This window comes from Undibacterium sp. RuRC25W, assembly GCF_049339825.1.
Taxonomy (GTDB): Bacteria; Pseudomonadota; Gammaproteobacteria; order Burkholderiales; family Burkholderiaceae_D; genus Undibacterium.
The window spans coordinates 57672-173014 of sequence record NZ_JBMPPD010000001.1 but is presented as its reverse complement, the minus strand read 5'-3'; the positions used below and the strand labels follow the sequence as shown (position 1 = coordinate 173014).

The 115343-nt window shown below is 46.7% G+C and carries 98 protein-coding genes and 1 tRNA gene (2 of these 99 cut by a window edge); 76 read left to right on the top strand and 23 right to left on the bottom strand.

What is annotated here, in order from left to right; genetic code table 11:
• A protein-coding gene (locus ACO0KV_RS00765) for an ABC transporter substrate-binding protein (RefSeq protein WP_423038917.1) crosses the window boundary here: on the top strand, positions 1-542 show its final stretch. 595 nt of this gene lie to the left of the window's left edge; the window shows 542 of its 1137 coding nt (coding positions 596-1137); its start codon lies off the left edge, out of view; the stop codon is at positions 540-542.
• An 87-nt stretch (positions 543-629) separates the two neighbouring features.
• Here ACO0KV_RS00765 and ACO0KV_RS00760 read toward each other — a convergent pair whose 3' ends face one another.
• Together ACO0KV_RS00760 and trxB are read right to left on the bottom strand one after the other, a co-directional pair.
• Complete coding sequence (locus ACO0KV_RS00760) at positions 630-1268, bottom strand: Smr/MutS family protein (protein ID WP_423038915.1); 639 nt, start codon at positions 1266-1268, stop codon at positions 630-632.
• A 14-nt stretch (positions 1269-1282) separates the two neighbouring features.
• Positions 1283-2227, bottom strand: a complete 945-nt coding sequence (trxB, locus tag ACO0KV_RS00755) for a thioredoxin-disulfide reductase (protein WP_423038913.1) — start codon at positions 2225-2227, stop codon at positions 1283-1285.
• Between the two features lie 325 nt (positions 2228-2552).
• Here trxB and ACO0KV_RS00750 point away from each other — a divergent pair, with 325 nt between their 5' ends.
• From ACO0KV_RS00750 to serS, 4 genes are all read left to right on the top strand, one after another.
• Positions 2553-4886, top strand: a complete 2334-nt coding sequence (locus ACO0KV_RS00750; protein WP_423038911.1) for a DNA translocase FtsK — start codon at positions 2553-2555, stop codon at positions 4884-4886.
• Between the two features lie 56 nt (positions 4887-4942).
• Entirely contained in the window at positions 4943-5605 is a 663-nt protein-coding gene (lolA, locus tag ACO0KV_RS00745) for an outer membrane lipoprotein chaperone LolA (protein ID WP_423038909.1), read from the top strand.
• Positions 5606-6925 (top strand): replication-associated recombination protein A, encoded by a 1320-nt coding sequence (locus ACO0KV_RS00740; protein ID WP_423038907.1) that lies wholly within the window; start codon positions 5606-5608, stop codon positions 6923-6925.
• Positions 6926-7078: 153 nt separating this feature from the next.
• Positions 7079-8374, top strand: coding sequence for a serine--tRNA ligase (gene serS / locus ACO0KV_RS00735; RefSeq protein WP_423038905.1), 1296 nt, complete (start codon positions 7079-7081; stop codon positions 8372-8374).
• Positions 8375-8463: 89 nt separating this feature from the next.
• Here the strand turns inward: serS and ACO0KV_RS00730 are convergent, their stop codons facing one another.
• Entirely contained in the window at positions 8464-10314 is a 1851-nt protein-coding gene (locus ACO0KV_RS00730) for a GGDEF domain-containing protein (RefSeq protein ID WP_423038903.1), read from the bottom strand.
• A 300-nt stretch (positions 10315-10614) separates the two neighbouring features.
• On the opposite strand from ACO0KV_RS00730, the gene ACO0KV_RS00725 reads away from it, so the two are divergent.
• The 5 genes from ACO0KV_RS00725 to ACO0KV_RS00705 all read left to right on the top strand — a co-directional run bounded on the left by ACO0KV_RS00725 (position 10615) and on the right by ACO0KV_RS00705 (position 16135).
• Positions 10615-10704, top strand: a tRNA-Ser gene (locus tag ACO0KV_RS00725).
• Between the two features lie 361 nt (positions 10705-11065).
• Positions 11066-12004: a GGDEF domain-containing response regulator gene (locus ACO0KV_RS00720; RefSeq protein ID WP_423038901.1), complete on the top strand. Its 939-nt coding sequence runs from the start codon at positions 11066-11068 to the stop codon at positions 12002-12004.
• A 40-nt stretch (positions 12005-12044) separates the two neighbouring features.
• Positions 12045-12254: a hypothetical protein gene (locus tag ACO0KV_RS00715; protein WP_423038899.1), complete on the top strand. Its 210-nt coding sequence runs from the start codon at positions 12045-12047 to the stop codon at positions 12252-12254.
• 356 nt (positions 12255-12610) lie between these two features.
• The gene (locus tag ACO0KV_RS00710; RefSeq protein WP_423038897.1) at positions 12611-13816 is read left to right on the top strand and encodes a hypothetical protein; all 1206 of its coding nucleotides are present in this window, start codon (positions 12611-12613) and stop codon (positions 13814-13816) included.
• A 120-nt stretch (positions 13817-13936) separates the two neighbouring features.
• Positions 13937-16135, top strand: a complete 2199-nt coding sequence (locus ACO0KV_RS00705; protein WP_423038895.1) for a tetratricopeptide repeat protein — start codon at positions 13937-13939, stop codon at positions 16133-16135.
• Positions 16136-16291: 156 nt separating this feature from the next.
• Here the strand turns inward: ACO0KV_RS00705 and ACO0KV_RS00700 are convergent, their stop codons facing one another.
• Positions 16292-18313 carry an ATP-binding protein gene (locus ACO0KV_RS00700; RefSeq protein ID WP_423038893.1) on the bottom strand — a complete coding sequence of 674 codons (2022 nt, stop codon included), beginning with the start codon at positions 18311-18313 and terminating at the stop codon, positions 16292-16294.
• 24 nt (positions 18314-18337) lie between these two features.
• A complete protein-coding gene (locus ACO0KV_RS00695) occupies positions 18338-19213 on the bottom strand; it encodes a phosphate/phosphite/phosphonate ABC transporter substrate-binding protein (RefSeq protein WP_423038891.1) in 876 nt (291 codons plus the stop codon).
• Positions 19214-19523: 310 nt separating this feature from the next.
• On the opposite strand from ACO0KV_RS00695, the gene glp (ACO0KV_RS00690) reads away from it, so the two are divergent.
• From glp (ACO0KV_RS00690) to clpB, 8 genes are all read left to right on the top strand, one after another.
• A complete protein-coding gene (glp, locus tag ACO0KV_RS00690) occupies positions 19524-20729 on the top strand; it encodes a gephyrin-like molybdotransferase Glp (RefSeq protein ID WP_423038889.1) in 1206 nt (401 codons plus the stop codon).
• Between the two features lie 58 nt (positions 20730-20787).
• The gene (gene moaD / locus ACO0KV_RS00685) at positions 20788-21045 is read left to right on the top strand and encodes a molybdopterin converting factor subunit 1 (RefSeq protein WP_423038887.1); all 258 of its coding nucleotides are present in this window, start codon (positions 20788-20790) and stop codon (positions 21043-21045) included.
• A 3-nt stretch (positions 21046-21048) separates the two neighbouring features.
• Positions 21049-21510 carry a molybdenum cofactor biosynthesis protein MoaE gene (locus tag ACO0KV_RS00680; protein ID WP_423038885.1) on the top strand — a complete coding sequence of 154 codons (462 nt, stop codon included), beginning with the start codon at positions 21049-21051 and terminating at the stop codon, positions 21508-21510.
• A 163-nt stretch (positions 21511-21673) separates the two neighbouring features.
• Positions 21674-22075: a BlaI/MecI/CopY family transcriptional regulator gene (locus ACO0KV_RS00675; RefSeq protein ID WP_423038883.1), complete on the top strand. Its 402-nt coding sequence runs from the start codon at positions 21674-21676 to the stop codon at positions 22073-22075.
• Positions 22072-23910 carry a M56 family metallopeptidase gene (locus ACO0KV_RS00670; protein ID WP_423038881.1) on the top strand — a complete coding sequence of 613 codons (1839 nt, stop codon included), beginning with the start codon at positions 22072-22074 and terminating at the stop codon, positions 23908-23910. Before ACO0KV_RS00675 ends, ACO0KV_RS00670 begins: the two co-directional genes overlap by 4 nt.
• 134 nt (positions 23911-24044) lie before the next feature.
• Positions 24045-26228, top strand: coding sequence for a TonB-dependent receptor plug domain-containing protein (locus ACO0KV_RS00665; RefSeq protein ID WP_423038879.1), 2184 nt, complete (start codon positions 24045-24047; stop codon positions 26226-26228).
• Between the two features lie 108 nt (positions 26229-26336).
• A complete protein-coding gene (pip, locus tag ACO0KV_RS00660) occupies positions 26337-27314 on the top strand; it encodes a prolyl aminopeptidase (protein WP_423038877.1) in 978 nt (325 codons plus the stop codon).
• Positions 27315-27468: 154 nt separating this feature from the next.
• Positions 27469-30060 carry an ATP-dependent chaperone ClpB gene (clpB, locus tag ACO0KV_RS00655; RefSeq protein WP_423038875.1) on the top strand — a complete coding sequence of 864 codons (2592 nt, stop codon included), beginning with the start codon at positions 27469-27471 and terminating at the stop codon, positions 30058-30060.
• Positions 30061-30097: 37 nt separating this feature from the next.
• Here clpB and ACO0KV_RS00650 read toward each other — a convergent pair whose 3' ends face one another.
• Positions 30098-30886, bottom strand: coding sequence for an AraC family transcriptional regulator (locus tag ACO0KV_RS00650; RefSeq protein WP_423038873.1), 789 nt, complete (start codon positions 30884-30886; stop codon positions 30098-30100).
• Positions 30887-31060: 174 nt separating this feature from the next.
• On the opposite strand from ACO0KV_RS00650, the gene rraA reads away from it, so the two are divergent.
• From rraA to ACO0KV_RS00550, 20 genes are all read left to right on the top strand, one after another.
• Positions 31061-31555 carry a ribonuclease E activity regulator RraA gene (gene rraA / locus ACO0KV_RS00645; RefSeq protein ID WP_423038871.1) on the top strand — a complete coding sequence of 165 codons (495 nt, stop codon included), beginning with the start codon at positions 31061-31063 and terminating at the stop codon, positions 31553-31555.
• A 202-nt stretch (positions 31556-31757) separates the two neighbouring features.
• Positions 31758-32561, top strand: a complete 804-nt coding sequence (locus ACO0KV_RS00640; protein ID WP_423038869.1) for a TatD family hydrolase — start codon at positions 31758-31760, stop codon at positions 32559-32561.
• Between the two features lie 6 nt (positions 32562-32567).
• A complete protein-coding gene (locus ACO0KV_RS00635; RefSeq protein ID WP_423038867.1) occupies positions 32568-34463 on the top strand; it encodes a DNA internalization-related competence protein ComEC/Rec2 in 1896 nt (631 codons plus the stop codon).
• Positions 34460-35032: a ComEC/Rec2 family competence protein gene (locus tag ACO0KV_RS00630; RefSeq protein ID WP_423038865.1), complete on the top strand. Its 573-nt coding sequence runs from the start codon at positions 34460-34462 to the stop codon at positions 35030-35032. Before ACO0KV_RS00635 ends, ACO0KV_RS00630 begins: the two co-directional genes overlap by 4 nt.
• Before the next feature lie 14 nt (positions 35033-35046).
• Positions 35047-35856 carry an alpha/beta fold hydrolase gene (locus tag ACO0KV_RS00625; RefSeq protein WP_423038863.1) on the top strand — a complete coding sequence of 270 codons (810 nt, stop codon included), beginning with the start codon at positions 35047-35049 and terminating at the stop codon, positions 35854-35856.
• A 44-nt stretch (positions 35857-35900) separates the two neighbouring features.
• Positions 35901-36845 carry a lipid A-modifier LpxR family protein gene (locus ACO0KV_RS00620; protein ID WP_423038861.1) on the top strand — a complete coding sequence of 315 codons (945 nt, stop codon included), beginning with the start codon at positions 35901-35903 and terminating at the stop codon, positions 36843-36845.
• A 99-nt stretch (positions 36846-36944) separates the two neighbouring features.
• Positions 36945-38579 (top strand): CTP synthase, encoded by a 1635-nt coding sequence (locus tag ACO0KV_RS00615; protein WP_423038859.1) that lies wholly within the window; start codon positions 36945-36947, stop codon positions 38577-38579.
• Between the two features lie 5 nt (positions 38580-38584).
• Positions 38585-39439, top strand: a complete 855-nt coding sequence (gene kdsA, locus ACO0KV_RS00610; protein WP_423038857.1) for a 3-deoxy-8-phosphooctulonate synthase — start codon at positions 38585-38587, stop codon at positions 39437-39439.
• A gap of 188 nt (positions 39440-39627) precedes the next feature.
• Positions 39628-40911 carry a phosphopyruvate hydratase gene (gene eno, locus ACO0KV_RS00605; RefSeq protein WP_423028565.1) on the top strand — a complete coding sequence of 428 codons (1284 nt, stop codon included), beginning with the start codon at positions 39628-39630 and terminating at the stop codon, positions 40909-40911.
• A 75-nt stretch (positions 40912-40986) separates the two neighbouring features.
• The gene (ftsB, locus tag ACO0KV_RS00600; protein ID WP_423038855.1) at positions 40987-41346 is read left to right on the top strand and encodes a cell division protein FtsB; all 360 of its coding nucleotides are present in this window, start codon (positions 40987-40989) and stop codon (positions 41344-41346) included.
• A 476-nt stretch (positions 41347-41822) separates the two neighbouring features.
• On the top strand, positions 41823-43886 hold the full coding sequence (locus tag ACO0KV_RS00595; RefSeq protein WP_423038853.1) for a tetratricopeptide repeat-containing diguanylate cyclase: 2064 nt from the start codon (positions 41823-41825) through the stop codon (positions 43884-43886).
• 288 nt (positions 43887-44174) lie between these two features.
• A complete protein-coding gene (locus ACO0KV_RS00590) occupies positions 44175-45797 on the top strand; it encodes an AMP-binding protein (RefSeq protein ID WP_423038851.1) in 1623 nt (540 codons plus the stop codon).
• Between the two features lie 71 nt (positions 45798-45868).
• Positions 45869-48262 (top strand): bifunctional salicylyl-CoA 5-hydroxylase/oxidoreductase, encoded by a 2394-nt coding sequence (locus ACO0KV_RS00585; protein WP_423038849.1) that lies wholly within the window; start codon positions 45869-45871, stop codon positions 48260-48262.
• 8 nt (positions 48263-48270) lie between these two features.
• Positions 48271-49074, top strand: a complete 804-nt coding sequence (locus ACO0KV_RS00580; RefSeq protein ID WP_423038847.1) for an SDR family NAD(P)-dependent oxidoreductase — start codon at positions 48271-48273, stop codon at positions 49072-49074.
• Positions 49071-49577: a MarR family winged helix-turn-helix transcriptional regulator gene (locus ACO0KV_RS00575; protein WP_423038845.1), complete on the top strand. Its 507-nt coding sequence runs from the start codon at positions 49071-49073 to the stop codon at positions 49575-49577. Before ACO0KV_RS00580 ends, ACO0KV_RS00575 begins: the two co-directional genes overlap by 4 nt.
• A gap of 19 nt (positions 49578-49596) precedes the next feature.
• Positions 49597-50451: an enoyl-CoA hydratase family protein gene (locus tag ACO0KV_RS00570; RefSeq protein ID WP_423038843.1), complete on the top strand. Its 855-nt coding sequence runs from the start codon at positions 49597-49599 to the stop codon at positions 50449-50451.
• Between the two features lie 2 nt (positions 50452-50453).
• Complete coding sequence (locus ACO0KV_RS00565; RefSeq protein WP_423038839.1) at positions 50454-51647, top strand: acyl-CoA dehydrogenase family protein; 1194 nt, start codon at positions 50454-50456, stop codon at positions 51645-51647.
• 5 nt (positions 51648-51652) lie between these two features.
• The gene (locus ACO0KV_RS00560) at positions 51653-52045 is read left to right on the top strand and encodes a RidA family protein (protein ID WP_423039065.1); all 393 of its coding nucleotides are present in this window, start codon (positions 51653-51655) and stop codon (positions 52043-52045) included.
• Positions 52046-52330: 285 nt separating this feature from the next.
• Positions 52331-53506 carry an acyl-CoA dehydrogenase gene (locus ACO0KV_RS00555; RefSeq protein WP_423038837.1) on the top strand — a complete coding sequence of 392 codons (1176 nt, stop codon included), beginning with the start codon at positions 52331-52333 and terminating at the stop codon, positions 53504-53506.
• Positions 53507-53560: 54 nt separating this feature from the next.
• Entirely contained in the window at positions 53561-53890 is a 330-nt protein-coding gene (locus ACO0KV_RS00550) for a helix-hairpin-helix domain-containing protein (RefSeq protein ID WP_423038835.1), read from the top strand.
• A 50-nt stretch (positions 53891-53940) separates the two neighbouring features.
• Here ACO0KV_RS00550 and hslO read toward each other — a convergent pair whose 3' ends face one another.
• Complete coding sequence (gene hslO, locus ACO0KV_RS00545; protein ID WP_423038833.1) at positions 53941-54867, bottom strand: Hsp33 family molecular chaperone HslO; 927 nt, start codon at positions 54865-54867, stop codon at positions 53941-53943.
• A gap of 68 nt (positions 54868-54935) precedes the next feature.
• The gene (locus ACO0KV_RS00540) at positions 54936-55460 is read right to left on the bottom strand and encodes a gamma carbonic anhydrase family protein (protein WP_423038831.1); all 525 of its coding nucleotides are present in this window, start codon (positions 55458-55460) and stop codon (positions 54936-54938) included.
• A 186-nt stretch (positions 55461-55646) separates the two neighbouring features.
• On the opposite strand from ACO0KV_RS00540, the gene ACO0KV_RS00535 reads away from it, so the two are divergent.
• Positions 55647-56450, top strand: a complete 804-nt coding sequence (locus ACO0KV_RS00535; protein WP_423038829.1) for a ferritin-like domain-containing protein — start codon at positions 55647-55649, stop codon at positions 56448-56450.
• Between the two features lie 170 nt (positions 56451-56620).
• On the opposite strand, the gene ACO0KV_RS00530 is transcribed toward ACO0KV_RS00535, so the two are convergent.
• Positions 56621-57256 carry a GIN domain-containing protein gene (locus tag ACO0KV_RS00530; RefSeq protein ID WP_423038827.1) on the bottom strand — a complete coding sequence of 212 codons (636 nt, stop codon included), beginning with the start codon at positions 57254-57256 and terminating at the stop codon, positions 56621-56623.
• Positions 57257-57424: 168 nt separating this feature from the next.
• Positions 57425-57979, bottom strand: coding sequence for a GNAT family N-acetyltransferase (locus tag ACO0KV_RS00525; RefSeq protein ID WP_423038825.1), 555 nt, complete (start codon positions 57977-57979; stop codon positions 57425-57427).
• Between the two features lie 261 nt (positions 57980-58240).
• Here ACO0KV_RS00525 and ACO0KV_RS00520 point away from each other — a divergent pair, with 261 nt between their 5' ends.
• The gene (locus ACO0KV_RS00520; RefSeq protein ID WP_423038823.1) at positions 58241-58864 is read left to right on the top strand and encodes a flagella assembly protein FlgT middle domain-containing protein; all 624 of its coding nucleotides are present in this window, start codon (positions 58241-58243) and stop codon (positions 58862-58864) included.
• 18 nt (positions 58865-58882) lie between these two features.
• Here ACO0KV_RS00520 and ACO0KV_RS00515 read toward each other — a convergent pair whose 3' ends face one another.
• The gene (locus tag ACO0KV_RS00515; protein WP_423038821.1) at positions 58883-60604 is read right to left on the bottom strand and encodes an acyl-CoA synthetase; all 1722 of its coding nucleotides are present in this window, start codon (positions 60602-60604) and stop codon (positions 58883-58885) included.
• A gap of 184 nt (positions 60605-60788) precedes the next feature.
• On the opposite strand from ACO0KV_RS00515, the gene ACO0KV_RS00510 reads away from it, so the two are divergent.
• The 7 genes from ACO0KV_RS00510 to rmuC all read left to right on the top strand — a co-directional run bounded on the left by ACO0KV_RS00510 (position 60789) and on the right by rmuC (position 69652).
• Positions 60789-61691 (top strand): alpha/beta fold hydrolase, encoded by a 903-nt coding sequence (locus ACO0KV_RS00510; RefSeq protein WP_423038819.1) that lies wholly within the window; start codon positions 60789-60791, stop codon positions 61689-61691.
• A gap of 132 nt (positions 61692-61823) precedes the next feature.
• On the top strand, positions 61824-62924 hold the full coding sequence (locus tag ACO0KV_RS00505) for a patatin-like phospholipase family protein (RefSeq protein ID WP_423038817.1): 1101 nt from the start codon (positions 61824-61826) through the stop codon (positions 62922-62924).
• A gap of 122 nt (positions 62925-63046) precedes the next feature.
• Positions 63047-64288 (top strand): cystathionine gamma-synthase family protein, encoded by a 1242-nt coding sequence (locus ACO0KV_RS00500; RefSeq protein ID WP_423038815.1) that lies wholly within the window; start codon positions 63047-63049, stop codon positions 64286-64288.
• A gap of 88 nt (positions 64289-64376) precedes the next feature.
• Positions 64377-66899, top strand: a complete 2523-nt coding sequence (locus ACO0KV_RS00495; protein ID WP_423038813.1) for an ABC transporter permease — start codon at positions 64377-64379, stop codon at positions 66897-66899.
• Positions 66900-66965: 66 nt separating this feature from the next.
• Positions 66966-67613, top strand: coding sequence for a glutathione transferase (gene yfcF / locus ACO0KV_RS00490; RefSeq protein ID WP_423038811.1), 648 nt, complete (start codon positions 66966-66968; stop codon positions 67611-67613).
• Positions 67614-67683: 70 nt separating this feature from the next.
• Positions 67684-68118, top strand: coding sequence for a group II truncated hemoglobin (locus ACO0KV_RS00485; RefSeq protein WP_423038809.1), 435 nt, complete (start codon positions 67684-67686; stop codon positions 68116-68118).
• 52 nt (positions 68119-68170) lie between these two features.
• The gene (gene rmuC, locus ACO0KV_RS00480; RefSeq protein ID WP_423038807.1) at positions 68171-69652 is read left to right on the top strand and encodes a DNA recombination protein RmuC; all 1482 of its coding nucleotides are present in this window, start codon (positions 68171-68173) and stop codon (positions 69650-69652) included.
• A 111-nt stretch (positions 69653-69763) separates the two neighbouring features.
• Here rmuC and ACO0KV_RS00475 read toward each other — a convergent pair whose 3' ends face one another.
• The 5 genes from ACO0KV_RS00475 to ACO0KV_RS00455 form a co-directional block, all read right to left on the bottom strand.
• The gene (locus ACO0KV_RS00475) at positions 69764-70642 is read right to left on the bottom strand and encodes a peptidylprolyl isomerase (protein ID WP_423038805.1); all 879 of its coding nucleotides are present in this window, start codon (positions 70640-70642) and stop codon (positions 69764-69766) included.
• Positions 70643-70812: 170 nt separating this feature from the next.
• Positions 70813-72117 (bottom strand): gephyrin-like molybdotransferase Glp, encoded by a 1305-nt coding sequence (glp, locus tag ACO0KV_RS00470; protein WP_423038803.1) that lies wholly within the window; start codon positions 72115-72117, stop codon positions 70813-70815.
• A gap of 1 nt (position 72118) precedes the next feature.
• Entirely contained in the window at positions 72119-72724 is a 606-nt protein-coding gene (gene mobA / locus ACO0KV_RS00465) for a molybdenum cofactor guanylyltransferase MobA (protein WP_423038801.1), read from the bottom strand.
• Positions 72725-72767: 43 nt separating this feature from the next.
• Positions 72768-73892 (bottom strand): GTP 3',8-cyclase MoaA, encoded by a 1125-nt coding sequence (gene moaA / locus ACO0KV_RS00460; protein WP_423038799.1) that lies wholly within the window; start codon positions 73890-73892, stop codon positions 72768-72770.
• Positions 73893-74246: 354 nt separating this feature from the next.
• Positions 74247-77207, bottom strand: coding sequence for an Rne/Rng family ribonuclease (locus ACO0KV_RS00455; RefSeq protein WP_423038797.1), 2961 nt, complete (start codon positions 77205-77207; stop codon positions 74247-74249).
• Between the two features lie 646 nt (positions 77208-77853).
• Here ACO0KV_RS00455 and ACO0KV_RS00450 point away from each other — a divergent pair.
• The 7 genes from ACO0KV_RS00450 to ccoS all read left to right on the top strand — a co-directional run bounded on the left by ACO0KV_RS00450 (position 77854) and on the right by ccoS (position 84233).
• Positions 77854-78867 (top strand): RluA family pseudouridine synthase, encoded by a 1014-nt coding sequence (locus tag ACO0KV_RS00450; RefSeq protein ID WP_423038795.1) that lies wholly within the window; start codon positions 77854-77856, stop codon positions 78865-78867.
• Between the two features lie 207 nt (positions 78868-79074).
• Positions 79075-79734, top strand: a complete 660-nt coding sequence (locus tag ACO0KV_RS00445) for an HAD-IA family hydrolase (RefSeq protein ID WP_423038793.1) — start codon at positions 79075-79077, stop codon at positions 79732-79734.
• Positions 79735-79746: 12 nt separating this feature from the next.
• The gene (locus tag ACO0KV_RS00440; protein WP_423038791.1) at positions 79747-80112 is read left to right on the top strand and encodes a Rieske (2Fe-2S) protein; all 366 of its coding nucleotides are present in this window, start codon (positions 79747-79749) and stop codon (positions 80110-80112) included.
• A 15-nt stretch (positions 80113-80127) separates the two neighbouring features.
• Positions 80128-81108 (top strand): S49 family peptidase, encoded by a 981-nt coding sequence (locus tag ACO0KV_RS00435; RefSeq protein ID WP_423038789.1) that lies wholly within the window; start codon positions 80128-80130, stop codon positions 81106-81108.
• Between the two features lie 455 nt (positions 81109-81563).
• Entirely contained in the window at positions 81564-81806 is a 243-nt protein-coding gene (locus tag ACO0KV_RS00430; protein ID WP_423038787.1) for a heavy metal translocating P-type ATPase metal-binding domain-containing protein, read from the top strand.
• 38 nt (positions 81807-81844) lie between these two features.
• A complete protein-coding gene (locus ACO0KV_RS00425) occupies positions 81845-84076 on the top strand; it encodes a heavy metal translocating P-type ATPase (RefSeq protein WP_423038786.1) in 2232 nt (743 codons plus the stop codon).
• A 13-nt stretch (positions 84077-84089) separates the two neighbouring features.
• The gene (ccoS, locus tag ACO0KV_RS00420) at positions 84090-84233 is read left to right on the top strand and encodes a cbb3-type cytochrome oxidase assembly protein CcoS (RefSeq protein ID WP_423038784.1); all 144 of its coding nucleotides are present in this window, start codon (positions 84090-84092) and stop codon (positions 84231-84233) included.
• A 5-nt stretch (positions 84234-84238) separates the two neighbouring features.
• Here the strand turns inward: ccoS and mnmH are convergent, their stop codons facing one another.
• On the bottom strand, positions 84239-85303 hold the full coding sequence (gene mnmH / locus ACO0KV_RS00415; RefSeq protein WP_423038782.1) for a tRNA 2-selenouridine(34) synthase MnmH: 1065 nt from the start codon (positions 85301-85303) through the stop codon (positions 84239-84241).
• A gap of 1 nt (position 85304) precedes the next feature.
• Positions 85305-85955 carry an arylesterase gene (locus tag ACO0KV_RS00410; protein WP_423038780.1) on the bottom strand — a complete coding sequence of 217 codons (651 nt, stop codon included), beginning with the start codon at positions 85953-85955 and terminating at the stop codon, positions 85305-85307.
• Between ACO0KV_RS00410 and ACO0KV_RS00405 the strand changes: the two genes are divergently transcribed.
• On the top strand, positions 85954-86667 hold the full coding sequence (locus ACO0KV_RS00405) for an ABC transporter ATP-binding protein (protein WP_423038778.1): 714 nt from the start codon (positions 85954-85956) through the stop codon (positions 86665-86667). The genes ACO0KV_RS00410 and ACO0KV_RS00405 overlap by 2 nt on opposite strands.
• On the opposite strand, the gene ACO0KV_RS00400 is transcribed toward ACO0KV_RS00405, so the two are convergent.
• The 5 genes from ACO0KV_RS00400 to ACO0KV_RS00380 are packed head-to-tail and all read right to left on the bottom strand — an operon-like array spanning position 86664 to position 91006.
• On the bottom strand, positions 86664-87449 hold the full coding sequence (locus ACO0KV_RS00400; RefSeq protein WP_423038776.1) for a UDP-2,3-diacylglucosamine diphosphatase: 786 nt from the start codon (positions 87447-87449) through the stop codon (positions 86664-86666). The two genes, ACO0KV_RS00405 and ACO0KV_RS00400, sit on opposite strands and share 4 nt — an antisense overlap.
• Before the next feature lie 38 nt (positions 87450-87487).
• Complete coding sequence (locus ACO0KV_RS00395; RefSeq protein WP_423038774.1) at positions 87488-87976, bottom strand: peptidylprolyl isomerase; 489 nt, start codon at positions 87974-87976, stop codon at positions 87488-87490.
• A 44-nt stretch (positions 87977-88020) separates the two neighbouring features.
• On the bottom strand, positions 88021-88683 hold the full coding sequence (locus ACO0KV_RS00390; RefSeq protein WP_423038772.1) for a peptidylprolyl isomerase: 663 nt from the start codon (positions 88681-88683) through the stop codon (positions 88021-88023).
• 14 nt (positions 88684-88697) lie between these two features.
• Positions 88698-89966, bottom strand: a complete 1269-nt coding sequence (locus ACO0KV_RS00385) for a L,D-transpeptidase family protein (protein WP_423038770.1) — start codon at positions 89964-89966, stop codon at positions 88698-88700.
• On the bottom strand, positions 89966-91006 hold the full coding sequence (locus tag ACO0KV_RS00380; protein ID WP_423038768.1) for a L,D-transpeptidase Cds6 family protein: 1041 nt from the start codon (positions 91004-91006) through the stop codon (positions 89966-89968). The genes ACO0KV_RS00385 and ACO0KV_RS00380 overlap by 1 nt, the downstream gene beginning before the upstream one ends.
• A 574-nt stretch (positions 91007-91580) precedes the next feature.
• Here ACO0KV_RS00380 and ACO0KV_RS00375 point away from each other — a divergent pair.
• From ACO0KV_RS00375 to purL, 21 genes are all read left to right on the top strand, one after another.
• Positions 91581-92555, top strand: a complete 975-nt coding sequence (locus ACO0KV_RS00375; protein WP_423038766.1) for an acetyl-CoA carboxylase carboxyltransferase subunit alpha — start codon at positions 91581-91583, stop codon at positions 92553-92555.
• Positions 92552-93949 carry a tRNA lysidine(34) synthetase TilS gene (tilS, locus tag ACO0KV_RS00370; RefSeq protein ID WP_423038764.1) on the top strand — a complete coding sequence of 466 codons (1398 nt, stop codon included), beginning with the start codon at positions 92552-92554 and terminating at the stop codon, positions 93947-93949. Before ACO0KV_RS00375 ends, tilS begins: the two co-directional genes overlap by 4 nt.
• Positions 93950-94007: 58 nt before the next feature.
• The gene (gene dnaQ, locus ACO0KV_RS00365) at positions 94008-94712 is read left to right on the top strand and encodes a DNA polymerase III subunit epsilon (RefSeq protein ID WP_423039063.1); all 705 of its coding nucleotides are present in this window, start codon (positions 94008-94010) and stop codon (positions 94710-94712) included.
• A 525-nt stretch (positions 94713-95237) separates the two neighbouring features.
• The gene (gene flhD / locus ACO0KV_RS00360) at positions 95238-95555 is read left to right on the top strand and encodes a flagellar transcriptional regulator FlhD (RefSeq protein WP_176801927.1); all 318 of its coding nucleotides are present in this window, start codon (positions 95238-95240) and stop codon (positions 95553-95555) included.
• 33 nt (positions 95556-95588) lie between these two features.
• Positions 95589-96143 carry a flagellar transcriptional regulator FlhC gene (flhC, locus tag ACO0KV_RS00355; RefSeq protein WP_423018785.1) on the top strand — a complete coding sequence of 185 codons (555 nt, stop codon included), beginning with the start codon at positions 95589-95591 and terminating at the stop codon, positions 96141-96143.
• Between the two features lie 18 nt (positions 96144-96161).
• A complete protein-coding gene (locus ACO0KV_RS00350; protein WP_423038762.1) occupies positions 96162-96971 on the top strand; it encodes a class I SAM-dependent methyltransferase in 810 nt (269 codons plus the stop codon).
• A gap of 139 nt (positions 96972-97110) precedes the next feature.
• Positions 97111-97971, top strand: a complete 861-nt coding sequence (motA, locus tag ACO0KV_RS00345) for a flagellar motor stator protein MotA (protein WP_423038760.1) — start codon at positions 97111-97113, stop codon at positions 97969-97971.
• 21 nt (positions 97972-97992) lie between these two features.
• Positions 97993-98922 (top strand): flagellar motor protein MotB, encoded by a 930-nt coding sequence (motB, locus tag ACO0KV_RS00340; RefSeq protein ID WP_423038758.1) that lies wholly within the window; start codon positions 97993-97995, stop codon positions 98920-98922.
• A 49-nt stretch (positions 98923-98971) separates the two neighbouring features.
• Complete coding sequence (locus ACO0KV_RS00335; RefSeq protein WP_423038756.1) at positions 98972-99520, top strand: chemotaxis protein; 549 nt, start codon at positions 98972-98974, stop codon at positions 99518-99520.
• Between the two features lie 52 nt (positions 99521-99572).
• Positions 99573-99938 carry a response regulator gene (locus ACO0KV_RS00330; protein ID WP_423018775.1) on the top strand — a complete coding sequence of 122 codons (366 nt, stop codon included), beginning with the start codon at positions 99573-99575 and terminating at the stop codon, positions 99936-99938.
• Positions 99939-99989: 51 nt separating this feature from the next.
• Positions 99990-102038 carry a chemotaxis protein CheA gene (gene cheA, locus ACO0KV_RS00325; RefSeq protein ID WP_423038754.1) on the top strand — a complete coding sequence of 683 codons (2049 nt, stop codon included), beginning with the start codon at positions 99990-99992 and terminating at the stop codon, positions 102036-102038.
• Between the two features lie 38 nt (positions 102039-102076).
• Entirely contained in the window at positions 102077-102595 is a 519-nt protein-coding gene (locus ACO0KV_RS00320) for a chemotaxis protein CheW (RefSeq protein ID WP_423038752.1), read from the top strand.
• 73 nt (positions 102596-102668) lie between these two features.
• A complete protein-coding gene (locus ACO0KV_RS00315) occupies positions 102669-104390 on the top strand; it encodes a methyl-accepting chemotaxis protein (RefSeq protein ID WP_423038750.1) in 1722 nt (573 codons plus the stop codon).
• Positions 104391-104469: 79 nt separating this feature from the next.
• Positions 104470-105348: a CheR family methyltransferase gene (locus tag ACO0KV_RS00310; RefSeq protein WP_423038748.1), complete on the top strand. Its 879-nt coding sequence runs from the start codon at positions 104470-104472 to the stop codon at positions 105346-105348.
• On the top strand, positions 105345-105953 hold the full coding sequence (cheD, locus tag ACO0KV_RS00305) for a chemoreceptor glutamine deamidase CheD (protein ID WP_423038746.1): 609 nt from the start codon (positions 105345-105347) through the stop codon (positions 105951-105953). The genes ACO0KV_RS00310 and cheD overlap by 4 nt, the downstream gene beginning before the upstream one ends.
• A gap of 54 nt (positions 105954-106007) precedes the next feature.
• A complete protein-coding gene (locus ACO0KV_RS00300; protein WP_423038744.1) occupies positions 106008-107084 on the top strand; it encodes a protein-glutamate methylesterase/protein-glutamine glutaminase in 1077 nt (358 codons plus the stop codon).
• A 99-nt stretch (positions 107085-107183) separates the two neighbouring features.
• Positions 107184-107579 carry a chemotaxis response regulator CheY gene (gene cheY / locus ACO0KV_RS00295; RefSeq protein WP_423038742.1) on the top strand — a complete coding sequence of 132 codons (396 nt, stop codon included), beginning with the start codon at positions 107184-107186 and terminating at the stop codon, positions 107577-107579.
• 27 nt (positions 107580-107606) lie between these two features.
• Complete coding sequence (cheZ, locus tag ACO0KV_RS00290; RefSeq protein ID WP_423038740.1) at positions 107607-108239, top strand: protein phosphatase CheZ; 633 nt, start codon at positions 107607-107609, stop codon at positions 108237-108239.
• 41 nt (positions 108240-108280) lie between these two features.
• Entirely contained in the window at positions 108281-109495 is a 1215-nt protein-coding gene (locus ACO0KV_RS00285) for an EAL and HDOD domain-containing protein (protein WP_423038738.1), read from the top strand.
• Positions 109496-109666: 171 nt separating this feature from the next.
• Positions 109667-111343 carry a glycosyltransferase family 39 protein gene (locus ACO0KV_RS00280; RefSeq protein ID WP_423038736.1) on the top strand — a complete coding sequence of 559 codons (1677 nt, stop codon included), beginning with the start codon at positions 109667-109669 and terminating at the stop codon, positions 111341-111343.
• A 137-nt stretch (positions 111344-111480) separates the two neighbouring features.
• Positions 111481-115343: the 5' portion of a phosphoribosylformylglycinamidine synthase gene (purL, locus tag ACO0KV_RS00275; RefSeq protein WP_423039061.1), read on the top strand. The gene runs 139 nt beyond the window's last position; only the first 3863 of its 4002 coding nucleotides appear in the window; the start codon lies at positions 111481-111483; its stop codon lies off the right edge, out of view.

Below are 115343 nucleotides of genomic sequence, written 5' to 3'. Positions count from 1 at the left end.
CGGCGACAGTCGAGCGTAATAGTGTTGATGTCGCCAAAGCGGTGGATAGAATGATAGCAAAGAAACCGGATGTCATTATTCAGGTCAGTGCTTATGCTTCTTCTGCCGCTTTTATCAAAGAAATGCATAAACGAAGCTATAGTGGTCAATTCTACAATCTGTCCTTCGTTGGCAGTCAGGCATTGTCTGACGTGCTGGGTAATCAGGGGCCAGGTGTTGTGATTTCACAGGTTGTTCCATTTCCATGGTCGAACTCTAACGCTGTTGTTGCAGAATATGCAAAAGTCATGAACAAAGCAGGTGTCAAAGATTTGAACTTCTCTAGTTTGGAGGGGTTTATTGATGCCAAAATTTTCGTGGAAGGTTTGCGTCGGGCGGGGCAGAATTTGACCAGAGAGAAATTTATTGCGGCGCTAGAAACAATGAATACGAAGAATTATGACGGTGGTGGGTTTGATGTTAACTTTTCACCGACGAATCATAATGCTTCAAAATTTGTTGATATGACCGTTATCAGTAAAGATGGTAAATTTAAAGACTGATAACGTTATTTAAGATCCACAAAATAAAAAAACGAGAAGAATTCATATTCTTCTCGTTTTTTTATAGGATGTTGATGATAATGCCGTTCAAGATGCTTTGAGAAGCACAAGCAGAGCACCCGAGCCGCCATCAGCAGCAGTTGCCTGACTAAATGCAAGTACGTCGTCTTTCTGAATAAGCCAGTTTCTGACTTTATGTTTTAGAACGGGTTCTTTGTTGACTGAACCCAGTCCTTTGCCATGAATGATGCGTACGCAACGCAGACCATTCCTGTCACATTTTCTGAGAAATTCACCGAGACTATCCCGCGCCTGATCCCGTCGCATGCCGTGTAAATCAAGCTGCGCCTGAATGACCCAGTGACCTTTTCGGAGCTTACGCACGACATCGGCGCCTACACCCGCGCGGGTGTAGCTCAGATCGCCGTCTGTTTCCAGCAAAGAATCCGCATCAAATTCGTCAGACAGTGACTCTTGTAATGCCGACTGCTCGTCAGCAAGATGCTGAAACGGTATGGGTTGTGGGCGCTCGGGGATCGCCAGATGCTTTTCCGCGGTTTTAAGTCGTGCTATTTCACCAACGCTGGAGCGAAAAATATTGGCTTCAGCCGCCGCTTTTTTCTCTCGCTCCAAGCGCTCAGCTTCCAAGCGCTGGTTCTGCTCTTGTTGTTGCTTTAATTGCTGCCCCAGTGACTTGAGGTCAGCAAAGTTTTTCAGAGAAGACATTGCCTGAGTCCGTATTACTCTTCGAGGTAACGTTGCGCATCCAGTGCAGCCATGCAACCTGTACCTGCACTCGTGATTGCTTGACGATAGACATGATCCTGCACGTCGCCTGCCGCGAATACGCCAGGGATATTAGTTGCAGTCGACATACCTTCGGTGCCAGTGCGGGTTTTAATATAACCATTTTGCATTGTTAACTGGCCTTCAAATATGCTGGTGTTTGGTTTGTGGCCAATCGCAATAAATACACCGTGCAGAGGAATCGCACTGACTACGCCGTCCGCGGACTTGATATTGATACCAGTTACACCGGAGTCATCCCCAGTTACTTCATCGAGCGTGTGATTCCATTTGATTTCAACTTTACCTTCAGCTGCTTTGGCCATCAGGCGGTCGATCAGAATCGCTTCAGCGCGGAACTTGTCGCGACGATGGATCACTGTTACTTTGCTAGCGATATTGGACAAGTAGAGTGCTTCTTCTACAGCGGTGTTGCCACCCCCAACAACGGCGACTTCTTTTCCGCGATAGAAAAAGCCATCGCAGGTCGCGCAAGCGGAAACGCCTTTACCCATAAACGCTTCTTCAGTGGGAAGTCCAAGATATTGTGCAGAAGCGCCAGTGGCGATAATCAGCGAATCGCAGGTATATTCACCCTGATCACCGATCAGGCGAATAGGTTTTTCTGTGAGTTTGGTTGTGTGAATATAATCGAAGATGATTTCAGTATTAAAACGTTCTGCGTGTTGCAGGAAACGTTGCATCAACTCCGGACCCTGAACACCCAATGGGTCTGCTGGCCAGTTTTCTACATCCGTGGTGGTCATTAACTGACCGCCTTGTTCTACGCCAGTAATCAGGACCGGATTAAGATTGGCGCGTGCGGAGTAAATGGCAGCAGAGTAGCCCGCTGGACCAGAACCAAGGATGAGTACGCGAGCATGTTTTGGTGTAGACATAAGGTCACCTGCATAAAAAGTTAAACGGTAGGCTGATTAACATGCTAAATATTAATCAACACATAGTCATTGCCAATAAATGGAGTTGCAGAAAAGAAAAACAAGCATCATTTAGAGATATTAAGCGGCACTATTGAGTGATAATAATGGGCATTAATTCTTGTTTTTTACTTATCTTTTGGTCGCAAACGCTCTCAAAAGCAAATATAAGCATAAATTATAGTCTATCCCTATGAGCTTAGCTGGACGTATCACGTTTGGCGAGTCACAGCTATCATGCTATCTTGTCAGACTTTGGTTGTCTGGATGAACATTTTCCTGATTTATGACTACAAGTAACGAAGCCTATACCCGCAGTAACAAAGCGCCGCCACCGCCATTGCCAAATAAAATGGTCGTGTTGTTGATGGAGGCACGTTGGATCCTGTTTGCGGCATTAAGTATTTGTCTGATACTGGTCCTGATTTCTTACTCGAAAGCTGATCCGGGTTGGTCGCAATCAAGCGTCGTACCCAAAATTCATAATGTTGGCGGTAAATTTGGTGCTTGGTTGGCTGATGTATTGCTTTATGTGTTTGGCTTTTCAACATGGTGGTGGTGTATTGCTGGCCTAAGACAGGTCTGGCAGGCTTATCGAAAACTGGCAAGCCGGTTTTTAGTAGCAACAGAACCAGAGCACGAGGTGACGCAGACTGAGATTCTGATTCAGAAGTTTGGGTTTGCAATGCTTTTATCCGGCAGCATGGGTATTGAGTACCTGCGGATGTATTCCCTGCGCATACCCTTGCCATTGGCACCAGGCGGTGTTTTGGGAGAACTGATTGGTCGCGCATCGTTTAACGCGTTAGGGTTTACGGGGGCAACGCTGGCGTTACTGCTGGTGATGGCTCTGGGGATTAGTTTATATTTTCAGGTCTCGTGGCTGACAATTGCTGAAAAAATCGGCGCTGTTATTGAAGGTGTGTTTGTTTTTGCGAATAATAAATATGCCGATGCAGAAGACCGCCGCTTAGGACAGACCGCCGCCGTCAAGCGCGAAGAGGTTGTTGTGCAGGAACGCGCGAAAATTGTCGAGGCGCCGCCAATTCGTATCGAGCCACAAGTTGTTGCAGTGCAACGCTCCGAGAGAGTGGAAAAAGAGAAGCAGGTTTCTCTATTCAATGAACTGCCAGATACGAACCTACCGCCGCTGAATTTGTTAGATGAGGCGCCGCCAGTCCAAGAAACTGTCAGCGTACAAACGCTGGAATTTACCAGTCGTTTGATTGAGAAAAAATTATCTGATTTTGGTGTGGATGCCAAGGTCGTGGCGGCTTATCCGGGGCCAGTGGTTACCCGCTATGAAATTGAGCCAGCAACTGGAGTCAAGGGAAGTCAGATCGTCAATCTTGCTCGGGACTTGGCGCGCTCGTTGTCACTGACATCGATCCGCGTAGTAGAGACGATTCCAGGTAAAAATTACATGGGTTTGGAATTGCCGAATCCCAAACGTCAGATTGTCCGATTAACAGAAATTCTTGGTTCTAAACTATACAACGATAGTGTTTCGAGCCTGACGATTGCACTTGGTAAGGATATTGCCGGCAATCCTGTTACCGCCGATCTCGCCAAAATGCCCCACTTATTGGTGGCCGGTACGACAGGTTCAGGTAAGTCTGTTGGTATCAATGCGACGATCTTATCCTTGCTCTATAAATCAGATCCGAATGACGTACGGATGATTCTGATTGATCCGAAGATGCTAGAGATGTCGGTCTATGAAGGGATCCCTCATTTGTTAGCGCCTGTTGTAACCGATATGCGTCAAGCTGGTCACGCTCTGAACTGGGCAGTCTCCGAAATGGAGCGGCGTTACAAATTGATGTCAAAGCTTGGGGTGCGCAACTTGGCAGGTTATAACGTCAAAATCGCTGAAGCCGTTAAAAAAGAACAATTAATTCCTAATCCGTTCAGTTTGACTCCAGATGCGCCGGAACCATTAGACAAGCTGCCAACGATTGTGATTATCATTGATGAGTTGGCTGACTTGATGATGGTCGTAGGTAAGAAGGTGGAAGAATTAATCGCACGTATTGCGCAAAAAGCGCGTGCAGCGGGTATTCATTTGATTCTTGCCACACAACGTCCTTCCGTTGATGTTATTACTGGCTTGATTAAAGCAAATATTCCTACCCGTATTGCCTTTCAGGTCAGTAGTAAGATTGATTCTCGAACCATTCTTGATCAGATGGGGGCTGAGGCACTGTTGGGTATGGGTGACATGTTGTATATGCCACCGGGTACAGGTCTGCCTGTCCGTGTGCATGGTGCTTTTGTGTCCGACGAAGAAGTGCACCGTGTCGTCGAGTATTTAAAAGCGCAAGGCGAACCGAATTACATCGAAGGCATTCTTGAAGGTGGAACCCTGGAAGAGGGAGGGGAGGCGGGTGGTGCCACCGAGGGTGTTGGCGGTGGTGAAGCAGATGCGCTGTACGATCAGGCTGTTGCCATTGTATTAAAAAATCGTCGTGCCTCGATCTCCTTGGTACAGCGTCATTTACGCATAGGCTACAACCGCGCTGCACGCTTATTGGAACAAATGGAGCAAAGTGGGGTCGTATCTACCATGCAGTCCAACGGTAACCGTGAAATTTTGGTGCCAGTGGGTAACGCCGAATAATTATCGTAATGCCTCCTCGATTTCAGGGGGGGTATTGGAAGCAGATAGGAAATAGTGTGAAGAAGAAAAGCAATATTTTGCGTCAATTTGTAACCACAGTCTTCGCTGCCAGTGCCATGCTGGTCGGCTCTACTTGCGCTTATGCCTCGGCTGTTGAGCAATTTAAAGCCTTTGTTAATAGCTCAAAGACCGCTAAAGGCGATTTTGTGCAGCAACAAGTCAAGGTAGTGGATGGCACACCTAAGATTACTAAATCCTCCAGCGGCATATTTTTATTTGCGCGTCCTGGAAAATTTATCTGGACTTATCAAAAACCTTACGAGCAGCTTCTTCAGGCAGATGGCGATAAACTCTATATTTACGATAAAGACTTAAATCAGGTCACCGTCAAAGAGATCGGCAATACACTTGGTTCCAGTCCAGCAGCCATTTTGTTTGCTGGTTCCGGTACAGCAGATCTGGAAAAAAACTTTACCCTCAAAGACATAGCAGACAAGCAAGGGATGGAATGGCTGGAGGCGACTGCTAAAGCGAAAGACAGTCAATTTGAGCATATTGGTATCGGCATGAAAGACGGCGTGCCGTATGCGTTGGAATTGCGTGATAGCTTTGGTCAAGCGTCATTAATTACACTCAAAAATGTCCAAAAAAATCCTGCGTTCAAAGCAGATCAGTTTAAATTTGTCGTTCCTGCTGGTGCGGATGTGTTCCGCCAATAAATGAATACCACGAGTAATAAAAACGCTTATAAGCAGTCACCTCTGGCAGAACGCATGCGTCCGTCAACGTTGCAAGATGTCATTGGTCAGCAGCATTTGCTCGGGGAGGGTAAGCCATTACGCCTTGCTTTTGCTTCGGGTGAGCCACATTCTATGATTTTGTGGGGACCGCCAGGTGTCGGTAAGACGACGCTGGCACGATTGATGGCTGATGCCTTTCATTGTGAATTTATCGCCTTGTCCGCCGTGCTGTCGGGGATTAAAGATATCCGCGAAGCTGTGGAGCGTGCGCAAATTCTGCAGGCAAATTCTAGTCGTCGAACGATTTTGTTTGTCGATGAAGTACATCGTTTCAACAAAAGTCAGCAAGATGCATTTTTGCCGCATGTCGAGAGCGGCTTGTTCACTTTTATTGGTGCCACGACGGAAAATCCATCCTTTGAGGTCAATAGTGCGCTGTTGTCGCGTGCTTCTGTCTATGTTTTAAAATCACTGACGGATGACGACCTTGCTGAGATGGTTGATCGCGCGTGCGAGCGTGAGTTAGGTGGCCTGCAAATCACACCAGAAGCCAGATCCAGTCTGGTTGCCAGTGCCGACGGCGATGGTCGTAAATTGCTCAATAATCTCGATATCGTCGCCCATGCGGCGGCCGCGAAGCACGTCCGTATCATCGATCCAGTTTTGCTGAGCGAATGTCTGGGCGACGCACTACGCCGGTTTGATAAAGGCGGTGATGCCTTTTACGACCAAATTTCTGCGCTGCATAAATCGGTACGTGGTTCCAGTCCAGATGGTGCGTTGTACTGGCTGGTGCGGATGCTCGACGGCGGTGCGGATCCGCGCTATCTGGCGCGGCGTATCATTCGTATGGCGGCAGAAGATATCGGTTTGGCTGATCCACGCGCATTACGAATCACCCTCGATGCCGCCGAAACCTACGAGCGTCTCGGCTCGCCTGAGGGAGAACTAGCGCTGGCAGAAGCGGTGGTCTACCTTGCCTGTGCCGCGAAGTCGAACGCCGTCTACAAGGCCTACAATGAAGTCCGAGCGCTGGTGGCCAAGGACAAATCACGCGTCGTGCCTGAGCATTTACGGAATGCGCCAACCAAACTCATGAAAGAACTGGGATACGGCAAGTTATACCGCTACGCGCACGATGAGCCCGATGCCTACGCCGCTGGTGAGACCTATCTCCCTGAAGGATTACACAATCACTCTTGGTACCGTCCTGTTCCTCGGGGTATGGAAATCAAAATCGGTGAAAAATTGGCGTATTTGCGACGTCTGGATGAGGATGCGTCAAAGTCATCATTGTGAATGAGTTGCTAAAAGATCCTCTGTCACGGAAAACACTCCGCTCGCGTCGTTGTCGTGATTTTCCGTTTCCTCTACTATAAATTTGGGCGAAATACCCTGAGCTTGTTACAATAGCTAATTCGCTCCATTTCAAATACTTGGCATTAAATTACTATGATAGACATTCAACTCCTGCGCAAAGACATTGATAGTGTTGCTGCACGCCTGGCAACCCGCAAATTTCAGTTAGATGTGACAACTTTTAATACCCTCGAAGCTGAGCGTAAGCAAATCCAGTCCCGCACCGAAGAGTTACAAGGCAAACGTAATACTTTGTCTAAGCAAATTGGTATGCTCAAAGGTAAAGGCGAAGATGCTTCTGCGGTGATGGCCGAAGTGGGCGGCATTGGTGACGAACTCAAAGCGTCTGAAGTGCGTCTGGCTGAAGTGCAGCAAAGTATGACTGCGTTTTTGCAGGCCATTCCTAACCTGCCGCATGAATCGGTGGTTGTCGGTAAAGATGAATCTGCCAACGTCGAAGTACGTAAAGTGGGAACGCCACGCAGCTTTGATTTTGAAGTCAAAGATCACGTTGATATTGGCGCTGCGTTGGGTCTCGATTTCGACACAGCAGTCAAACTGACTGGCTCCCGTTTCTCGGTCATGAAGGGCGGTATGGCACGTCTGCACCGTGCATTGGCGCAATTCATGCTCGACATACAGACCACCGAAAACGGCTACACCGAAGTCTACACCCCCTATATGGTCAATGCTGATTCTATGCGCGGTACAGGTCAGTTGCCGAAGTTTGAAGAAGACTTGTTTGCAGTAAAAAAAGGTGGTCAAGAAGGTGAGGGCGAAACCCTGTACCTGATCCCAACTTCAGAAGTCACATTGACTAACACCGTTCGTGATGAAATCGTTGCAGCAGATGCGTTGCCAATCAAGTTAACGGCGCACACCCCATGTTTCCGATCAGAAGCCGGTAGCTATGGTCGTGACACCCGTGGCATGATCCGTCAGCATCAGTTTGATAAAGTGGAAATGGTGCAAATTGTTCATCCTGATCACTCCATGGCCGCACTCGATGACATGGTTAGCCATGCTGAATCCGTCTTGAAAAAACTAGCGTTACCTTACCGTGTTGTCAGCTTGTGCACTGGCGATATGGGCTTTGGTGCTGCAAAAACATTCGATCTGGAAGTTTGGTTGCCAGCGCAAAACACCTACCGTGAAATTTCGTCGGTGTCTAATATGGAAGCATTTCAGGCGCGTCGTATGCAAGCCCGTTTCCGTAACGCGCAGGGTAAGCCTGAGATGGTACATACTCTCAATGGCTCTGGTTTGGCTGTTGGTCGTACTTTGGTTGCTGTGTTGGAAAACTACCAGCAGGCGGACGGCTCAGTGGTGATTCCAGAAGTCTTGCGTCCTTACATGGGTGGCATTGAGAAGCTCCAGCCTGTCGCATAATCAGAGCACCAGGCTCTCTGTTTCATCAATAATCCCGCGCGACTTAGCGGTGTGACTTTAAAAAGTTATGCTAAGTGATGCGGGATTTTTTATTTGACACAACTCAATTCTGACTCTGCGCGCCGGTCGATAAATAAGCTGTTTCCGTGGATTTTTTTGGCTTGTTTCTTTGCGTCAGAAGCAGCCAGTGAAATTTGATGATGTGAATAAAATCGGTTTTGACTTGATTTTACAACGCCCAGAGAAAGTGATACGAGGGGATAAAATACTTTTTTACCCTGGCGATCTTCGCTCAGGTAGCCACCGCGCTCGCGGTCTTCATTGCTATAAAAGTGTTGAATTTCACGTTCAAATGTCTGCAAAATGTCCTCGCAGCGTTGCTCCCAATTTTCACTGCGGAATAAAATGATAAAGTCATCACCGCCGATATGCCCAATGAAATCCACCTGAGGATCACAATGTTGCTTCAGAATCTCGCTGGTTAATTGGATGATGTCGTCGCCACGTCGATAACCATAGACATCATTGAATGGCTTGAAATGATCTAGGTCACAGTAGCAGGCGCTAAATGTTTGTTTCTTTTCTAGCATCTGATCAATGTGCTGATTGATCGGCACGTTGCCCGGTAATTGCGTGAGCGGATTGGCGTAACGTGCGGCGGTAATCTGCATTTGTGTGATTTCACGCATCAAATCTGGCCCCGTGCAGATGCCAATATATTTCCCTTGATCCGTAATGATAATGCCGTTGATGAGGTGGTCAGGATTTGTCTCTACGATAATGTGACTCACGTCCTGCATACTCGTATTTTTGTCTACCACCACAGCATGCGCATCCATAAATACTTTGCAGGATTTTTTGCCATAGAGTTCGCGCTGGTAGGGACGTGCAAAACGATCAATCATATGGTATCTGTTGATGATTCCAACGGGAATGCCGTGATCAACAACTGGCAAGATTTGTAATTTTGGATTTTGTAAAAAAATATCATCCACCTGATTATTAAGCATCGTCGATGGAATAGTAGGTGATGTTTTAAGGATCTTTTCGACCGCGATTGTTTGCTCGAATCCTGCTGAATTTTTACGGGGTGTCTGGGCATTATTTGCAGTAAGGGCCTTAGCAACCTCAGCCGAAATCGCACGGGTAGGGGTTGGGTGCGGCCTTGCAATGTGATAGCCCTGGCCGCATGCAACGCCGAGTTCGCGAACTGTCAATAACTCAGCCTGCGTTTCTATTCCTTCAGCGATTACCCTCGTGCCCGATTTTTCGGCAATAGATTGAATCGAACGTACAAACTGCGCCTTTACAGGATCGTGGTCGATGCCCTGAATAAAGTGCATATCGATTTTGACATAATCCGGCTTCAACTCTGACCATAGACGTAGACTAGAAAATCCTTCACCCAAATCATCAATGGCAATTTCAAAACCCATTTCACGATAATGAAACACGGCATCGCATAACAGCCCATAGTCATGCGTTGGCTGGTATTCGGTGAGTTCAATGATAACGCGATCAGGGTTAATTCCTAATTGGTGAATGTAATCGAGGGTCTCGCCATAACGCACATCACGCTGGATGAGGCATTCGGGACTGACGTTGAGGAATAATTTGCCTGGCAGTTTTTGTTCCGCGAATTGTTCAAGGACGACACGGCGACACAAATGCTCCACGGTCACCGTTAGCTCGTTTTCAGACGCAGCCTTAAACAAATTGATAGGGGAGTGCAGTGGGCTATCTGATGGGCCGCGAATTAGGCCTTCGTAGCCCAAAATATCGCCATTATGCATTTCTACAATGGGCTGAAAGCGCGCGGTCAATAACCGTTGCTCGATAATCCGCTGCAATTGTGCTAGCACCGTATATCCATGCGAATGATCAGTCGCAGAGAAGTCCGGTTGTACGGTTGCCGTGTCGTGCTGAAAAAGATTGGGCATGTAATCTTCTGCCAATACACTATCCATTGAAGCTCATTCCTAAAAGACAAAGACCCGTGCTTCATGTGTCATTGAGGCGTTGTTGGCGGGTGTTTTTTGACTATAGTTAAAAATTGTTACAACTTCATGTCAAAGTTGTTTTGTGGCAATAATTAAATTGTTGCAGTCTGTAAATGTAATTTTTATTGAGTAATGCTCAATCCGTCACTCCAAAGTATAGATTGCAATGACAGCACGCTAGGAAAGCGTAGATTTCTTTGCTATAATCGAAGGCTTCGTTTTACACGAACGACCAAAGTCGGAGGGGTGGCAGAGTGGTTGAATGTACCTGACTCGAAATCAGGCGTACTGTAACAGGTATCGGGGGTTCGAATCCCCCCTCCTCCGCCAATATTCATGCGGGTTTCCGCTGATTTAAGAAGATCGCTAAATGCGATCTTTTTTCTTTTGTGGCGGTAGAAAGTGGTCATCTGCCTCTTACCTCAAAAATAGTCTTCTTGAACCTCGCTAAGGGGGTCTTGCTGTATCAATTTTGCATAAGCTTATCTTTGCGCCTAAAGTAATGAGGTCAACGTTATAGTTCCTTTGCTCAAAAGAAATACGTTGTGTTAATCTACATTGAAATTTGTCACATGCTGCAAGTTAGTCGTTCAACCTCGTCAAGGAGCGTTGGGGAAGACCATCAAGCATCACAATTCAAATTTGGATTTGAAACTATAATTGGTGACGGTAGTAGTGTAAGTGAGATGTTATGAAAATATTATTGGTTGAAGATTCTCGCACAGTCACGCAACTAATGACGGCTAGACTGTCTAGTTATGGACACGAAGTCGTACATGCCGAAAATGGTAAAGTTGCAATTGAAAAATTTGAAGCGACTTCGCCTGATCTTGTGTTGATGGATATTGAAATGCCCGTGATGAACGGTTTTCAATCAACCAATGAAATCCGTGAACTAGAAACGCAAAAGCAATGGGCATGGACCCCTATTATATTTTTGACTTCATCTGATACCGTCAATAATTTAGTGACTGCGATTGAATCTGGTGGTGATGATTTCATGTCTAAATATACCCCAGAGCCGGTGTTAAACGCCAAGATGAAAGCGATGGGGCGGATTGCTTCTCTGCGGCATAAATTATCTATAGCAAATGAAAAATTACAAAGCCTTGCTGATCATGATGGTTTGACGGGCTTATTGAATCGTAGAAGCTTGGATTTAAAAGTATCTCAGTTTTGGCTTGACGCAATTGCAAATGTAAATGCATTTTCTGTGCTCATGATTGATATCGATTATTTTAAAAAATACAACGATCAATATGGACATCAAGCAGGCGATCATTGTTTGCAAAATGTCGCAAAAGCACTTGAATCAGCGGTGAGTAATGGTAATAGCAGCGGAATTACCAAGTGCGCTTTCGTCGCTCGCTATGGAGGGGAAGAATTTGCGGTAGTTATCCCAGGAGCGCCAAAAGAAGCGGTTATTCAATTGTCTCAATCAATCATCGATGTTGTCCGTAACCTGTTGATCCCAAATGAAGCGAGTGTAGAGGGGGCGAAGGTAACAATTTCAATTGGCGGAGCCCATGTCGAAAGAGCATTGGGTGATGTAGAGAATGTGTTCCGTTTGGCGGATTCACATCTATATCAAGCAAAAAAGGATGGAAGAAACCGTATGGTTGTAACATAGGTAATCAAGATCCTCTCTGAGCATCTTTCGACTTGCAGCCATGAATTCATCTGGTGTGACCACGACGATCATTGGGTCTGATGCTGCTTATGCAAAAGCGCTTGCTCCACTAGTTACAACTATTACACATGTTACAGTCAATACCCCTGTTCAGACACAAGGGTTAAAGCTCATCATCGCGGTTGAATCTTCGTTTTACACTGAACCAGATCTAGCGATTCTATGCCTAGTCAGCGCACCAACAAAGTGAGGCACTTTGATCTGGATACCGTCGATGGCACATTCATCGATCAACAATCATTCCAAGCGAGTCTTGTGCGTCAGAATATTGATGGTGATTTGATTTGCGGGATCAGTAGATGTGGATGCACATTCGTGTTTTATTTGATAAAAATACCGTATCGATTATTTGTATAAGGATCGCTATTTATGTCTTCTCCTTTGCCTAAGACCACGACGAGATCCATTGATCTGCCCACGATCGCTACGGACTTGCTGCCGATCTCTGATATACCGCGGCAATTGACTATAAGACAAAAAATAGCTGTTCTGTTGAGCATCTGTGTCGGCATTACTGCTTTTTTTACCTATCATAGCTATCTCCATATGATAGATATAACAGGAAAAGAAACGGTACCGTCGATTATTGCGGCCGAGCAGATACGTACCGGTCTCGCTCGTGCACATACGCAGATTGCCAACTTATTTTTATTAAAGGAAGCGGCCGATGGCCCTTCAGGTCTTGCCTATATGGCGGCAATTAATCAGGCGCATGATGACCTGTTGACTGTTGCGCAGAACATTACTTATGGCAATGAAGAGCGGGCGCCTATTCTAGCTGCGATGAGGCAATTATCAGACTATGAGCGCTTAGTGGGGATGGCCTTAGTTAGCAAGGAGTCCAATGGGTTAATTCTCAAGGCCGATGCATTGATGCGTGAACGTCTGCTTCCCTCTGTTTCGATGCTTGAACAGGTCAATTTTAGGCATTTAACGACCAGCTACAAAGACGAGTTGCGCGACGCAAAAACTTATTTTTTTGCATTTTTATTGTTCTCTGTGATGTTGCTTGTAGTGATGGTCGAGACGCAGATAAAACTATACAGCGACTTTAAACGCATCCTTAATCCACCGCTATTTTTAGGCATGTTGATGTTGTTGGTCGGTGTATTTTTGATGGTGGTTAAAGTGATAGCGTTGAATGCTGATTTGCATACGGCAAAAGCGGATGCATTTGATTCTGTGCATTCCCTGACCGAGGCACAGTCGATTGCATACTCGGCGAATGCGCAAGAGAGTATCTATCTTTTGATGCATGGTCACCCTTCACAGGGACAGCAAACTAATTTATTCATAGCAAAGGTAAATCAGATTTTTGATACAAGGATCGGTGTTGCCTCCGCTTTGATTGCCCAACCTAATGTTCTCAAGGCGCATGGATTTCTTGGGGACGAGTTAGCGAATATTACTTTTCCGGGAGAGCATCAGGCGATTGCGGAAAGTTTAAAAACGTGGGCCGAATATGTCGCAATTGATACACAAATCCGTCGTCTTGAGTCTGCCGGTCAACATGAGCAAGCGGTTGCGCTAGGCGTTGGCAAGCTGGAGCACCAGAGTGATTGGGCATTTGATCATTTTGTTCAAGCTTTAACTAAGGCAATAAAAATCAATCAGAGTGCATTTGATGCGGCGATTAAGCGGGCTACCAATGCCCTTGAGATCATGAAGTACCTGTGGTTGACGCTATTATTCGTGCCGCTAGTCGGTAGCTTTATCGGTATTGAACATCGTTTGTCGGAGTATCGCGAGTGAGTGATGTGGGCGACTTGTTCTCATCGACACCGATGTCAATGAATGCTCAGATTCGGATCGCCCGTTATGTCTTGATCTGCTAGGGTTAAACTTTTGCTTGTAAAACGTTGAGGTGATGTTATGACTCCGTCCTGTCAATATTGTCGTGGTGTTGTTGTCGATGATGTCTGTCAATACTGTGGTAAGTCCGCAGTTAAGGCCTTGTTTACTGAAGTGACTGGTGACTCGGAGGTGAGATCTTCTGTGGCTCGATCTTCTGTTGGTACGCCCGGACGTTTTCCTCCAATCAATCAGACCACGAGGCTTACCATTAGGACGAATCGCTTCACGGTAACGTATCCCGCGCGTCCAGTGACACACCATAATATCCTCGGTGGTGGGCTCATATCGCTACCAGACCTGCCTAATCAGGATCCGTTAACACTACTCATAACGGATCCTGAGGTGCCAGCGCATAAGCTGCGCTGCCCACAATGCGATGCCAAGGTCAATGTTACCAAAGGATTTTGCCTCTCTTGCGGTGCGCCATATGATTTTGTGGTTAGATTGAAAGCAGGCGACGTGATCGCTGAAAAATATGAAATCAAAGGGCCAATTGCATTTGGTGGTCTGGGATGGATTTATCTTGGTTGGGATCTAGTGCTGCAACGATGGGTTGTGCTCAAAGGTCTATTGAGCGCAAATGATGCGGCAAGTGCAGCTGTTGCCGTAGCAGAGCGCCGTTACTTGGTTGCGATTAAGCATCCCCAAATTGTCGGTATCTATGATTTTATTAGTCAGGGTGCGGAAGGTTTTATCATTATGGAATATGTGGGTGGTCAAACTGTCCATCGCTTGCGCAAGCAGCGCGGACCGTTACCAGTGACAGAAGCTATTTCATATATTCTGGGTATTCTGCCAGCATTTTCTTATTTGCATAGGCAAGGTTTGGTTTACTGTGACTTTAAGCCTGATAACATCATGATTGAGGCCGGTGATGTTAAATTGATTGATATGGGCGCTATACGGAAGATTGGTGACACCAGTGGTGCCGTCTATGGGACGATAGGCTTCTCAGCGCCGGAAGCGCGTAGCGATCCGATTGCTGTCTCAGACTTATATACGTTGGGGCGCACGCTTGCCCTGTTGGTTATGGATTTTAAATTCTCGTCGGACTATGAATTGACATTGCCATCGCCTGAGGAATTTGAAGTTCTGGCCGACAATGCGTCTTTGTACCGTTTTTTGTTACGCGCTACGCATATAGATCCCGATGTACGTTTTCAAACGGCGGACGAGATGTCCGATCAGTTATACGGTGTACTGCGAGAAGTAGTGGCCTTGCAATCAGGCCCAAAGCCTGCGGATAGCAAGATATTTACTGGTGATCGATTAGTGTATGCAACAGCCAAAGAGTTAGCGACAGAGATTAACCCGTTAGCACTGCCAAGTCCACGCGTCAGAATCGATGATAAAGCTGCGGGGGAAGTTATTTGCATCTTGAGTCTGATGAGTGTTCAAGATCAGCTCAGTGAATTGCAGGCACTCGTGATGAAATATGGAGATAGGGTGGTAGAACCCCGCTTACGATTGGTTGAACTATTGATTGCGCACCCGTTATTACTTCCTACTGAGCGAGCTAGCGTGATTGACTCGACCTTGATAGAACTCGAACAGGCTAACCCGTTTGATTGGCGACCAAGTTGGTATCATGGGGTTTATTGGATCACCCAGAATGAGGGGCTTAAAGCATTACCCTATTTTGAGCGATGTTATTTTGAAATGCCTGGCGAACTTGCACCGCGTTTAGCAATGGGTTTTGCGGCTGAAATAGCTAACGACATTGGGCTTGCCTTGCCATATTACGACCGCGTTGGCCGAGTTGATCCGTCCTATGTCACAGCGCACTTCGGGGCTGCACGTTGTCATGCAAAAGCTGGTCGTTTGACGGCGGCTCTTCACATCTTAAAACGTGTTTCCGATAATCACGCTTTGCATACACAGACCCAACTCTGCGTTGGAGAAATGTTGTTGGCCTATCCGCATACGGTCGATATTGACGTCATGCTAATCGCCGAAACAGCGATCCAATCGGTGCTTGGTGCCGGTGGTTCAGTGTTTCAGATAGCTGGTCGGCTGATGAATCTCTTGGTTGAACGCACCAACAGTGAAAGTTGGCCGGCGAATACAACATTTTTGGGGGCGGAATATACCGAACAATCACTCAGGAACGCGGCTGAGGGACAATTCAGGCAGGCAGCTAAATTGGCAGTAACTGAGGCTGAACGCCATTATTGGGTTGATCAGGCAAATCGTGTCCGTCCCGTCACTTTATTTTGATCGCCTTAAGAGTTCTCATCACTGGGTAGTGTGGGCGTTTGATGGATTATGCAAACAACCAAGGCAGTCATGACAAGATTGCTGCGATAGCACATCACTACGTTGCAGCTAAAGCGGCGCATTGATTAATGTTGGTTCCTGAGCTGCAGCCAACTTCTAAGATTGCATAGCGATCGTATTTAATACATCGTACAAGACCTGACGATTCACTGGTTTCGTCAGGTAGCCGTCGAGACCTGCTTCGATGGCTTCTTGCTGTTCGCTTGCCATTGCTGATGCCGTCAATGCGAAGATAGGGATTTTTCTTTCACGTTTTGTTTGTGCCTCGATACGGCGAATTTCACGGGTTGCGTCTAATCCGCCCATTACTGGCATTTGCATGTCCATTAAAATCAGATCAAAGTGACCTTCTTGCCATAGCTTAATGGCCTCGTCACCATTATTGGCGATGCTGCATGCATGCCCTTGTCGGGTGAGTAGGTTAAGCATCAGGCTTTGATTAATGGCATTGTCTTCCGCGATTAAAATATCCAATTTGGGTATCTGTATATTCTCAGCAGTTCGTAAAGCTGCCTTTGAATAAGCCATTTCTGCAGTCGGTAAAAGTACCGGTAAATCCAAGGTGAACTGACTCCCTTTTCCGGGGTGGCTGATAAGGCGAATACTACCCCCCATGAGTTGGGCAAGTTTGTTGCAGATACTTAACCCTAAGCCTGTCCCTCCAAAGCGTCGGGTAGTTGAAATATCCTGTTGGGAGAAAGCATCGAAGATACGTTTTTGTTCCGATACGGGAATGCCAATCCCTGTGTCGGTAACGCTGATGCGCAATCTTTTTGGTGCTTCAGCGCTAACCTGAGCAGACAAGGTGATATGTCCTGTGTCGGTAAATTTAATCGCATTACTTAGCAGGTTGTTGATGATCTGCGTAAGTCTGACGGGGTCACCCAGAATAAATTCAGGCAAGCTAGCGTCAATCTCTTTGATGAGTACGATATTTTTCTTTTGAATGGTAAATTCAGCCGTTCTACTCAAATCCTGAAGTAGGCTGACGATAGAGATAGGAATCGATTCAACTTCTATTTTGTCCGCTTCAATTTTACTAAAATCAAGAATATCGTTAATGATCACGAGCAGATGGTCAGCGGAATACTTTGCCATCCCCAAAAATTCCTTTTGTCTTTGATCTAGTGGGGTCTCCAAACAAAGCTCGATCATGCCTGTGATGCCGTTCATCGGTGTGCGAATTTCGTGACTCATATTCGCAAGGAAAGTGCTTTTGGCTTGGTTAGCGTGTTCAGCGTTTTCTTTTGCGATAACCAGTGCCGTACGGGATTGCTCGCCCTCTGCAATCAAGTCTTCGATAGTCGTGAGGATGACTGCGATATTTTGATCTTCAAGTGGCTTTTCGGCGCTCTCAGGTAGCAGGCTGATGAGAATCTGTCGGAGCGAATGCAGTGTATTTTCCCGTTCTGCTAATTCATTTCGCAGTTGGGATGCGGTATTTTGTAATCGCAGGAGTGTCTGACGAACTTCGATCGGTGCTTTGCTGATGAGTTCTTCATTTTCAAGGTCGCGTCCCTCGATCATGCCTAATTCTAATACCCGGCTTTCTTTTAGTTTGCCGAGCCAGCTTTGTAGAGGAAACCAGATTAGCACTAGGCCCCCGACAAAACCCGCTAAGCACAGCGCCAGAGCGACCTGCATCATTTTCCACATGCGGTTGGCAATGTGTAGGTTATCAAAGCTCAGGCGTAAGACACCGTAATCAACACCGCCAACTTTAATGATCGTGTTGTCATCAAACAAGTGATCGTTGACCCGTGTTGTAATCCATGAAGGGATATAGTCATGCTCGTCGGTCGATTTTTCTCGGCTACTAACAAAACCCTGCTGAAGTGGAATAAACTTTGCCGACAGAAAGTTGGGGCTGACGATCATATGATCGAGGGTACGCTTAATCGTATCGAAATCACCGATAACGGCGCTGTCTGATATGCTGTTCGATGCCACTTCCAGCATGGTTTCGGCGGATTCCTGTACATCTTCAATTTCTTGGGTGAACCGCGTTTCAAAATAGAGCACCACACCAGCGCACATGAACGCCAACCACGTCACCGTGTAAAGCGCGTAGACACGCAATACCAGTGATTGTGGAAGGAAATATTTTAAAAGACGCAAATCAGCCTCTTAGTTGATGTGAAATTAACGCAAACTGGCTGGAAGTGTTTGGAAAAACTTCTTGTAGTTCGCATATTCACTGCCATCGGATGGGATGAAGTAAATGTTATCGGTCAATCCTATCTTGGCAGATGCTTGCTTGAGAACGACTTTACCTTCTGGATCATCTTTCATGCCGAAGAAAGCCGCAGAGATTGCTTTAAGATCGGCAGGATTGACATTATTGGATGCCATCAGAGCAAGGTCGTAATAAGGTTCGGATTTCCAAATTACGTGAAACTTTTTCTTTTCACGGTTGGTGTAACTCTCAATGAGTTGAGAATTGCCTCCAACGGCTTGCACCTGGCCAGCAAATAACTGTGCAAAAGCACCGTTTTGGTTGCCGCCAAAAACAACATTGACCTTAACTTGTTGACTCATTAGATATGCCATTGGCACTTTATAAGCAATTAAAGCTTCAGGTCCCGGAAACGCCATATCTTTTCCATCAAGTTGAGAGATGGATGTAATCGTCGAACCCTCTGGAACCACAATTTCACCAGAAACAGGGGGGAGGTTGCGGCGTCCGAACGTTTTCCAGCCTAATTTTTCGCGCTCTGCTGAGAATAGATGGTTGGTAAATGCAAAATCAACCTCTCTTGCCAAAACGTAGCTGGTGGTATCGGCAGAGGTGCGGCCGATCTTCAGAATCAGTTTAACGCCACTTTTTTCTGAGACGTAGCTAATGATTGGATTCCAGTAAGCTGCGGTAAGGTTGATATCGTACTGGTTGACAGGCGAAAACCGATATATCGTGGTACCTGCGTTGGCATAGAGGCCATTTAGCGCTAACAGTCCCGTACTTACCCATAAAATCAATCGCCTTATGTGGACGTTGCGCAAAGCGGTATTGTTCGACATAGTGGCCTCAATGGAGTGGCGGTTGTGGTTGAATGGTTCTTTGTGCGATTTGCTATGATTATAGATAGTTTAAGAGTGATTTGCGGTAAAGGAATAAAATTTGCATTTTTTTCACTTATTGGTACCTATTCGTACTTATTTGTACCTCATTTTGCCTATTTGTCCCTCAATGTTCTGCGCGGAACGGAGGGTGTGAAGCTTTCTGCTTCGTATGTGGTAAGGTGGATTTGCTGATGAACGGCTACAATGTTCACCCATTCACTTGCTTTACCCATTTTGTGTCGACATTTAATACTGAATATTTTCGTTTATGAATCTAAGAAAACCATTGATGAGCGTCAATGATGCGCTCACTTTTCTATTGAATGCAGCACGTCCGTTAAAAGAACTGGAATCACTTCCCACGTTGGCAGCTGCAGGAAGGGTGCTTGCGCAGTCGCAGACTTCGCTGTTGGATGTGCCACCCATGGATAATACGCAAATGGATGGCTACGCAGTACGCGCTGCGGATTGTGTGGGTGGTCAGGCGACATTGCGTATTACGCAAAGAATCCCGGCAGGTCATGTTGGAGAACCCTTGCTGGCAGGAACTGCCGCACGTATTTTTACGGGAGCGATGATTCCGGTCGGTGCTGATGCAGTAGTGATGCAAGAACAATGCGTGGCGGACGGCGATGATGTCATGATCAACCACGTACCGCGCGCTGGCGAATGGATTCGCCGTCGCGGGGAGGATATTCAGACTGGTGCTACGATATTGCATGCTGGAACGCGCTTACGCGCGCAAGAGATCGGCCTAGCTGCATCGGTTGGTCTGGCTAGTTTGCCTGTGTGGCGCAAAATGAAGGTGGCTGTATTTTTTACGGGTGATGAATTAGCGATGCCGGGTGAAGAATTAAAGCCCGGCGCAATCTATAATTCTAATCGCTTTACCCTCAGTGCTTTGTTACATGACCTTGGCTGCGAAGTGACCGATTATGGCATTGTTCCTGATACGCTTGAGGCAACCAGAGCGACGCTGCGCTTGGCAGCACAAGGCCACGACCTCGTCTTGACGTCCGGTGGTGTGTCTGTCGGCGAAGAAGATCATATTCGTCCTGCTGTTGAGGCAGAAGGAAGTCTGACTATGTGGCAAATCGCGGTGAAACCAGGCAAGCCACTGGCGTTTGGCGAGGTTGGTGATGCATTTTTTATCGGCCTGCCCGGTAATCCTGTATCGAGCTTCGTGACCTTTTTGATGTTCGTGCGCCCTTTTATTTTGCGTATGCAAGGGGTGGCCGACGTCGCGCCGTTAGCATTTTTGATGCGTGCTGATTTTGACTGGCTCAGGCCAGACCGTCGACAAGAATATCTGCGTGCCAGAATTAATCCTGCTGGTGGCCTTGATTTGTTTTCAAATCAGGGGTCGGGTGTGTTAACGTCGACAGTCTGGGGTGATGGATTGATCGAACTTACGCCGGGTCAAACTGTACATTCTGGCGAACAGGTAAAATTTATTCCATTCTCATCGTTTTAATCCGAGGGCTGTGATGCTCAATATAATCATCATGACAGCCGTCCTACGCTAGTGTTATATGAAAATACAATTACGTTTTTTTGCCAGTGTGCGTGAAAAATTAGGTGTCACAGAAGAGATCGTCAACGTCTCTGATGAAGTGCGTACTGTCGGTGATGTCCGTGCATGGCTGGCCTCGCGCGGCGAACTTTGGGCTGAGACGCTCGCGCCGGACGCGGCATTGCGCATGGCTTACGATCATGTGATGTGCGAAGTAGATACCGAGATTGCCGATGGTTCTGAAGTTGCTTTTTTTCCGCCGGTCACGGGAGGTTAAGGTATGCATGTCCGGGTCCAGACAGAAGATTTTGATTTGTCGACAGAAGTCAGGAAACTCAGAGAGGGAAACCCGACGATAGGCGCGGTAGTTAGTTTTCTGGGCTTGGTGCGCGATCTCAATGATGGTCAGACGGTCAGTGCCATGGAGCTGGAGCATTATCCGGTCATGACAGAGAAAGCACTGGAAGATATTTCAGTCCAGGCGGCTGCTCGCTGGTCAGTGATTGACAGCTTGATCATCCATCGCGTCGGCCCCTTGCTGCCGTTGGATCAAATTGTCCTAGTGGTAGTGGCGTCAAAACATCGCGGGGACGCTTTTTCTGCTTGTGAATTCATGATGGATTATTTGAAGACGCAGGCGCCATTCTGGAAGAAAGAACAAACAGAGACCGGTGCGCGCTGGGTAGATGCTCGTGAGAGCGATGAGAGTGCATTGCAAAAATGGACGCCGCCATCCTCTTGATATAGCGTGATTTCAACATAACCGACCCGTTTTATGCTGGTCGGTTTTATTTTGCCTTGAAGTAGAAAAATAGTTCTAGACAAAAGTTTCTAGAACATTTATTCTGGATAAATTATGATCCCTGAAGTCTCCTTTTTCGACAACTTCTATGCCGAAAGCCACTATGAGTTCACCAAAACAAGTACTACAAACACGACAAGCGCCCAAGCCAACTGCCGCTGAAATTAATTTACTCAAAGTCCTGTGGCAAATCGGTCCTTCTACTGCCAAACAGGTACACGCAGCAGCGCAAGCGGATCGCCCAGAATTAGCCTATGCAACGGTACTGCGTCATTTGCAGTTAATGCACAGCAAAGGCATCCTGAAGCGGGATGAGGGGCAGCGTTCCCACGTTTATGCACCGGTGCAGGAGCAAGACGATATCCAAACTAACTTGCTCAAAGAGCTGATACAGAAAGTGTTTGCTGGTTCAGGCAAGGCATTGGTGATGGCGGCATTACGCGGCCACGTCAGCAAACAGGAACGTGCCGAGATTGAACGTTTTCTTGAGGAAGATAAATCATGAACGCGGACGTTTCATTGGTGGAAGTGCTTGGCTGGCCGTTATTGAGTTTCCTATGGCAGGGCGCCCTTATCGGCTGCGGTGCGTCATTGCTGTGTGCCATCATGAGAAATGCCCGTCCGCAGTCGCGTTATCTGATTTTATGCAGTGCTTTGCTGGCATGTATTTGCTGGCCAGTGTATGGCGTCTATCAGGAATTGCACGCGCCACGCGCAGTGCAATTAGAAACTGCCCTGGCCTTCATGCAACAGTCGGCAGGTCGGTTCGACATTGTTTTTGTCCATGGACATCAATTTCTTGCTGGGATGCATGTTTATTTGCCGATTATTGTATTTATCTGGCTAGGCGGCGTCTGTTTGATGACTGCCAGAATACTTGTTGGGATGTTATGGGTGCGGCAGTTGGGCGACACGTTGAATGCAGATGAGCAAAAACAACAATTGATCCATTGGCAGTCTCGGACCACTGTGCTGGCAATCGGCTTTGGATTGCAACGTCAAGTGCAATTTCGCCTTGATCAGCGTTTGCGGACACCAGTCACTACTGGTTGCTGGCAACCAGTGATTGTGATGCCCTTGTCGTTGATCACCGGTATGTCACCTGAGCTGCTCGATGCGTTGGTGGCGCATGAACTAGCACACATCAAACGGTGGGACTATGTCGTCAATGTTGTCCAGCAATGCGTTGTAGCCATGTTGTTTTACCATCCGGCCGTATGGTGGATTTCATTCAGAATTGAAGTAGAACGTGAGCAGATAGCGGATGATCTGGCAGCGTCAGTATTGCGGCGTCCACAGGCATTGGCCTTGGCGCTCCAAAAGTTGGATGCGTGGCAAGCTGGGGCGCCACAGATGGCACCAGCGGCCAACGGCGGACATTTATTGGCGCGTATTAAACGTCTGGTCAGAGACGATCAGCAGGCATGGCATTGGACAATGGCGACCCCAATCGTTGGCGTGCTGTTCATGGGTATTGTGGCCAGTGCTGTAGCGCAACATGACCAGGATGTGGATGATGCGCAGCATCAGGCGTTGAACCGTGTCATTCAACAAGACAAATCGTCAGGCACGGTTCTCGACAGGGCACCAGTTCCATTGCTAGTCAATCTCAACTCAGCGCATGCAGTGGTGATCGATGATGCGAGTGGGAAGGTCCTGTTGCAAAAAGAAGCGAACAGGTCGACGCCGATGGCCTCGTTATCTAAATTAATGACTGCTATTGTCATTCTTGATGCAGGTCTGGATATGCAGGAGAACCTTTCGGTGAAACTTGAGGATGTCACAGCATTAAAAGGTGCAATGTCTCATTTGCCCGTAGGTGCATACCTTACCCGTCATCAGATGCTAGAAATGATGTTGATACCATCGGATAACCGTGCTGCACAAGTGCTGGCACGCACATTTCCTGGTGGCGAGCAAGCGTTCCTGATGGCGGCACAACGTAAAATTGAGGCGTTAGCGCTTACTCATATGCATATGGAAGAGCCCGCCGGCTATAGCAAGCAGAACGTTGCCAGTGCGGCAGATCTGGCACGTCTCACGCAAGAAGCAACGCATTATCCTGAGTTAGTACATATCGCCAGCGCAGCGTCGACGTTCAGTAATGATCCTCATCACAGGGTGGCTGCACGCGACAATACCAATGTGCTTGTTGGACAAAAAGAGTGGGACATCCATGTATCAAAAACGGGTTTCACACGAGAAGCGGGGCGTTGCATCCTAATGCATCTGCAAGTCGCAGGCCGTGCAATTACGATGGTCTTGATGGGTGCAGATAGTCTTGAAGGTAGAGCCGCCGATATCGTTAATATTCGTCAGGCTATTGAGCGCAATAGTTAAAAGGCCTTTTTATTGTCAATGCGCTGTGAGGTAGCGCCTGAACGCTATCGCGCCTTCGTTTTTCTTCCATTTTTCATCTGCACTTTTGCGCCTTTTTATTGTGGAAAAGCGTGAGGGGGATGGGTTTTCGTTTTATGAAAAAATTATTCAAATGGTGCTGCCTTTCAAGCAGTGCACAAGTTGCCCAGCTCTGTATTTTTTCCACGGTGGCGTATGCAAATACAGATCAGTTGCAGACGGTTGAAATGACGACAGTGAATGCGAACGATAAAATTCGTCAGGCCGAACCGACGATCGTCAGTCTCTATGGACACGAGGAATTAGCACGCTATGGCGATACGTCCTTGAGTGACACATTAAAGCGACTGCCAGGCATTACTGTCAGTGAAAATAAGAACAAAGAAACCGTGATTTCGTTGCGTGGTTTAGGCACGGGATATACGCAGATACTACTCAACGGTGAGCCAATGCCTGACGGTTTTGCCATTGACAGTATTGCGCCTGATGCGATTGATCATATCGAAATCATGCGAGTTGCTGGCGCAGATAAAAGTGCGCAGGGTATTGCGGGCAGTATCAACATCGTACTCCGTAAAAAAACCAGTCAGTCGCCGCCGGAAATTAAATGGCGACTCAATGAGAATAATCATCAATGGAGCCCTGGGATGTCTCTTAGCAGCAGCGGTAATGCAGGCAAGGTTGGATACAACCTCAATGCCGTCGTTGATCGTAGTAATAGCGATAACATAGACCAGATCAGCGAAGCCTTACTACAAAAAGGACCATTAGGTAGCAACGCTGCACCAACGGTTGTCGCATCACGGCAGCTCACACACGTAACACAGCTACAACGCGAAACGTTGAGCCTGACGCCTCACGTTCATTGGCAAATTCAGTCGAATGATACACTTGGATGGCAAGGGTTTTTGAATCAGCTTTACGTTCACCAGCAGAAACAGGAAACCCAATCTGAGTCCGTCGGCGCGAGTACAGATTTTCCAAACAATGTAGGTGTCTGGAACGCGCATATCACAACAGCCAGAAATACTCTTACCTGGGATCGACGGCTTGAAGATGATGCTAAATTAAGTGTAACTGGCGGCTGGAATTTTTTCAGACGCGTCTCATTTTTTCATTTCCTAGGTAACGACGCCAATAATCAGTTATTGCAGACAAGAGATGTGAGCGTTCAAGCGATTGAGGATGAGTTTCGCTTGAATGGAAAATATGCGTTGTCACCTTCAGAGAATCATAGTGTCTCGTTGGGATGGGAGTCGAGTCGCGGACAACGCCATGAATCTCGGCAGGAGCTGAATCTGGACCCGCAAGGAAATCCAATGCTCAATACCGATCAACCGTATGCCGTATCGATAAGTAAGTTTGCGCTGTTTGCACAGGATGAATGGCGTCTCTCATCGCAGTGGTTGGCATATGTTGGTGTGCGCTGGGAGGATGTCAAGGTTCAGAGTATGCAGCCATCTGCTCTTGCTATGAGACATTCGGATCGATTGTTTGCGCCAATATTACAAACAATTCTACAACTCGATAATCAGCGGCAATGGCGTTTTGCCTTCAATCGTACGATAAAAGCACCAGTGCTGATGACATTGATCCCACGCGTGATCCGGATTGATAACGATAATGGACCACTGAATCCTGATCAGCAAGGTAACCCCGCGCTTCATGCAGAAAAATCGTGGGGGTTCGATATCGCGTATGAGCAATTTCATATCAATGGCAACACCCTGAGTGCCAGTATGTATGTCCGCAAAATTCAGGATGTCATTCAGGACGTGTTGCTGCAACAGCCAAATGGCTGGTTAACGATGCCTGTGAACAATGGCAGTGCAGATGTGGCGGGTGTTGAATTTGAGACGAAATTATCTCTTGTTACCTTGAACGCAGCCTTACCAAAAATTAATGTACATGCTAATGTGAATCGGAATTGGTCACGCGTGAAGAATGTGCTGGGGCCAGATAATCGGATCGCCGATCAGGTCAAACTCAGTGCAAATCTGAGTCTCGATTATCAGCTAAGGCCAGGCTGGACAGCCGGTGGCACGTATTCCCTGCAATCGAAAGGGACTGAGCGCGCCTCTGCTTATCTGGTATCGACTCAAAGTACGTCGCATCGTTTAGATTTGTATAGTCTCTGGCAGGTAACATCACAGGGGCAGCTTAGATTGTCGGTGAGTCATTTGCGACCTCAGACTGAACTGGGATTTTCAGCGTACGAGGATGCGCAAATTCGGGCGACACAGCAGACCAGTCAGCCCGCCAATGCAGTCTGGCATTTGTTGTGGGAGCAACGATTCTGATAGAAGAAATGTGAGAGACATTCGTCTTATAATAGCGATATCGTTGCCTGCCATTGCTGTTCCTATGGCCCATGTCAGGTGACATCGTCTAATCAACAAGGAGATCCTATGTCAGACGCTACCAATTCAGCTAGCTACCCGTTATTTCCGGCAATTGAACCGTATCGTACAGGCATGTTAGCGGTAGATGATCTCCATACATTGTATTGGGAAGAGTGCGGTAATCCAAACGGACAGCCAGTGCTGTTTCTGCACGGCGGGCCAGGTGCTGGTACGAGTCCCGGACATCGCCGATTCTTTGATCCTGCACATTACCGCATTGTCTTATTCGATCAGCGCGGAGCCGGTAAATCGACGCCGTTAGGTGAGTATCGGCAGAACACGACTCAGCTCTTAATTGCTGATATTGAAAAAATTCGTGTCATGCTTGGTGTTGAACAATGGTTGGTATTTGGCGGGTCTTGGGGTTCGACGCTGGCGCTGGCTTACGGTGAGACACATCCGCAAGTGTGTCTGGGCTTTATCTTGCGAGGTATTTTCCTCTGTACCAAGACCGAGGTTGAATGGTTTGTTAACGGAATAAAGTATTTTTACCCAGAAGTCCATCAGCGCTTTGCTGACGCCATTCCGGTAGCGGAACGTGGCGATTTGCTACAAGCGTATGTCAAACGCTTGTTCTGCGATGACCCTGCCATTTACGTTGAAACAGCTCGTAACTGGAGTCGCTACGAAGGCTCTTGTTTATTTTTGGAGCCGCAAGCGGATGCTATTTCTAGCTTTGAGTCAGACGAGGTCAGTCTGGGGATTGGTCGGCTTGAGGCGCATTATATGCTGCATGGTGCTTTCATGGACGATGATGCGCTGATTGACAATATTGCTGCAATTTCTCACCTTCCTGCGGTGATTGTGCAGGGGCGTTACGATGTCATTTGCCCACCAGTCTCTGCTTATCGGCTGCATCAGGCGTGGCCAACTGCCGCGTTTCACGTGATTGGTGACGCAGGTCATGCGGCAATGGAGCCGGGTATCGCATCGGCGTTAGTGCGCGCTACTGAGCAATTTAAGAAACAGGCGCGTTTCGACTAAGCGGGTAATGATGGGTATTTGCTTGCCTACGGGAATGTATACCTTGGGTAAGTTTGCGCTATCACAAACAGTTTTATATCGTCTGCTCCACACTGCTTGAAATCAGCTGTACAGCCCCAAATTGTGCTGGTAACTAATCATTCAGGAGCAAACAATGCGTCTCGATAAACTGACGACCAAATTACAAGAAGCCTTAGCGGATGCGCAGAGTCTGGCTGTTGGCAATGACAATCAGTACATAGAACCCATCCATCTTTTGCTGGCCGTGATCGACCAGAGTGATGGCGGTAGCCGCTCGCTCTTACAGCGGGCTGGCGTCAATGTTAACGTGCTGCAGACGGCGTTAAAGTCTGGGTTGGATCGTTTGCCTAAAGTCTCAGGTACGGATGGTCAGGTACAAATCGGCCGTGAATTGACCGGATTGCTGAATCTTGCAGATAAAGAATCACAAAAACGCGGCGATGAGTTTCTAGCAAGTGAAATGATCTTGTTAGCATTGTCAGATGATAAATCTGAGGCGGGAAAATTAGCCCGCGAAAACGGCCTGACCCGTAAATCACTCGAAGCGGCAATTACAGCGGTACGCGGCGGTGGTAACGTCAATTCGCAGGATGCGGAAGGACAGCGCGAAGCGCTCAAAAAATACACCCTCGATCTGACCGAACGTGCGCGTCTGGGTAAGCTTGATCCTGTGATTGGTCGCGATGATGAAATCCGTCGTGCCATTCAGGTTCTGCAACGTCGTAGTAAAAATAATCCCGTTCTCATAGGTGAACCAGGTGTTGGTAAAACCGCGATTGTCGAAGGGTTGGCGCAGCGCATCGTTAATGGCGAGGTACCGGATAGTCTGAAATCCAAACGCGTATTGTCACTGGATATGGCTGCCTTGTTGGCAGGTGCGAAATTCAGAGGGGAATTTGAAGAGCGTCTGAAAGCCGTACTCAAAGAAATCGCGATGGATGAAGGCCAGACCATCGTCTTTATTGATGAGCTTCACACCATGGTGGGCGCAGGCAAAGCAGAAGGTGCGATGGATGCTGGCAATATGCTCAAGCCAGCATTGGCGCGTGGCGAATTGCATTGTGTCGGCGCGACGACACTCGATGAATACCGTAAGTACATTGAAAAAGATGCAGCTCTCGAACGTCGCTTCCAGAAAATTATCGTCGACGAGCCAAGTGTCGAAGCGACGATTGCGATTCTGCGTGGCTTGCAAGAGAAATACGAGGTGCATCACGGCGTCGATATTACTGATCCTGCCATTGTCGCTGCTGCAGAACTCTCGCATCGCTACATTACTGACAGGTTCTTGCCTGACAAAGCAATTGATCTCATCGATGAAGCCGCTGCAAAAATTAAAATCGAAATTGATTCCAAACCAGAGGTCATGGATAAGCTTGATCGTCGTTTGATTCAGTTGAAGATTGAGCGTGAAGCGGTCAAACGCGAGAAAGATGAAGCGTCGCATAAACGTCTTGGGCTGATCGAAGAGGAAATCGAAAAGCTCTCCCGTGAATACGCCGATCTAGAAGAAATCTGGAAAGCAGAAAAAGCGATTGTTCAAGGTAGTACGCATATCAAAGAAGAGATAGAACAAATCCGTCTGCAAATGGAGGATGCGAAACGTAAAGGCGATTGGCAGACCATGTCGCAGTTGCAATATGGACGTCTGCCTGAGCTTGAAGCGCAATTGAAGCAAGCTGATACGCAAGCAGATAAAAACCAAGAAGCTGGCGGTAAATTGCGTCTCTTGCGAACACAGGTTGGGGCAGAGGAGATTGCAGAAATTGTCTCTCGTGCGACAGGTATCCCTGTGTCGCGCATGATGCAAGGTGAGCGCGAAAAACTGCTGCACATGGAAGATGCGCTGCATGAACGTGTCGTGGGTCAGGATGAGGCCATTGTCGCTGTGTCTGACGCGATTCGCCGTTCACGTGCTGGCTTGGGTGATCCCGGGCGTCCGTATGGCTCTTTCCTGTTCCTCGGGCCAACTGGTGTTGGTAAAACTGAGTTGTGTAAGGCGCTTGCTGGATTTATGTTCGATACCGAAGAGTCGTTGATCCGGATCGACATGAGCGAATTCATGGAAAAACACAGCGTCGCCCGTCTAATCGGTGCACCACCGGGCTATGTTGGGTATGAAGAGGGCGGTTATTTAACCGAGGCAGTGCGTCGCAAGCCATACAGCGTGATCTTGCTTGATGAAGTCGAGAAAGCGCATCACGATGTCTTTAACGTGCTTTTGCAAGTGCTTGACGATGGTCGTATGACCGATGGTCAAGGGCGTACAGTTGATTTTAAAAATACGGTAATCGTGATGACATCCAACCTTGGATCGCACCAGATTCAAGCGATGGAGGGCAGTGATCCTGCGGTTGTGAAGATGGCGGTGATGGGTGAAGTCAAAGCGCATTTCCGTCCGGAGTTCATTAATCGGATTGATGAGATCGTCGTATTCCATGCCCTCGATGCGAAAAACATCGGCGCGATTGCCAAGATTCAGCTCAAAACACTGGAAGGCCGCTTGCAGCAAATGGATATGGGCTTACAGGTCAGCGATGCTGCCTTGTTAAAAATTGCCGAAGCCGGTTTTGATCCTGTTTATGGTGCACGTCCATTGAAACGCGCAATCCAGCAAGAGATAGAGAACCCGTTGTCTAAACAAATCTTGCAAGGTAAGTTTGGTCCTAAAGACGTGATTGCAATCAATGTGCAGGATGGTGGATTGGTGTTTAGTAAGGTCTAATGTAGAGGTAATCTCCCTTCCCGCTGGCGGGGAGGGGTTACTCGGCCTGCCTGAAAAAACTCGATGGTGAGACGCCAAAGGTTTTTTTAAACATTGCAGAGAAAGCTGATTGGCTGGCGTACCCCAGTTCTGAAGCAACCTGCGACAAAGGTGTGCCATTCGCGATGAGCGGGTATGCACGGGCTAAACGCATTTGTTGTCGCCAGTCGCCAAAGCTCATATGTAACTCCTGTTCAAAGAGTCGTGTAAGCGTTCTGGATGAGGCGCCCACCTTGTTCGCCAAGGTTTTCAGTGTCTCATTGCTGGCGGGATGGGTAAGTAAGATTTCGCACAAGTTTTTTAAACGCTTATCTTTCGGCATCGGTAAATAAATTGGTAGCGGTTTTGCTGCGATCAGTTCATCCAGAATAACTTGCACTAAATGTTGTTCACGGATACTTCCTGATTCGGTATATTCCAGACTAAAAATTAATTCGCGCAACAGACTCGATACTTCCAGCACCAGACAGTGTTTTTTGCTAAGTGGTGAAAAGTCTTGATGAATATGAATAGCACGGAGGTTGGATTCTGTGAGTAAGCGGACTTCATGCACGGTGTCCGGTGGAATCCAAATCGCCCGCATCGGCGGCACAAACCACACTGTTCCCTCTGCAATTACCTGTAACATTCCTTGAGGGGTATAAGTGATTTGACCGCAAGGGTGGCTATGTGGAGCGAGATCTTGTGATATTTTTAAGTTACGGGCGACCAGGCGCACAGGTCTTTCCATCGTCGGGAAGTAAGATGCGGTGACAGGGAAATTGTGCGTCAGTATCGGTGTTGGCATTGGAGTAAAGACCTGCTGGCGTAAATAAGATCGCTGATACCACTATCTTAACTGCAACTAAGCCTGTTTGCAGATACCATTGATTTGTTGTTTGTATTTCACTTACCTCTCGCAATAGTTGGCGGTCACAACATCGCGGGCTAAAATGAAAATCCCATTTGAAAGGAAGAAACGATGACGTTTGCGACGTGTGATCTATGTGATGCGAATGAAGATAAATTGGCGACTGGTGAAATAGCAGTTTTACCACCGGTTTTTAAGGCATTTGGTGCAGTAGAAAAATTTTCTGGTCAGGTCAGTACGCTGAAATTATTTGAAGATAATGGCATGGTGCGGACCATTCTTGATGCGCCGGGAAATGGTCGTGTATTGGTTATCGATGGCGGCGGTAGTCTACGTTGTGCGCTTTTAGGCGGTAATCTTGGTGTTCTTGCACAGAAAAATGGTTGGGCAGGCGTCATTGTGCATGGCTGTATCCGCGATGTCGCAGAAATCAATGCCTGTCAGATTGGCGTTCGTGCATTGGCAGTGATGCCTGTACGAAGCATAAAACGCGGTGGTGGCGAACACGACGTACGTGTAAGCATCGAAGGTGTGGCGATTAACGCAGGTGACTGGATTTACGCAGATATTGACGGTGTTCTGGTTTCGCCGCAGGCCTTAGATTGATGATGTGTAGCCGGGTTGGTAGAGCAGCAATAATCTGTACCCGGCGACTTTTCATTTTGTAAGTTGTTCCGATATTTGTAAAATTGAAACAGATGACTTGAAATCTTGTTTGAGTTCTTTGTGTTTCCTCCTGCATAATTTGGGCTATGCAAAATAGTCCAACATATTTCTCTACAATTATTTCTTATTACTGGGTACCGCAATGTGGATAGATACCCACTGCCATCTGGATGCTTCTGAATTTCTTGGTGACTCATTGGCCGTTGCCGATGCTGCAGTTGATAAGGGGGTCACTGGTATTGTGATTCCTTCAGTGCATAAAAATAATTTTGATCATGTCGCCAATCTAGCCCAGCAGCGAAATACTTGTTTTTTTGCCTTGGGTATTCACCCCATGTATGTGCCGACGTCCGATGAAAAGGACTTAACGCTGTTGAGAAAAACGGTTGCTTCTTTGATGGATGATGAGCAGCGTGGGCAACGCTTTGTCGCGATTGGTGAAATTGGCTTGGATTACTTCGTGCCAGCGCTTACACAAAGCCCTCTGCGAGAAAAACAGGAATTTTTTTACACTGAACAATTAAAAATCGCCCGTGATTTTGGTTTGCCCGTATTACTGCATGTACGGCGCTCGCAAGACATGATTCTCAAACATCTACGTCGGATCAAGGTGGTTGGTGGGATTGCCCATGCTTTCAATGGAAGTGCGCAGCAGGCGGGGCATTTTATCGATCTGGGTTTTAAACTTGGTTTTGGTGGCGCAATGACCTACACGCGGGCACTACAGATTCGTCGTCTAGCGACTGATTTGCCGCTCGATGTTATTGTCCTCGAAACTGACGCGCCAGATATTCCACCAAGCTGGGATTCACGAGGCATTAATCGCCCTGCAGAATTGCCACGCATAGGCACGGTCTTAGCTGAGCTGCGACAGCGTGATCTATCAGAGATCGCTATTGGAACCAGCAATAACGCAAAAGCTGTTTTGCCAAGGATGAATGGGTAACTCCGAATGCGTGCGGTCTGCGTATCTTTTGTGGTGGGGATCGCTTGTCTGCAGCAACAAGCAGCATTGTTTCCAGTTGCGCAGCTGTGTTCGTTGATTGCTGTTGCGCTGATCATCTTTGTCTTAATTCAACGCTTTATTTCTTCAAGCATTCGTGCAGATCGATGGCGTACAGGTAATCGCAGCGCCTTGGCGTTTATTGTCGGCTTTGTTTGGGCAAGTCTATTTGCTCACTATTATTTATACTCTTCGCTGTCGCCCAATTGGGAAAATAAAGATCTTGTCCTAGTTGGTACAGTTGATAGCTTGCCGATGCACATGGCGGAAGGTCAGCGTTTTATTTTTGCAGTCGACGAGGTGCGCGAAGGGCAGATGATCCCGTCTGAGCAGAGTGTGTTTCCGAAAAAAATTAGTTTATCCTGGTACCAGACTGGATCATCAGATGCGCAGCAGAACGCGATAACGTTGCAGCCCGGTGAACGTTGGCAATTGAAGGTGCGATTAAAACGTCCCCATGGTACGGCAAACCCAGATGGTTTTGATTATGAAGTCTGGTTGCTAGAGCAGGGGGTGCGAGCTACAGGAACAGTTCGTGTTGATAATGATGGACATGAACGTTCTAACCGTAGATTAAATGCTTTTGTATGGACCGTGGGTAATTTAATCGAACGTGGTCGCGCTTTGTTGCGAGACCGTATTCATGAGGCGTTGCCGAACTCCCCTTATGCTAGTGTGATTGTGGCACTGGTGATTGGCGATCAACGAGAAATTCCAAAATCAGACTGGACTATCTTTAATCGGGTGGGAATTGGTCATCTCATTAGCATCTCAGGTCTGCACATTACGATGGTGGCAGGGTTGTTTTCCGGCCTCGTGGCATTTTTGTGGCGACGCTCTTTTTTTGCGTCTTGGGATTTGCCGCTGTATGTTCCAGTGCAGAAAATGGCGGCGTTAGCTGGCGCAATGACGGCATTGCTGTACGTAGCGCTTGCTGGATTTGGCGTGCCTTCGCAGCGAACAATGTATATGCTACTTGTCGTAGCACTTGCGCTGTGGACGGGGCGTCTCAGTAATTTTTCGACGGTGCTGTCACTTGCGCTTGTATTGGTGGTCTCTCTTGATCCATGGGCTGTGCTGTCGCCGGGTTTTTGGCTGTCATTTGGTGCGGTCGCCGTTATTATTTTTGCAGCGGGTGGTCAGTTGCAGCCATTGGCCGATGGGCGTGCGCAAAATTTTAGTCGCGAAGTGCGTATTGCTGGTCGTACACAATACGCGGTAACAGTAGGATTGGTGCCGTTGACGATGTTGTTGTTTGGGCAGGTATCGCTTATTGGTCCGCTCGCTAATGCGATTGCCATTCCTTTGGTGAGCTTTCTAGTAACGCCTCTGGCATTGTTCGGTAGTATTTTGCCGAAACCTTTGTCTGTTGTTGTATTGAAACTTGCCCATGTGCTGATTCAGGGACTGGTTTGGGTATTGCAACGGTTGAGTGACACGTCCTTTGCAGTCTGGAATGCCGCCCTACCATCTTTTCCTATTTTTCTATTGGCCCTTATTGGTACCTGTTGGCTATTAATGCCGAAGGGATGGCCAATGCGTTGGCTCGGTGTCATATGTTGTTTTCCGTTAATTTTTCAAAGGCCGCTTCCTGTTGCAAATAACGAGTTACGTGTTATTGCTTTTGATGTGGGGCAGGGAATGTCGTTGTTGCTTGAAACTGCGCATCACCGTCTTTTATATGACACGGGGCCAATGTATTCGCCAGAATCGGATGGCGGAAACAGGGTGATTTTGCCTTACTTCAAAGCGCGTGGTATTCATGCATTAGACATGATGATGGTGTCGCATAATGACAGCGATCATTCTGGAGGTGCATTGACGATCATTCTGGAGGTGCATTGACGATCCTTCAGCAGTTGCCCGTTACGTTGATGAGTAGTTCTTTAAGTCTGGATAGCCCTATCGTCGCTCAGGCGGGGCAGCATCAGCGCTGTCATGCTGGGGATCAGTGGGATTGGGATGGTGTTCATTTTGAAGTATTGCAGCCCGTGGCGATTAGTTATGAAAGCAGTAAATGGCGACCTAATGCCCGTAGTTGCACTTTGCGTGTGAGTACAGAGCGCTATGCGTTATTGCTTCCAGGTGATATTGAGGCTATTCAGGAGGATGAATTAGTACATAGTATTCCTGATAAGTTAAAGGCAGATGTCTTACTTGCACCACACCACGGTAGTGGCACTTCCTCGACGGCGGCATTTCTCCAGGCAGTACATCCGTCATTGGCGATTTTTCAGGTTGGCTACTTAAATCGTTACCATCACCCCAAATCCGAGGTGTTCGCTCGCTATGCAGAATTTGGAGTAAATCGTCTAAGAACAGACGAATCTGGTGCAATCACATTACAATTTGGCGCATTATTGCAGTTTTCCCAATTCAGACAGGAGCATGCGCGCTATTGGTATCATCAATGACGCGGTAAGAAACCATGACCGAGCACGCCAACAAACCGATTATCCATTTTGTACATGGGAATAGTTTTCCAGCAGGAACGTATCGACTGTTCCTTGATCAATTGCGTGGGCAATATGAGGTGCAAGCCTCTGATATGCTCGGACATCATCCTGCGTACCCTGTGGATGATGGTTGGAGCAATCTCGCGCAGGAATTGATCGACACACTCGTCGCACGCTATCAGCAACCAGTTATTCTGTTAGGACATTCATTGGGGGGGATTTTGTCGCTGATGGTGGCGCGAGCAAGGCCTGATCTGGTTCGAGGCGTCGTTGTAATTGATTCCCCGATTGTGGCAGGGTGGCGCGCGTTATTGGTCCGAGTGTCCAAATGGATTGGCGTGGATAAAAAATATGGTCCAGCGCGTTTTTCAGAAAAGCGTAAAAATCTTTGGAAGGATCGACAGGCAGCGTTTGATCATTTTGCTGCCAAGGAGATATTCGCGATCTGGCCAACGGAAGTATTGTGGGATTACATCAATGCTGGCACAGTGGAGACCCCTGACGGAGTAACCTTACGTTTTACCCGTGAGGTGGAAACGGAAGTTTACCTTAGTTTGCCTCACGTGATGGGGCGCCTGATTCGCCGTAGGCCGAGAGTGCCAATTGGTTTTGTTGGTGGGACAGACTCTGTGGAATGCGCCCAAGCCGGACATTTTTATACCAAAAAGCTGATGGTTCCGAATTATGTATTGATACCCGGTGGACATTTAATTCCGATGGAAGTACCGCTGCAAACAGCTTCTGCTGTGTTGGCGATGCTGGCGACTTTACAATTGAACTAATTTTGATTTGCGTAGATTGGGGAATGATGAAGCGATCGAACATAATGATTAAACCCATGCTGGCTTTGTCGTTAGCTGCCATTTCTGGCCTTGCCTTGGCTGACGGTGTTGGTTTTGCTTTGGTTGGCCATCCATCTTGGCAAGAGGCGCAGTCGGTGATGCAGAATGGCCGCGCCATATGGATGCTGGAGTTGGAAAACGATAGTTTTTTGCTCAATAAAGACGATAAATTTTATACCGCAGGCGATCATCTGCAGAAAACGTATGTATCCCAGACGGATTTACTCTCAGTTGAATATGGCTGGCGAGTCGGGCAGGACTTATACACGGCCTCCGATGTAAAGTTATTGCCTTCACAATTATCTCCCAATGATCATCCCTATGCGGGCTGGCTGTATGGTGGCGTATTCAATAATAATGTGGATGTCACTGGCAAGAGTTGGCGGTGGGGTGTTGACGTTGGTTGTTTTGGTCAGTGTGCTGGTGGGGCTCGGTCTCAAGCCCAGTTGCACCGGTTTATCAATCAACCCTTGCCGCAGGGCTGGAGTACCCAGTATCACAATGAACTCGGCGTTGTCTTGTCCGGAGAGGCGTCGCCTGGCCGTCTTCTCCCATTTTCTGGTGTTGATATTACGCCTAAAGTTCATGCGCGTTTCGGTAACATCTTTACCGATTTTGGTGCTGAGGTTGAGGTGCGCTTTGGGCGTCTGAATGCAATGCCGTATCAGTCCGCGAATTATGGATTTATCCGCGCAGATGTGAAAGAAGTCGGGTATAACGCGACAATTGAGGGTGCTTATTTCAGTGATGATACCCATAAAGTTCATGCCAAAAAGCAGGGCGGGGAAGTGGAAGTGGGATACCTGTGGCAGGGAAGTGAGTATGCCTTTAGTGCGTCCATTTTCAGGCGTGCAAACGAAATGAAAGAGATGTCAAACGCCACTGGTAATCAAAATATTGTCAGATTGCAATTTATTTATCCGATGTAATTAGCGTTTTTTGTTCAGCTTAAGCGGGAAAGTGTGAACTCTGTGGCAGAGTGATGTATAATTCGAATTTCCCGCTTGTGCCGTCTGGCACCTTCTGCAATGACTAAGTTCGTATTCGTTACGGGGGGCGTAGTCTCCTCATTAGGCAAAGGCATCGCTGCCGCCTCTCTCGCCGCTATTTTAGAATCGCGTGGTCTCAAAGTTACTATGCTTAAACTGGATCCGTATATCAACGTTGATCCTGGTACTATGAGCCCATTCCAGCATGGTGAAGTTTTCGTAACCGATGACGGTGCTGAGACTGATCTGGATCTGGGCCACTATGAGCGCTTCATCACTGCAAAGATGAAGAAAGTGAATAACTTCACAACAGGCCAGATTTATGAATCCGTGATCCGCAAGGAGCGTCGCGGTGAATATCTGGGTAAAACTGTTCAAGTTATTCCGCACATCACCAATGAAATTCAAGAGTTCATTCATCGTGGCGCAGCTGGTGCTGACGTTGCGCTGGTTGAGATCGGTGGTACGGTTGGTGATATCGAATCTTTACCATTTTTAGAGGCTGCACGTCAATTAAGCCTGCGCGCTGGTCGCAATGCGGCTGCGTTTGTGCATTTGACGCTGGTTCCTTATGTTGCTGCTGCTGGCGAATTGAAAACCAAGCCAACACAACATAGCGTTCAAAAATTACGCGAAATCGGTATTTTCCCAGACGCGCTATTGTGCCGTGCTGATCGTCCTATCCCTGATGATGAACGCGCAAAAATTTCTCTGTTTGCTAACGTACCAGAAGAAGGTGTTATTTCTGTTTGGGACGCAGACACGATCTATAAGATTCCACAAATGTTACACGATCAGGGCTTGGATAAGATCGTTTGTGAAAAATTACAGTTATCACCAAAACCAGCTGATCTGACGATGTGGGATAAATTAATTTATGCCCTCGAAAATCCAAAAGAACAAGTGACCATCGGTATGGTTGGTAAGTACGTAGATTTGACTGAATCGTACAAATCGCTGACAGAAGCGTTGCGCCATGCTGGTATCCATACTGAAAGCCGCGTTAACATTGAATACGTCGATTCTGAAGAAATCGAAGCGAACGGCACAAAAGCCTTAGAAAAGTACGACGCGATTCTGGTTCCTGGTGGTTTCGGTAAGCGCGGTGTCGAAGGTAAGATTCTCGCCGCACGTTATGCCCGTGAAAATAAAATCCCTTACCTCGGCATTTGCTTGGGTATGCAAGTTGCGCTGATTGAATATGCTCGCCACATGGCAGGCCTGACAATGGCTAACTCCACTGAGTTTGATCCTGAAACTGAACAGCCAGTCGTTGCGCTGATCAATGAATGGAAAAATCAAGACGGTAAAGTTGAACAACGTGATGAAAATTCTGATCTCGGTGGCACGATGCGTCTGGGTGCGCAAACTTGCGCCATCAAACCAGGCACGCTGGCTGCAGAAATTTACGGCAATGTAGTGACAGAACGTCATCGTCATCGTTATGAGGCAAATAACCACTACCTGACGCGCGTTGAAGCAGCAGGTTTGGTCGTTTCTTCCCGTACAGCGACCGAAGATTTGTGCGAAATCATGGAATTGCCACGCGAAGTTCATCCTTTCTATATCGGTGTTCAATATCACCCTGAATTTAAATCGACGCCGCGTGATGGGCACCCATTGTTTATCGCGTTTGCTAAAGCAGCACTTGCCCACAAAAAGGCACAAGGATAAATAACATGAAGTTATGTGGATTTGATGTTGGTCTTGACCAGCCTTTCTTTTTGATCGCTGGCCCATGTGTTATCGAGTCACGTCAGATGGCGCTCGATACGGCGGGCTATCTGAAAGAAATAACACAGGCATTAGGTATTCCGTTTATTTATAAGTCCTCTTTTGATAAAGCTAATCGCTCCTCTGGTAATTCATTCCGCGGTCTGGGAATGGAAAAAGGTCTGGAAATTCTGGCCGACGTTAAAAAGGAAATTGGCGTACCTGTCTTGACGGACATTCACTCCATTGAAGAAATTATCCCCGTTGCTGCTGTCGTTGATGTCTTGCAAACACCTGCATTCTTGTCTCGTCAGACGGATTTTATTGAAGCGTGTGGTCGCTCAGGCAAGCCAGTGAATATCAAAAAAGGGCAATTCCTTGCCCCGCATGATATGGTCAATGTCATCGCTAAAGCCCGTGCAGCAGCGAAAGCAGCTGGTCTGAACGAAGATAACTTCATGGCGTGTGAGCGTGGTGTTTCTTTTGGTTATAACAATCTGGTATCAGATATGCGTTCGCTGGCGATTATGCGTGAAACCAATTGTCCGGTTGTATTTGATGCGACGCATTCAGTGCAGTTGCCTGGTGGTCAGGGAACCTCCTCCGGTGGTGAGCGTCAGTTCGTGCCTGTGCTGGCGCGTGCGGCGGTGGCTGTTGGTGTTTCTGGTTTGTTCATGGAGACACATCCAAATCCAGCTCAGGCCTTGTGTGATGGCCCTAATGCAGTGCCGTTAGATCGCATGAAAGAATTGCTTTCTACGTTGGTTGATCTTGACCGCGTCGTGAAGAAAACAAGCTTCCTTGAAACAAGTTTTAATTAAGGCTGACAGGTATCGTTCACATTGACACCTATGCCAGTGTGAAATTTGCCTGAGTTATTGATTGAATTGTGCAGCATCAAACCTGGGTTGTAATTTTTTATGTGTTGACTCAGTTGGATGGAATAAGCATTGAGTTGCATCAGTTTTTTACTTTGTTTGCTATATTGTTGATCGTTTAGGAGAATTGAATGAGTGCCATCGTTGATATTATCGGTCGTGAAATTATTGACTCACGCGGTAACCCAACAGTTGAATGTGATGTATTGCTGGAATCTGGCGTCATGGGACGCGCTGCTGTGCCTTCTGGCGCGTCTACAGGCTCTCGCGAAGCGATCGAATTACGTGATGGCGACAAATCTCGCTACCTCGGCAAAGGCGTCTTGAAGGCCTGCGAAAATATCAATACTGAAATCGCTGAAGCGATTATGGGTCTGGATGCGAATGAACAGGCTTTCCTAGATCGTACGCTGATTGACCTCGATGGTACTGAAAACAAAGGTCGCTTAGGTGCAAATGCGATGCTGGCAGTGTCGATGGCAGTGGCTAAAGCGGCTGCAGAAGAAGCTGGCTTGCCGCTTTACCGTTACTTCGGTGGTTCTGGCGCAATGCAATTGCCAGTACCAATGATGAACGTCATCAATGGTGGTGCTCACGCTGATAACAATCTGGATATTCAAGAATTCATGATCATTCCAGTGGGTGCGCCAACGTTCCGTGAAGCAATTCGCTACGGTGCTGAAGTATTCCATGCATTGAAAAAAATCCTGCAAGAAAAAGGCTTGACGACCGCAGTTGGTGATGAAGGTGGTTTTGCTCCTTCCGTTGACAACCACGAATCAGCGATCAAAATGATCATTCAAGCGATTGAAGCTGCTGGCTATGAGCCAGGTACGCAAATCGCTCTGGGCCTGGATTGCGCAGCAAGTGAATTCTACAAAGATGGCAAATACCACCTTGAAGGTGAAGGTCTGACGTTGTCTGCGACAGATTTCACTAATCTGCTGGCAACCTGGGTTGATAAATATCCTATCATCTCGATTGAAGATGCGATGGCAGAAGGTGACTGGGAAGGTTGGGCAATTCTGACAGAAAAGCTGGGCAAAAAAGTTCAGTTGGTTGGTGATGATTTGTTTGTGACTAACACCAAAATCCTGAAAGAAGGTATCCAAAAGGGTATTGCTAATTCGATTCTGATCAAAATCAATCAGATCGGTACATTAACAGAAACGTTCGCAGCGATTGAAATGGCGAAACGTGCAGGTTACACTGCAGTTATTTCCCATCGTTCCGGTGAGACTGAAGATAGTACGATTGCTGATATCGCTGTTGGTATGAATGCTTTGCAAATCAAAACGGGCTCTATGTCCCGTTCTGATCGTATGGCAAAATACAACCAATTATTGCGTATCGAAGAAGATTTGGGCGAAATCGCTAGCTACCCAGGTCGTGATGCATTCTATAATCTGAAGTAATTACTCGTTTTTAGATAGTAAAGGGGAACGATGTTCCCCTTTTTATTTGTGTACCTTTGTTTTTTGTGAGTCTCTGTGCGCCTGATTGCTGTTTGTTTTATTCTCTTACTGGCATTGATTCAATACCCACTCTGGCTTGGGAAAGGCGGTTGGCTGCGCGTCTGGGAGTTTCAGCGTCAGGTAGCACAGGCGCAAGCTAACAATAATCAACTCAAAGAACGTAACGCCAAGCTTGAATCTGAGGTCGCTGATCTTAAGTCTGGTACAGATTCTGTTGAGGAGCGTGCTCGTTTTGAATTGGGCATGATAAAAAAAGACGAAGTCTTTGTTCAAATTCTCGACTCAAACGCAATAATGCCTCCTTCCGTTCCAGCGACAAAGTTTGCTGACCCTGCTCCCGCTGCTAATTCTAAAAAAACGAGTACGAAACACTGACGCAAACGCGAGTATGCTTTGTCCTTAGCGCATTCTCCTCCTACTTAATCGTCGCATTGTTTTTAGTGTCACTACCGTTTTCTCTCTGCAGATAAAAGTCAATTAATCAACAACGCTGCGTATAGACCAAAACTTGGTGGGTCTCAAATTTGATACGTTTGGATAGACGTTAGTCTGGTGACGTATCACTGCCTTTTTCTATTCATTAACGTGGTTTTCGACATTTTAAGGCTCTGCTTTAAGTTAAACGCAGACTTTTAATGCGTTACGTCACCCCGTCCAATCAATTTTTGTATCATCTCCCGACAAATTGATATCGTTGGTTTCTGGAGTCGAAACGGGCGTCTGGTGTTGCGCGGCAGAAAATTGTAGGAATTATTAATATATGGAGATTGCATTTTTATATTGCCCTATGACACTATAAGTGTTGTTGGTATTTTTTAACTATGTGCCAAGTCGCTCTGAATTCCTAATTTATGCTTAAAGCGTTCCACCGTCATTATTTTTTGATCCTTCGTTACGCAGTGATAGCCAGCTTTTTAGAGCTGCATTGTATTTCGGCGTATTCGGCACCTTCAACGGTATCGCTTGACATTGTCCGGTTACAGGATTTGGCTGAGACTGAGCATGATCAGGCCACTAAGCAGATGCAGGCCTTACTTCAGCGAATGCCAGATGATGCGACAGTAGTAGACAGGCGTGAATTATTGATTGCTTTGATTCCCTTGTATATTGATGGAGGTGATGGGCAGCAAGCAAAGGTGCTAAACGAGAGTCTGATGTTGCATGGCCGGCAATTTCATGATCCCGTGGCGAGCGCGATGGGATTGGCATATCAGGCTTCAATGCTCAAAGATCAAGGCATGCTGGTTGAGGCGATCGGTATCATTGAACAAGCACTGGTGATATCAAAAACAGTGTCTGAAGCACGCCTTAACAACGAAGTGAATACGCTGGCTGGGGAGTTGTATGCCAATGTTGGTAATTTCAAATTGGCGCTTGAGCATGACCTAAGCGCGATGGCATTGGTTGAGGATGGAACTCGACTTTCTGAACTGCAACGTGCTAAAAATCTCAATAATATCAGTCGCCTCTATTTGCGCTTAAAAGATCAAAAGATGGCTTTCGACTATAACGCTAAGGCCGATGCGTTAGCGAAGAAGTTGAATGCCCGCGTGTTGATGGCAAACATCGCCAACGTGCGTGGGTATGCGTTTGCGAATGATGAGAATTGGCCTGCGGCGAACGCTGCTTATACCGAGGCATTTACTATTGCACGCAGTATTGGAGATCGGCATGATCAGATGCTTGCGCTCAATAATATGGCTGATGCGGCGTTGAATCAGGGTAAATATCCAGCATGCGTCGATTATGCCCAGAAATCACTTGCGATCGCACAAAAGGACGGTAAGCTTGATATAGTCGCAATCGCTTACGGCAACATTGGCGTCTGTCACATGAATATGGGTTTGGTTTCTCAGGGAGCTGCAGAGGCTAAACAAGGGATCAACTTTTCCCGTCAAACCAAGGCTACACCAAATATGGAATCGGCGTTGGGTGATCTGGCTGCTGCCTATGAAAAAGCAGGTTTGTATAAAGATGCTCTGGCTGCAATGATAGAGCAACGTAAGGTAAGTGAAGATCTATTTCAGAAAGAGCGGGATAAGGCGGTTTCTGAGTTGCAAGTTCGGTTTAATCTGAGTGAGCGTCAAAAGCAAATCGACGTCTTGGAGCAAAGAAATAAGGTACAGGAAGTTGAGCTCGAGAATAAAGGATTGCAGCGGATTATCGCTTTTCTTGCTTGTATTGTCGTATTGGTCGTTAGTGGACTGATTGCTTGGCTATATCGTCGTGCACGGCAAAATAATCTCCGTTTGGAAAATGCAAATGTGACATTGGTAGATCAATCTACGCGTGATCCACTTACTGGATTGTTGAACCGTCGGGCTTTTCAGAACTTCATGCGATCGCAATCAAAATTGCCGCAACATAGCACTGAGTCGGGACTCGTCAACGTGTTAATTTTGCTTGATATTGATCACTTCAAACAAATCAATGACAATTTTGGGCACTTATTTGGTGATCAGGTATTGATTGAGATTGGCCGCCGTCTACAAAGTATTTTGCGCGAAAATGACATGTTAATACGATGGGGTGGCGAAGAGTTTTTGATTTTTCTTCATGGTATTCCGGTTCAGCGCGTGGTGCCCGTTGTTGATAGGGCGATCAATATTGTCGGTGAATCACTGATCACATTTGCGAACCATACCGTGTCAGTGACAATCTCTGCGGGCTATGTCTTGCAGCCATTGCCTGGTGTTTCCGCGCTGAATCTTGGTTGGGAGCGGGCATTGCATTTGAGTGACCTTGCCTTGTACATGGCAAAATCTGCCGGACGTAATCAAGCCCTGGGAATTGAGCAGGTTCTGAATGGCGTTGATGTTATGTCTGTCCAAGAGACGAGTGATTTGCAGCGAGCAATTGATGAGGGAGACATCGTATTGCGCAAGATTGATGGAGCCCAGCCAAAAATGTCCTAGTACAAGCATCTGTTGTATCGTCGCCGGTTCACACATTTCACGCCTCGTATCCTATTTGGTTTTTTATTTTCTTTTATCTAATGGTTGACTGATTGATAGGTCGCCAAACGTATTTTTCACTTCTCCGGTCTTTTTATTCCCTCTATTGATTGGATCCAATTATGGCGTCGCCAGGATTCATGCATGTCAAAAAATACTTTACCTTTAAATAGTTTAGGTTTAAAGTATATTTTAATTGAATGCGTGATAATGACTTTTCGAACCGTCCCCTCAGTGATAGGAGGTAATATGGCTTTAGGTGTACGCACGTCGTCCGCACATGTGGACACGTTTGCTCGAGACAATCTGCCGCCTCGTGAGCAATGGCCGGAGCTCATTTTTTCTTTACCTGAACTGAATTATCCGGATCGGCTCAACTGTATTCATGAAATTCTGGATAAAGCTGTGCTTAACGGTGCTGGTGATAAGGTGGCGATCCGCACCTATTCAGAAACATGGACGTATGCACAGCTACTGCAGGCCGTGAATCGCATTGCCCATGTGTTGATTGATGATCTGGCGATGCTGCCCGGAAACCGGGTGCTGCTTAGAGGCGCAAATACGCCGATGATGGCGGCATGTTTTTTGGCGGTCATTAAAGCGGGAGGTATTGCCGTTCCGACCATGCCCCTGTTGAGGGTGAAGGAATTAAGCGTGATCTGCGAGAAGGCTGAAATAACGCACGCCTTGTGTGCATCTTCCCTGCGGGACGAATTAGACCAGACCCAGCAACAGTACCTTCCCTTGCAGCATGTTTTGTTTTTTAATGGGGGGGAAGACGCTCTTGAGTCTCGTATGGGCCTTAAGTCGACAGCATTTGCGGCGCTTGATACGTCAGCTGAAGATGTATGTCTGATTGGGTTTACTTCTGGTACCACAGGTAAGCCCAAAGGAACGATGCATTTTCACCGTGACGTGATGGCGATTTGTGATTGTTTCCCGCGCTCGACACTCAAGTCTGAGCCCAATGACGTATTTATCGGGACACCACCACTGGCCTTTACGTTTGGCTTGGGTGGTTTACTGTTATTCCCATTGCGTGTCGGTGGTACGGCAGTATTGCTGGAAAAGTTGACCCCTGAATCTCTGCTCAAGGCGATTGCCGACTTTAAAGCCACCATTTGTTTTACTGCGCCAACGTTTTACCGGCAGATGACTGGCTTGGTTAGCCGGTTTGATCTCACCAGTTTGCGAAAAACAGTCTCCGCTGGCGAGGCATTGCCTACCGCCACCCGTGAGGCATGGCGGGAGGCAACCGGTTTGTTGATGATTGATGGTATCGGTGCGACTGAAATGTTGCATATCTTCATTTCCGCCGCTGACGAGTACGTTAGAGCTGGCGCGACTGGTCAACCTATTCCTGGGTATCAGGCATGCATTATGGACGATGCCGGCAACTTACTCGGTGCTGGGCGTATCGGACGTCTTGCCGTAAAAGGGCCGACGGGTTGTCGTTACTTGGCCGACGAACGCCAAAAAAAATATGTATTGAATGGCTGGAATCTGACTGGAGATGCCTACTTGATGGATACGGATGGTTATTTCTGGTACTGCGCACGTACTGATGACATGATTATTTCAGCGGGTTATAACATTGCCGGTCCTGAAGTTGAAGAGGCTATTTTGTTGCATCCTGCTGCTGCTGAATGCGCAGTCGTTGGTCTTGCTGATGAGGAGCGCGGCCAGATCGTTAAGGCTTTTATCGTCGTACGTCCAGAGGTGAATGCGGATGATACGCTCGTTAAGGAAATTCAGGATTTTGTCAAAAAATCGATTGCCCCTTACAAATACCCTCGTGAGATCGAATTCAGGACAAGTTTGCCAAGAACTGAGACAGGGAAATTGCAACGTTTTAAATTACGGACGACTTAGTTGTTATTACGATGTCTGATCTCATTGCCGAGGTCCTTGTACATCATTGAAACTCATTTTTGGGACAAGATATGAATATTCTTTGCATCGGCGGTGGCCCAGCCGGATTGTATTTTGCGTTGTTGATGAAGAAGCAGAATCCGGCACATCAGATTACCGTGGTAGAAAGAAATCGCCCTTACGATACCTTTGGTTGGGGTGTGGTGTTTTCTGATCAGACGCTAGGAAATCTGGTCAAAGCCGATGAAGAAACAGCACGTTCCATCTTGCAGGCATTTAACCATTGGGATGATATTGATACCCATTTTAAAGGGCAGGTTGTTACATCGGGCGGACATGGATTTTGTGGCATCGGCAGAAAACGTCTTCTGAATATTCTGCAAGAACGTTGCGAATCCTTGGGCGTTAAACTGGTATTTGAAACAGATGTGATTGACGATCAGACCTTGGCGGCGCAATACAATGCTGACCTAGTGATTGCCTCCGATGGCTTAAATAGCCGCGTCAGAACACGCTACGAAGCAACGTATCAACCTGATGTAGATACGCGCAAATGCCGCTTTGTTTGGCTCGGAACGAAAAAACTCTTCTCAGCGTTTACGTTTGCTTTTGAAGAAACCGAGTTTGGCTGGTTTCAGGCACATGCTTACCAGTACGATGGTGATACCGCGACATTTATTGTTGAGACACCAGAAGAAGTCTGGCTGAAAGCCGGCATCGACAAAATGTCGCAAGAAGAAGCCATCCAGTTTTGCGAACGTATTTTTGCTAAATACTTGGACGGCAACGCATTGATGGCCAATGCAGCGCATTTACGCGGTTCAGTAAACTGGATTAAGTTCCCGCGTATCATTTGCAAAAATTGGGTTCATTGGAACACGATTGTTGATAAGCAAGTTCCTGTAGTATTGATGGGCGATGCAGCACATACCGCGCATTTTTCGATCGGTTCAGGTACCAAACTGGCACTCGAAGACGCCATCGAGTTAACGAACAGTTTTGCGCAGTTGGGGCACGAAGGAATGGCAGCGGTGCTGGCGCATTATCAGCTACGACGATCAATAGAAGTCTTGAAGATTCAAAGTGCGGCGCGTAATTCGATGGAGTGGTTTGAAAATGTCGCGCGCTATACCGCATTAGAAGCACCCCAATTTGCGTATTCGATGCTTACGCGAAGTCAGCGTTTGTCGCATGAAAATCTGCGGGTCAGAGATGCCAGCTATGTACGTAGTTTTGAACGATGGATTGCTGAACAAGCATTTAGCAAAGCTGGCTTGCCGATACCGCCTGCTGCGCAGACCATTCCACCCATGCTGACACCGTATAAATTGCGTGATGTCGTTCTTAAAAACCGTATCGTTGTGTCGCCAATGGCGCAATATTCAGCGGTCGATGGTGTTGCTGGTGATTATCATCTGGTGCATCTCGGTAGTCGTGCGATGGGGGGGGCTGGGTTGGTTTTTGCTGAGATGACTTGTGTATCCGCAGACGCGCGCATCACGCCTGCGTGTCCGGGCTTGTACACGGAAGAACAAACCATCGCCTGGAAACGGATTGTTGATTTTGTTCATTCCAATACAGACGCGAAGATTGCGATGCAACTGGGACATGCTGGTGCAAAGGGGTCGACAAAAGTTGGGTGGGAAGGCATCGATCATCCATTGAATAGCGATAACTGGCCACTGATCTCCGCTTCAGAACAGCAGTATTTGCCAAGTGTTTCACAACTCGCTCGCGCAGCGACTCGTGCTGATATGGATCGTGTTATTAATGATTTTGTGAAAGCAACTAAAGCGACTTCCCATGCTGGATTTGATTGGCTGGAATTGCATTGTGCGCATGGCTATTTGTTGTCGAGTTTTATTTCTCCATTGACGAATCAACGTCAGGATGAATATGGCGGCACATTAGAAAACCGTTGCCGCTTTCCTTTGGAAGTCTTTTCGGCGATCCGTGCCGTGTGGCCGGAGAGTAAGCCAATTTCCGTCCGTATCTCGGCGCATGATTGGGTAGAGGGTGGTATCACGCCAGATGACGCTGTTGAAATTGCCAAGTTATTCAAAGCGGCGGGTGCAGACCTGATTGATTGTTCATCAGGGCAGGTCAGTAAAGCGGAGAAGCCTATATTTGGACGGATGTTCCAGACACCGTTTTCTGATCGTATCCGCAATGAAGCACAGATTCCCACGATGGCGGTGGGTTCTATTTTCGAAGCCGACCATGCCAACAGTATTATTGCCTCGGGCCGTGCTGATTTGTGCGCTGTGGCACGGCCGCATCTCGCTGATCCTGCATGGACGCTGCATGAGGCAGCTAAGTTGGGTGTGACTGAGATTGGTTGGCCTAAGCAATACTTGGCAGGTAAATTCCAGTTAGAGCGTAATTTAGAACGCGAACGTCAGATCGCTGTCGCAAGTTCTGGGTTGACGCCACAGCAGATCGCTGCCAAGTTGTTGGAAGGATAGGAATAACTATGCAGCCTACAACAAAAAAACACGCTTTCATTACCGGCGGAGGCAAGGGAATTGGTTATGCGATTGCCCAAACTCTGTTGACGGGAGATTATCGGGTAACGATTGCCGGACGAAACGAAGAGGTGCTGCGCATGGCTGCGGGTCAGCTTTCGGCGATGGTTCCAGTGACCGATGAAGCTGCTGCGTCCATGGTTGCCTATGTAATTATGGATGTTGCCAATGCTGCGTCGGTGCGGGATGCAATAGCAGTCGCGACTGCGCGTTTTGGATCGGTTAATATTTTAGTTAATAATGCTGGTCAAGCAAGTTCAGCCCCGTTCTTAAAAACCGATCCACAACAATGGCAAGATATGCTTAATGTCAATCTGATGGGCACAGTACATTGTACACGGGAGGTGTTACCTTCGATGTTGGTTAACGGCTGGGGGCGGATTATCAATGTGGCGAGCACGGCTGGTCGCGTCGGTTACCCTTACGTGAGCGCCTATTGCGCAGCGAAGCATGCCGTTGTCGGACTGACGCGTTCTTTAGCTTTAGAAGTGGCGAACAAGGGCGTGACAGTCAACGCCGTTTGCCCAGGATATACCGAAACAGATATCGTGAAAGACGCGGTGACAAACATTATGGACAAGACTGGACGTTCGGAAGAACAGGCGCGCTCTGCGCTGGCAGCGGGCAATCCTATGCAACGTCTTGTGCAGCCTGACGAAGTGGCCAATACCGTTGCCTGGTTATGCCAGATGCAAGCGAGTGCAATGACTGGTCAGGCGATTGCTGTTGCCGGTGGTGAGGTGATGCAATGAGTGCCGACTTCCATGTTAATGAACTTGATTCTGGCTCGGATCTGGAAACGCGCCTCACTGAAGAGCATCACGATTCTCTTCGTTTGTGGTTGCGCATGTTGTCGTGCACCGTCATGGTGGAGGCAGAGATCCGTTCGCGCTTAAGAAATGAGTTTGGCATTACCTTGCCGCGTTTTGACCTGATGGCACAACTCGAGCGCTATCCTGAGGGCTTGCGTATGGGGGAGTTGTCAAAGCGAATGATGGTCACCGGAGGCAATATCACGGGCATCACAGATCAGTTAGAACAAGAAAATCTGGTCATACGCGTTCCCGACCCGAAAGATCGCCGAGCCTATAGTGTCATGCTGACGCCAGCAGGACGCACTGCGTTTAAGCGGATGGCGGCAGTCCACGAGGCATGGATCGTCGAGCTGTTTGCAGGCATGCCAGCCAAAGATAAAACTCATTTATCGACATCACTGTCGCAAGTGAAAACACATTTGATCACATCAAAAAAATAAGTCAGAACAGGAATAAACAATGAAATATCTTCCAGGGCAGACCCATCAATTACCTGGTGGCCGCCAATATCTTGCAGCCTATGAGGCGCGTCACTTTTATTTTGAAGTGGCTGACGCCGTGGCGACGATCATTCTGAATCGTCCGGAGCGTAAAAATCCACTGACCTTTGAATCTTATGCCGAGTTACGTGATTTGTTCCGCGCATTGGCGTATGCCGACGATGTGAAAGCGATCGTGATTTCAGGGGCCGGAGAAAATTTCTGTTCAGGCGGCGATGTGCACGAAATTATCGGTCCATTGACCCAATTGGACATGCCGGGTTTGCTAAGTTTTACGCGTATGACGGGCGATCTGGTCAAAGCGATGCGTGCTTGCCCACAACCGATCGTCGCAGCCGTGGATGGCGTCTGTGCGGGCGCTGGTGCGATTCTGGCGTTGTCATCGGATATTCGTTTTGGTACTGCGCGCTGCAAGACAGCCTTTTTGTTTACACGTGTAGGATTGGCGGGGTGCGATATGGGAGCCTGTTCTATTCTGCCTCGCCTTATTGGTCAGGGACGTGCCTCTGATTTGCTTTATTCCGGACGCTCTATGTCTGGTGAAGAGGGAGAACGCTGGGGATTTTTTAATCGCTTAAGTTCGCCGGATGATGTGCTTTCTGATGCTCATCATTATGCTAAAACCCTCGCTGAAGGGCCGACCTTCGCTCATGCGATGACAAAAAAAATGTTGCAGCAAGAATGGAATATGGGTGTGGATGAAGCCATCGAGGCTGAAGCACAGGCGCAAGCGATTTGCATGATGACCAATGATTTTCATCGTGCTTATCATGCCTTTGTGGCGAAACAAAAGCCTGTCTTTGAAGGAGATTGAGTATGACGCAAATACTTGTAGACCGTAGTTATCTGGATTGGCCATTTTTTGATGAGAGGCACCGTGACCTGCAACAGCAACTCGACACGTGGGCTGCAGTGCAGATTGCAGACACGCATGGTCATGATGTCGATCAGGCTTGCCGCGATCTGGTCACGCAACTTGGTGAAGGCGGCTGGCTACGGCACGCGATTGCTGGGCAGGAATATGGTGGTATCAATGAGGTGATCGATACCCGCGCTATCTGCTTGCTGCGTGAAACACTGGCCCGCCATTCCGGACTTGCTGATTTTTCTTTTGCAATGCAAGGACTGGGGTCTGGTGCGATTAGTCTGTTTGGTACGCACGCGCAAAAGCAAGCGTATTTACCTGCTGTCGCATCCGGAAAAAAAATTGCCGCCTTCGCTTTATCAGAGCCAGATGCGGGTTCTGATGTCGCTTCGATGCAATGTGCGGCAACGTTGGATGGCGATCACTACGTATTGAACGGCGAGAAAACCTGGATTTCGAATGGTGGTATCGCCGATATGTATGTCGTTTTTGCCCGCACGGGTGAGGCGCAGGGGGCGCGTGGTATCTCCGCTTTTATCGTTGATGCGGACTCTATAGGGTTGGAGATCGCAGAGCGGATAAATGTGATTGCCCCACACCCGTTGGCGCGCCTGAAGTTCACTGATTGCCGTATCTCTGCATCCCAACGCATTGGTGAATCGGGTCAGGGATTTAAGGTGGCAATGGCGACATTGGATGTGTTCCGGACATCGGTTGCTGCAGCGTCGCTGGGATTTGCCCGCCGTGCACTGGATGAGGCACTGCATCGGGCGACGACCCGTAAAATGTTTAATCAGACACTCGCAGATTTTCAGTTGACGCAGGCGAAATTTGCGCAGATGGCAACAGCGATCGATAGCTCGGCCTTATTGATTTATCGTGCCGCATGGCAACGAGATCAAGGGAGAAAAGTCACTAAAGAAGCGGCCATGGCAAAACTGTCCGCGACAGAGAGTGCGCAGCAGGTCATTGACGCTGCATTGCAGATGTTCGGTGGACTTGGCGTTGTGTGCGATGTGCCGGTTGAGCGCCTTTATCGTGAAATACGTGCCCTGCGCATCTATGAAGGAGCCAGTGAAGTCCAGCAATTGATTATCGGCAGAGAATTACTCAAAGAGTTTGCTGCTACCAGAACAGAGGAATAACTATGATAGAAATACTTCAGCCAGCAGGGTGGGTGAGACCGCGTGGTTATTCCAATGGCATGGCAGCGTCGGGGCGCACAGTCTGCGTCAGCGGCATGATAGGCTGGGACGCGCAAGGGCAGTTTCATACCGATGATTTTGCCGGGCAGGTGCGACAAGCGTTGCAAAATATCGTCGATGTGTTGGCAGAAGCCAACGCCAGGCCAGAACATATCGTACGTATGACTTGGTATATCACCGATAAAAAAGAATATATCGCTGCCTATAAAGAAATAGGTGGCGCCTATCGCGACATTATTGGCAAACACTATCCGACCATGACGGCGGTGCAGGTTTCAGCCCTTATCGAAGATCGTGCTAAAGTAGAAATTGAAGTTACCGCTATTGTCCCAGAATGAAGTGGTGTTGTGCCTGATAGTATGCAAAATGCTGTGCATCAATGTGACACTATTGTAGCGGTATCAGATAGGTGTAGACGGAATATACTGGACAGCGCGAGCGACCCGCGCTATCGTCGTAGCCCATTACTGGTATGCAAAATGAATAAAAATTTGTTTTAATTGCAATTATTTATTGATGTCAGAAGCGTCATAAAATAGCAGCAAGCACAGTAACGACGAGTGGTGTAATCTTGTCAGGATTTAGGTAGAAAATTGATATAAAAAAATAATCAGGAGAATTAGATGGCCAAGGCAGTATTTAGTTGGGAAGACCCATTGTTATTGTCGTCGCAGTTGACGGACGAAGAGCGCATGGTGCAGGACGCAGCGCGCACATACTGTGAAGAAAGACTCGCACCACGTGTGTTGGAAGCTTTCCGTCACGAGAGAACAGATCCAGCCATCTTCCGTGAGATGGGTGAACTTGGCTTGTTAGGTTCAATGATTCCGAGCCAATACGGCGGTGCTGGCCTGAACTATGTGTGCTATGGACTAGTCGCACGTGAAGTTGAACGGATTGATTCCGGTTATCGCTCCATGATGAGTGTCCAGAGTTCACTGGTCATGGTGCCAATTAATGAGTTCGGTAGCGAAGCACAAAAACAAAAATACCTGCCTAAATTAGCAACAGGTGAGTGGATCGGTTGCTTTGGTCTGACGGAGCCGAATCATGGTTCTGATCCTGGTAGCATGGTCACACGCGCCAAAACGGTACCAGGTGGTTATTCGCTCTCTGGCGCTAAAATGTGGATCACCAATAGTCCCATCGCCGATGTGTTTGTTGTCTGGGCAAAAACAGATGATGGCCGTATTCGTGGCTTTATCCTGGAAAAAGGCTGGAAAGGTTTATCTGCACCGGCAATTCACGGCAAAGTTGGTCTGCGCGCATCTATCACTGGTGAAATCGTGATGGACGAAGTTTTTGTTCCAGAAGAAAACCTGATGCCGCACGTTGAAGGTCTGAAAGGACCATTTACCTGCCTCAATTCAGCCCGTTACGGTATTGCATGGGGTGCACTCGGTGCAGCCGAGTTCTGCTGGCATACCGCTCGTCAGTACACTATGGATCGTCAACAGTTTGGACGTCCACTGGCAGCCAACCAGTTGATACAGAAAAAACTGGCAGATATGCAAACTGAGATTACGCTGGCGTTACAAGGCTGCCTGCGTCTGGGACGTATGAAAGATGAAGGCACTGCAGCGGTAGAAATTACCTCCATCATGAAGCGTAACTCCTGCGGAAAATCATTGGACATCGCCCGTATGGCGCGCGATATGCTGGGTGGTAATGGTATCTCTGATGAGTTCGGCATCGCCCGTCATCTGGTGAACTTAGAAGTGGTAAACACCTACGAAGGCACGCATGATATTCATGCGTTGATCTTGGGACGTGCGCAAACAGGGATCGCTGCGTTCTGATTTCTTGCTGTCAATGAAAAAAGCCAATGACCATGCAGGTGATTGGCTTTTTTCATGTCCTTTGCAATAACGTATCACAAACTTTTAATAAATATGCATCCTGAAAAAGTCGACCGACTCCACTTAAATAAATTAACCGACTTGCCCAATATCGGTAAAGCTGGTGCAGAGGATCTGCGCTTGCTCGGCATTCATACGCCAGATCAACTTGTCGGTCGTTGTCCTTATGAGATGTATGAGCGTTTATGTGAGGTCACGGGTGTGCGTCATGATCCTTGTGTGATTGATGTGTTTATATCGGTGACCCGGTTCATGGATGGCGAGTCAGCTCAGGCGTGGTGGGCATATACAGAGGAACGTAAACAGGTGTTACGACTCAAATAAAAAAGGCTGACGCAGCGTCAGCCTTTTTTAAAATGGGTATTTCTACCGTCTTAGTGTTTCACTTCCGTTGCCGGAATCGTTCCTTCAGTCAGCGTTTTGGCTGCAAATAACTGAGCGCAGTCAACCTGATCGAACCCATAGTGCTTGCCGCAGAAGTCGCAGTTGATATCCAGACGGCCAATTTCAGTGATGGCATCATCAACTTCAGCTTGGCCTAACATTTTGAGCATATCGCCCACTTTTTCACGAGTGCAGCTGCAATGGAATACCGGATGCAAAGGATCGAATACCCGCAAGGTTTGTTCCCAGAACAGGCGTCGCATCAGTGTTTCAATATCTGTGCTCAACAGCTCTTCCTGTTTCAGAGTGTCGCCTAACATTACCGCATGCGCCCACATATCCTCGCCGTCTTCCGCTTGTACGCCGGAGCCGCCGATTTCTGGTAATTTTTGCAATAACATGCCACGGGCAACTTTGTCATCCGCAGCCAACCAGAGTTTTGTATCAAGCTGCTCTGAGCGAAGCATGTAGTTTTCAATGATGGTAGCAATACTGTCGCCATCTAACGGAACGATTCCTTGATAGGCTTGCTGTCCTGGCATTTTATCGTTCGGGTCGAGTGTAATCACAAACCGCCCCTGACCGTGTGCGTGGACGAGTTCTTTAATTGTTTCGTGATCATTTATTACAGCATCATCAGCTAATTTTGCAGTAGCTCGCAGACGCAGATCGGCATCACATTCGACGACCATCAGTTTCACTGGGCCATCCCCATGAATCTGCATGATCATGGTGCCATTAAATTTTAAATTGGCTGACAGAAGAGCGGAGGCCGCCATCAGTTCGCCCAGTATTGTTTGTACTGCTTTGGGGTAGGCTTTGTGAGACAACATTTGTTGCCATGCCGATTCAAGTTCAACCAGTTCACCGCGGACGCCGGCATTTTCGAACATGAATTTTTGTAAGGTGTCAGTCATATCTTTTACAGTTTTCTAAAGCAGTTAGAACTCACGCAACGCTTAATGCCATTGCATCGGCATTATCTTTAATCGATACGCTTGAGTTCAGTTTTGTATAGTTGACCACGCAGAGCGTAGTTATCAGTGTTGCGGTGCATGCCACGCACATCTTGTTCAGTCAGTTGACGTACCGCTTTCGCTGGTGAGCCAATGATCAGTGAGTTGTCAGGGAACTCTTTGCCTTCGGTGATCAATGCGCCAGCGCCAACTAAGCAGTTTTTACCAATTTTTGCACCATTCAAAATGACAGCCTGAATGCCAATTAGCGACCCTTCGCCAATCGTGCATCCATGCAGCATCGCCTGGTGGCCGATGGTGACATTTTTGCCCACTACCAAAGGAAAGCCCGGATCGGTGTGTAAAATACAGCCTTCCTGAACATTACTGTTTTCGCTGATGGTAATGAGTTCGTTATCACCGCGAAGTGTTGCGTCAAACCAAATACTGGCTTTCGCTTCTATTTTTACTTTGCCAATAATTTTAGCCGTGTCGGTAATGTAAGCTGACGGATCGATGTCCGGGGCGATGTCACCTAATTGGTAGATGGGCATGATTTTTCCGTAAAATAGAGGCTAATAAGAATAATTGGATCCAAAACATGAATGAAATTTCTTGTTAATAAAGAATAAACATAGGAATTCATACTGTTTTTGGCCGCACGAAGACGCTATTTTAACGCCGCAACGAGGCTTGCGTTGAAATAACCAGAAAATGAGTATTTTGAAAACGGATTTTTAATGGAATTACGCGCTGCAGTGTTGCAGGCTTTACTTGCAACCGATACAAATCACAAATGCGCCATACTGAGTGCAATTTCTGATGACGTCGAAATCAATTCTGAACATCAGTTTGATGTGCCCGCTGGAATTCCAGGGCGCCCAGCAAAACCTGACTTAATTGCACCTGGTAAAGTCGGACGGCGCTCTATGGTCACGCTCGAAGGGCGCGCCATTCTGGTACATGCCCTCGCGCATATTGAGATGAATGCAATTAACCTAGCGGCTGATATTTTATGGCGATTCGCAGGTATGCCTGAGCAGTTTTACCGTGACTGGTTAAAGGTGGCAAAAGAAGAGGCTTATCATTTTCAGTTGCTGGAAGCGCATTTACAAACGATGGGTTATCAGTACGGGTCGTTTCCTGCGCACAACAGTTTGTGGGAAATGGCTGAAAAAACAAATAATGACCTACTTGCCAGATTGGCGTTAGTGCCGCGCACGTTAGAGGCGCGCGGTCTGGATGTGACTCCCGGATTAGCCGCGAAGCTGGCGCAGGCAGGGGATCAGGCCGGGGCTGATATTATGGGGATTATTTATCGTGATGAAATCGGTCACGTCGCGATTGGTAATGATTGGTACAAGAATTTATGCGATGCACAGGGGCGCGATACCATAGAAACATATGCCTATCTGGCGGCACTCTATCAAGCACCAAAACTCAGAGGGCCGTTTAATTTGGATGGCCGTAAAAAAGCTGGTTTCAGTGACGCTGAGTTGGATGCGTTACAACAACAAGAAAGTCATCGCACCGAAGCTGCATAAAAAAAGGCTCTGAAGCCGGTACTTCAGAGCCGCACTCTACTTAATCGTTCATGATGTAGATCACTCAAGCCTTGCCACTGGCCGGTTATCTTGCACAGTATGTTGTGTACTTATGCAGTTCTGCGTGTGTTGATCAGATAATACAATCAGAGTTCAATGAGCGGTGTAGTTTAGTCGCCCGCTTTAATGCTGCCAATCCCTTGTACTGCTTTACTGATCGTTTTTGGATGCCCAAAATAGGTCAGACTACCAATCCCTTGTAGAGAAGCATTCAGTTTATCTAGTGCCGTAACGTTGATGGTGCCAACGCCTTCGCCCTTTACTTCAACCTCATTTGCGGCAACATCTTTCATGTCGATTGAACCGACACCTTCTGAGCGGATTCTTAAGTGCCTGACCTTGCCATTGGCGGTCAGGCTACCGGCACCTTCGTAGGAAAGGTCAAAATCATCGGTATTGAGATGATTGATTTTGATGGAGCCTGCTCCTTGGAATGTCAATCGTTTCAAATCGGGAACGGTAACCACGATCTCATCGGTGCTGCTGTACTTGAGACTCATTTTGTTTTTTTCTGCGATGATCAATTCGTTGCCTGTGACCGTCGTCGAAAACTTCTCTATGAATTTACTATCACCTTTGAGTGTGATCGATTGGGTTTTTCCAACTTCAATTGTGATTTTGCATGCACTTTGCGTGTTGATACTATTAAAAGCTGACACATGACGGGTTTGTTCATCAGCAAATGCCGAGCTGCTGATCAGGTAGACTGTTAAACCTAATGTGGCAGCTGTCAGAATGGTGCGCATAGGATATTCCTCGTTCTTAATAGCGTTCGAATCCGTCATATTGGAAAACGATCATGATTGAAGACTTATTCAGTCCTGTTTTTTAAGCTTGACACCATTATGAAGACTTTCGATTTGCGGTACCATCAACATGTGACGAATTACAAAAACACCTGTATGGAATGCATTTTAACTGGGTTTGATGTCATTAGTGGCACTGTCTGCATGCTTTTCGAACAGCAATAAATCCCTCCAAACACCACTTCGCAGAACAGCGGATCGAGAATGTCCAAATTGGGTGAATCCACACTTTTTGATCACCGCAATGGAGGGCAAGTTATCTGAGATGATCATGGCTTCAACACGCCATAGCTTGAGTTCATTAAATGCATAGGCAAGCACCGCATTCACAGCCGTTGTCGCATACCCTTTGCCTCCATGTTTCACGCTGAATCGGTAGCCAAGTGATGCCTTGAAATAGTGTTCTCGTTCGATGCCACGCAGCGTAATTCTGCCAATAATTTCATCTCCCAGCCACGCCAGATAATGATATTCACGCTGTGCATGTGCAGACCATTGTGCTTGTTCAAGACTGCTTTGAACCGCCTGCGTTGAGTAAAAGTGATCGCCGCGACTTGCAATCCATTGCTCAAAATGGAGACGATTCTCCAGTTCAAATGCCAACACTGCATGGGAGTGACTCGGGAGCGCTGGCGTGATTTGAATTTGATTGATGAGGGGCATGGCCTACTAAGACTGTCAGATGTGCATTCAATCTTAATTTAAATGATGCTTTAAATGTAATATATATTTACTTTTTCGGTTGCTAATGAAATGATAATTGCTGCCGATAAAGTGTTGGTTCATGCTCTTGGTGAATTTTGGTTTCCTTTTGCTGTATTGAGTTTAGCGTCCCCTGTGCGAGACGAGCGAGGTCGAGAATTGTTGTGCCAGCTTGTTTATGCCTGCTATCGAAGTATCTTCCATTTTGACAAGGAGTAACTTATGCGCTTAATTCACTGGCGTTGGACGACATTATTTCTGACTCTGCTTCTGGGATTGCTTTCTACCGTTTGCGTCGCACAGGTGCTGATCCCTGCCCGCGATCCTGGCCGGAGCATTTTGATGACGGGGTTTGCGGTAAGTCATCCGGGACAACTGACTGATATTAATGACATTGCTTTGGGATTTCCAAGAGAGCTGGCGCGGAGGCTGGAGCGGGATCAGCAATTTTATGTTCGTATGACCCCTGAACTGCTCTCGTATGACTGGGTTTTGACACCACCTACGACCAAAATGCTGGCGCAAGTTGCAGCGACCTATGACTCCCGTTACGTAATTTCTGGAGACATCATCGGCGCGGGTATCCATACCGTTCCCAGCATGTTTGGCTTATGGGAAAAAAAATACCGTGAAATCGACGTTGAAATTTCAATCTACGACGCCCGTGCGGGGATGTTAATTGACAAATTTAAGTTCACTGGGGCGGCGGCCGGCGACGTGGTTGTCGGAAAAGACCGCAGTTTCGATGGCGAGGCTTTTCGGGTGACGCCGTTCGGTAAAGCAATTGATACGCTGATAGAACAGGCTGGCAATACGATCAGAACCCGCCTGATCACTCGTCCCTGAGCTGCTATAGTGTCTTAGTTATATCTCCTTAGTTCTGCGTTTTAGTTCACTGGAAGTGGTCTCTGCGCGTTCAATTTCGCGTAATTTCAATACGCGTCGTTGAATTTTTCCCGTTGTTGTCATAGGGAGTGCATCGATGAATTCAATCTCTTTTGGGTACTCATAGGGGGCAAGTTTGCCCTTTACGTATGCTTGTAATTCCTTGATGAGCTGGTCGTCAGATTCGATGCCAGTACGCAAGACGATATAAGCTTTGACTAGATTCCCACGCTCTTTATCTGGTTTAGGGACGACCGCTGCATTGGCAACAGCGGGATGTTGAATGAGGCAGTTTTCAATTTCTGATGGTCCTATCCTATAGCCTGCAGCTTTGAACATGTCGTCAGCGCGACCTTGGTACCACAGGTAACCATCCGTATCCACAATGGCGAGGTCACCCGTGCGACACCATTCACCGCTGTATTTATTCCGCGTTGCTGCATCATTTTTCCAGTAGCCCAGAAAAAAAACTGGGTCTGGGTGGCCGTGGATATCGTTGCGGTTGACTGCGACCTCACCGACTTTCCCGGGAGCGACTTCCACGCCAGCGTCATTGATGACGGCGACACGATGACCGGGGTAGGGACGCCCCATACTGCCGGGCTTTGCTGGCCAACGTTGATAACTATTGCCAACGATATAGTTCATTTCCGTCTGTCCGAACATTTCATTTGGTGTGACACGTAATGCATCTTTGCACCAGTTGAAGACGGTATCCCCGACAGATTCGCCAGCACTCATGATGGCGCGTAATTTGAGTTTATAACTCTGGCGTGGTTTCGGACAGGCTTTCATCATCATTTTCAGGGCTGTCGGAAAGAGAAATGTGTTCGTGATTTTGTATTTTTGTAAGAGGTAAAAGGCTTTTTCAGCGGTGAAACGTCCTTGATAGGCCACAATTGGTTTTCCGAAATACAGCGTAGGAAGTAATGCATCCATCAGGCCACCAGTCCAGGCCCAATCTGCCGGTGACCAGAACACATCTTTTGCTTGCGGAAACCAGTTTTGCGATGCCACAAATCCTGGCAAATTGCCGAGTATTGCAGAGTGAGGAATTAATGCACCCTTGGGATCACCGGTGGTGCCGCTCGTATAAATTAAAATAGCTGGGTCTGTCGCTCTGGTTTTTTCTGACTCGAATTTTTTCGGCATCTCGCCGACATAGGTTTCCCATTCTAGTGCTGCAAAATTCTTTGGTACTTGCTGGCAATCAACTCCAATGATTGTTTTTAACTGCGAACAATGTTGGGCAATTTGCATGTAGGCATCAACGCCGGTTTGATCAAGGATCAGCGTTGTGGCATCACTATGTCGTAGACGATATTCCAACGCTTCTGGACCAAACAGGTGCGATAAAGGCATGACGATGGCACCCATTTGGAGGCAAGCCATCATCGTTACGGCCATTTCTGGTCGTTGCGGCATGATGCAGGCGACCACGTCACCGCGTTGTACGCCCTGTTGGCGCAATAGGTTAGAAAGCTGATTCGCTTGCTGATATAGATGGCGGTAAGTCAGTTTGCGACAATTTCCTGTACTGTCTTCATAAAAAATGGCGATCTGCTTTTGTTCGTGAGACCAGCGCCGGCAACAAACATCAGCGATATTGAAGCGTTCTGGTACATCCCATTGAAAATCATTAAACAAAGCGTGGTACTGGTTGTTTGCTACTTGGCTTGAGGTTAATTCCTGCAGTTTCATCCGGTCTCCGTTATAATTATCGAACGGTCGTTCTATTGTTATTATTGTTGGTCATCGCGGGGTGCGGTATTGTTGGCTGTTCGGACATATCCTTGATGTGACCATTGCGATCATCATATGCTACTGCATATTGGCCTATTCTCGTAGAGCGCTCAGTCATTTTCTGAAGAAATTCTTATTTGCCATGACATCATCTCATTCACTTGTTACTTCTGAATCCCGTTCAGAATTTGTTACTATTCGTGGTCTGCAGTATCACGTGCGCCATTGGGGAAAAGAGGGCGCACCATTGATCGTTATGTTGCATGGTTGGATGGATGTGTCGGCCTCATTTCAATTTGTCGTCGATCATCTGCAACACGATTGGCATGTGATTGCTCCAGATTTGCGTGGTTTTGGTCTCACGGAAACACCAGGTACGGACACCTATTGGTTTCCTGATTATCTGGGGGATCTGGATGCGTTGCTCGATCATTACGCACCACAAGGACCTATTAATTTGCTCGGGCATAGCATGGGGGCCAATGTTGTTGGTCTCTACGCAGGCACTAGGCCAGAACGAGTAAGGCGACTGGTTAATCTGGAAGGGTTTGGAATGCCGACAACCTCTCCAGAACAGGCCCCGGGACGCTATCGCCAATGGCTCGATGAGCTACGGCAGAAGCCTGCTTTGCGCACGTACGGATCACAAGCGGAAGTGGCTGCACGGTTGCAAAAAACGAATCCGCGCTTATCGCACGAGCGTGCCGCTTTTTTATCTAGCTTTTGGGCTAAAGAAAATGCGCAAGGACGTTGGGAGATCCTTGGTGATCCTGCGCACAAACAAACTAGTCCTTTGCTTTTTCATGTCGAAGAAGTGATGGCGTGCTGGCAGCAAATTACGGCGCCTGTATTGTGGATGCAGGCCGACGACACCAATGTCTGGCATTGGATGGGCGCAAAAGACCAAGCGCAAAAGGAAATTGATCGTCGATTGGCGCATATCCCTCATCTGCAGAAAGAAATGATTGCAGACGCTGGGCACATGTTGCACCACGACCAGCCTATGCTGTTAGCCCAGTTGATTGAAGATTTTTTATTAAAATAGTTGTTTTGTATCGTTGTTGAACCTTCTGCAATCCCGACCACAGCAAATCGCTGAGAGATGCTGGTGTTCTTCTTGTTTTGTGGTGCTGGTTTGAGAGTTTATTTCGTTTAACCAATAAAAAAAGGATAGGATTTGTCAGTAGAGCGCAGTAGTCAATCTAGCAGCGTTGGTCTCATTTCTACCGGTTCACAATCCGAGCAGCACTATCAGCGCTGTCTAGTCATGGCGGGTGGAGGGTTCCGTTTTGGTTATTACCTCGGTATTTATGCGGCTTGTCAGGAGCGGGGCCGGACACCGGACGTGATTCTTGCGAGTTGTGGGGCATCTATCGCTGGGACGATCATTCATCATTTGCCTGATAATGCGCAGCGACTAGCTTGGCTGACTTCACCACCAATGCATACGTTTTGGCGTGGTTTGGAAGCGAATCCCGAAAAAAGTTTATTTAAGGCCATTGGTGATGTTGCGCGACGCGCCTTGTTTGCAAATGATGTAAAACGTATTCCAGATCTTTTTAAAGATTACTTGTTTGACATTCCAGCTGTCCTGCCTTTGCCCGAAAACACTTTTTATAAAGGTGCGCCTGATTTAGCGATTGTGGCAGGGCGCTTATTGTTTTCATCTTCCGACGTGGGGCAATTGCGTGCGGGTCGTAAGTTGTATGCGGAAACGATTTTTGCAAATCAACGTGTCGCCGGATTGCTTGATGGTATGACATCACCTCTCGCTGGTAGCGAATGGTCGCACAGCGCAGTGGCAAAAGAGTTGATTTTTGAGACACAGACGCCTGTTGCTGATGCAGTGCGTGCGTCTATTGCTGATATGTATTACTTCCGTTGCCATCAGATTGGCAATCACCATTATCTAGGTGGTGTGTTAGATTTATTCCCGATCGAAATCGCCAGAAAGTTAGGGCGTGAAGTGATTATGGAGCGGAAGGGTTTGTACAATAAATTCATTGATTTACCCGCCTTACGGCTTGTGCTTGGAATCCATGGCAACCAGCGTTTGCATAAAGTCTTTCAACAACAGGCAGATTACTGGGTAGATACTGCCGATATGGAAAAAGCGCTGGTTAAACATCAGATTGGCAAGCAATTATTCTGGTTGCGAAACCGTCTTGCGTTAAAAATACCCGAGCGTCATGAGGATTTTGTGGAAATGATCCATCTACAATGGCGTTATGGCTATCAAAAAGCAATGCTGGCATTCGACGCTGAAACGGTGCGTTGAGTTTCTCTGGCCTCCTGTTATTTCGGTTCACTTGGCTCGATTGCATTGCAATTGCTGCTTCTGCGTTACACTTATGCACTTGCAACGCAGCTTTCTGATAATTCCATTCCAGCGATTGAACGATGAACGATAAAACTTCCTACGGCTTTACCACGACTATCTTGCATAGTGACCGCCAAAAAGACATTGAGCATGGTTCTGTGCACAAGCCAATCCATAATTCTGTGTTATTTGGTTATAAAGATGCACGTGATCTGGCACAAGTGTTTCAGGGTAAGCAATCCGGCTACCGCTACGGCCGTCAGGGTAACCCGACCGTTTCTGCTCTCGAAGATAAAGTCACTAAAATGGAAGATGGTGCATCAACCATCACGTTTGCAACGGGGATGGCGGCTATTGGTGCTGTATTTCAGGCGTTATTACGTCATGGTGATCATGTCGTTTCCTCTAAATTTCTATTTGGCAATACAAATAGCCTGTGGCAAACGACCAAAGCGCAGGGTATTAGTTTGAGTCTGGTGGATGCGACCGATGTTGCGCACGTCGAAGCCGTCTTGACGCCGGAGACACGCGTCGTCTTCGTTGAAACGATTGCAAACCCGCGTACGCAAATTGCAGATTTGAAACGTATTGGCGAGTTGTGTCTGGCGCGTGGGATCTTGTTTGTGGTGGATAACACCATGACCTCACCGTTTTTATTCCGTCCAAAAGCAGTACACGCAGGCTTGGTGGTGAATTCCTTAACCAAATCGATCGCAGGGCATGGCAATGTATTGGGTGGGGCTTTGACAGATACAGGGTTGTTTGACTGGAGTAAGTTTCCGAATATTGCCGATAATTTCCGCAAACAGGCACCCGCGCAACAGGGGATGTCACAAGTCCGAGCTAAGGGTTTGCGCGATTTCGGTGCGACGTTATCTCCTGATGCTGCGCATCAGATTGCAGTCGGGGCTGAAACCATTGCGTTACGCATGGAGCGGGAATGTGCGAATGCAATGGCATTGGCCACGATGCTGGAAGCAGATCCTCGTGTTGCTGCTGTTTATTACCCAGGCTTAGCTTCCCATCCCCAGCACGCGCTTGCAACAGAGTTATTCCGTGCTTACGGCGCATTGCTGAGTATCGAATTGGCCCCCGAAATTGATTGTTTTGATTATTTGAATCGCCTCAAATTGGCTATTAATGCGACCCACCTCGGTGATACGCGTACATTAGTTATTCCTGTTGCGCATACGATTTTCTTTGAAATGGGTCCTACGCAGCGCGCTGAGATGGGCATTGCAGATTCGTTAATCCGGATTTCGGTTGGTATCGAAGATACGCAGGATTTGTTGGCAGATTTTTCTGCAGCGTTGAGCGTCTAGCTAAAGAGGTTAAAGCAAGCGTTTTGATGTTAGTGCAGCGAATGTTCACTGACTCAGAGACCTCGTTACTCTGGGACGAAAGGCAATAATGTTTCGACTATCTTGGCGCATGATGATGCGTGATTGGCGTGCCGGAGAATTACGGTTTTTGCTGGTGGCGCTCATGATTGCTGTGGCATCACTGTCATCGGTAGGTTTTTTTGCTGATCGGCTGCGTAGTGGCTTGCAAAGGGATGCCCATCAGTTGCTGGGGGCTGATCTGCTTGTTAGCGCAGATCAGCCGATTAACCCAGAGTGGCGCTCAGAAGCACAGAAACGTGGTTTGCAGATTGCCGATACCGTTGTTTTTTCCAGTATGGGGCTTGCTGGTGAAGGCGATCATGGTTTAGCAAAGTTAGTCTCACTCAAAGCAGTGAGCCCACATTATCCGCTGCGCGGTAAATTGAAATTGAATCAGAGCGTGAGCGGAAGTGGTGAGACTGCTAATCGTGAAGTTGAGGCTAACGATATACCAGCTCCTGGTACAGTCTGGATTGATCCCGCCCTACAGGTCGCTTTGAACTTAAAGCTTGGTGATCAAGTACGCTTAGGCGATCTTTCGTTTATTTTTACCCATACGATTGCTGATGAGCCTGACCGCGGCGCGGGCTTCATGAATTTTGCTCCACGTGCGATGATTGCTGCCTCAGATTTGTCGGCGACGAATCTCATACAGAATGGGTCGCGTGTGACCTACCGCTTACTCATGGCGGGACCTGTGAAAGCAGTCGCTTCGTTTCAGAATCAACTCCAGGCGCAGATCGAGCAAAATAAGCTCAAAGGGGTGAGGCTTGAATCACTGGAATCTGGTCGCCCTGAGATGCGGGCTACCTTAGACCGATCAGAGCAGTTTTTGTCACTGGTCAGCCTATTATCCGCGCTGTTAGCTGCCGTTGCTATCGCCATGGCGGCACGTCGTTTTATGTTAAGACATTTGGATGCCTGCGCCATGTTGCGCTGCCTTGGCTTGACGCAGAATCAGGTTACTATGATGTATCTGGTTGAGTTTTTTATTCTCGGTCTACTTGGCAGTACTGCCGGTGTCGTACTTGGTTATGCATCGCATTACGTATTGTTAGAATGGTTAGGTAGCCTGTTGGCGAAAGATCTGCCTGCCGCTAGTTGGATGCCAGCGGTACATGGGGTCGCCACGGGCTTGTTGCTGTTGGTCGGTTTTGCCTTGCCACCTGTTTTGCAGTTGAGAAACGTACCGCACAACCGTGTTATGCGGCGGGAGCAAGACCCACCGCAGGCAACGACCATTGCAACCTATGTGTTAGGTCTGGTGATGTTTGTTGGATTGTTGCTGTGGCAGACTGGCGATGTCAAATTAGGACTGATCACCGCGGGGAGTTTCTTGGTCGGGATTGCTGTTTTCGCTTTGATTGCCTGGTTAGGCGTCGCCTCATTGAAGCAGATGCGCAATTTCTCACAAGTGACCGCTTGGCGATTTGCGATTACTGCGTTACAACGACGTCCTGGTGCAACCGTGATCCAGATCGTTGCATTGGCGCTGGGATTGATGGCGTTGTTATTGCTGACGGTAGTGCGTGGAGATCTGATTAGCGCTTGGAAACAATCAACACCTGCAGATGCGCCGAATCAATTTGTGATTAATATCCAACCTGATCAGATTGAAGAGATTACAGCAAGGCTCGCGCAATTTGAGCACCCTCGGATGTATCCAATGATACGCGGTCGGTTGATTGCTGTGAATGCACACTCTGTCACACCGGATAGCTACGAAGAAGATCAGGCGAAGCGCATGGTTGATCGTGAGTTTAATTTATCTGCCATGAACGATATTCCGACGCTCAATAAAATCACCGCAGGACAGTGGTTTGATGACCGACGCGCTATCGAACCAGAGGCATCAGTTGAAGTGGGTATTGCGAAAACGCTAAAGTTGAAGCTTGGTGATAAGCTGACCTTTGATGTCGCTGGTCAGCAGGTCGTCGCTAGAGTGACCAGTTTACGTAAGCTAGATTGGGGCTCAATGCGGGTCAATTTTTTTGTGGTCCTCAATCCAAAGGCGATCGTCGATCTGCCAGCGACCTGGATCACGGCCTTTCGCTTACCTGTGAATGATCAGCGTTTTGTCAATCAGTTGACGTTGGATTTTCCAAACCTGACCGTGGTGGATGTCGGTGCCATTATCAAACAATTACAGACCGTGTTAGATCAGGTCATCACAGCCGTCGAATTTTTATTTTTATTTACGCTAGCCTCTGGTGTATTGGTTTTGTACGCCGCATTGGCGGGATCGCAAGATGTGCGGCAGAAAGAGGCCGCGCTATTACGTGCATTAGGGGCGACGCGAAAACAGTTATCTTATTCCCAGTGGATAGAATTTTTATTGATCGGCAGCGTTGCAGGTTTGCTGGCAGCAAGTGGTGCAACGGCGGTGGGTTGGGCATTGGCGCGTTTTAGTTTTAATTTTGAATGGACTTTTTCACCGCTGGTGTGGGTAGCAGGCATTGCTATTGGTGCTGTATGCGCGTTATTCGGTGGCTGGGTTGGTTTGCGCAATATTCTTAATCAGCCTCCTTTATTGAGTTTGCGTGATAGTTGACGCATCGCGCCAATGGATTTAATTTTTATTTAAGCTTATTTAACCTAAAACATCGTAAGGATCTTTATGTCCCAGAAATTAGAACAGAAGCTTACTTTATACGTTGATGATCAATGTTGTAGTCCCTACGCAATGTCCGTATTTGTCGCATTGCATGAAAAAAAATTACCATTCGAACTCAAGATGATCAATCTGGCTGCCAAGAAAATCCAAGAGCAAGATTTTGTACGTAAATCATTAACGCAACGGGTGCCGACGCTGGTGCATGTCGGGTTTAGTTTGTCCGAGTCTTCCGCGATCGTTGAATATCTGGATGAGACATTTCCAGAGGTGAGTCTTTATCCGAAAGACCTCCAGTGGCGCGCTAGAGCACGTCAGGTGCAAGCTTGGTTGCGCAGTGATTTAATGCCGATCCGTGTGGAGCGCAATACACAGGTGCTTTTTTATGGTCAGCGCTTTGCTCCGTTATCTTCGGAGGCGTTGGCAGCGGCACGGCATCTGTATGAGGTGGTAGAGACTTTATTACCGGTTGGTGAGCATCATTTGTTTGGTGAGTGGAGTATTGCCGATACAGATCTGGCATTGATGCTCAATCGCTTGGTGATGCATGGTGACGAAGTGCCGCAACGTTTGGCTGATTATGCCAGAGAGCAGTTTCAGCGTCCGTCGGTGCAATTATGGCTAAATCAAAACAGGCCTGTGTTAGCGGCTTGATGAGTGGCTTCTGGATTGTTTGTTATTCACCTGATCGTGAGATGAATCAGGTATTTTATGGTGGGAAGTAATGAGTCAAGAGTTAAATCAGCCAAATACGTCTTCAACAGATGCTGAAGAAGAAAAATCGAATTTATACGCGCTGATCGGTGGTGCAAATAATCTGCGTCACATGGTCGACCGGTTTTATGACCTCATGGAGCTTGAGCCAGAATTTGCTGGCATCCGCGCAATGCATCCAACCCCGACAGAGGGCTCACGTGATAAGTTATTTTGGTTTTTATCTGGGTGGATGGGTGGGCCAGATCTGTACATCAGTCAGTTTGGGCATCCACGGTTGCGCGCGCGGCATTTGCCGTTCGCCATTGCAAGCGCCGAGCGTGATCAATGGCTGCGTTGCATGGCTTGGGCGATGCAAGATGTTGGTATCGAAGAGAGCTTGCAGCAACACCTGATGCAATCCTTTTACCAGACCGCCGACTGGATGCGCAATACACCTGGTTAGGCTGTTCTTGTTTTGGTGTGTTTAACTGTTTCTTTTTTTCTTTTTTTGATTCATGACGACATTTGAAATTGTATTGTTGGCTGTTTTGTTGATGTTAGTGGTGTTGAACCTGATCCTATTGATGCGTTCAATGAACGCCAATAAAGGTCAGCAGGGTATTGATGTGCAGGCGTTACAACATTTTCTGCAAACTTCACAGCAACAACAAATGTTGAGTGATGAGCGCACTGAACGTTCATTGCGAGAGCAAGTGCAATCGACTGCGTTAGCGACACGGCAAGAGTTGGGCACTAATTTTTCGCGTTTGCAACAAGGCTTGGCTAGTCAGTTAACGAGTGTCGCTACGTTACAAAAAGGGCAGATTGATAGTTTTTCCCAGCAATTGACGAAGCTTAGTGAGAGCAATGCGCAGCAACTTGAGCAAATGCGCTTGGCATTAATCCAGCAAAGTCAGAATGCGCGTGAAGAGCAGGGGAATAGCCTCAAACTCTTTGCAGATACGCTTAATCAGACCTTAGTTAGCCTTACGGAATCGAATGCGCAACGCATGGGTGAAATCAGGGCGACATTAGAACAGAAAATTCAACAACTCCAAGCTGAAAATGCTAGCAAGCTAGAAGAGATGCGTAAAACGGTCGATGAGAAATTGCATGCGACTTTAGAGCATCGTCTGGGCGAGTCGTTTAAATTGGTTTCTGATCGTCTTGAGAAAGTGCATCAGGGACTGGGTGAGATGCAGCAACTGGCGATTGGGGTAGGGGATTTGAAACGTGTCCTGACCAACGTTAAAACCCGCGGAACTTGGGGTGAGGTGCAGTTGGAAATGGTGTTGGAACAAATGCTGACACCCGATCAATATGCTAAAAATGTGGAAACGATTCCTGGTACTGGTGAACGGGTCGAATTTGCGATTAAATTACCGGGCAAGGACGATGGTACGACGCCGGTATGGATGCCAATTGACGCGAAGTTTCCGAAAGAGCAGTACGAACGACTTTTGGATGCCGCAGACCGTGCGGATGCAGAAGGGGTCGCTACTTACGGGAAAGAGTTGGAGAGGGCAATTCGAAGTGAAGCAAAAACGATCTCAGAAAAATATCTCTCACCGCCATTGACGACTGATTTTGCAATTCTATTTTTGCCAACAGAAGGGTTGTACGCCGAAGTGATGCGCCGTCCCGGTTTGGCGGACGAGTTACAACGGACTTGCCGCGTGTCGATTGCTGGTCCGTCTACCTTATCTGCGTTACTTAATAGCTTGCAAATGGGCTTCCGAACCTTGGTGCTGGAAAAACGCTCCTCTGAAGTCTGGCAAGTGTTGGGAGCAGTCAAAACTGAATTCGGAAAGTTTGGTGATGTGCTAGCTGCGACCAAGGTAGCCCTGGAACGCGCAGCCAAAAATATTGATCAAGCCGAAGTCCGTACCCGTCAGATGACCCGCAAACTCAAGGATGTGGAGGCCTTGCCTGTGGATGCGGCTAAATCCTTGTTAGGCGGTGTGGCGGCGTCTGGTGAAAATGATCTTGACGAATAAATGTAGTGTGCTTGGTTCGTTGAATATAAACCGTATTCTTGATTTGAAAATGCAAAACCGCCAGGTATTTTTTACCTGGCGGTTTGATTTTTTTCGACTGCTGACTACCGCTTACTGAGTTCTGATAGCGGTATTGATGATAATTGGAGTTACTGGCACTGTTGGTAAGTTGCTTTGCGCAGAAGTCTGGGCGCTGCCGATTTTTGTGAGAACATCAAAACCACCAACAATCGTACCAAATACAGCATAGCCTGTCGCACCCGTGGTGGTATTGGCGTTAAAGTCGGTGCTATTGTCAACAAGGTTGAAATAGAACTGGGACGTGGCCGAATTGAGTGTGCTTGTGCTTGCCATGCCTATCGTGCCGTATGTATTGCTCAGTCCGGTTGTTGTGGTGGTCTCAAGTAAAATTGCAGAATATGTTGGGGTCAGTGCAGTGAGGGTGGCGCTATAACCACCTGCTTGTGCAACGTTTCTATCGACACGATGGAATAAAGTGTTGTTGTAGAAATTGGTTTCTACATAATCCAAAAAGTTATCGACAGAAATCGGTGCTACGCCAGGATTGAGCTCGACAACGAGGTTGCCCAGAGTTGTCGCGAGCGTGACCTGTGGTCTGGCGGCGAGGGAGACGCTGAGTGCGGCATAATAGACCCGATTGTTGTTAGCGTCAGTAACGGTCATATTAAATGGCCCGACACGGATAATTTTGCACGTATATGTTCTTTGCGTATTACTTCCGCCAGAGACTTCTGTCAGGTTGCTACAACCCGGGTTGTTAATTGTGATGCCTTGCTGCAGATTCTGACCATTCACCGTCATAGTGATAGTTTTACGGTATCCCAAGACTGTTGGTGACGTATTGAGTGTTGGAGAGATACTGACACTACTGACAGTCGCCAAAGTAGAAGAAGATGAACCCGAACCGCCGCAGCCGCTCAGAAATGCGAGGGATGCGAATGCACCCAATAACCACGTTGAAGCTTTCAATCTAATCTCCATAACTAAAAAACGAATTGTACTGCCCTTGGCATGTGTATTGCTGTATTTATCTGTGTATTTCTTGTTGCATTTAGTAGCGAATGTTTCAATCCATCATCATTTGCCCTTCAACATAGCGCTAAATGAAGCTGTTTCATTCATTTTTGCAATGTAAGAACTTATATCAAACCTTCAAATAATACCAGCATCACTTTATTTCCTGCGTTGATGTGTTGCTGCTCATGAGGAAGGACAATGATGCAATTCGCTTCGGCCATCGACCGTAACATTCCTGATCCTTGCGCCCCAGTTAAGACAACTTCCAATTCGCCACCTTCGTTTAAACTCGCTATTCCACGCTGGAACTCTGTACGTCCTGGGCGTTTTTTGATTGTGTATTTACTGATCGCTGGAATCATGAGTGGCTGCGTATTGACTGCGCCCATCATCCGGAGTATCGCTGGTCTGACAAAAAAATAAAATGTCACCATGACCGCAACGGGATTTCCTGGAAGTCCAAATAAATATGCACTATGGTCATCAGAAAAGATTTTTCCAAACGCCATCGGTTTTCCGGGGCGCATATCTATCGACCAAAATGCCACGTCCCCTAGGTGCGCCATCACTTGCTTTGTATAGTCCGCCATACCAACTGATACGCCACCGGAGGTGATGACGATATCAGCAGATTCGCAGGCTTGGCGGAAACTAGCTTCTAAAATGGCTGGATCATCTTTGATAATACCCATGTCGACAGCGTCACAACCTAATCTTGTCAGCATTGCTTGTAGGGTGTAATTGTTGCTGTCGTAGATGCATCCTGCGTCCAGCGTTTCGTCAAGACCTCGTAATTCATCACCCGTTGAAAAATAGGCGACACGTAACCGCCGTCGTACCAAAACCTTGCTAATTCCCAGTGATGCTAGTAGGCCAAGATCTGCGGGGCGCAACATCTTTCCTTGAGCTAGCGCAATTTTCCCCTCGCTCAGATCTTCACCCGCACAGCGGAGATTATCTCCTTTTCTAAGGTGCGATAAGGGAATGCTGACGGTTGAATCGGTGACACTTTTAGTCAATTCTTGTGGAACGATGGTGTCGCATCCCATTGGGATCATTGCACCCGTCATTATCCGTACGCATTCACCCGATTGAATGTCACCGACAAATGGATGACCTGCAAACGTGGCGCCTATGATGCGGAAATCATTGTTCGGATGTTCGGCAGGATGGGGGTAGCCGAACGCGTAGCCATCCATTGCTGAATTGTCATGCGATGGCACATTAATTGGAGAAATAATATCTTCAGCTAAATGGCGCCCGAGAGCATTCCTGATGTCAACTGTTTCACTTACGTTCGTGACGCTCACGAATTGACTAATTACTTCAGTGGCCATCGCTACCGATAATGCATTCGGATTGTAATCAGGTAGTTGGCTTGAAATTTCTTCTAAGCGCATAGTTGGTGATGAGGATCGCTGGTTCATATCAAGATGAAAATCGCTGCAAATCTTGCAGAGTATTAAGGTTCGCAAAGTTACTATTATCAGGGAATAATACCTCTACGGTCTGGCGTTGCTCAAGCCACCCATCAACTTTTCGCCCACCGTGCGCAATAAAAACGCTTAAGTCCTTGATGCTTGATGTCCGGATCAATGCAAACACAGGGTGTCGTTGCAAAAATTTCTCCCCTTGTCGGTTCTCTATTGTTGTCGCTATGGCCACGTCGGCATTATTTATTGATAGTTTTTCTAATAAACGCGCTGCTAAATCCATGGGAAGGAAAGGAGAATCACATGGCACTGACAATAAAAAAGGCGTTTTGCATTGAATAAGGCCTGTTTCTATTCCTGCTAATGGGCCAGCGAACCCCGCGATGACATCCGGATAGACGTCGACGCCAAACTTTTCATAGTCCTGTATGTCTTGATTCGCATTGATGATTACCTTGCTGACCTGCGGCATTAATCTTTCGAGCACATGTAACGCCATTGGACGCCCCTGAAAATGTTGCAAGCCTTTATTGACCTGCCCCATTCGCGTGCCGCGTCCACCCGCTAGTATTAAGCCAGTAATTTGGGGTTTTTCAATCATGCTAATGGGTACGTACTCTCTACTGAATGCGGGGTGGTATGGATTATCCGCCAATATAAGACATTTCTATTTTCTTTTCGGTTACTGTCTTATTTTCTCCGTGGACCGTACGTAATTCGGAATAACGATCAGTGCGACGCTGCCATATAGAAGCGATTACGTTGGCGATCGTTAAGTCAGAATGTTGTTGATCGCTTCGTAATAGGGCGCGAAGATCATGCCCTGTATTGGCGAAGAGGCAGGTATAGAGTTTTCCTTCGGTGGATAATCTTGCTCTGCTACAGTCTTGACAGAATGCTTTACTGACGCTGGAGATGAATCCAATTTCGCCAGTCGCATTTTGATGTTGCCAGCGCTCGGCAGTTTCACCTGAATAGTTGGCGGGTAGTGCCACAAGTGGCATTCCTGCCTCTTGAAGACGAGAAATAATTTCATCTGAAGTGACCACCTCATCTCGCTTCCAGTGGTTGGATGCGCCGACATCCATGTACTCGATGAAGCGAAGGATATGCGGCGTATCTTTGAAGTAGCGCGCCATGGTCACAACTTCATGGTCGTTGACACCAGCTTTCACGACCATGTTGATTTTTATTGGTCCTAGTCCCGCGGCATGCGCGGCGTCGATGCCGTGCAGTACATCTGATACTGCAAAATCAACGTCGTTCATGCGCTTGAAGATCGCGTCATCCAGAGAGTCGAGCGATACTGTCAGGCGATTTAGTCCTGCCGCCTTTAATAAAGTTGCTTTCTTTGATAGCAGTGAACCATTGGTGGTCAAGGTCAGGTCAGGTGGTAAATCGTTGACTGTGCGTAAGTCAGATAGCATCGCGATCAGACTCTCGATATTTTTACGCAAGAGGGGCTCGCCACCTGTTAGACGGATCTTCTTTACGCCATGGCTTAAAAAAATCCCAGCAACACGTGTAATTTCCTCAAAGCTTAGTAACGAATCGTGCGGAAGATACTGGTAGTTTTTATCGAAAATTTCTTTCGGCATGCAATAGACGCAGCGAAAGTTACAGCGATCAATGACAGAGATTCGCAGATCATGTAGGGGCCGAGACAAGCTATCGGTCAGGCTACCTTGTGGTGCGTTGAGTTTTGTTGGTATAGCGAGAGATGTCTGGCGCTGACGGACATCAATCAGCGGAATAAATTTTTCCGTCATGGGAGCAACTTGGAATCAATTCGATTTAATTCAGCACAATACCACGATAATAAAAATTGCGAGTAGGTTGGGCTAAAGGAAAATGAGGCCTGCCATCGCGTCTTTCTATGGAGATTTATCGAAGGAGGTGAAGAGTGGTTTGTTGTGATAGTAAAATGATAACGTATATGTATGTTTGAACTATTTAGCCTGTTGATTATAAGGGTAAAAAAATTTTCGTGTTGGTGGGAAACTCTGTAAGTTTTATCTATTTGGGGTGAGGCGTCTGTAGCGTGTACCTTTTCGCGGGAGATAAAAAAACCGGTAAAGCAAAGGCTTTACCGGTTTAACTTTTATTTACATTTGCGCTTAGATTTAGCGGCGAGTTTCAATCAGAACTAATGGTTCGGTAGAAACAGGTGGCAATGGCTTGCGTTCGCGTGGTACGCGCTGAACTTGGGTTGCTTTGCTTGCACTTTCTTGTGCAATACGAAGTTTTTCAGGATCAGTGTTTGCTAATTGCAGTCCTGCGGCGCTGAGCATCTCGTTTAATTGTTCGAGTGGCATCGGCGCAGCTCCATTTTTTGCTGCCCTGCTTGCTGCAGGTGTTGAGACTGGTTCTACGATTGCAGTAGGCATTACAATCGGTGTCTCAGCTGGCGCTGTTGCGACCTCTGTCATCGCCGTAGTGCTAGCGGTGACAGGGTTGCTTGATGCGATTGTCTCAACAATAGGCGTAATGACAGGCACAACTACAGGCACCGCAGGTGCAACTTCCAGAGCAGCTATAACGTTTGTTTCCACTGGTGATGTTGTCGTGGTGGTGATCGTTGTAGCGTCTACTGCTGTTGGTTCTGCATGTACTGCAGGTATCACTGCCTCTGGGTTGCTTGCTACCATAACGGGTGCAGGGGTCATGGCTGCAACAGGAACAAACACGGGTACTTGTGTTGTAACATGCTCATGTGGTACTGGGGCTGCATTGAAGTTACCCGTCACTTCAGAGACTTCGTTCGATTTGAATCCGATGCCTTCTTCAGTGCCCGTCGTGGTAGCAGAAGCGTTTTCACCTGCCTCTATTGCCAATTCGCCTTGCTCATTCACTTCACCTGGCTCACGTTCGCGACGATTGCGGTTGCGACCACCACGGCGACGACGGCGACGACGCTCTTCGCTTTGCTCTGCATTTTCTTCCAGAGTTGGCTCAGTATTTTGCACTGGTGCTAGAACGGGAACTGCATCTACCGCCACTGGATCCGTGAGCTTCTGAATTGCTTCTTCTGGCTTTGCGTCAGTCAGCAGGGCTTCTTTGCGTTCGTCGCGTTGACGTTGCTGACGTTCACGACGACCTTCCTGCGTCTCTTTAGGCTCACGTGGCTCACGCGCTTGTTTTGGTGCTTTTGCTGGGCGCGGTGTTTCAGTAGCCTGCGTTTTCGGAGCTACATCTACTTTTTCGGCAGTTGTCGTTGCAGGGCGGTCTTCGCTTTGATCGCGATCACGGTTGCTACGATTGCGATTGCGATTACGCTGGTTGTTACGTTGGTTACGTCCATTGCGATCGCGATCCGCCGCCTTTTCTTCTGTTGCGGTAGGTGTTGACACTGTCGCTGTCGTTGCTTCTGACTTACCGAAGAAGAAACCCATTAACTTAGCAAAGAAGCCTGGTTCACTTGACGGTGCTGGTGCCACCGCGACAGGTGCAGGAGTTTCTTTACGTTCAACAATTGGCGCTGTCTCTGGAGTGATGCTCTTTACCATCGCTTCTTGACGTGGTTTGACATCTTCTTTCTGACGTTTGCTGTAGCCGATATCTGTATCTACTTGCTCTGCCATAGCATAGCTGGCGTGGTGATCTTCTAAGCGTGGATCGTCGTGTTTCAGACGATCGAGCTTGTAATGCGGTGTTTCCAGATGGGTATTTGGAATCAGGATCACTGTTACACGATGGCGCGTTTCGATTTTCAGAATTTCGCCACGTTTTTCGTTGAGCAGGAATGCAGCAACGTCAACAGGTACTTGGACGTGGATCGCCGCCGAATTTTCTTTCATTGCTTCTTCCTGGATGATGCGCAGGACCTGCAATGCAGAAGATTCTGTGTCGCGGATGTGACCAGTACCGTTACAACGAGGGCAGGTAACATGGCTGCCTTCTGATAACGATGGACGCAGGCGCTGACGGGAGAGTTCCATCAGACCGAAGCGGGAAATTTTACCCATTTGTACGCGTGCGCGGTCATAGCGCAGTGCATCTTTAAGGCGGGTTTCTACTTCACGCTGATTTTTAGCGTTTTCCATGTCGATAAAATCGATCACGATCAAACCGCCTAAGTCACGTAGACGTAACTGACGAGCAACTTCTTCAGCTGCCTCAAGATTGGTGTTAAACGCTGTGGTTTCAATATCGCCACCACGGGTGGAGCGCGCGGAGTTGACGTCAACGGAAACTAAGGCTTCGGTGTGGTCAATGACGATGGCGCCGCCAGAAGGCAATGGGACAGTACGGCTGTACGCTGTTTCGATCTGATGTTCGATCTGGAAACGGGAGAACAGTGGCACGTCGTCGCTGTAGCGTTTTACGCGATGGACCATGTCCGGCATCACGTGGCTCATGAACTGCTGCGCTTGTTCGTAGATTTCGTCTGTATCGATCAGAATTTCACCGATATCAGGTTGGAAATAATCGCGAATCGCACGGATAACCAATGATGATTCTTGATAAATCAGGAATGCGCCAGGTGAAGACTTGCCAGCGCCTTCAATCGCACGCCAGAGTTGCATCAGGTAATTTAAATCCCATTGCAATTCATCAACGTTACGACCAATACCCGCTGTACGCGCAATGACTGACATGCCGGTTGGCAAGTCGAGTTTGTCCATTGTCTCACGTAACTCTTGGCGATCTTCGCCCTCAACGCGACGTGAAACACCGCCGCCGCGAGGATTGTTTGGCATCAAAACCAAGTAACGTCCAGCAAGAGAGATAAACGAGGTCAGGGCTGCGCCCTTGTTGCCGCGTTCTTCCTTTTCTACCTGAACAACGATTTCCTGACCTTCGCGTAATGCTTCTTTGATAGAAGTATTACGAACATCGATCCCTTCTTTAAAGTAGCTGCGAGCCACTTCTTTGAATGGCAGGAAACCATGACGTTCTTCACCATAGTTAACGAAGCATGCTTCAAGCGATGGTTCGATACGGGTGATGACGCCCTTGTAGATGTTTGACTTACGTAATTCGCGACCAGCGGTCTCGATATCAATGTCAATGAGTTTTTGCCCATTGACGATAGCGACGCGCAATTCTTCTTGCTGCGTGGCATTGAACAACATACGTTTCATTTTTTACTCCGTGACCTGATGGTCATCTTTTGCTGCTGTCTCATTGGATGAAGCAACAACTTTACTGGTGCCGGGATGTATGCCAGAACGGAGGGTTTGAAGAGGGTGGGAAATGCCTGTGGCGCAACAGAATAGCTTTGCATTCAGCAATATAATGTGCAGCAAGGCTGCTTTGCAATGAACATCAATCTAATCCTGCTTCGCGCCGGGCGCGTGTGATTTTGGTAAAAAGTTCGAGTGCACATGTCCCCCGCATTATCAATCTTAGTTATATTTGTGCAATAACTAAGCATAACGCCAGGCGATGAGCAACTTTGGTGTCAGACCATCTTATTGTGTTGTGTCTGACGGAATCGCCTTAACGCCAAAACCAGCATAGACAAGCATGCTTATTAATAATTAAACCAGCATCTCTTGTCCAACTTATCCTTACATTTCAAACTCTCTGATACAACCTTGTTAAACTAGTGCCCGATAGTAACAATTGGTCTCTACCTTGGCACGAAAACGAGGGTGCATACACATCTTTTCCATCATATTTGCAAACTGGCGAGGCTGATAGACTGACCCCTGTGTAAAATAGCTGTTTATTTCTCTTACACTGCTAAAGCGTAAATGCTGAAGCGAAACTGATTATATATTCAAAATGAAGGACTTAGCGATAATTAATAGGGAAGTGCATCAAAAACAGGTGCAAAATGTTTCCCACGAGCAGCCTTCAGCCTCACAGCCGAAAGTCCAGATGCTGACGATCTCTGAAGAAGAGGCGGGACAGCGCATTGATAATTTCCTTTTACGTATATGTAAAGGGGTACCGAAAAGCCATGTTTACCGGGTATTACGTTCTGGTGAGGTCAGGGTTAACAAAGGCCGCATCGACCAGTTATATCGTCTGGTAGAAGGTGATGTTGTAAGAATTCCACCGATACGGATGGCAGAAGCGTCAACGCAGGTTGTTCCCAAGCTGGAATTTCCAATTGTGTTCGAAGATAGTCATTTATTAATCATTGATAAGCCTGCTGGCGTCGCGGTCCATGGTGGATCTGGCGTGAGTTATGGTGTGATTGAACAATTGCGTTCGTCCCGTCCTGAAGCAAAATTTCTGGAATTGGTTCACAGGCTTGATCGCGAAACTTCGGGTTTGTTGCTGATCGCAAAAAAACGGACTGCATTGACTAATTTGCATGAGCAGATGCGTGATGGTTTAACTGATAAACGTTATTTCACGCTCGTATCTGGCGATTGGAAGAATGCACGTCAGCATATTAAGCTGCCGTTGCATAAATATACGACGGCTGATGGCGAGCGGCGGGTCAGGGTGCAGGCTGACGGTATGGCGTCGCATACTGTATTTACGCTCAAGAGGAAGTTTAGAGATTTCGCGTTTCTGGAGGCAGAGCTGAAAACGGGGCGAACTCACCAGATTCGGGTCCATTTATCAGCAAGTGGCTTCCCAATTGCTGGCGATGACAAATACGGCGATTTTCCTTTAAATAGAGCCTTGCAAAAGGCGACGTCTGAACGAGGGGCGCTCAAGAGGATGTTTTTGCACGCTCATCAGATCAGTTTTACGCATCCTGAGTCCGGCAAATTAACGACGGTCAATGCACCGCTACCAACAGAGTGTGAGGGTTTCTTGCGTACTCTTTCAGTAGGGTAAAAAACTGACTAGTTTATTAATGATATGATCTTGTTGAATAGTAACTAAATTGCTCTCGCAACGTCTTGTGTCTTGGCTTTTGTCAGGCACATCGTATAAGTGATAAATAACAACAGACAATATATGCACTAGTCGAGAACAAGTCAGTTCAAATGAAACCGTAAATGGTTGTTTAAATATCTATAAATAGGTGTTGTACTTTTAACTATGGCAAAAAAGCAATTTGATTTCATTGTGTTTGACTGGGATGGCACGCTCATGGATAGCACAGCCACGATAGTTAAATGTATACAGTCGGCGGCCAGAGATCTTGGTCTTCCGGTACCTGATGATAACGCGGCAGCCTATGTGATTGGGTTGTCACTGGCGGATGCGATGGCAGCGGCAATACCTGGTATTGATCCAAAGTACTACCCACGTATGGTCGAACGCTACCGCTATCATTATCTGGCGAAAGACCATGAGCTGCCGCTCTTTAAGGGGGTGCGTGAGATGTTGGATGATCTCGCGCAACAGGGTTACTTTCTTGGCGTTGCAACTGGTAAAAGCCGCGTTGGACTGAGCCGTGCTTTGCACACAGCAAAATTAACTTCAGTGTTCGACTCTACGCGTTGTTCTGATGAGACATTCTCCAAGCCGCATCCAGCGATGCTACAGGAGTTGACTAGAGAGCTGGGGCAGGACATGCAACGTACGCTGATGATTGGGGATACTACGCATGATCTGCAAATGGCCGCTAATGCCGGTGCTGGCGCTGTAGCCGTTGAATATGGCGCCCATGCCCCGTCGTTACTGGCCACGCTGAACCCGTTATACGCGGCTAAAAGTGTGCCAGAATTGCATCAGTGGCTCAATGATAACGCTTAAGGGGAGGGAGAGATGACATCAATATCAGTGTGTAGCTCCGATGAGTTGGTGGAGGGAGGAATGGGCATCCGATTTTCAGTCACTGCCGGAAGCGATGATGCAACCGGTTTTGTTATTCGTTATGCAGGCGCTGTCCACGCTTATTTGAATCGGTGCGCCCATGTACCAGTTGAACTCGACTGGAATCCGGGGGAGTTTCTAGAGTCCAGTGGCTTATATATTATGTGTGCGACGCATGGGGCTATCTACGAACCCGAAACCGGTCATTGCTCAGGTGGTCCTTGCCGCGGAAGTCGTCTTAGAAAAATTCAGGTTAGTGAGGTTGATGGAACGGTTTTTTGGCATCCGGATGATTACATTCAGCCAGTGATTGCGTAATAGTTGAGAGAAAGTATGGAAGATCAGAGTAAAGATCGGGTTGATTATGGTTCGCATAGTAATCAGCCATGGGAGCGTGAAACCCTGGAGCGTTTAGTGTTTGCCACCCTAGAGGAGCAACGACGCCAGCGCCGATGGGGGATTTTCTTTAAATTTTCATTTGTGTCGCTCATTTTGTTTGGGTTCTACCACTTTGGTGGTTTATTTCAACATGAGGTAGATAATAGTGCGCCGCATACAGCACTAGTAGATATTGACGGTGAGATTGATAGTGAAGGTAGCGGCAGTGCAAGCGCAGTCATTCCAGCGCTTGACCGCGCTTTTTCCGAATCGGGTGCAGTTGCGGTCATTTTGCGTATTAATAGCCCAGGTGGAAGTCCGGTGCAGGCAGGGATGATCAATGATGAAATTGTCCGTTTGCGTTCGCAGTACCCAGATAAAAAGCTCTACGTCGTGGTAGATGAAATGTGTGCTTCAGGTGGTTATTACATTGCTGCCGCCGCAGACAAGATCTTTGTTAATAAGGCGAGTGTGGTTGGTTCTATTGGCGTGCTGATGGATGGCTTTGGCTTTACCGGATTGATGAATAAAGTTGGTGTTGAACGTCGCTTGATGACTGCAGGTGAAAACAAGGGACTCATGGATCCTTATTCGCCAATGAGTGACAAGCAAAAAGCCTACTCGCAAGCGATGCTTAATGAGATTCATCAGCAGTTTATCGATGTTGTCCGCAAAGGTCGCGGTCAGCGTTTAAAAGAAACACCTGAGACATTTTCTGGCTTGTTCTGGGTAGGTAGTAAGGCTGTTGATATGGGTCTTGCGGACGGTTTCGGTACGGTTGATTCTGTTGCAAGAGACGTCATTAAAGCAGAAGACATTGTTGACTACACACAGAAAGAAGATTTACCTGAACGTGTCTTAAAAAAGTTCGGTGCGTCGGTGGGCAGTGCGGCGATTTCTGCGATGCTCAAACCCAGCAAGCTGACTTTACATTGATTATGTGAATTGGTTTAGTTAATTTTTTAAATCTCACAGCCGACTTGCATAGTTTTATTTTTCTTCCACTCAAAAGCTTGTTGTTCTATATTGAACTCGTAACTGGTTCAAAACGGGAGGTCGATATAGGTATTATTTCGTTTCCAATGGGGTATGCATTCTTAGCTCCGGTCGTAGGTTGTTTTGCCGGTTATGTGTGAAGTGGATGGAAGACAATTCGTGTAGTATTTTTCCGTGGAATGAAGCGGAGTAGAGGTTTCTCAGATTCCTCAAAGAGTAAGAAAAACGAAACATGAAGAGACGGTGGTGCAATGCTGCTGTCTCTTTTCTTTTTCTAGATGCTACGTCAAACGCAATGCTAGAGTTGGGGTTGAGGCAGATCAAACATCAGGATTTGCTGTTCGAGTAACATCGTAGCATTGCGCATTCTGCCGATTTTGGTGCCCCACAGTCTTATGGCAATCACGTTCTCTCATTTATTAGACATACTGCCTTTTCTCTCGAACCGCGTAGAGAGGATTAATTGCTATCATTGCGACGAAAAAATGCGTGAGACCAAAGCACTTTACGTTAAATTTAATGGGCAACAGCGTGCAGTCTGTTGCCATGGTTGCCTGGCAATTTTGCAGACCATTGAGCGAAATGATATGGTTGACGATTACTTAGATGCAAAATCAGCACAAATGGGTGTCCGATGACGCAGCTGTCGGGTGTTAATAATAAAAGAAAATTCCCAATGGCTACATCTCAAACTGAAGACCAACTGGTTCAATCTGAAAGGCTGACCCTGTCAGGGATGCATTGTGCCGCCTGCGTTCAATTGATTGAGTTCCGTCTAAGGCAATTGCCAGGAATTGAGTTGTTCCGAATTAATACAGCGACGCATAAAGCGGATGTGATCTGGAAAGCAGGAGAAAATAATTTAAAGAATATTATCGCTGCCATCATTCATCTTGGCTATGGTGCTTTACCTTCATCCCAGTCACCCGATGAATTTGAGAAAAAAGAAAATAAATTAGCATTGTGGCGTTTATTTATTGCTGGGTTTGCAATGATGCAAATCATGATGTATGCGTTTCCGGCTTACCTCGTGCCTGTCCCGCAAGTAGATGGTGATCTGACTCCAGATCTGGATAAGTTACTGAAAATTGCAAGTATGTTGATCACGGTTCCTGTGATTGGATTTTCTGCGTTGCCTTTTTTTAGAGCCGCTTGGCGGGATATGCGTAATCGCCATATCGGCATGGATGTACCAGTATCTCTGGGTATTTTGTTGACTTTTTTTGCTAGCGTCTGGGCGACGTTTGCCGGTGGGGTCGTTTATTACGACTCGGTAATTATGTTTGTCTTTCTCTTGCTTGCTGCGCGTTTAATTGAAAGTAAAGTACAGAAAAAGACGAGCGTGGCACTTCGTGTTTTGACTCAGTTAGTGCCAGTTTCTGCTCAGAAACTAAAAAATTATCCTGCGAGTCGAGACGTTGAATCTCTGGATGCAACGTTATTGCAGATTGGTGACTTCGTACTGGTTGCGCCGGGTGAGCATATTCCCGCGGATGGTGTTGTGCTAGAGGGACGGAGTGAGTGTGATGAGTCCCTCATGACGGGTGAATCTGTACCTGTACTTAAGCAGGTCGGGGATCAGGTTATTGCAGGCGCAGTGAATGCCAGTGGCACGCTTATTGTTAAGACAGAAAAAGTCGGGATGGAGACGCATTTGTCATCTTTGATTAGCATGATGGAGGTAGCGGCGACAGAGAAACCACCAATTGTGCTACTCGCTGATAAGCATGCGAGTCGGTTTTTAAGCCTGATTTTGGTGGTTGCAGTGGTGACTGGTATCGTATGGTTTTATATTGCTCCCGCTCGTGCTTTATGGATTGCAATTAGTGTGATTGTTGTGACTTGCCCATGCGCGTTGTCACTTGCAACGCCAGGGGTGATGTCTGCTGCGATTGGGTTGTTAGCCAAAAATGGCGCTCTGATTAAAAATGGTAAAGCAATTCAGAGCATGGCGCAGGCAACGCATTTTGTATTTGATAAAACGGGAACACTCACTGTTGGCAAGCTGAGTCTGATTGAACAGAAAGCGTCGCGGCATGTTCTAGCTGCAGAAACAATTGCTTTTTTGCTAGCATCAGGCTCCACGCATCCTGCCTCCAAAGCGATTGCTGATGCATTAGCAATGCAGTATCAGTCATCGTTGATAATGGGTGTCGACGCAATGCATGAAGTTGCGGGCGGAGGGATTGAAGCGCGAATTGATGGTAATTTGTACCGTCTGGGAAGTGTTTCGTTTGCTGCTGAATTGTCGCAGCAAACTATCATTGTACCGGCTGAGATGGCGAGTCAGACTGTATCCGTTTTGGCAGATAATGCGGGTGTGATTCTGCTATTTGGCTTGTCCGATGCACTGAGGGATGATGCAGTTGCGACCGTGAGTAAATTGCAGTTACAACACAAGCACGTCATGCTCTTGTCCGGCGACCGGGAGGAGGTTGTTCACAAAGTCGCACGTAAATGTGGGATAGTAGACGCGCGTGCTGGTCTTAGTCCTGCTGATAAATTCGATGTGGTACAGTCCTTGCAGAAGCAGGGAGCTATTGTTGTGGTGGTTGGTGATGGGATGAACGATGGCCCTGCATTGTCGCTGGCGAATGTTGCTGTTGCCATGGGACAGGGTGCACCGATCTCCCAGACGCGTAGTGATGTGTTACTGATGTCGAATCGCTTAAGTGATCTTGATTTTGGATTTACCGTCGCAAATAAAGCATTTCGCTTGATTCGTGAAAATCTGATTTGGGCGATCGCTTATAACATGTTCGCTATTCCTGCTGCCACCTTAGGCTGGCTAGAGCCATGGCATGCGGCGTTGGGGATGTCTTTGAGTTCGGTAATTGTCGTCTTGAATGCACTTCGATTGTATTTGCTGCCGCAGCCATCGTATGTAGTGACCGATCAACTGGCTTAGTTTTGGATATGTGATGGATATATTGTATCTCTTGATACCACTCAGTTTGGTCCTTGTATTTGCTATTGGCGGGCTGTTCTGGTGGGCAATAAACAACCGCCAATTTGATGAGCTTGATCATCAAGGGCAGCGTATCCTTGATGATGTCGATGGCTGATATTTTTAATCTTTCGATAAAATCTGCTGCGCACTTGATTCAAAATCTATCGTTTCCAAACTCGCTTGTAAAATGTGTTTGGCTTCTTGGAATCGAGAAAAATTACGGTTGATGGACTTGTTGTACGCGGGGTCATAATGCTCTTCAAGCAGACTTTGTACGACTTGGGCGATTTCACCTTTGAGCACCTGGTTTTTCCATAGAAGTATCTTTTCTTTTCCATGCAAATGGCAAAGAAAATCGAGCTGATGGTTTAATAGCTCGGGGTGTTCGATAAAATGACAGTATTCTTCCATCAATAGCTGAACCCTGACTGCAACTGGCATTTCGATAGAAATGCATGACGATTCACGCATGCTATTCATGATTGCATCAGGAACTCGCAGGTTCCCCACTTTTTTACTTTCTGCTTCTACATAAATAGGGCGTTGCTTGTCGGTGACTTTTAATATCGCCCAAATATGGCTTTCAAACATCTTCTGAGATGGTTGCTTTTCTGTCGGTATATCACCTAAAACGGAACCTCGGTGGCATGCTAGTGCTTCGAGATCGAGGATTTGCTCACCCTTAGACGCCAGCGTACGTAATAGGCGACTCTTACCGCAACCCGTGGTGCCGCACAGCACTTCCCATTGAATATTCTTGGTCAATTCAGGGATTGTCTGATTAATGTGCTGACGGTAAGCTTTATATCCTCCCTCCAATAGTGCGACGGGCCAGCCGATCTTTGCGAAAATATGTGCCATTGCGCCACTACGGTTGCCGCCGCGCCAGCAGTAAAGTAATGGTCGCCAATTTTTGGGTTTATCCTTGAATTGGGTGGCGAGATGTTTGCCGATATTGGTGGCGATAAAGCTCGCGCCTAGTCGCTTTGCTTCAAATGAATCCACTTGTTTGTAGGTGGTGCCTACAAGTATCCTCTCTTCGTTATCCAGAACTGGACAGTTGATGGCGCCTGGTATATGGTCTTCCGCAAACTCAGCGGGACTACGTACGTCGATAACGCAATCAAACTGAGACAAGTGATCTGCGATGCTGTCGAAGCTAATAATTTCTGGATATCTCATCATTTCACTTCTTTAATAAGGGAGTAAGTTGTGGCCAGACATTATTTAAGATAAGCGGATGGGCGCTGGCGATGGGATGAATTTTATCTGCTTGGAACAAATCATCTCTGTCTGCGATGCCTTCCAATAAAAACGGTACGAGTCTAATTTTTTGCTCTTTTGCGAGGGTTGCATAAAGCGCGAAAAAACGCTGTGTATATTCTTTTCCATAATTGGGCGGAATTTTCATGCCGATCAGCAGCACTTCGGCATTGGCTTTTTTTGCGGCAGTGATCATCGTTCGAAAATTTTCTTCGGATGCGGCGACGGACAGGCCTCTGAGAGCATCATTGCCCCCGAGTTCGATAATAACGATGTCCGGCTTGATGCGATTAACGAGGGCTGGCAAGCGAACTCTGCCACCACTCGTGGTTTCGCCACTAATGCTGGCATTGATGACGCTCGTATTCATGGAGGAGTCAGCTAATTTTTTTTCCAATAAACTTACCCAGCCTTGTCCTCGACTAAGACCGTATTCAGCGGATAAGCTATCCCCAAGCACTAGGATGGATTTTGATGCAGAATGTGCATAGGTTTGTGGTAAAAATCCTAGCACTAACAATATAGACATTGCGGCACGGAACATCAATCGACGATTGGGTAAAAAAGACAGCATGATACATCCTAAAAAATCAAATCAAGTGGCAATACGGGTCAGTAATCTAGTCAAGCAGGTAGAGGATGCGAGTGGGCAGCTAACTATTCTGAATGGCATTGATTTTACCGTGCAAGCCGGAGAAACGCTTGCAATTGTTGGCGCCTCGGGATCTGGCAAATCAACCTTGTTGGGTATTCTAGCCGGATTGGACATGCCCAGCACTGGCTCAGTACATCTTGCAGGCGTAGATATGTTTGCCCTGAGTGAAGATGGACGCGCGCAATTTCGGAAAGAAAATGTTGGTTTTGTTTTTCAGTCATTTCAGCTTCTTATGCATTTAAATGCACTGGAAAACGTGATGCTGCCATTAGAGCTCCGCGGTGATAGAAATGCCAAACAAAAAGCTGAAAAAATGCTGGAACGGGTAGGGCTGTCATCCCGCCTCAAGCATTACCCTAAGTTTCTATCTGGCGGTGAGCAGCAACGGGTTGCACTTGCCAGGGCGTTTGTCACCGAGCCACCTTTGCTATTTGCGGATGAGCCAACAGGAAGCCTGGATGCGACGACAGGAGAAGCCGTGATGCAGTTAATGTTTGCGTTAAATCATGAGTTTAATTCAACACTGGTATTGGTAACGCATGATTTATCGATTGCGGCGAGATGTGGACGGACCTTGACCATTACTGCTGGGCATCTCGTCGGAGATGAGTCAAGCGGCCCTAGCCATTAGGGATGAATGATCTTGCCATCAACATCGATTCGCTCAATGTTCCCTTGTGAGGTGATGGCTATCCAGCCACCACGTGCCTGCTGACCATCGCAGTCCCAGTCAGGCAAGACATAACGACACTTACCTTGGGTGATATGTCGTGCCGGCCGATGGGTGTGGCCGTGAATAATGTAGTCGCATTTTGTAGACAAGAACAAGGCATCGATTGCATCAGGATTGACGTCCATGATGCTCGTTTCTTTTTGGATTTGTTCTGATTTGCTGCTCTCACGCATTCCTTGAACAATCGTTTTTCTTTGGGCTAGTGGCATTGCCAAGAAATGCGATTGCCAGTTTTTATCTCTGACTTGCTTTCGGAATTGCATATAGGAGATATCATCCGTGCATTGTGCATCGCCATGGCAAAGCACAATTTTTTTCCCACCAGCATAGATGATGCTTGGGTCGTCAATTAAGCGAGCGCCGGTCGCATTGGCAAATTGAGCCCCTATCAGAAAGTCGCGGTTACCAGCGATCCAGAATAACTTAACACCGAGTTGGCTGAGTTCGCGCAATGCTTCCACTATAAAATGGTTGTAAGGATCGTTAAGGTCGTCATCTCCAACCCAATACTCAAAAAGGTCTCCTAGCAGATAAAGCTGCTCTGTTTGTGTTCCATATGTCTTGAGAAATTGCAAAAACGCCGTCGTTGTTTTTGGTAACCCGGGATTGAGATGTACATCTGAAACAAACAGCGCAACCATTTTGGGTTGCGCTGTTGTTTGCTTTTCGGAATTGTTCACGCTATGTCGAAATCTGTTCTGAAAGAGCAATTGGCAAGTTAAATCACTTCAACTTTTTCGATGATAACGTCTTCTACTGGTACGTCCTGGAACATGCCAGAACGGGAAGTTTTTACTGCTTTAATTTTATCAACAATTTCTTTACCTTCAGTAACTTTGCCGAATACACAGTAACCCCAGCCATCCTGGCCTGGATAATCAAGGAAACTGTTGCTCGCCGTATTAATAAAGAATTGTGCTGTCGCAGAGTGAGGTGCGCCAGTGCGAGCCATCGCGATGGAGTAGCGTTCGTTTTTCAAGCCATTGCTTGCTTCATTTTCGATTGCATCCAATGTTTCTTTTTGCTTCATACCTGGTTCAAAGCCGCCACCCTGAATCATAAAGCCGTCGATAACACGGTGGAAAATCGTGCCAGCATAATGGCCGGAAGCGACGTAAGCCAGAAAGTTGGCAACGGTTTTCGGTGCTTTTGCTTCGTCGAGTTCAATCGTGAAAGCACCGTGGTTGGTAGTCATGAGAATAGCCATAATAATCCTTGGTAATGAGGTGAAAATAAGGGGAGTAAATAAAATTATTTTATAACAGTTACCGATTCGATGACGATGTCCTTTTTTGGAACATTTTGCATCATGTGGGCGTCACCCGTTTCGACGCTTTTAATCTTATCAACGACATCCATGCCCTTGATTACTTTGCCAAACGGGGTGTATCCAGCAGTGGCAAGTAGCGCCTGATTACGCGGAGCTTTGGTCATTGAGCCACGGTAGTTAAATTCTACCGGATCGCCCGCTGGTAAGGGCTGATGGTTCAAAAAGTCATTATCTCTAACGTTGATGAAAAACTGCGCAGTCGCAGAATTTGGATCTTCCGTACGCGCCATGGCAATCGTACCCAGATCGTTTCTCAAGCCTTTTTCCAGTGCCAGAGCGGCTTCTGATGGGATAGATTTGCGAGTTGGCTTCTCTTTCATCGTGCGGTCGTAACCTCCGCCCTGAATCATAAAGTTATTAATAACACGATGGAATATAGTGCCTTTGTAATGGCCGGCTTTGACATATTTCAGAAAATTATCTACGGTTTTAGGCGCTGCCTCCGGGTAGAGTTCAACGATAATCTCTCCAGCATTGGTTTTGATTGAGACTTTTGGTAGATCTTCTGCCATTGCAAAAGTTGCGCTGATGCTTAACGTTGCACTAAAAAGAAGGCCAATTATTTTTGTGTAAGTAGATTTCATTTTAAGTCCTTCGGTTAGACCGTGGTTTCGTAAATAATGCGCCATGTTGCCGCTTCTTTAATCCAGTACTGGCGTTTTCTGACGCTTGTTTTTGTTCTGCCTGATTGTGTTTCTTGGGTGAATGTACTGACCAGCATTTCATCTTTACCCGGATAGCGAAAGTGGGTTACTTCTTTCAATTGTATATGAGGTGCAACCCATGACTCCCAATTTTGCCGTTGTTTCGCAAACCATGTGTTCAAATCATCGCCTTGCGCCGACTTAAAATTGCGAGAATAGTTGGCAAAAATACGATTTGCATTCTTACTTTCAAGGTCAATTCGCCAATCGTCCAGCAACTTATTGCTTGCTTGCCTTTCAGCGAGCCACTTTGTCTGATTTTCAAATTCGACTTTGTCACTGATGATGATAGGTGTTTTTCCAATGTCAACCAGCGCAGAAATTTTCAGGAAATCTGGATTGGTCAGGACGACGCAGCCGTCAGAGGCTAGCGGGGGGCGGCTAAAACTGGTTGAGGGCATTCCATGTAACCAAATACCGGACCCGCTGCGGCCATTAATTTTATCCCACTCATTAGGGTAATTGAGTGGTAGCGCTCCAGGACCGTAAAAGTCAGGAAGCTTGCCTCCCGATAACCTGCTGGTGATGTAGTACACGCCGAGTGGTGTCTTCTGATCACCTTCTTTGGTCTTGTTGATGCCAAATTTGCCATGACTGATGTAATGGTCGCTGATTAGTTTGGGCTGTCCACCGACGTTTTCATAGAAATATAGCCGTGATTTATTTGCGTCGACAACTAGCACCTGCTTTTGATCGTCTCTTAATTGAATGATCGCGCGCGGAATCAAATTTGGCGAAGGACGTTCACGATACGATCTGATGCGCATTGCCGCTTCATCGCGCATTTCTTTGAGCTTGTCAGGCTGAATATTTGGCGCTGCACCGAAGGACGTAACTGGCCTCGTGTGCATCATGAGCAAGTCGCCGCGGATTAGGTAGGCTAACTGAAAATGCGGATATGCCTCAATCAGTGCGTCGACCTTCTCCTGTGCCGCTTGAAGTTTATTGTTGGCTAGATTTTGATAGACCTCAATCAATAATGTATCTGGATTCGGTTGCTCGCCACTTGATTCGACCGCATTAGATCGAGCTACGCGCTCTTTTACCTTGGCATGTGCTAAAGGTGTGAAGCAAAGTACACCGGAGATAACGATTGAGGCGAGACGGCACGTCTTCGAAACCAAAATTCTGGTCGAAGTGTCTTTAAAAGCAGAAAAAAACATCAGCTACCCGCGCGCTCCTGCTTGATTTGCCATTTGCCGTCTTGCTTCGCCAATACCAGCGTTTTACGGCTGTTTGCAGTCAATTGGTCTGACGTGTATACCTGGCGGAATTTAACGGTCGATATGTTATCGTCAACACTTACTTTAATGCCTTCAATCTTCACGTTAATGTGACCTTTGCCTTCAATTCTGTTACGACGCTCTTCGGCCCAAGATTTGCGGGATTCACCTTTAGGCGTCTGAAAATCTTTTGCATAGTGTGCTAGGTAAGCACTCGTATCTTTATTGCTCCATGCTTTTGCCCAGTTTTCAATAGTTCTGACGATCTCTTCTTCCTCTTTATCTTGAGTAGGAACAGCTTTCGACTTACTTGGGGCAGGCTCGCTCTTCGCCGAGGTAACTTCTGTTTTTGACGGTGCGGCTGGTGTTGGTTCAGCCTTTACTGGTGCAGGGCTGGTGCCCTTACTCGATTGCGCCTGCGCTACAACAGTCGCGGGAGCTGGATTGATTTTTGGATTTACTCCACCTGAAGTGCCAACCAAATTGCGAACCAGCGTTAGTTTTAATTTCGCTGTGGCATTCCCCGAGTCTAGTTGTAATGCTTTGTCATACGCCTGACTCGCCAGTTTAGCGTAAACATCCCCTAAATTTTCATGCGCAGTACCATAGGTCGGGTTGGTGCGTATCGCCATCTCCAACGCTGCACGGGCTTTGTCGTATTGACCAGACGCTGCGTAGAGCACAGCTAGGTTGTTATATGGTTCTGGTAATTCAGGGTAATCATCCGTGAGCTTGCTGAAAACGGCAATTGCTTCCGGTGATTTATTTTGTTCCGTCAGGATTAAGCCTTTTAGAAAACGCAATTGAGCGTCTTTAGGTTTTGCCATCAGCGCATTATCTGTTTTTTGAAGCGCTTCAGCGGTTTGCCCAGCACGGAGCATTTTGCCGATATCACCTACGTCGTCGGCGAACGACGGTAGTGCGATCAGTGCAATAGAAAGTTGAGAAATAACGAAGAGGCTTCTTATTTTTTGGCGCATGGTGTTCTGGCTTAGATTTATCAGAGGTTGACTGAACATGAAGGCAGTAATGTTATACTCGAATTGCACGAAAGTGCCATATTATCAAATAAGTGGCACACATTGGGTATTTGCGACTAGAAACATGGCGTTGCGTTGTAGTATTGTGTCCCTATTGTGATGATCAATGTGTATTCTGCTTGTTATCAAGTTTAAACAGCGACATGACGGTTAATTGTTAAATAGTTAAAAATCCATCTGATTTGCTGCGTAAGTATCCTCAATCTATTTTTAACAAAATACGCGAAAATGCGCGGAGTACGCCATATTTAATGCACGATGAAATTTTCAAGCATGCGAAGCTGGACAGAATGACTGCTTTTGATATTTAATCTGTCCCGTTCAAATATTTTCTTGTAATTGCAAATAGTAATTCGGGATTATTCTTATTGGCAAACTTGCCGGACTAACAAATAATTTTGGTCAGGTTCTAGGTTAAGAAGTTATGGCGCACGCTAACTTCATTTTGATGGTTTCTAGACCTCATTTTGCCTGATAAAGCTTTTTTTAACTCGTGTGGATTTAAGGAGGCACGATGACTAAAACGACATTTCTAAGTTTTGAGCAATCTATTGCAGAGCTCGAAACGAAAATCGAGGAATTGCGATTTGTTCAGGACGACTCAGCTGTAGATATCTCTGAAGAAATTGATAGATTATCGAAAAAAAGTCAGATGTTGACCAAAGATATCTATGCAAAACTAACGCCTTGGCAAGTATCGCAAATTTCCCGTCATCCACAGCGCCCATACACGCTGGACTATATTAACCAGATTTTTACCGACTTCCATGAGCTTCACGGTGATCGTAGCTTTGCTGATGATTTGTCGATCGTCGGTGGGTTGGCACGGTTTAATGGTCAGGCCTGCATGGTAATTGGTCATCAAAAGGGACGTGACACGAAAGAACGTGCGTTGCGCAATTTCGGGATGCCTAAGCCAGAAGGCTATCGTAAGGCAATGCGGCTGATGAAATTGGCCGAAAAATTCGATATTCCTGTCTTCACTTTTGTTGATACAACAGGTGCTTGGCCAGGTATCGATGCTGAAGAGCGCGGTCAGTCTGAGGCTATCGGCCATAACCTGTATGTGATGGCGGAACTGAAAGTGCCACTGATTGCAACGATCATTGGTGAAGGTGGTTCGGGGGGCGCACTGGCTCTCGCGGTTGGTGATGCAGTGTTGATGTTGCAATATGCGACTTATTCTGTTATTTCCCCAGAGGGTTGTGCTTCTATTTTATGGAAAACCTCTGACCGTGCATCGGATGCGGCGGAAGCGCTGGGCTTGACTGCACATCGTTTAAAGGCGATGGGTTTAATCGATAAGATTATTAATGAGCCATTGGGTGGCGCACACCGAGATCCGAAGCAAATGTGCGCTTTGGTGAAACGTGCGCTGGCTGACACGCTGCGTCAATTCCAGGGCATAAAAACAAAAGACTTACTAACTGCTCGCCATGAAAAATTGATGAGTTATGGTAAGTTTAAGGAAACTAAGCTGGCCGAATGAGTGGACGTCGTTTAAGTGGTGCCTTGCTGCACCATTTTTCCGAGACCTTAAATACTTATTTTTCGGATTCTGGAAAAGTTCCTTCTGCAACGGGTCTAGCAGTTGCTTACAGCGGCGGTCTTGATTCGTCTGTTTTGCTCACTCTCAGCGCTCACTATTGTGAGTCGCGAGGGATACCTCTCACTGCGTTTCATGTTCACCATGGTTTAAGTTCGAATGCAGACGTCTGGTTGGCGCATTGTCAATCTGTGTGCGATCAGCTCGGCGTTCAGTTCTCATTTGAAAAAATTATCGTTTCATCTACTGATGGTGAAGGTGTGGAGGGGAGTGCGCGCAAAGGACGATACCTTGCACTTGGTCGAATGAGTCTCGAGTGTAATATCGGGATCGTTCTTGCAGCTCATCATCAGGATGATCAGGCAGAAACCTTGCTTATGCAAATGTTGCGAGGTTCTGGTATTGCTGGCCTTTCTGGCATGGATAAATTTAACCTTGCGCCGTCATTATTTGGGACGCCGGATGTCATGATGATGCGTCCATTGCTGGACGTGTCGCGCGCAGAACTGGAGTGCTTTGCCAGCGAACATCAGATTGCACATATTGAAGATGAGTCTAATGATGATGTGCGCTTTTTGAGGAACGCCCTTCGTCATCAGGTCATGCCAGCACTAGAACAGATTTCGCCGGGATTTGCCACGCGGATGTCGCGAACTTCAAAACATATGCAGTCAACGCTGCAACTGATTGAAGAGCTGGCGGGACAGGATTTGTCGTCATGTCTGTCGGAAGAGGACCTAAGTCTTAACTTTGATGCAATTCGTCATCTCAGTGCCGACCGGGTAGGTAATCTGTTCCGATTATGGTTGCACAAAATTGGCACGCGCATGCCTTCGACTTCACGTCTGAATGAAATTCGCAAACAATTGTTTGAGGCAAAAGGTGATGCGCGCATCACCATTTATCATGAGACCTTGGCGATTCATCGTTACAAAGACCGTATTTACGCTGCGGATCGGAGTCTTGAGCATGCTGACGGAGAATTGCATGTCGACTTTATATGGTCAGGTCAAGAATCGATGGTATTCCCTGAGTTTCATGGCACCTTGTATTGCCGGAGAGAGTCGCGAGGGCTAAATCCTGCATGGCTAGAGCAACAGTCGCTTCGTATGCACTTGAGGAAGGGCGGCGAGCGCCTCAAATTAGCAGAAAATCGATCAACAAGAGACATGAAAAGCCATTATCAGGCCTTGCGTGTGCCATTCTGGCTCCGGCAGCAATTACCATTTATATCGATAGGCGATCAATTGCTGTTTGCTGCTGGCGTGGGAATGCAGTCGAAGTATTGTGATGACGCTGGATCTGGCCGCATTGTTTTTGAGTGGGTCGCAGACTAGTCTGATGTTGTGCCCGACTTAAGTACAGAATTGAAAGGTAATATAGATGAAAAAAAATATACGGCAAGTTGTTCTAGATACAGAAACCACGGGTTTGAATGCGCGGGACGGTAATCGTATAATTGAAATTGGTTGTGTGGAACTCATTGATCGTAAGTTGACTGGTAATAACTACCATCAATACATTAACCCTGAGCGCGAATCAGAAGAGGGTGCGTTGGCCGTGCACGGACTAACGACCGAATTTCTTAGTGACAAACCTAAATTTGCCGAAATTTCACAAGAATTCTGTGATTTTATTCGTGGTGCTGAAATCATTATTCATAACGCCCCCTTTGACGTTGGTTTCTTGAATGCTGAATTCGCTCGTGTTGGGCTGGGTTCTTTTGCTGATTATGCCGAAAGCATCATTGATACACTGGTGCAGGCGAAGGAGTTGCACCCGGGTAAGCGCAACTCTCTGGATGCGCTGTGTGATCGTTATGAGATTTCTAATGCGCATCGTAAATTGCACGGCGCTTTGCTGGATTCCGAACTGCTTGCTGATGTGTATCTTGCAATGTCGCGGGGGCAAAATAGTTTTGCCATAGATTTGCCGGAAGAGGAGGTCGCTGTCGTCCATCAGACCCAGGTTATTGATATGCCCCTCGATGATGTGCAGGTAAGGCTTGCAAGTGAGGCTGAGCTCGGGGAGCACGATGTTTTATTGTCCGGACTGGATAAACAATTGCGTCAATCATGTATATGGCGAACGCCAATTTGAATGGTTAGTGTCAATTAGAAAATCACTTTCAAGTTTTTTTATTAACAAAATCCTCCTTAGATCAAGGAGGATTTTGTTTTTATGGCACGCTTAAATGTTGCTCTTTTGCAGCAAAACGTTTTTTTGCGAAAAAAATCAAAAAAAAATTAAAGTTTTTTAGATCTCAGCCGTTAAGAAAAGTGAGAAAAAATATTTTAAATTTTTTTTAAAAAACCCTAAAGTTCTCGGATTTACTGCCGTTAATGGTATGAGAAGAGAAAAAGATTTTTTTAAATTTTCTGTAACTCTTTGATTTTGCTGGAAATTTTTCCGTAACGTTGGAAAAAATAAAATTCATATAAAACGACGTTTTTTTTGCGATCGTTATCAAATTTTTCTTGTAGGATTTTTTCTTACAGGAATATTCCTATTTTTCTGGAATTAAATCCCGTGTATTGCCTATACACGGCGTTTTCGTGCGCGCTCACAATCTGTCTCACTGGCAACGGAATGTAGCCTTTGAAAAATGGAACGGAGGGTGGGAACATGACACAGAACGATATGATGGCTGAAATTCGCGACGCAAATCTTAGTTACTTAATGCTGGCGCAGCAAATGATTCGAGCTGATAAGGCAACTGCCATTTTCCGTCTCGGTATCGGTAAAGAAATTGCTGATTTAATCGAAGGTCTGAATAATTCGCAAATTTTGAAATTAGCTGGCTCAAACATGATGCTCGCCCGCTTCAGATTTGAGGATAGCTCTATCCTTTGCATGTTGACAAACTATAACAAAGAACGCGCACTGGCTCACTCTCACGCAGCCATTTTGATGGCTGGGCAACCTGTTGAAGAAATTCACTAAGCTGTCTTTTTGAACTAATCGACGGAGATGATAATGGCTACGAAAAGTGTTGTGAATGAAGCGCATGAAATTCAATTGGCAGTTGATCTCGTTAACTTGGGAGCGAGGTTGCAACTCCTTGAATCTGAAACTTCGCTGTCTCGCGAACGTTTGCTGAAAATTTACAAAGAATTAAAAGGTGTATCGCCGCCAAAAGGTATGTTGCCATTTTCGACAGATTGGTTTGTGACGTGGCAGCCAAACATTCATTCTTCGCTGTTTATGAATATTTACAAGTATCTCCAAGAGCATGCCGAGGTTACGGGTGTAGAAGCGATCGTAAAAGCGTATCGCTTGTACTTAGAGCAGGTTGGTTGTGTTTCTGCGGATGATGCAGTTCTTTCTTTGACGCGCGCTTGGACTTTGGTAAGATTTTTCGAGGGAAAAATGCTAACATTTGCAAAATGTTGCGAATGTGGCGGGCATTTTGTTGCGCATTCCTTGGATTTACATGATCATTACAAGTGCGGCCTTTGTCATGTGCCTTCACGGGCTGGGAAGACCAAAAAGACTAAAGACGCCGACTCTTCATTGGAGATGGTGGCTTAATAATATTGAGGAGGAAACTTGGATATAGCGTCAAATAATCGTCGCGAAAGCCATGCCCCTCTGGGAACTAAGTTAATCAATTCTCCAGTGCTACGCGCGTTTTTTGCCCAGTTTGCAGCGTTTGCTTTATGCCTCCTTTTTGCTATCGCCGGGAAACACCTCTTAGGTAAGGCAGTCCCTTTTTTTGTACTTATCGCATTTCAGTCAATCACTTCTGTTGGACTAGCCTCTCTTCTCAGGGTTGACTGGTGGTGGTTAGTCATCGAATTCTTTTTTCCTGTTGCCGTTGTACTTGCTTTGTATGTGCAACTTCCCCCAGCAGCAAGTCTCTTGCTGTTTCTTCTCTTATTTCTTGTTTTTGGAACGACATTTCGTACCCGTGTTCCTTACTACCCATCTCAATCGACGCTACCTGCTGCAATTGTTGAATTGTTGCCCGATGAGACGGATATTCGGTTTCTGGATGTCGGGAGTGGTTTTGGAGGTTTGTTGTTCGATTTATCCAATACACGCCCTAACTGGCAACTTGCTGGTATAGAAATTTCATGGTTGCCGTGGTTGTTTAGTAATCTAAAACAACGTTTTTTGAGGCACGACAATCTTGAATTTGCGTTTGGGCGTTACGAAAGCCTCGATTTTTCAAAATTTAATGTTGTTTTCTCTTATTTGTCGCCTGTTGTCATGACAGAAATATGGAGTAAGGTGCAAAATGAGATGGTGCCAGGAACTATTTTCTTAAGTTATGAATTTATGGTTCCTGGAGTTTCTCCGGCTGCAGAGATTTTGACTGCTGAAAATGCACCGATGTTGTATGTATGGAAAATTTAATGTAATTTGCTTTTTTATTTCCTGAAATAAACGTTTTTTTCACGTTTATTTGCGTCAAACCAACTGTTACCTATCAAATGGGCTGCTATGATAGGAGAAAGTTATTTAAGTATCGTTTTTCCTTCAAGGAGTAAATTCCGTGTTAGTCATTGTTGGCTATATTGTCGTAATGGGTTCAGTGTTTGGCGGTTTTGCTATGGCAGGCGGGCACCTGGCCGTTTTGTTTCAGCCATTGGAACTGTTGATGATCGGTGGCGCTGCGGTAGGTGCTTCGCTGGTTGGTAATAATGCCAAAAGCTTGAAGGCTACTTTAAAGGCTTTCCCAAGTCTCTTTAAAGGGTCGAAATATAACAAAGCCCTGTACATGGAGCTGATGACCATGTTGTTTGATGTGCTAACTAAGGTGCGAAAAGAAGGTCTGATGTCTATCGAAGGGGATATCGAGAAGCCTGAGGATAGTCCTTTGTTTAGTAAGTATCCTGCAATTGTCCATGATCACCATATGATGGAGTTTATTGGTGACTATTTGCGTCTGATGGTGTCTGGAAATATGGATGCCTTTCAGATCGAAAACCTCATGGATAATGAATTGGAGACACATCATCACGAAGGTGCGGTGCCAGCGCATTTTATTGCGAAGTTAGGTGACGGTTTGCCAGCGTTTGGTATTGTTGCGGCGGTAATGGGCGTGGTACACACCATGGAATCTGTGGGTATTCCACCTGCTGAACTGGGTATTTTGATTGCGCATGCTCTGGTTGGTACGTTCCTCGGTATTTTGCTGGCGTACGGTTTCGTTGGGCCACTTGCTGGCTTGATGGAGCAACAACTCGATGAATCTTCTAAAACATTTCAATGCATCAAGGTGACATTGCTCGCGAGTTTGAATGGTTATGCGCCTGCATTAGCAGTTGAGTTTGGTCGTAAGGTTTTATATTCAACAGAGCGACCAACTTTTAGTGAGCTTGAAGAGCATATCAAGCAATCTAAGTCTAAATAACGTGGCGGTTGAGAGTTAAACATGGCAAACGAAGAGTTACGCCCGATTATCGTAAAGAGAATCAAAAAGGCTGGTGGCGGACACCACGGCGGCGCATGGAAAATTGCCTATGCTGACTTTGTGACGGCGATGATGGCTTTTTTCTTGTTGATGTGGCTTTTGGGGTCGACGGCAAAAGGTAATCTCCAGGGTATCGCGGAGTATTTCCAGACCCCCCTGAAAGTGGCAATGGCCGGCGGGGACGGTAGCGGTGATAGTTCTAGTGTAATTAAGGGCGGCGGTAAAGATCTTAGTTTGCGTGAAGGGCAAAATCGCAGAGGTGATATTGAAGCGCAAAAAAAATCCTACAACCTGCAGGCTGCCGAGGCAGCGTTGGCGAAAGCTGATGCGGAGCGTTTAAAGGGATTAAAAGCGCGGATTGAAGCAGTGATCGAGTCTAATCCTGTGCTGAAGCAGTATAAAAAACAGCTGTTGTTGGACATCACTACTGAGGGACTCAGGATTCAGATGGTTGATGAGTTAAATCGCCCAATGTTTGCATCAGCGAAAGCGGATTTGCAGCCATACACAAAAGAAATTTTGCATGAAATTGGTAAGGCGCTTAATGACGTGCCTAACAAGATCAGTTTGTCAGGTCATACCGATTCAGCCCCTTATGGGATGGGGGAAAAAGGCTATAGCAACTGGGAGTTGTCCGCTGATCGCGCAAATGCTTCACGGAGGGAATTAGTTTACGGTGGTATGGATGAGTCTAAAGTGCTACGTATCGTTGGCTTATCTTCTTCTGTATTGTTTGATAAAGATGATCCTTTGAATCCAATTAATCGTCGTATAAGTATTATCGTAATGAATAAAAAAGCCGAAGAGTCTGCTTCACAGGATGGTGGTTCTGTCGAGGTTACGAGTCAAGCAGATTCGAGTGCGGAAGTCTCTGCGAATCCGGGGAAATAATCTTTTAAGTTATATCAATAACTTAAATTATGCAGATAGGATGCTGAAGATGTCCAAAAAGAAAATGTTGGGATCTCAAGTAAAAGAATTATTGTCTGGGGTTTCAGGCCACGGAAGTGCTCACCTTTCTGAGGTTGAGACAGATTTGGCGCAGACAGCATTGTTGCTCGGTGAAGCGATAGAAAAGCTTGGAATAAGTTTTCTCGCGTTACATTCTGCCGTATCAAAAGAGCAGGATGAAATTAACATTATCATCGATTCAGGTACCGTCTCTGAAGACAGCGTTGGTCGACTTAAAGAGATACAAGGTGAAATTGCTCAGCACGTAAATTCGGCAGTCACTTGCCTGCAATTCCAAGATCTTACAAGTCAACTCATTTCTCGCACTATGCAACGTTGTGAGGGCTTGCGGGAAGTGCTGATGACGCTTGGTGTGATGGGGAATGATATTTCATCGGATACCAATAGCGATGATATCGCATCTCTTTTAAAAGAAACGACGTTGCGACTGGAGAAGCAAAGCGCTGATTTACAGGGGCTTTTAAGAAAAGCTGTGCATCAGAAACAGCTCGATAGTGGCGATATAGAATTATTTTGATTTGCAAAGAACTCTCAAGGCACTTTGCCTTTAATTATAAAACGGAGTAATTATGGCCAAGACAATTTTAGCAGTGGATGATTCTGGTTCATTGAGACAGATGGTCGCTTTTAGTTTGAAGGCTGCGGGCTACCAGGTTATTGAAGCGGTAGATGGACAAGATGGACTTGAAAAAGCACGAAATCAGGTCGTTGATTTGGTGTTGACCGACCAGAATATGCCACGTATGGATGGACTGACGCTAATTAAATCCTTAAGAGGCCTGCCCACTTATCAGCGAGTACCAATTCTGATGCTGACGACAGAGTCCAGCGATGACATGAAAGCAAAAGGGCGCGCTGCCGGAGCAAATGGATGGCTCGTTAAACCATTTGATCCACAAAAACTAACAGAAGTCGTAAAAAAAGTAATTGGTTAAAGATTGTGTTTTTGCATTCTTGCATTACTAATGTAAATCTCGGAGTTAATAATGACGATTGACATGAGTCAGTTTTTCCAGGTCTTCTTCGATGAGGCGGATGAGCTTCTTGCTGAGAAGGAAAAATTGTTGCTTGCCGTCGATGTTTCCTCTCCTGATCCCGAAGATTTAAATGCTATTTTCCGCGCGGCACATTCAATAAAGGGCGGTGCGTCAACTTTTGGCCTCAATGATATGACCGAGGTGACGCATGTGTTGGAGTCATTGTTGGATAAGATCAGGAAAGGCGAAATGGCTCTCACAGCAGAACATGTCGATGCATTTCTGATTGCCAAAGATATTCTTAAAATGCAGTTGGATGGTCATCGTCTGGGATCGACCGTCGATCAGGATGCTGTGGCTGATGTGCGAATGTTGTTGCAATCATTGTCACAAGATGCGCCTTCAATGCCACCGCCGCCTGTCTACGTTGAGGTCATCGATCATGGTGCGATCGTTTTTAAATCTGCATACAAGATTGAGTTTCCTAATCTGAATGAAGACGATGCAAATGCGTTAATGGCTGAGTTGGGCTTGTTGGGGAAAATTTCACGTGGTGAGATGCATTCAGATAAGGTGGTTTTTCATCTGCAAACAAACGAGGGCAAAGACGATATCGTCTCGATTTGTTCGTTTATTTTGAACCCTGATTGCTTAACGATTACGGAAGAGGCGTTGCCTGAACAAAGTATTGCTAGCCAGAGCACCCAGACCGACGATGACTTAGGTTATGGTTTTTTCGAACCACTGGAATCAATGTTTCCTCCAATCGAGGGGGAGCCCGAAGAAATCAAAACTCCCGTTACGCCGCCACAAGTCGTTGCTAACGTCAGTTCAGGTTCACCTTTTGAGAAAAAAACCGCTGTTAAAAAAGAACAAGAAAAAACTTCTTCCTCTCAAGAGTCGTCCACCATTCGTGTGGGTATCGAGAAGGTTGATCAGTTGATTAACTTGATTGGTGAATTGGTCATTACTCAGGCAATGCTTGAGCAACGAACAAAGGACCTTGATCCGATTGCCAACGAGCGTTTATTAAATAGCGTTGCGCATCTCACACGGAATACCCGTGATTTACAAGAAGCAGTCATGTCGATTCGCATGATGCCGATGGATTATGTGTTCTCTCGTTTTCCACGTATGGTTCGCGATCTCGCAACCAAGCTTGGTAAAAAAGTTGAATTCATTACTTACGGCGCATCAACTGAACTCGATAAGGGCTTGATTGAGCGCATCGTTGATCCATTGACGCACCTAGTTCGTAATAGTATCGATCATGGAATTGAAATGCCCGCTGTCCGCAAGCAAGCTGGAAAGAATGAGGCTGGTCAGCTCTCGCTATCTGCGGTCCATCAGGGTGGAAATATTGTTATCGAAGTCAGTGATGACGGCGGCGGTTTGCATCGAGATAAGATTCTCGCTAAAGCGCGCCAGAATGGATTGACAGCGCCCGATTCTATGACCGATGCCGATGTATGGCAGCTTATCTTTGCGCCAGGTTTTTCGACCGCGGAGATTGTGACCGACGTTTCTGGACGCGGCGTTGGCATGGATGTGGTTAAGCGAAATATTGCCGCAATGGGGGGTGTCGTCGACATCCGTTCTGCGAAAGGATTTGGAACAACTATTGTTATTTCACTTCCACTGACGCTTGCTATTCTTGACGGCATGTCCATTAAGCTTGGTGAAGAAATCTACATATTGCCTTTGGGATTCGTTGTTGAATCGATGCAGCCTGCAAAAGAAGACGTGAAAGATGTGAATGGTAAAGGGCAGGTTATTAAAGTTCGTGACGAATATTTGCCACTCGTTCCACTTTATCAGCGTTTTGATATTGCGCCAAAATTCCTTGATCCATCTGACGGCATTGTCGTTATTGTTGAAGTCGACGGAAAGAAGGCTGCGCTGTTTGTCGATGATCTCGTTGGTCAGCAACAAGTCGTAGTTAAAAATATTGAATCAAATTATAAAAAAATACCAGGAATTTCCGGAGCAACGATTTTGGGTGACGGTGGTGTTGCTTTTATTCTTGATGTCTCTGCACTCATCAGATCAGTTAAATAGCATTGAAATAGAAAACTAATTAATACGAAGGACAAGAAATGGCGCAAGCTTCAGAATCTCTTAATGATCAAAATTCGCAAGGTAATCATGTGGTGACAGATATCTCTGGACATGAATTCCTCGCATTCACATTAGGAAATGAAGAGTATGGCATCGATATCCTAAAGGTGCAGGAGATCCGTGGTTACGAGGCTGTTACTCGCATTGCCAATGCGCCTGATTTCTTAAAAGGCGTAATTAACTTGCGCGGAATTATCGTGCCAGTCGTTGATATGAGAATCAAATTTAATCTTGGTAGCCCTACTTATGATCAGTTTACGGTGGTCATTATTCTCAATATCGAAGGCCGTATTGTTGGTATGGTCGTTGACAGTGTGTCTGATGTGACGACGTTATTGCCTGAGCAGGTTCGCCCTGCGCCGGAGATGGGAACGACGTTTAATACTGAATTCCTGATCGGATTAGGGACGTTGGATGACAGAATGTTGATTTTAGTTGATATCGATAAATTGATGTCGAGCCCAGAGATGGGTTTAGTTGACCATGCTGCACAGTAAATAGCTAAGTATCGGCTACTTTTTTATTAGATTTGATGGACTTGGATTGTCTTCACTATAGGAGGAAATGTGTATGAATTTACGCAAACTTAAAATTGGCACACGATTGGGAGTTGGCTTCGCACTAATTCTTCTTGGCATTGTCATTGTTATGCTGGTTGTCAATGCGATGAATTCTTCCAATCGCCAAAATGTTGAAGAGAATTTAAGTCTCGCGAGCCAGAAGCAAGCATTGGCCAACACGATGAAAAGTTCGCTGTTCGAGGCGGGCATAGCGATGCGTAATATCGGCATCCAGTCGGATGTCGGTGAGATGCAAAAGGAAGAAGGGAAAGTTCGCGCTGAGCGTAAAGTGTATGACAATGCGAGAGAAAAAATTTCTTTGCTTGGACTGACTGACGAAGAAAAAACGATCTTAGACGAAGTCGCAAAGTTAGATAAAGAAACTGAACAACCATTTAAAAATGCTGTCGGTCAGGCATTAGCATTTAATGGTGAGGGGGCAGTAAAAATCATTACATCAACGCTTGAACCGCTTAGTGTTAAGTCGATTGCGGAAATCAATAAACTAGTTGAACTTCAGGATGCAAAAGCCAAATCTATTTTTGAGTCCTCGGCAAAAACTGGTGCAAAGTTAACATATAGTTTATATTTTATTTTGTTGTGCGCACTTGGTCTTGGTGCATTCTTCGCTTGGATTTTGACGAATAGCATTACGAAGCCATTGGCGGAAGCTTTAAATTTGGCTGAGACTGTTGCGCGCGGTGATTTAAGAAGTCAGGTTGTGATCGAGGGTTCGGATGAGGTCGCATCGCTCTTATTGGCTTTGAAAAATATGAATGATAACCTCGCAGCTACAGTAGGACAGGTTCGTACTGGTACTGAGACGATTACCATTGCATCACAGGAAATTGCTTCGGGTAATGCAGATTTGTCCAATCGTACTGAATCTCAGGCAAGTTCTCTGGAGGAAACGGCAAGTTCCATGGAGGAATTGACTAGTACTGTTCGTCAAAATGCGGATAACGCGCGTCAAGCAAATCAACTTGTTGTCTCCGCTTCTGGCGTGGCGGTAAAAGGTGGCGCTGTCGTTGGTCAGGTTGTCGCTACCATGGGTTCAATCAAAGAAAGCTCTCGCAAAATTGTTGATATCATCGGTGTTATTGATGGTATTGCATTTCAGACCAATATTTTGGCTTTAAATGCTGCGGTAGAGGCAGCCAGGGCTGGTGAGCAAGGTCGCGGCTTTGCAGTTGTTGCTGCCGAGGTGCGTAACCTAGCCCAGCGAAGCGCCGGTGCTGCTAAGGAAATCAAAGCGTTGATTGATGATTCTGTTGATAAAGTCGATCAAGGTGGGAAGCTAGTTGATGAAGCTGGTAAAACCATGGACGAAATTGTCACTAGTGTTCAACATGTTGCAGATATTATGAGCGAGATTACTGCGGCTAGCCAAGAGCAAAGTGCTGGCATTGAACAAGTCAATCTGGCTATCACGCAAATGGATGAGATGACGCAGCAAAATGCGGCGTTGGTTGAGCAAGCCGCTGCCGCTGCCGAGAGTATGGAAGAGCAGGCAGTTGTTCTCGCGCAAGCTGTGAGCGTATTTAAATTGTCCGAAAATTCACAGCAACGTGTTGCCATGACTCCTGCCAAACCAGCACCAGTCAAAGCGAATGTAAGAGCAGCAACCAAATCTTTAACGAAGGCATTAATTCCGAATGCGACACCCGCAAAACCAGCCAAGGCGCCAGTGAGTAAATCTGGAGAGGATGAGGATGCGTGGGAGGAGTTTTAACGCCTAACATCAAGGCGAGCGAGTAGTCGACTCGTTTGCTTACTTAAAGATTAGTTTTGAACGATGCTTAAGGATTAAAATGGCGGCAAAAGAGAGGCTTGAGGGATCGAAAGAGTTTGATTTTCATGCGCGGGATTTTGATCGTGTTAGAGATCTTATCTATAAGCGTGCTGGAATTTCGCTTGCCGATAGCAAACAAGAAATGGTCTATAGCCGCCTTGCAAGACGGTTGCGCGCTACTGGGCTTAACTCTTTCTCGGACTATCTAAATAGCCTCGAGCGTGAGCCTGATAGTCAGGAGTGGGAAGCGTTTACTAATGCGCTCACCACTAATCTGACATCTTTTTTTCGTGAAGAGCATCATTTTCCTATTCTTGCAGAACATGTGCAAAAGAAAAAAGAGCCAATTCAGGTTTGGTGCTCAGCGAGTTCTACTGGTGAGGAACCGTACTCGATCGCCATGACACTCTGCGAGGCATTTGGTACGATGCATCCACCTGCACAGATTATTGCGACAGACATTGATACGAATGTACTAAATACCGCATCCAAAGGTGTGTATAACATTGATCGAATAGAAAAATTATCGGCTGAACGCGTAAAGAAATTTTTTCTGAAAGGTAAGGGGGCTCAGGAAGGTTTGGTGCGTGTGCGCCAAGAGTTGCGTGATATGATTACTTTTAAGCAACTAAATCTGCTTGATCATAGCTGGTCTCTGAAGGGGCCGTTTGATGCGATTTTTTGTCGTAATGTGATGATTTACTTTGATAAGCCAACTCAGGGTGCAATTCTGAAAAAATTTGTACCTTTGATTAAACCTGACGGTCTTTTATTTGCAGGTCATTCTGAGAATTTTCTTTACGTATCAGACGATTTTAAGTTGCGCGGAAAAACTGTGTATGAGCTTTCCAGTTTGCGGGCAACAACCGGAAATCATTCGCACAAAGGTAGCCTATGAGCCAATTAAGTGAAGAGCACTTTGCAACGAATGTTTATTATGACCGGACATTCGATTGTGATGCTGCCAAAATTTTGCCGGGAGAGTTTTACTTCACGCGTAAAGACATGTTAATCGTTACAGTCTTAGGTTCGTGTGTCTCAGCATGTATTCGCGATCGTATTTCCGGTGTTGGTGGCATGAATCATTTTATGCTTCCGGATACTGGCGGTGATGCCGATAATCCAGTGTCAGCATCAATGCGCTATGGTACTTATGCGATGGAAGTGTTAATCAACGAGTTACTAAAGGCGGGAGCAAAGCGCGAAAATTTAGAGGCGAAGGTATTTGGTGGGGGTAATGTTTTGCGAGGTTTTACTGCAATTAATGTTGGTGAACGTAACGCAAAATTTGTGCTTGACTATCTCAAAGCTGAGCGTATGCGCGTTATTGCAGAAGATCTCAATGATATTTATCCACGTAAAGTATATTTCTTTCCTAAAACCGGCAAAGTGTTGGTGAAAAAACTTAAAGTAGAACACAACGATACGTTGAAACGACGTGAACAAGATTATGCGAGCCGTTTGAAAACGACATCAGTTGGCGGTGACGTTGATTTGTTTTGATACTGTTGCATCGGATGGAATGGAAATGTTGCTCGGGGTTATGAGGTTTTGATAATGAAGATAAAAGTATTAATTGTCGATGATTCTGCGTTGATTCGCAGTGTCATGAGTGAGATTATTGGTAGTCAACCAGATATGGAAGTAGTAGGGGTTGCTCCGGATCCGTTGGTTGCACGTGAGCTGATTAAGCAAACAAATCCTGATGTTTTGACGCTTGACGTTGAAATGCCAAAAATGGATGGATTAGATTTTCTTGAACGCTTGATGCGCTTGCGACCAATGCCAGTCATTATGGTATCGTCCTTGACTGAACGCGGTTCAGAAATCACAATGCGGGCGTTGGAATTAGGCGCGGTGGATTTTGTCACTAAACCGAAGTTGTCAATACAGAGCGGAATGCTTGAGTACGCAGAGCTTATCGCAGATAAAATTCGCGTCGCTTCAAAGGCAAGGATTCGTCCAAGGATCACTAGCGTTGCAGGACAGACTAAAACAACGCAAGATTCATTGCCTATGGTGAGAAATCCTTTGACCAGTAGTGAGAAACTCATCATTATTGGAGCATCAACTGGTGGTACTGAAGCAATTAAAAATTTTTTGGTTCAAATGCCTTCTGATTGCCCCGGTATTCTTATTACGCAGCATATGCCTGAGGGGTTCACTCGTTCATTTGCGAAGCGTTTGGACGGACTCTGTAAAATCTCTGTGTCAGAAGCAGCAGGTGGAGAACGTGTTTTACCAGGGCATGCATATATTGCCCCTGGGCATTCTCATTTGCTTTTAGGTCGTAGTGGTGCAAATTATGTGACACAACTTGATGATGGCGAGCCAGTGAATAGGCATCGGCCATCAGTGGATGTGTTATTTAAGTCTGCTGCAACTTTTGCCGGTAAAAATGCTGTTGGGGTAATTATGACTGGGATGGGTAAGGATGGTGCGGTAGGGATGCTGGAAATGAAAAATGCCGGTGCCTATAATTTTGCGCAAGATGAGGCGAGTTGCGTTGTGTTTGGTATGCCCCGAGAAGCCATCGCAATTGGTGCGACCCACGAAGTAGCTGCATTAAATGAGCTGCCATCAAAGGTTTTAAGTTACCTTGCGTCACAAGGAAGCCGTGCATTAAGGGTTTAAATTATAAGAAATGATGCTTTACTGCAATTTCAACACCTTTTAAACTTAATTTGACCGATAATACTAATAACTGTATTTAAAGAAATAGTGGAGTAATTCATGGCTGATCAAAATCTGAAATTTTTAGTTGTAGATGACTTTTCTACCATGCGTCGCATTGTTAGAAATTTGCTCAAAGAACTGGGTTATTCCAATGTCGATGAAGCAGAAGATGGTGCAATGGGTCTTGCGAAATTGAAAAATGGTGATTTCGATTTTGTGATTTCTGACTGGAATATGCCAAATATGGATGGTTTGACGATGTTGCAGCATATTCGTGCGGATCCGGCTTTGTGCAAGTTGCCTGTATTAATGGTAACTGCTGAAGCAAAGAAAGAAAATATTATTGCCGCTGCGCAGGCTGGTGCTAATGGCTATGTTGTTAAGCCTTTTACAGCTGCCACACTTGATGAGAAGTTGTCCAAAATCTTTGAAAAGCTTGGTAAAACTGCATAAGAAGAACTGCAATGTATTGGAGGCAATATGAGTCAAGACAGTAATCAACACACTCAACAAGAGGATTTGCTTTCCAAAGTCGGGCAAATGACTCGCCTGTTGCACGATAATTTGCGTGGTCTAGGCCTTGATAAGTTGCTGGAAAAGGCTGCAGAGGATATTCCCGATGCCCGTGACCGATTAGATTATGTTGCGCGAATGTCTGAACAGGCTGCGCAACGAGTGTTGAACGCGACAGACATTGCTATTCCATTGCAAGAGCAGTTAGACGAAGAAGCAAAAAAAATCAGCGTCACTTTGGAGGCGCTGTTGCTTCACTCTGCATCGCCGGAGCAATATCAAGCGGCGACTAAGGATGTTTTGCAATACCTGAGTGTAGTTAGTAGTCGTAGTGCTGAAACGAAAGCCCATCTGATGGATATTATGATGGCACAAGATTTTCAGGATCTGACTGGTCAGGTGATTAAAAAAGTAACAAGTCTTGCTCAAAACCTAGAACAACAGTTAGTCCAGTTGTTAATCGATTATTCTCCAAACGAGAAAAAGAAAGAGGTCGAGGACGGTTTGCTGAATGGCCCACAAATTAATCCCGAAGGTAAAACGGAAGTTGTTGCGAACCAAAGCCAAGTTGATGATCTCCTCGATAGTCTTGGTTTCTAAAATAATTCGATAGCGACACAAAATATAATAGCAAAGTCGACATGATTGAAGATAATTTCATCTTACGTGAACCGTTGCTTGATCCTAAACAACGGGTAATTGGTTTCCAGTTTTCTTGGTTGCAAAAAAATCCGGTCGCTGACACAAGCGTGTCAGATCTGGATTATCTATTAGAGTTTGTTGCAGGCCATCTTAATGATGAAGCTAACGGTTTTTTGCTTGGTGACAGCTCGCTGTTTCTTGAAGCTGCGCCAGAGTTGTTGGCGGCAGAGGGATTGAAACTATTCCCTGCGAATAAAACTGTTTTGATATTGCACAAAAAGCATTTTGCAGTCGAAGGGGTGCTGGATGCAGTTAAAAATCTTCGCGAGTTAGGATTTGGGGTTTGTCTACGCGGTGCAGAAGTGACAACCCTAGAGAGATCTTTTTTTTCTCATGTCACGCACATTGAAGTTGGTTTGAATGCATCAAACTTTGCTTCTCAGGCCAAAGTTTATGCTGCCTTGAAGCAATCTTCTGTGAAAATGGTTGCTCGTAATGTGTCGACGTGGCAGGATTTTGATGCGTGTTCAGCCTTGGGTCTTGATAGTTTTGTTGGTAAGTTACATCTGACGCCTCGGCCTAGCTCTGGTCCAAAATCCTTGAATTCGTCGCAAACGACGATTCTCCAGTTGATGGAGATGGTAAGAAAAAATGCAGATATTCAGCAATTAGAACTAGTTGTCAAGCGCGATCCGACCTTGGCATATAAGTTGCTGCGTTACATTAATTCTGCGGGATTTGGTCTGCGTACGGAAGTCCAGTCGTTAAAGCATGCAGTTCAAATGCTTGGTTACAGTCCGTTATATAGGTGGCTTACTGTATTGCTTGCGACAGCAAGTACGAGTGGGTATTCCCCAGTGTTGCTTGAGACTGCGATTGTTCGCGGACGATTTGCTGAAATCCTTGGGCAAATGAAGATGTCCAAGGCTGAAGCAGAGAATTTGTTTGTAGCGGGTATGTTTTCACTGTTAGACCGATTACTAGGTCTACCGATGCAAGAGGTTCTTTCCTCTATTCAGTTGCCGGAGGTTGTTACTGAGGCGCTGATTTCACGGGGCGGGGTGTATGGTCCTTACCTCGCGCTGGCGGAGGCGTGTGAACTGAGTAGCATGCTCGTTGGTTCACTTGCTGAGTCTTTGAAGATATCTGCGGAGGATGTCAACGCCGCCCATTTGGCCGCATTGGTGTGGTCGAAAAATGTTATCGCTGCGTAATTTCCTTTAAGCTCAATGACGGCAAGCCTTTGTGCTTGCCTTTTTTTATTGTTTTGTTGTGAAACTTACTGCCGCTAGATCAGCGTTTTCTGGTCGTCAATGCGGGAGTGGTTTATACTCTTGACCTTTATTCTGGGCCCTTTTTGTAAAACTCTTCGGAATTTTTGTTGAATGCAGATAGATAAGACAATACGACTTCCTTACATCCCGCAATGGCTGGTATGGATTGTTGCTGTCTATTTCGTTGGTTTTGGGCTTGGTGGGTATGCTGTTCTAGACAATAATGAAGGCCTCTACGCTGAAATTTCAAGGGAGATGCTACGTTCGGGAGATTGGACGCAATGGATTATTCCGCATCTTAATGGACTCTCCTACATGGAGAAGCCGCCACTCCTATATTGGCTGACCGCTTTCTCCTTTGCTGTGTTTGGAGAAGCAGAGTGGGTCGTCCGTCTTGTTCCTGCGCTCTCTTGTTTAGGGTGTGTAGTACTAATTTTATGGTTTTCCAAAAAACTTAATCGTGAGTCTGGTGGTCGGTTCGCTGCTATCGTTTTTGTTTCTGGCCTTGGCGTTATCGCGATGTCACGAACGTTGATGTTCGATATGCTATTGACGGTTTTTCTCACTGGTGCGGTGATGAATGGCTATTTGTATCTCGATACCAAAAGACGATCTTTTTTGTACCGATCGATGGCAATGTTAGCTCTGGCACTATTGGCGAAGGGATTTGTTTCTCTGATACTTTTCTTTGCTATCACTGGTGGTTATATCCTTTGCAGTTCTTCCTCTGCATCTGATTTTTTTAAGCGTCTGGCAATGTGGTTGGACTGGCGCGGAATTGCTGTGTTCTTTGTGATATCGGCTCCATGGCATATCGCTGCCATCCTTACTGAGCCTATTTTTGCTTGGTTTTACTTTATCAATGAGCATATATTGCGTTTCTTGGGGAAGCGCGAGCCTCATGATTATTATGCTGGTGCATGGTGGTACTACATTCCGCGCGTCATCTTGTTTTTATTTCCTTGGTCTTTGTTGTTGCCCGCTTTATTTTTTTCAAAAACGCAAAAATTGAGAGATAAAAGTCTACATCTGTTTTTTTTGATGTCGTGGTTGATGCCGCTGTTGTTTTTCTCCGTGTCGAGTGCGAAAGCAAATTATTATCTGGTTGCTATCATGCCGTTGGCGGCGATGCAACTGGCTTTTCTGGTTGAAGATAAGCTCAATCCAGGGACTGGTCGCCTGATTATTCCTGGTGTGATTGTGGCTGGCCTTATGGGGGCGGGTGCATGGTGGCTAACGAAATCAACGCATGCGGGTCTTGATGGGATAGTGATTGCGAGCATTTCTGCAGCTCAGTTTTGTTTTTACAGCCTGATCGCGTTAATACTTATAGCATTACTTAGTGCAGTCTTGGCTTGGCGCTCAAAAAAGGTTGGCGTTTTTGCCTATGTTTTATTGCCTGTAATTAGCTTGCCAATATTGCTTCAAACGCTGATAGCTCTAGACGACTTCAATTCTACGAGGGCGACCGTTAGTCTGATTCAGCGAGAATTTCCAGCACAAGAGATTGTGTTATTCCACGTATTTGAGCAGCAATCTTCTTTGCCGTTTTATTTGAAGAGGCCTGTGAAAATTGTCGAAAGTCACAGCAGCGATTTGTTTTGGGGTAATAAGTTACATAAAAACAATATTGTTATCGACGATGCTGCATTCATATTGATGGCAAATCAGCAAAAAGTATCCCTGTTAGTTGTTAAGCAAGATTTGTCAGAATTCAAACAAAAAATCTACGCCGATAAATTCAAACTCGTTACCCAGCGCGGTAATACTTCCATTTTTTCCAATTAAGTCGCTTTTTTCGGGCGATTTAATTCGCGCTGTTCTGGAGTGCGCTTAGGCATCAAGGTATAATCACGGTTTTCTCGTCCAACCTGCGATAGTTAGAGAGAAACTGTCTCGTGCTATTGCCCAATACCTCTCACGCCATGTTGATATTGCCAGGCTCTAACGCCCTGTCTGCTTTTCGTACTACCAATCTTCTTAATCGTCTGCAAGAGGTTGATGCCAATATTGTTGCCGTCACTGCTAGGTATCAACATTTTGTTGATGTTAGTGCCGCGCTCCACGATAGCGAAATTGATCGCTTAAGAGCGCTACTTGTTTATGGTGAGTCATTTAATGCATCTGAAGAAGGTGAAACCTTCGTCGTGATTCCTCGTCTTGGCACTATTTCACCATGGGCGAGTAAAGCGACCGAAATTGCTCTCAATTGCGGTATGCCACAAATTCATCGAATTGAGCGTGGTATCAGCTACTTCGTACAAATGAAAACAGGTTTTCTGGGTGGTGCCAAAGAGCTCAAAAAAGAACAACGTGATGCAGTTGCTGCATTATTGCACGATCGAATGACTGAAATCGTCTTGGCCAATACCAATGAGGCGCAGGCATTGTTTAGTACTCTCGAAGCAAAGCCGCTGGCATTTGTTGATATTCTGGCTGGTGGCAAGAATGCATTACTTGACGCGAATACGGAGCTTGGACTTGCTTTATCCGAAGACGAAATCGACTATTTGGTCGACGCCTTTAGTACTGTAAAACGTAACCCGACTGACGTTGAACTGATGATGTTTGCTCAGGCAAACAGTGAACATTGTCGTCACAAAATTTTTAATGCGGACTGGACAATTGATGGCGTCGTGCAGGATAAGTCGCTGTTCAAAATGATTAAAAATACGCATGAACTGCATCCGCAAGGAACAGTTGTAGCGTACAGCGACAATTCCTCGATCATTGAAGGTGCATCCGTTCAGCGATTTTATCCAAGGGGTAGTGAAGAAGGAAATGTGTATCAGGCATCTGAAGAGTTGACGCACATTTTGATGAAAGTTGAGACGCATAACCATCCGACCGCGATTTCTCCATTCCCGGGTGCTTCTACCGGTGCTGGTGGTGAAATCCGTGATGAAGGTGCGACAGGACGCGGCGCGAAGCCAAAAGCTGGCTTGTGTGGCTTTACCGTTTCTAATCTACAGATTCCTGGTCATGTTCAGGCGTGGGAAAATGCCAGCGATGGTAACTCCGGCGAAAAAACGACAGCAGCGTACGGCAAACCAGACCGTATCGCATCGGCATTGCAAATCATGGTTGACGGACCACTCGGTGGTGCAGCGTTTAATAACGAATTTGGCCGTCCTAACCTAGGTGGTTACTTCCGTACTTACGAGCAAAATGTTGACGGTACTGTGTATGGATATCATAAGCCAATCATGATTGCTGGTGGTATTGGAAATATTTCTGCTAAACACACGTTCAAAAATGATTTGCCAGTCGGTAGTCTGTTGATTCAACTCGGCGGTCCAGGCATGCGCATTGGTATGGGCGGCAGTGCTGCATCGTCGATGGCAACCGGTACGAATACAGCGGACCTCGATTTTGATTCCGTACAACGTGGTAATCCAGAAATGGAACGACGTGCGCAAGAGGTCATTAACTCATGCTGGCAGATGGGTGACCACAATCCGATTTTATCCATCCATGACGTCGGTGCTGGTGGTTTGTCGAATGCGTTCCCTGAGATTACGAATGACGCAAAACGCGGCGCTATTTTCGATTTGCGCAAAATCCACTTAGAAGAAAGTGGCATGGCGCCTAAAGAGATCTGGAGTAACGAGTCTCAAGAGCGCTATGTATTAGCGATTTCACCAGAGAGTCTTGAACTCTTTCGCAGTTTCTGTGAGCGTGAACGTTGCCCGTTTGCCGTGGTCGGTACAGCAACCGAAGAGCGTCAATTGAAGGTGATTGATCCTGAGCATAATAATTCTCCGGTCGATATGCCGATGAATGTATTGCTTGGCAAACCGCCAAAAATGCACCGCATCGTTGAACATGTACAAAAAACTTTTGCCCCGCTTGATCTGACAGGAATCGATTTGCGCGATGCTGCACAGCGGATATTAAGCTTGCCTACAGTAGCTGATAAATCGTTCCTGATTACTATTGGCGACCGTTCAGTCGGTGCGACGACTGTGCGTGATCAGATGGTCGGCCCTTGGCAAGTTCCGGTCGCTGACTGTGCAGTGACCACCATGAGTTTTGAAGGTTACCTTGGCGAAGCAATGTCCATGGGCGAGCGTACACCGCTGGCGGTGATCGACGCGCCAGCGTCTGGACGTATGGCCGTGGGTGAGGCGATTACCAATATTGCCGCAGCACCGATTAATCTGATTTCTGACATCAAATTGTCTGCTAACTGGATGGCAGCTTGCGGTCAACCAGGTCAGGATGCTGCTTTGTTTGACACCGTCAAAGCGATTGGTATGGACCTCTGTCCAGCATTGGGAATCAGTATTCCAGTGGGAAAAGATTCTCTTTCAATGCGTACAACATGGAAAGAGGGCAACGAAAGTAAATCCGTTACTTCGCCGATTTCTTTGATTATTTCTGGTTTTGCACCAGTCTACGATGTACGCAAAACATTGACGCCGCAACTCCGTCTCGATCAGGGCGACACTAGCCTGATTCTGATTGATTTGGGTCGTGGTAAAAACCGCCTTGGCGCTTCTTGCTTTACGCAGGTGATGCAGACAATTGGTGATCAGACACCTGATGTCGATAGTGCTGAAGATTTGAAGGCTTTTTTCGGGGCCATTCAGCAGTTAAACCGTGAAAATAAAGTACTGGCTTACCATGATCGTTCCGACGGTGGTTTGTTTGCGACCTTGTGTGAAATGGCGTTTGCTGGTCGTGCTGGTTTGTCGATTAACCTTGATATCCTCACGATGGAAGCAGAACATGCTGCCGATCAGGGTGATGCCAAAAATTGGGCTGGTCAGGTTGCTGAGCGTAGAAATGATTTGACCCTGCGCGCTTTATTTAATGAAGAATTAGGTGCTGTCATTCAGGTTCGCACAGAACAACGTTCTGAAGTCATGGATGTCTTGCGTGCTCATCATCTGGGTGCTTGCAGCCATATTATCGGCAAAGCACATCAAGGTGAAACCATCGGATTTATGCGCGACGCAAAAGAGATCTTTACTGAATCTCGCGCAGCATTGCATCAGATCTGGAGCAAAACCAGCTGGCAAATCGCCCGCATGCGTGATAACCCAGCCTGCGCCGATGCTGAATACGCCCGCATTCTGGATGTGCAAGATCCAGGCATGCAACCAAAAATCAGTTTTGATTTGCAGGCGGATATTGCTGCACCATTTATTGCAACAGGTGTTCGTCCTAAAGTGGCTATTCTGCGCGAGCAGGGTGTTAACTCGCACATCGAGTCAGCGTATGTGATGCACAAATCCGGCTTTGAATCTGTGGACGTACATATGAGTGACCTGATCGCTGGTCGCGTTAATTTGGCTGATTTCAAAGGTCTGATCGCGGTGGGTGGCTTCTCTTATGGCGACGTCTTGGGTGCAGGTGAGGGATGGGCAAAAACAATTCTGTTCAACGCCATGATGTCTGAGCAGTTCTCAGCATTCTTTCATCGCACTGATACGTTCGGTCTCGGTATCTGTAATGGTTGCCAGATGATGAGTAACCTGAAGTCGATTATCCCAGGTGCAGAAGCATGGCCTAAGTTCACACGTAATAAATCTGAACAATTTGAAGCTCGCTTTGCAATGGTAGAAGTACTTGAGTCGGCATCGATCTTGTTTGATGGTATGGCTGGTACACAAACACCAATCGCGGTGGCGCATGGCGAAGGTTTTGCTGACTTTTCAACCACTGGTGATATCAGTAAGGCGAACGTTGCGATGCGCTTTGTTGATAATCGTGGTCAGGCAACTGAGGCTTATCCGTTTAATCCAAATGGATCGCCACAAGGTATTACTTCCGTCACCAATGC

Excerpts from the sequence above, each read along its gene's own strand:
- ACO0KV_RS00635 (WP_423038867.1), top strand. The coding sequence starts at position 32,568 with ATGCGTGCGGTCTGCGTATCTTTTGTGGTGGGGATCGCTTGTCTGCAG.
- ACO0KV_RS00405 (WP_423038778.1), top strand. The coding sequence starts at position 85,954 with ATGATACATCCTAAAAAATCAAATCAAGTGGCAATACGGGTCAGTAAT.
- ACO0KV_RS00650 (WP_423038873.1), bottom strand. The coding sequence starts at position 30,886 with ATGCCAACACCGATACTGACGCACAATTTCCCTGTCACCGCATCTTAC.
- tilS (WP_423038764.1), top strand. The coding sequence starts at position 92,552 with ATGAGTGGACGTCGTTTAAGTGGTGCCTTGCTGCACCATTTTTCCGAG.
- trxB (WP_423038913.1), bottom strand. The coding sequence starts at position 2,227 with ATGTCTACACCAAAACATGCTCGCGTACTCATCCTTGGTTCTGGTCCA.
- rraA (WP_423038871.1), top strand. The coding sequence starts at position 31,061 with ATGACGTTTGCGACGTGTGATCTATGTGATGCGAATGAAGATAAATTG.
- ACO0KV_RS00680 (WP_423038885.1), top strand. The coding sequence starts at position 21,049 with ATGCATGTCCGGGTCCAGACAGAAGATTTTGATTTGTCGACAGAAGTC.
- rmuC (WP_423038807.1), top strand. The coding sequence starts at position 68,171 with ATGACGACATTTGAAATTGTATTGTTGGCTGTTTTGTTGATGTTAGTG.
- ACO0KV_RS00285 (WP_423038738.1), top strand. The coding sequence starts at position 108,281 with ATGATTGAAGATAATTTCATCTTACGTGAACCGTTGCTTGATCCTAAA.
- flhD (WP_176801927.1), top strand. The coding sequence starts at position 95,238 with ATGACACAGAACGATATGATGGCTGAAATTCGCGACGCAAATCTTAGT.
- yfcF (WP_423038811.1), top strand. The coding sequence starts at position 66,966 with ATGTCCCAGAAATTAGAACAGAAGCTTACTTTATACGTTGATGATCAA.
- ACO0KV_RS00535 (WP_423038829.1), top strand. The coding sequence starts at position 55,647 with ATGGAATTACGCGCTGCAGTGTTGCAGGCTTTACTTGCAACCGATACA.
- ACO0KV_RS00550 (WP_423038835.1), top strand. The coding sequence starts at position 53,561 with ATGTCCTTTGCAATAACGTATCACAAACTTTTAATAAATATGCATCCT.
- mnmH (WP_423038782.1), bottom strand. The coding sequence starts at position 85,303 with ATGATGAGATATCCAGAAATTATTAGCTTCGACAGCATCGCAGATCAC.
- ACO0KV_RS00425 (WP_423038786.1), top strand. The coding sequence starts at position 81,845 with ATGGCTACATCTCAAACTGAAGACCAACTGGTTCAATCTGAAAGGCTG.
- serS (WP_423038905.1), top strand. The coding sequence starts at position 7,079 with ATGATAGACATTCAACTCCTGCGCAAAGACATTGATAGTGTTGCTGCA.
- ACO0KV_RS00315 (WP_423038750.1), top strand. The coding sequence starts at position 102,669 with ATGAATTTACGCAAACTTAAAATTGGCACACGATTGGGAGTTGGCTTC.
- ACO0KV_RS00575 (WP_423038845.1), top strand. The coding sequence starts at position 49,071 with ATGAGTGCCGACTTCCATGTTAATGAACTTGATTCTGGCTCGGATCTG.
- ACO0KV_RS00495 (WP_423038813.1), top strand. The coding sequence starts at position 64,377 with ATGTTTCGACTATCTTGGCGCATGATGATGCGTGATTGGCGTGCCGGA.
- ACO0KV_RS00390 (WP_423038772.1), bottom strand. The coding sequence starts at position 88,683 with ATGAAATCTACTTACACAAAAATAATTGGCCTTCTTTTTAGTGCAACG.
- ACO0KV_RS00565 (WP_423038839.1), top strand. The coding sequence starts at position 50,454 with ATGACGCAAATACTTGTAGACCGTAGTTATCTGGATTGGCCATTTTTT.
- ACO0KV_RS00540 (WP_423038831.1), bottom strand. The coding sequence starts at position 55,460 with ATGCCCATCTACCAATTAGGTGACATCGCCCCGGACATCGATCCGTCA.
- ACO0KV_RS00615 (WP_423038859.1), top strand. The coding sequence starts at position 36,945 with ATGACTAAGTTCGTATTCGTTACGGGGGGCGTAGTCTCCTCATTAGGC.
- ACO0KV_RS00385 (WP_423038770.1), bottom strand. The coding sequence starts at position 89,966 with ATGTTTTTTTCTGCTTTTAAAGACACTTCGACCAGAATTTTGGTTTCG.
- ACO0KV_RS00435 (WP_423038789.1), top strand. The coding sequence starts at position 80,128 with ATGGAAGATCAGAGTAAAGATCGGGTTGATTATGGTTCGCATAGTAAT.
- ACO0KV_RS00280 (WP_423038736.1), top strand. The coding sequence starts at position 109,667 with ATGCAGATAGATAAGACAATACGACTTCCTTACATCCCGCAATGGCTG.
- ACO0KV_RS00440 (WP_423038791.1), top strand. The coding sequence starts at position 79,747 with ATGACATCAATATCAGTGTGTAGCTCCGATGAGTTGGTGGAGGGAGGA.
- ACO0KV_RS00335 (WP_423038756.1), top strand. The coding sequence starts at position 98,972 with ATGTCCAAAAAGAAAATGTTGGGATCTCAAGTAAAAGAATTATTGTCT.
- ACO0KV_RS00595 (WP_423038853.1), top strand. The coding sequence starts at position 41,823 with ATGCTTAAAGCGTTCCACCGTCATTATTTTTTGATCCTTCGTTACGCA.
- ACO0KV_RS00445 (WP_423038793.1), top strand. The coding sequence starts at position 79,075 with ATGGCAAAAAAGCAATTTGATTTCATTGTGTTTGACTGGGATGGCACG.
- ACO0KV_RS00585 (WP_423038849.1), top strand. The coding sequence starts at position 45,869 with ATGAATATTCTTTGCATCGGCGGTGGCCCAGCCGGATTGTATTTTGCG.
- eno (WP_423028565.1), top strand. The coding sequence starts at position 39,628 with ATGAGTGCCATCGTTGATATTATCGGTCGTGAAATTATTGACTCACGC.
- ACO0KV_RS00675 (WP_423038883.1), top strand. The coding sequence starts at position 21,674 with ATGAGTTCACCAAAACAAGTACTACAAACACGACAAGCGCCCAAGCCA.
- ACO0KV_RS00665 (WP_423038879.1), top strand. The coding sequence starts at position 24,045 with ATGAAAAAATTATTCAAATGGTGCTGCCTTTCAAGCAGTGCACAAGTT.
- ACO0KV_RS00570 (WP_423038843.1), top strand. The coding sequence starts at position 49,597 with ATGAAATATCTTCCAGGGCAGACCCATCAATTACCTGGTGGCCGCCAA.
- ACO0KV_RS00530 (WP_423038827.1), bottom strand. The coding sequence starts at position 57,256 with ATGCGCACCATTCTGACAGCTGCCACATTAGGTTTAACAGTCTACCTG.
- ACO0KV_RS00670 (WP_423038881.1), top strand. The coding sequence starts at position 22,072 with ATGAACGCGGACGTTTCATTGGTGGAAGTGCTTGGCTGGCCGTTATTG.
- moaD (WP_423038887.1), top strand. The coding sequence starts at position 20,788 with ATGAAAATACAATTACGTTTTTTTGCCAGTGTGCGTGAAAAATTAGGT.
- ACO0KV_RS00640 (WP_423038869.1), top strand. The coding sequence starts at position 31,758 with ATGTGGATAGATACCCACTGCCATCTGGATGCTTCTGAATTTCTTGGT.
- ACO0KV_RS00625 (WP_423038863.1), top strand. The coding sequence starts at position 35,047 with ATGACCGAGCACGCCAACAAACCGATTATCCATTTTGTACATGGGAAT.
- pip (WP_423038877.1), top strand. The coding sequence starts at position 26,337 with ATGTCAGACGCTACCAATTCAGCTAGCTACCCGTTATTTCCGGCAATT.
- ccoS (WP_423038784.1), top strand. The coding sequence starts at position 84,090 with ATGGATATATTGTATCTCTTGATACCACTCAGTTTGGTCCTTGTATTT.
- ACO0KV_RS00710 (WP_423038897.1), top strand. The coding sequence starts at position 12,611 with ATGATAGATATAACAGGAAAAGAAACGGTACCGTCGATTATTGCGGCC.
- ACO0KV_RS00310 (WP_423038748.1), top strand. The coding sequence starts at position 104,470 with ATGGCGGCAAAAGAGAGGCTTGAGGGATCGAAAGAGTTTGATTTTCAT.
- clpB (WP_423038875.1), top strand. The coding sequence starts at position 27,469 with ATGCGTCTCGATAAACTGACGACCAAATTACAAGAAGCCTTAGCGGAT.
- ACO0KV_RS00410 (WP_423038780.1), bottom strand. The coding sequence starts at position 85,955 with ATGCTGTCTTTTTTACCCAATCGTCGATTGATGTTCCGTGCCGCAATG.
- ACO0KV_RS00715 (WP_423038899.1), top strand. The coding sequence starts at position 12,045 with ATGAATTCATCTGGTGTGACCACGACGATCATTGGGTCTGATGCTGCT.
- ACO0KV_RS00580 (WP_423038847.1), top strand. The coding sequence starts at position 48,271 with ATGCAGCCTACAACAAAAAAACACGCTTTCATTACCGGCGGAGGCAAG.
- motB (WP_423038758.1), top strand. The coding sequence starts at position 97,993 with ATGGCAAACGAAGAGTTACGCCCGATTATCGTAAAGAGAATCAAAAAG.
- flhC (WP_423018785.1), top strand. The coding sequence starts at position 95,589 with ATGGCTACGAAAAGTGTTGTGAATGAAGCGCATGAAATTCAATTGGCA.
- ACO0KV_RS00330 (WP_423018775.1), top strand. The coding sequence starts at position 99,573 with ATGGCCAAGACAATTTTAGCAGTGGATGATTCTGGTTCATTGAGACAG.
- ACO0KV_RS00320 (WP_423038752.1), top strand. The coding sequence starts at position 102,077 with ATGGCGCAAGCTTCAGAATCTCTTAATGATCAAAATTCGCAAGGTAAT.
- ACO0KV_RS00380 (WP_423038768.1), bottom strand. The coding sequence starts at position 91,006 with ATGCGCCAAAAAATAAGAAGCCTCTTCGTTATTTCTCAACTTTCTATT.
- ACO0KV_RS00750 (WP_423038911.1), top strand. The coding sequence starts at position 2,553 with ATGACTACAAGTAACGAAGCCTATACCCGCAGTAACAAAGCGCCGCCA.
- ACO0KV_RS00455 (WP_423038797.1), bottom strand. The coding sequence starts at position 77,207 with ATGAAACGTATGTTGTTCAATGCCACGCAGCAAGAAGAATTGCGCGTC.
- glp (WP_423038889.1), top strand. The coding sequence starts at position 19,524 with ATGAATCTAAGAAAACCATTGATGAGCGTCAATGATGCGCTCACTTTT.
- moaA (WP_423038799.1), bottom strand. The coding sequence starts at position 73,892 with ATGACGGAAAAATTTATTCCGCTGATTGATGTCCGTCAGCGCCAGACA.
- ACO0KV_RS00720 (WP_423038901.1), top strand. The coding sequence starts at position 11,066 with ATGAAAATATTATTGGTTGAAGATTCTCGCACAGTCACGCAACTAATG.
- ACO0KV_RS00515 (WP_423038821.1), bottom strand. The coding sequence starts at position 60,604 with ATGAAACTGCAGGAATTAACCTCAAGCCAAGTAGCAAACAACCAGTAC.
- ACO0KV_RS00375 (WP_423038766.1), top strand. The coding sequence starts at position 91,581 with ATGACTAAAACGACATTTCTAAGTTTTGAGCAATCTATTGCAGAGCTC.
- ACO0KV_RS00590 (WP_423038851.1), top strand. The coding sequence starts at position 44,175 with ATGGCTTTAGGTGTACGCACGTCGTCCGCACATGTGGACACGTTTGCT.
- ACO0KV_RS00485 (WP_423038809.1), top strand. The coding sequence starts at position 67,684 with ATGAGTCAAGAGTTAAATCAGCCAAATACGTCTTCAACAGATGCTGAA.
- ACO0KV_RS00450 (WP_423038795.1), top strand. The coding sequence starts at position 77,854 with ATGAAGGACTTAGCGATAATTAATAGGGAAGTGCATCAAAAACAGGTG.
- ACO0KV_RS00430 (WP_423038787.1), top strand. The coding sequence starts at position 81,564 with ATGGCAATCACGTTCTCTCATTTATTAGACATACTGCCTTTTCTCTCG.
- ACO0KV_RS00395 (WP_423038774.1), bottom strand. The coding sequence starts at position 87,976 with ATGGCTATTCTCATGACTACCAACCACGGTGCTTTCACGATTGAACTC.
- hslO (WP_423038833.1), bottom strand. The coding sequence starts at position 54,867 with ATGACTGACACCTTACAAAAATTCATGTTCGAAAATGCCGGCGTCCGC.
- ACO0KV_RS00740 (WP_423038907.1), top strand. The coding sequence starts at position 5,606 with ATGAATACCACGAGTAATAAAAACGCTTATAAGCAGTCACCTCTGGCA.
- ACO0KV_RS00500 (WP_423038815.1), top strand. The coding sequence starts at position 63,047 with ATGAACGATAAAACTTCCTACGGCTTTACCACGACTATCTTGCATAGT.
- cheD (WP_423038746.1), top strand. The coding sequence starts at position 105,345 with ATGAGCCAATTAAGTGAAGAGCACTTTGCAACGAATGTTTATTATGAC.
- ACO0KV_RS00760 (WP_423038915.1), bottom strand. The coding sequence starts at position 1,268 with ATGTCTTCTCTGAAAAACTTTGCTGACCTCAAGTCACTGGGGCAGCAA.
- glp (WP_423038803.1), bottom strand. The coding sequence starts at position 72,117 with ATGAACCAGCGATCCTCATCACCAACTATGCGCTTAGAAGAAATTTCA.
- ACO0KV_RS00555 (WP_423038837.1), top strand. The coding sequence starts at position 52,331 with ATGGCCAAGGCAGTATTTAGTTGGGAAGACCCATTGTTATTGTCGTCG.
- ACO0KV_RS00695 (WP_423038891.1), bottom strand. The coding sequence starts at position 19,213 with ATGTCGAACAATACCGCTTTGCGCAACGTCCACATAAGGCGATTGATT.
- cheY (WP_423038742.1), top strand. The coding sequence starts at position 107,184 with ATGGCTGATCAAAATCTGAAATTTTTAGTTGTAGATGACTTTTCTACC.
- mobA (WP_423038801.1), bottom strand. The coding sequence starts at position 72,724 with ATGATTGAAAAACCCCAAATTACTGGCTTAATACTAGCGGGTGGACGC.
- ACO0KV_RS00510 (WP_423038819.1), top strand. The coding sequence starts at position 60,789 with ATGACATCATCTCATTCACTTGTTACTTCTGAATCCCGTTCAGAATTT.
- ACO0KV_RS00730 (WP_423038903.1), bottom strand. The coding sequence starts at position 10,314 with ATGCCCAATCTTTTTCAGCACGACACGGCAACCGTACAACCGGACTTC.
- ACO0KV_RS00300 (WP_423038744.1), top strand. The coding sequence starts at position 106,008 with ATGAAGATAAAAGTATTAATTGTCGATGATTCTGCGTTGATTCGCAGT.
- cheZ (WP_423038740.1), top strand. The coding sequence starts at position 107,607 with ATGAGTCAAGACAGTAATCAACACACTCAACAAGAGGATTTGCTTTCC.
- kdsA (WP_423038857.1), top strand. The coding sequence starts at position 38,585 with ATGAAGTTATGTGGATTTGATGTTGGTCTTGACCAGCCTTTCTTTTTG.
- ACO0KV_RS00620 (WP_423038861.1), top strand. The coding sequence starts at position 35,901 with ATGATTAAACCCATGCTGGCTTTGTCGTTAGCTGCCATTTCTGGCCTT.
- ACO0KV_RS00520 (WP_423038823.1), top strand. The coding sequence starts at position 58,241 with ATGCGCTTAATTCACTGGCGTTGGACGACATTATTTCTGACTCTGCTT.
- ACO0KV_RS00705 (WP_423038895.1), top strand. The coding sequence starts at position 13,937 with ATGACTCCGTCCTGTCAATATTGTCGTGGTGTTGTTGTCGATGATGTC.
- ACO0KV_RS00525 (WP_423038825.1), bottom strand. The coding sequence starts at position 57,979 with ATGCCCCTCATCAATCAAATTCAAATCACGCCAGCGCTCCCGAGTCAC.
- cheA (WP_423038754.1), top strand. The coding sequence starts at position 99,990 with ATGACGATTGACATGAGTCAGTTTTTCCAGGTCTTCTTCGATGAGGCG.